The sequence below is a fragment of the Mesorhizobium sp. WSM4806 genome, assembly GCF_055811635.1.
On sequence record NZ_JBVVQZ010000002.1, the window covers coordinates 306,967 to 417,431 of the forward strand.

Sequence of the window (110,465 nt, forward strand, 5' to 3'; positions counted from 1 at the left end):
GCAGTCAGGAACGGCCGGTTGAGCACGTTGAACGGCGGCTGGAACGGCACCGAAAGATTTTCACCGGCCCGCAAGGCCACATGGGAGCCATGCTCGGCGTGATTGCCGGTGAACAGCAGCCCGCGCCCGCGACTTTGGCCGCCGGCAAGCTGGTCGATCCAGGCGACGACGTATTCGTTGGCCTGATCGGCCGCTTCTGCAAGTTCGAAGAACTCGCCGAGATTACGGAACGGCGTCACCTTCTCGATGATGTCGAGCGATGGCACCCTCATCAGCCGGATCGATGCGGACAGTATCAGGCCAGTCAGCCCCATGCCGCCGATCGTCGCCGCGAACTGGCGTTCATTCTCGGTGGCCGAGCAATAATGGGCCTGTGCGTCTGATCTGAGCAGCGTCAAGGATTCGACGTGGCAGCCGAAGGTGCCGCGCCGGTGATGATTCTTGCCGTGAACGTCGTTGGCGATGGCGCCGCCGAGCGTGACGAACTGCGTACCCGGAACGACGGCGGGAAAGAAGCCGTATGGCGCTGCATGGGCGATGATGTCGGACAGAAGCACGCCGGCCTCGGCCTCGATCACGCCGGTCTCGGCATTGAAGGCGCGGATCCTGTTCAGCGGCCGCATATCGACGATCGTGCCGGCTCCATTCTGGCAGGAATCGCCATAGGAGCGGCCGTTGCCGTAGGCGAGCAAAGCGTTTCTTGTCGCCTTGCCGCTCTTCAGCAGCGCAACAGCGTCGTCCGCCGGGATCACATCGAGTGCCGGTGGCGTGGCAAGACCGAAGCTCTGGAACCGCTCCTGCCCCACGTCTACCAGCCTCCGACGACCAGAAACACAGCGCCGATGAGCACGACGATCTGGCTGCGCCAGTCGCGGATGATGAAGACGACCGGATCGTCATGCATCTGGTCGCGGCGGGCGAGAATCCAGACGCGCATGGTCAGGTAAAGCACGATCGGCGCCAGCGGCCAGACCAGCCAAGGATGCGGATAAAGTTCGCGCACCGCAGCGCTGTCCATATAGAGCGCCAGCACCAGCGCCGAGGAAAAGGCCGACGCCATGCCCGCCTGGGCGACGATCTCCTGGTCTTCGGTGCGGTAGCCGCGGCCGGCAATGCGCTCGCCGGCCGGAATGGCGGTCGTGCGCAGCTCGACAAACCGCTTCACCAGCGCCAGCGACAGGAAAAAGAAGATCGAGAAGGCCAGCAGCCAGAACGAGACGTCGACCCCGGTCGCCGCGGCGCCAGCCAGAACGCGGATGGTGTAGAGACTGGCCAATGTCAGCACGTCGATCAGAAGCATGCGCTTGAACGACAGCGAATAGCCGGTGGTGATGACCATGTAGCCGCAGAGCACGCCGAGGAATTCGATCGGCAGCAGAAGCCCTGCGCCAAGGCCTATTGCGAGCAGCACCATCATTGAACCGAGGCCGAACGGGATCGACAGCGCGCCGCTGGCGAATGGCCGGTTGCGCTTGGTCAGGTGTTTGCGGTCGAGCGCGAGATCGAAGAAATCATTGAGGATGTATATGGCGGAAGCGACCGCGCTGAACGAGACGAATGCCAGCAGGCATTCCCAGATCATGTCGGCGTTGAAGTATTCGTGCGACAGCACCATCGGCACTGCGATCAGCGAGTTTTTCAGCCACTGATGAACGCGCAGCATCTTGACGATGGTTCTGAATGTCGGCTTCGGCGCCGGCATGATTTCAGCACTGTGCGCGGCCTGCCAGCGCGCGGCATGACGGTCGGGCGCGACGACGATTGCCGTGCGCGCGGCGTCGAATACCTTAAGGTCGCGCCGACTGTTGCCGGCATAGTCGAAGCCGCCATCGCCATAGGCGGCGACAAGCGAGGCGCGCTTTCTGCCTGACGTCATGTTGTGGGGGCCGTCAGTCGCCAGGACGCGATCGAATATCCCGAGATGTGCGGCGATCGCCTCGGCGAATTTACGCGGCGTCCCGGTCGCCAGCACGATCTTGCGGCCTTCGCCATGTTCGGTGCGAAGGCGCTGAAGCAGCGCCTCGCGGTAGGGCAGCGACGCAGGATCGATGTCGATGCGTTGAGCGATGGCCTGCTTCAACCGCGCCGGCCCGCCGGCGAGCCAGAACGGCACCAGGAAAACATAGAGCGGATTCTTCTTGAGAAGGATGAACAGACCTTCCCACAACAGGTCCGTCGCGATCAGCGTGCCGTCGAGATCGACAGCAAGCGGGATTGCGTTCCTGTCCGACCGCACATCCATTCTTCGTTGCCCTGCCTAAAAGCGCATGATCCCGAAAGTCGACCTTTCGGAAAGGATCAGGCGCCGATCCAAAACCCCATGCTTCGGCGTCTTCGGCCCGATATAGCGGGCAACAGCGCAGCGATCGTTAAAGCGTCCGGCCCGGCCTGGCTTGCGGGACGGTATTTTCCCTTTCATCGTTAAGTTTCGATAACCCGAAACGATCAAAGGCCGGGCATTTGCCCGGCCTTCTAAAAACTAGTCAACGTTTTTTGACGCGGTTACTTGATGCGGGCGACGCCGCCAGAGATTTCGATTGTTTCCGAACCGGTCAGCGCTTCGAGGTCGCCATTCGGCATGGTAACGAAACAGCCGGTCGGGCAGAATTCAGCGGTTTCGCCGGCGGCCAGCGCCAGCTCCGTCTTGCCACCGCCTTCGGTCACGACGAGTGTGCGGGTCTCGGCGTCCTTGTTGGTGGCGCTGGCGGCAAAGGCTGAACCGCCCACGGCAAGAAAAGCGATGGCGGCGACGAGCGACTTCCACATTTGCAGTATCGGTGTTGCCACCGCCTCTGTTGCATTTCGCAAGGCATTTCCGCCCTTTGCATGTGAGCTTATATGAGATGCCAGCTGAACGGCAACTGAATGCCGCATTCATGCCGCAATTGCTTTGGCTGCGTCGGAAGCGCAGGTATCAGCCGTTCGCAGGCCGGCTGAATATCAATAAACCCTAATCGGGATCCGGCTTGCGGGTCTTGCGCCCGGATCTGGCCAGGCGTTTCGTCTCGGCCACGGCTTCCGCCTTTGCTTGCTCCTGTTCGGCAAAATCGACTTCGATCTTGTCGTCATCGATCGGCCACGCCTCATGCTTCTTGGTCTCGACGACGGCGCGCGGCGCCGACGGAATTTCGATATGCTGATCGGCGAACTCGTCGAGGACGGCAAACCGAATGTCGTTCTGCACGATGTTGCCGTTCATCACGTCGGCCAGGAACACACGGATTTCGAATTCGAGAGCGGCCGCCCCGAAATTGGTGAACAGCACGAAGGGTTCCGGATTTTTCAGCACCAGCGGATGGCCGCGCGCAATCTCCAACAGCACAGCATGGGCCTGCTTGACGTCGCTGCCGTAGGCGACGCCGACCTTGATGTCGATGCGACCGAGCTTGTTGCGGTGCGTCCAGTTGCCGACCGCATTGTTGATCAGGTTTGAATTGGGCAGGATCACCGACTGCCGCTGGAACGTCTCGATCTCGGTAGCGCGCACGCTGATCTTCTTGACCGTGCCGCTGATCTCACCGGCGACGATCCAGTCGCCGACCTTGAACGGCCGCTCGGCCAAGAGGATCAGGCCGGAGACGAAGTTGGAGACGACATTCTGCAGGCCAAAGCCGATACCGAGCGACAGGGCGCCGGCGACAAGCGCCAGGTTGGAGAGATCGATGCCCGCCGCCGAGACGCCGACGAGGGCTGCGAGCGCGACGCCGGCATAGCCGACCGCCAGCCGGATCGAGTTGCGCACGCCGGTATCGACCTTGCCGCGCGCCATCACCGAGCCGTCGAGCCAGCCCTGGAACCAGCGCGTCAGGAAATAGCCGATGATGAAGACGACGATGCCGGTGAGGATGCCGGTCACCGAGATCGTCACGGAGCCGACGGTGAGGCCCGTCGCCAGCTTGTACGCCCAGGCCTCGATGTCGCCGGGCTGGAAGCCCCACATCAACAGGATCATCGGCAGGAACACCAGCACGATCATCAGGTTGATGGCGACGCTGACGACCAAGCCGAGCTGGTCGAGCGCGGACTCCTCATAACTGGAATTGGTCGATAGCCAGCGCCCGATCGACGTGTTGGCAAAGCCACCTTCCTCGCTGATCGCCCGCGCTGACAGGAAGCCGATATAGGCGGTCACCAGAATGGTACCGGTGACCACGACCTGCAGCGAGACGAAGATGGCAAGGCCGATATAGCCGAGCAGCGCCGTGGCAATGGTGAAAAGGCCTAGCGCGACAGCGGTGTAGCGCAGCCACGCCGGCCAGGGGCGCCAGCTTCCGTCGGTGGCCTTGAACGGCTTCAGCAGCGCCATCAGGATCAGGATGATGCCGACGATGACGGTGGCGACAAAACTTCTGGCGATGGTCAGCGACAGCGGCGAGCCCATCGTGTCGTTGACCACCGACAGGAAATAGTTGACGCCGATCACTACCGCCATGGCGGTCGTCAGCCGCACCAGCCAGCGTGCCGGGCCTGATTCAACGGGGATGAGCCGCCAGTTCGGCAGCCGCGGCTCCAGCGTCGCATTGGCCAGTCGGTTGACGCAGAACACCACCGCGATGACCCCGACCAGCGCCTTCAGGAAAACGCCAATGTCGCCGCGCAACACATTGTAATAGTTGAAAAAGAACACGGTCGAGACCAGGAAGACGCCGACCGCCAGCGTCGGCAGCAATGTCGACCAGAACGCCACCGACAACCGGCTGAGATAGGACGGATCTTCGACCGACGGGTCCGCTTCGAAGATACCCCCGAACAAACGCCGCCCACCGACAAAAAGCACCGCCGCCAGGGAAAGCGCCGTCAAGGTCGCGGCCAGCACGGCCTGGAACTTGAACTTGAAGACAAAGGCCAGCCACGACGACACTGCCTTGTTGAAGCCGGTAAATTCACCATTGGCATCGGAAATGACTTCAGGGCTCAACGCGTCGGACAGCACGTAGCGCTTGGTGAGCAGATTGCGAAACAGCTCGCTGCGCATATTGGCGATCTTGGCGATGAGGCCGCTGATTCGGATCGACAGGTTTTGCGCCGCGGCGATGACAGCATTGATCTCGGCCTTTTCGGACGCCAGCGCCTGGCGTTCGCTGGTCACGATGTCGGGTTCGGGTGGCTGGCCCGCGGCCGGCGGCGCCGCGAGCTGATCGAGCCTTGCGTTGATCTCCGAAAGGCGCGGGCGGAAGACAAGCGCGCTGTCCAGCGCACCTCGCGACATTTCCTCGAGCTGCAGGCGGATGTCGACAAGGCTGGCGTCGTCGTCACCGTCCTCCTGGATTTTCTTTTCGAGATTGTCGGTCCTCGTCGTCAGGTCCTGCAGGATTTTCTGCTGGTCGGCGACCACTCCGGAGGCAGCCTGCTCAAGCCCCTGCGCCGCCGCATCAATCGACAGCGGCGCCGAGGCGACGGTCGCCAGGACCAGTACGAAGCGGAGCAGTCGGAAAAGCATGATCGTTTGGCGACTCACAGGCGGTAAGGCGTTCTAAAGCTTGCCCTTGATAAAGACGCTGATACCGGGGAGCAAGCCGTCCCGCCCTGCCGCCCTTCGGAGTCGGCCAGTCGAAAAGCGATGGCGCAATATTGGCTTTGCGGCAGCGGCCTGCTCTATAATGTGCCGCATCGCCCAAAACGGCTGACGAAAAGCCAGAACGGACAACAAAAAGAATGGCGGAATATTCGGCCTTCTCGCTTCTCAAAAATGCGCTGACCGGCAACAAGGACTGGAAGCCGGCCTGGCGCAAGCCGGATCCGAAGGCGTCCTACGACGTGATCGTCATCGGCGGCGGCGGCCATGGCCTGTCGACCGCCTATTATCTCGCCAAGGAGCACGGCATCACCAACGTGGCGGTGCTGGAAAAGGGCTGGCTCGGCTCCGGCAATGTCGGCCGCAACACGACAGCCGTCCGCTCCAACTACCTGCTGCCGGCCAACACGCGCTTCTACGAACATTCGATGAAGCTGTGGGAGAACCTGTCGCACGATCTCAACTACAACGTCATGTTCTCGCAGCGCGGCTGCCTCAACCTCGCGCACACGCCCGCCCAGCTCGACGATTTTGCCCGCCGCGGCAACGCCATGCGCCATCTCGGCGTCGACGCCGAACTGATGACCACGGCCGAGATCGCGCGCCTGGTGCCGGCGCTGGACGTCTCCGCCACGGCGCGCTTCCCAATCGTCGGCGGCCTAATGCAGCGGCGCGCCGGCACCGCCCGCCACGATGCCGTCGCCTGGGGCTATGCGCGCGGCGCCGACCGCCGTGGCGTCGACATCATCGAGAATTGCGAGGTCACCGGCTTCCTGCGCGACGGCGACCGCATATCAGGCGTCACGACCTCGCGCGGCGAGGTTCGCGCCAGGAAGGTGGCGGTCGCGGTGGCCGGCAGCACCGGGCAAGTCATGCGGCTCGCCGGCATCGATACGATGCCGATCGAGAGCCAGGTGCTGCAGGCCTTCGTGACGGAATCGCTGAAGCCGTTCATCAACACGGTCCTGACTTTCGGCATGGGCCATTTCTACATGTCGCAGTCGGACAAGGGCGGCCTTGTCTATGGCGGTGACCTCGACGGCTACAACAGCTACGCCCAGCGCGGCAGTTTGCCTGTTGTCGACGAGGTGATGAGCGAGATGTTGGCGCTGTTTCCGGGTCTCGCCCGGGTTCGCATGCTGCGCTCCTGGGGTGGCGTTTGCGACATGTCGATGGACGGTTCTCCCATCATCACCACCGGCCCGCTGCCGGGCATGTATCTCAACTGCGGCTGGTGCTACGGCGGCTTCAAGGCGACGCCGGCCTCCGGCTGGTGCTTTGCGTGGACCATAGCCAAGGATGAACCGCACGACATCAACGCGCCCTTCACCCTGGATCGCTTCCATCGCGGCCTGGTGATCGACGACAAGGGCCAGGGCGCGACGCCGCGGCTGCATTAAACCATGATCCCGAACCGCAGGTTGGCGTAAACAAGATTGGAAACCGGTTTTCGGCCAAGATCATGGTCAAACGAGAAGATACAATCGCATGCTGATTACCTGCCCTTATTGCGGCCCGCGCGACGTCATCGAGTTCACCTATCAGGGTGACGGCAACCGCGAGCGCCCTCAGCCTGCCTCGCAGGACCTCGATGCCTGGAACGCCTATGTCTATGACCGATTGAACCCGGCGGGTGACCACAACGAGATCTGGCAGCATTCCGGCGGCTGCCGCGCCCATCTCAGGGTCGTGCGCAACACGCTGACACACGAGATCTCCAGCGTCGCGTTCACGCGCGGCGACCACAAAGTGGCTGCCCGGCACAAGGCGGAGGCCAAGTCATGAGCCCGCGCCGCACCGATGCCGGTGGCCGGATCGACCGGCTGCGAACCATCCGGTTCACCTTCGACGGCGCGCCTTACACCGGCCATGCCGGCGACACGCTTGCCTCAGCGCTGCTGGCCAATGGCGTCACCCTGTTCGGACGCTCGTTCAAATATCACCGTCCTCGCGGGGTGCTGACAGCAGGCGTCGAGGAACCGAACGCCCTGGTGACGGTGTTGCGGGGCGAGGTTCGCGAGCCCAACATCGCCGCGACCATGGTCGAGATCCATGATGGGCTGACCGCCGTCAGCCAGAACCGCTTTCCATCGCTGGCCTGGGATGTCAGCGCCGCCAACCAGCTCGGCGGCAAGCTTCTGTCTGCCGGCTTCTATTACAAGACCTTCATGGGGCCCGCGATCGGCCCGCTGAAGAGCACGCGTTTCTGGATGTTCTGCGAGCATTTCATCCGCCGCGCCGCCGGTCTCGGCCGCGCCGGGACCGCTGCCGACACGGCGCGTTACGAGCGCATGAACGCCTTCTGCGATGTGCTGGTGGTCGGTTCCGGTCCGGCCGGACTGATGGCCGCCAGGGCAGCCGCCGATCAGGGCGCGCGTGTCATCCTCAGCGAACTCGAACCGCATTTCGGCGGCTCGGCCAACTGGTCGGGCGAAACGATCGACGGGATGCCCGGGGCCGACTGGGCAGCGCGAGCCGCCGGCCAGCTCGAAGGCTATGACAATGTCCGCCTGCTGCCACGCACCACGGTCTGGGGGTATTATGACGGCAACACGCTCGCCGCGCTTGAACGGGTTGCCGACCATAAGGAGAGGCCCGGCAAGGGCGAACCACGCCATCGCTACTGGATCATTCACGCCAAGTCGGTGGTGCTGGCCACCGGCTCCTTCGAGCGGCCGCTGGTGTTTCCGGGCAACGATCGGCCGGGAGTGATGCTGGCGCATGCCGCCGAGCGCTACGCCAACGAGTACGGCGTGCTGGCGGGCAACAGGATCGCACTGTTCACCAACAATGACAGCGCCTATCGCTCCGCCCTGGCGCTGAAGAAGGCCGGCGCGGCGATTGTCGCGATCGTCGACGTGCGGCCGGAGCTTTCGAGCGAGATGCGCGAGCTCGCCGATGAAGCGGAAGCCAAGATCCTTTTCGGTCACGCCGTGGTCGCCACCGAAGGCGGCAAGGCGCTGTCCGGCGTCAAGGTGCAGAGCTTCGACATGGCCAACGGCGCGCTTGCCGGCGAGGCGCGCAGCATTCAAGCCGACTGCCTGCTGATATCGGGAGGCTGGTCGCCGACCATCCATCTGGCCAGCCAGGCCGGCGCCAAGGCGGAATGGAATGCCGCCAGACAAGCCTTCCTGCCACCGAAGCCAACCCAGCAATGGCCAACACAGCGATGGCCAACACAGCAATGGATTGGCGCCGGCGCTTTCACCGGCAGCTTTTCCACCGCCGAGGCAATCGCCGAAGGCCGCGCCGCCGGGCTTTCGGCGGCAGGTGGAACAGGTGCGCCAACGGCCCTGCCGGTCGTCGAAGCCGCACCCGGCGGTCCCGACCCGGCCCCGGTGTTCGAGATCAGGGCCGATGGAAAAAGCTTCGTCGATTTCCAGCACGACGTGACGGCGGAGGATGTACGGCTGGCGCATCGCGAAGGCTTTGTCTCGGTCGAGCATTTGAAGCGCTACACCACGCTCGGCATGGCGACCGACCAGGGCAAGAGCTCCAACATACCCGGCCTCGCCATCATGGCCGAGGCGCTGGGCAAGCCGATTCCCGAAGTCGGCACGACACGCTTTCGCCCACCTTTTTCGGCCGTGTCGATCGGCTCACTGGCCGCGGAGCGTTTCGGCGACTTGAGGCCCGAACGACTGACGCCGATGCATGACTGGCACGTCGCCAACGGCGCGACCATGTATTCAGCCGGCCTCTGGTATCGCCCGATGATTTATGGCCATCCCGGCGAGACGATCGAGCAGGCCTATGTGCGCGAAGCCAGGGCGACGCGGGAGAGCGCCGGCATCGTCGATGTCTCGACGCTGGGCAAGATCGCCGTGCAGGGCCCGGACGCGGCGGAATTCCTCGACCGGGTTTACACCAACATGTTCTCGACATTGGCCGTCGGCAAGGCCCGCTACGGGCTGATGCTGCGCGAGGACGGCCTCGCCTTCGACGACGGCACGACGTGGCGGCTCGGCGAACAGGACTTCCTGATGACCACCACCACCGCCAATGCCGGCAAGGTGATGCAGCATCTAGAGTATTTCCTCGACGTCATCTGGCCGGAGTTGAAGGTCCATGTCACCTCGGTGACCGACGAATGGGCGGGTGCGGCGATCGGCGGGCCTAGGGCGAGAGAGATCCTTGCTGCTTGCGTCACCGGCACCGCCGTCGACAACGCAACCCTGCCTTTCATGGGCATCGTGCACGGCAAGATATCAGGCGTGCCGGTGATGATCTGCCGGCTTTCCTTCTCCGGCGAAATGGCCTTCGAAGTCTACTCCGGCGCCGGCTACGGCGCACTTGTCTGGGAAGCCTTGATCGAAGCCGGCAAGCCGTTCGGACTGGTGACCTACGGGCTTGAGGCGCTTGGCACGTTGCGCATCGAGAAAGGCCACGTCACCGGCGCCGAGATCGACGGCCGCACCACCGCACGCGACCTGCATCTCGACTGGATGCTGTCCAGGAAGAAGCCCTTCATCGGCTCGGCGATGATGGATCGCGAGGGCCTGATCGCGCCTGGCCGCCTGGAACTCGTCGGCCTGATTTCGCTGGACAACCAGCCGCTCAACGGCGGCGCGCACATCGTCGAAGCGCTTGACGAAGCCAATCCGCACGATTCCATCGGCCACATCACCGCTTGCTGTTATTCGCCGTCGCTCGGCAAGTACATCGCGCTCGCTCTGGTCAAGGACGGCAAGGCACGGCGCGGCACGCGCGCCCATATCTCCGATCCTCTGCGCAACCGGTTCGGCCCGGTCGAGATCGTCTCCAACCACTTCTTTGATCCGGACGGGAGCCGCATGCATGGTTGAGCGCCAATCCCCGCTTGAGCTGGAGCTGCGCACCGGCTCGCATGGCGATTTCGAACACGGCATCGAGGTCATCCTATCCGAAACCAGGCCGGGATCGATCCTGCAGCTCGCTGCCTGGCCGGGCCAGCAGAAGGCGTTGATAGCAGGCATTCGCACCGTTACCGGCCTTGCGCTGCCCGATGGCGCCGGCGCCGGCAGCACCGACGGCGTGAGGTCGGTGTTCGGTTTTGCGCCGGGAAAATTCACCGTGGTCGACGAGGCCGAGGGCCTGGCATCGGCCTTTGCCAATGTCGTCACCCCTGATATCGGCACGGTGACTGACCTGTCGCATGGCCGCACCGCGATCCGCATCGCCGGACCGAGGGCCGAATGGGTGCTGGCAAAGTTCTTCGCCATCGACTTCGCGCTGCCGGCCTTCCCGGTCGGTGCCGGCCGCTCGACCATGCATCATGACGTCTTCGCCCAGATCCAGCGCACCGGCGCCGACCAGTTCGACATCTATGTGTTCCGCTCGTTTGCGCGCTCGTTCTGGAAGGCGCTCTGTCACGCCAGCGAGGAAGTCGGCTACGAAGTGCAGTAGACCGACGCGGCGCGTCGTCACCACGCTTGGCGTCACCTCAACTGGCGAACGTCACCCACTCTTCCAGCGGCGCGCGGTCGGTGCGGAACGCGTTTTCGGGCTTGGATGTGTCCTCACGGCCAAGCGCCATGCCACAGACGACGATCTCCTCGTCGGGAATGTTGAGCACCGGCCTGATCTGCTTGTGATAGGGTGCAAAGGCCGCCTGCGGGCAGGTGTGCAGACCCCTGCCCCGAGCCGCCACCATGATGTTCTGCAGGAACATGCCGTAATCGATCCACGAGCCCTTGTTCAGCCGCCGGTCAACGGTGAAGATCATGCCGACCGGTGCGTCGAAGAAGACGAAGTTGCGGTCGTGCTGCGCGCGCATCCTGTCGACCTCACGCCGGCCAATGCCGAGCACGCTGTAGAGGCCGAAGCCGTTGGCTCGCCGCCGGGTCAGATAGGGCTCGAAGAACTGGTCGGGATAGTAGCGATACTCGTCCCACTCGGCCTTTTCGGCACGGATGCCGGAGTTGAGGATGGCGTCGGTGATCCGTTGCTTGACCTCGCCCCTGGTCACGTAGACCCGCCAGGGCTGCATGTTGGTGCCCGAAGGCGCCCGCGCGGCAACGGCGAGTATGGCGCGGATCGTCTCGTCGTCGACCATGTCGGGCAGGAACGCCCGCACCGAACGGCGCGACGTGATCGCCTCGTCGACGATCGCCGCGCCATCCGTAATCTTAGTCCTGTTTTCCAGCATGGGCGTCCCTTTGCGCGTGCCACGGAAACCGGAATCGATTCCGGAAAGGATACATGCGCCGTCTAGAAATGAGAGAGCACCATTGCGGTCCAATTTGACGCATGGCGCTCTAACGCAAGCCTCGACCGGACGCCCTCACTGGCCGTTCGAGGCCAAGCCTTTGCCTGAACCGTCAAAACGGCGCAAGCAAATCTTGTGGCCCTCATGAAAATTCTCTTGATTTTTTCACGAACCTGACCCCTGATGATATTTGCCCTCAATTTTTCACCAATTTCACCAGACAGATTTTTACCGAGAAAAAAGCTTTGACCTCAACCGCCGTCAGATCGGAGCAGGAAAACCGCGAACGGCTGCTGGCCGGCGATATCAGGGCGCTGCGCAGGGCGCGCGGGCTGACGCTTGCCGAGACCGGCCTGAAGCTCGGCCGCTCGGTCGGCTGGGTCAGTCAGGTCGAGCGCGGCCTGTCGATACCGTCGCTTAGCGATCTCAGAGGCTTCGCGGAATTGTTCGGCGTGCCGGTCAGCCTGTTCTTCAGCCACGACGTGCCCGTCGAGAACGAGCGCGGCGTGGTCGTCCGCGCCGGCAGCCGCCGCACGCTTGGCACAAGCGATTCCGGCCTGGTGGAGGAGCTTCTTTCGCCCGATCTCGGCGGTAGCTTCGAGATGCTGCGTTCGGTCTTCGCGCCGGGTGCTGAACTGAAGACCGAAGCCCGCCGGCCGACGGAGGAAGCCGGATATGTCGCTTCCGGCAGCTTCGACATCGAGATATCAGGCGTCTGGCACCGGCTTGGCGAAGGCGACTCCTTTCGCTTCGACGGCAAGCCGTTCCGCTGGCGCAATCCCGGTGCGGAGCCGGCGGTGGTCATCTGGGTGGTTTCGCCACCTGTCTACTAGAGGTCTGGAGAAGAATATGGCCGGTTTGCCGACCACGGCACGTGTGGTGATCATCGGAGGCGGTGTCGTGGGTGCGTCGGCGCTCTACCATCTCGCAAAGGCGGGCTGGACCGACTGCGTGCTCCTCGAAAAGAACGAGCTCACCTCCGGCTCAACCTGGCATGCGGCCGGCAACGTGCCGACCTTCTCCTCGTCATGGTCGCTGATGAACATGCAGCGCTATTCGACCGAGCTCTATCGCGGGCTGGCCGACGCGGTTGGCTATCCCATGAACTACCATGTCACCGGCTCGCTCAGGCTGGCCCATACAGCCCAGCGCATGCAGGAGTTTCAGCGCGCCAAGGGCATGGGCCGCTACCAGGGCATGGACATCGATGTGGTCGGGCTCGACGAGATCAAGCGCCGCTACCCGTTCATCGAAACGCATGAATTGAAGGGCGCGCTCTACGATCCGAGCGACGGCGACATCGACCCGGCGCAGTTGACCCAGGCGCTGGCCAAGGGCGCCCGCGACCTGGGTGCGAAGATCATTCGCTTCTGTCCGGTCACCGGCGTGCGCCGCGACAAGGACGAGTGGGTGGTCGAGACCGCTCAGGGCGAGATCCGCTGCGAGATCGTCGTCAACGCCGCCGGCTACCGTGCGGCCGAAGTCGGCAGGATGTTCGACCGCGACGTGCCGATGATGGTGATGAGCCATCAATATATCCTCTTCGAGGAAATCCCCGAACTGGCCGCGTGGTCTAAGGAGCAGGGCAAGAAACTGCCGCTGCTGCGCGACGTCGACACCTCCTATTATCTGCGCCAGGAAAAGAACGGCATGAATCTCGGCCCCTATGAGCGCAATTGCCGTGCGCATTGGGTCGGCCACAACGATCCGATGCCAGACGATTTTTCGTTCCAGCTGTTCCCCGACGATCTCGACCGGCTCGAGGACTATATGGCCGATGCCGTCGCCCGGGTGCCGATTCTCGGCACCGCCGGCCTGTCCAAGGTCATCAACGGTCCGATCCCCTACGCGCCGGACGGCAACCCGCTGATCGGCCCGATGCCCGGCGTGCCGAACGCCTTCGAGGCCTGCGTCTTCACCTTCGGCATCGCCCAGGGCGGCGGCGCCGGCAAGGTGCTGGCCGAATGGGTGACTGAAGGCCAAACCGAATGGGACATGTGGTCCTGCGATCCGCGGCGCTTCACCAGCTTTGCCTCGGCCCCGGATTACTGCGTCGCCAAGGGCATGGAAATCTACGGCAACGAATACGCCATCCAGTTCCCGCGCCATGCCTGGCCGGCAGGCCGCGACCGCAAACTGTCGCCGATCCATGATCGCATCAAGGCGCTCGGCGCTTGCTTCGACGCCTATAATGGCTGGGAGCGCGCCACCTGGTACGCGCAGGCCGGCGACGACGTCTCGGAAACCGCGACGCTGACCTTCCGCCGCGACGGGCCGTGGCAGCATCGCGTGCGCGAAGAATGCCTTGCCGTGCGCGATGCCGCCGGCATTTTGGACCTGCCCGGGTTCTCCCGCTTCAATCTCGACGGTCCGGGCGCGGCCGACTGGTTGAGCCAACAGATCACCGGCCTGGTGCCGAAACCCGGCCGCATCGGCCTCGTCTATTTTGCCGACGACAAGGGCCGCATCGTCACAGAAATGTCTGCCGTTCGCCACGACGAGAATTTGATGACGCTGATCACCGCCGCGGTGGCGCAATGGCACGATTTTGAATGGCTGAAATGGCGCATGCCGAAGGACGCCTCGTTCAGGCTGGTCGACCGGACCGAGGAATACGCAACGCAGATCCTCGCCGGGCCCAATTCGCGAAAAATCCTCGCCGATATCTGCGCCGCCGACCTTGCTCTGCCCTGGCTGACCCACCAGGAGACGACAATTGCCGGCCGTTGGGCAAGGCTGTTGCGTGTGTCCTTCGCCGGCGAACTCGGCTGGGAAATCCACACCAGGATCGACGACACCGCCACCGTGTTCGACGCCGTCTGGGCGGCTGGGCAGAAGCATGGCCTGAAACCGTTTGGCATGTACGCGCTGGATTCATTGCGGCTTGAAAAATCCTATCGCGCTTGGAAAGGCGACCTGTCGACCGACTATTCAATCCTGCAGGGTGGGCTGGAGCGTTTCGTCAAATGGGACAAGCCGGATTTCCGTGGCAAGGCGGCGCTGCAAAACGAGAAGCAGCAGGGCGTGAAGAAGCGCTTTGTCACGCTGGTCGTCGAAAACCCCGGCGACTGCGACGCGCCAACCATGTCGACGCTGTGGCATGACGGCCGGATCGTCGGCGAGACGACGTCCGGCGGCTGGGGTCATCGGATCGACAAGTCGATCGCCCTCGGCGTGCTGCGCGCCGACCTGACTGAGCCGGGAACTGCGGTCGAGGTCGAGATCTTCGGCGAGCGCTTCAAGGCGGTCGTGCAGAAGGACGAACCGCTGTGGGATCCAAACAACGAGAGGTTGCGCGCATGAATTCAGTCATTCTCACCGACGGCGGCATGGGCCAGGAACTGGTCCGCCGCAGCAGCTCCGATCCCACCCCGCTATGGTCGGCCAGGGTGCTGATCGACGAACCGGACCTGGTGCGCGACCTGCATGCGGAGTTCATTCGGGCCGGCGCCCGCGTCATCACCATCAACACCTATTCCGCAACCCCCGAGCGGCTGGCGCGCGAGGGCGCGGAAGAGCTGTTCAAGCCGCTGCAGCAGCGCGGCATAGAACTGGCAAGGCAAGCGCGCGACCAGGCCGGCGACGCGGCAATCGCCGGCTGCCTGTCGCCGCTGTTCGGCAGCTACGCACCGGCCCTGACGATATCCTTCGAGGATACGCTCGACATCTACCGCCGCATCGTTGCCGAGCAGGCCGACGGTGTCGATCTGTTCCTGTGCGAGACCATGGCGTCGGCCGAGGAGGCGCGCGCGGCTGTCACCGCCGCGTCGGAAAGCGGCAAGCCGGTGTGGGTGTCGTGGACGCTCGCGGATCACGGCGCGCCGCGGCTGCGCAGCGGCGAAACCATAGCGGCGGCAGCAAGAGCTCTCGACGGCCTGCCGGTCGCAGCCAGGCTGATCAATTGCTGCCGGCCCGAAGCCATTGCTGCAGCGCTGCCCGAACTGATCGCTCTCGGCGGGCCGGTTGGCGCCTATGCCAACGGCTTCACCTCGGTCGAGGCGCTCAAGCATGGCGGAACGGTGGAAGTGCTGCACGCCCGCCACGACCTCGATCCGGATGCCTATGCCGACCAGGCAGTCGGCTGGGTCGAGGCCGGCGCCGACATCGTCGGCGGCTGCTGCGAAGTCGGGCCGCCTCATATCGCGGCCCTGCGCGTCCGGCTCGAACAGGCCGGCTACGAAATTTCGGGAGTAGCATAATGCCCAGACCGTCATCGCGCATTTCCGGCATCGTGCCTTCCGGCAAGGACGGCTGGGAGGTCCATTTCGCCGCCTGGACGCGCAAGCAGGCCGGCGAGGACATCATCATGCTGTCGGTCGGCGACCATGATTTCGACACGCCGACGCAGACGATCGAAGCCTGCGTGACCGCGGTTCGCGCCAGCAATCACCACTATACCCCGCTTGCCGGCATTCCGCGCCTGCGCCAGGCCATGGCGGCGGCCTCGACCGCCTGCACCGGCGTTACGACCAACCCCGACCAGGTCATCGCCACACCGGGCGGGCAGGCGGCACTTTACGCGGCGGTGCAGGCCGTTCTCGACCAGGGCGACCATGCCATTGTGGTGGCGCCCTATTACGCGACCTACCCAAACACCTTCAGTGCGGCGGGCGCCGATTTCACCGTGGTCGAGACACCCGCCGAGGATGGTTTCCAGCCGCGCGCCGCCGACATTCGCGCAGCACTTCGGCCGAACACCCGCGCCATCCTGATCAACACGCCGAACAACCCGACGGGTGCCGTCTATTCGCGCCAGCGGCTGGAAGAGCTGGCGCAGATCTGCCGGGAGCATGACCTCTGGCTGCTGTCGGACGAGGTCTATTGGACGCTGGGCGGCGGCGAGCACGTCTCGCCGCGTTCACTGCCAGGCATGGCGGAACGCACGCTGGTCATCAATTCCATGTCGAAGAGCCACGGCATGACCGGCTGGCGGATGGGCTGGCTGAGCGGGCCCGAACAGATGATCTCGCTGCTGACCAACCTCAATCTGGTGACCACCTACGGCCTGCCGGCGTTCATCAGCCTCGCTTGCGCCGAGGCGCTGGAAAACGGCTACGGCGTCAAGGAGATCGCCGAACGCTATGCCGCACGGCGCAGCGTCGTCCTCGATGCCATGCGCGGCATGAACAACATCACCGTGCGCGGCTCCGAAGGCGGCATGTATGTCATGCTCGATATCTCGGCTCTCGAGCCGGACGACGAGAAATTCGCCTGGGCTCTGCTCGACAAGGAAAAGGTCGGCGTGATGCCCGGCTCGAGCTTCGGCAAGGCCGCCGCCGGCCATATTCGCGTCAGCCTCTGCCAGCCCGAGGCGGTGCTTCTGGAAGCAACCCTTCGCTTGCGCCGCTTCGCGTCCAGCTACCGCCGCGAGGCCGCATGAGCGCCCTGCCCCAGAAAACCATTCTGGCCAAAACCAATCCGCCCAAAACCATTCCTCCCAAGGCGAGGGCCGTCATCATCGGCGGCGGCGTCTCCGGCTGCTCGGTCGCCTATCATCTGGCCAAGCTCGGCTGGACCGACATCGTGCTGCTCGAGCGCAAGCAGCTGACATCGGGCACGACATGGCACGCCGCCGGCCTGATCGGCCAGTTGCGCGGTTCGCAGAACATGACGCGGCTGGCGAAATATTCGGCCGACCTCTATGTCAAGCTGGAGGCCGAGACCGATGTCGGCACCGGCATGCGCCAGGTCGGTTCGATCACCGTGGCGCTGACCGAGGAACGCAAGCACGAGATTTATAGGCAGGCGTCGCTCGCCCGCGCGTTCGATATCGACGTGCGCGAGATTTCGCCAAACGAAGTCAAGCAGATGTACCCGCATCTTAATGTTTCCGATGTGGTCGGCGCCGTGCATCTGCCGCTCGACGGCCAATGCGACCCGGCCAATATCGCCATGGCGCTGGCCAAGGGTGCGCGCCAGCGCGGTGCGACGATCGTCGAGAATGTGAAGGTCACCAAGGTTCACACGAGGAATGGCTGCGTCACCGGCGTTTCCTGGATGCGGGGCGACGAGCAAGGCATGATCGAGGCCGATGTCGTCGTCAATTGCGCCGGGATGTGGGCACGCGAGCTTGGCGCCCAGAACGGCGTCAGCATCCCGCTGCATGCCTGCGAGCATTTTTATCTCGTCACCGAACCGATCCCCGGCCTGACCCGGCTGCCCGTGCTGCGCGTGCCGGACGAGTGCGCCTACTACAAGGAAGATGCCGGCAAGATGATGCTCGGCGCCTTCGAGCCGGTGGCCAAGCCGTGGGGCATGGACGGCATAAGCGAAGATTTCTGCTTCGACCAGTTGCCCGAGGATTTCGAACATTTCGAGCCGATCCTCGAAATGGGCGTCAACCGCATGCCGATGCTGGCCAGCGCCGGCATCCACACTTTCTTCAACGGCCCCGAGAGTTTTACGCCTGATGATCGCTATTATCTCGGCGAGGCGCCGGAGCTTTCCGGCTACTGGATGGCGACCGGCTACAACTCCATCGGCATTGTCTCCTCAGGCGGTGCCGGCATGGCGCTGGCGCAATGGATCAACGATGGCGAAGCACCCTTCGATCTGTGGGAGGTCGACATCCGCCGCGCCCAGCCGTTCCAGAAGAACCGCCGCTATCTCAGAGAGCGCGTCTCCGAGACGCTCGGACTGCTCTATGCCGACCATTTTCCCTACCGGCAGATGGCGACCTCTCGGAACGTCAGGCGCTCCCCGCTCCATGAACATCTGAAGGCACGCGGCGCGGTGTTCGGCGAGGTTGCCGGCTGGGAGCGGGCCAACTGGTTCGCGCGTGAGGACCAGGAGCGCGAGTACCGCTATTCCTGGAAACGGCAGAACTGGTTCGACAACCAGCGCGACGAACATCTGGCCGTCCGAAACGGCGTCGGCCTGTTCGACATGACCTCGTTCGGCAAGATCCGTGTCGAGGGCCGCGATGCCTGCGCCTTCCTGCAGAGGCTTTGCGCCAACGACATGGAGGTGGCGCCGGGCAAGATCGTCTACACCCAGATGCTCAACCAGCGCGGCGGCATCGAGAGCGATCTCACCGTCTCGCGGCTGTCTGAAACCGTGTTCTTCCTCGTCGTGCCGGGCGCCACGCTACAGCGTGATCTCGCCTGGTTGAAAAAACATCTCGCCGATGAATTCGTCGTCATCACCGATGTCACCGCGGCCGAGGCCGTGCTCTGCCTGATGGGCCCGGATTCGAGGCAGCTCATTCAAAAGCTGAGCCCGAACGATTTCTCCAACGAAACCAATCCGTTCGGAACGTTTCAGGAGATTGAAATCGGCATGGGGCTGGCCCGCGCCCATCGCGTCACCTATGTCGGCGAGCTCGGCTGGGAGCTTTATGTCTCGACCGACCAGGCCGCACACGTGTTCGAGGCGATCGCTGAGGCCGGCGCCGATGTCGGCCTAAAACTTTGCGGCCTGCACACGCTGGATTCCTGCCGCATCGAAAAGGCCTTCCGGCATTTCGGCCACGACATCACCGACGAGGACAATGTGCTGGAGGCAGGCCTTGGATTCGCAGTGAAGACTGCCAAGGGCGATTTTCTTGGCCGCGATGCCGTGCTGAGGAAGAAGGAAACCGGATTGAACCGGCGGCTGGTGCAATTCCGCCTGAAAGACACGCAACCCTTGCTCTTCCACAACGAAGCGATCCTGCGCGACGGCAAGATTGTCGGCCCGGTCACCTCGGGCAATTACGGCCATCATCTCGGCGGCGCCGTCGGCCTCGGCTACGTGCCTTGCCAGGGCGAGAGCGAGGCGGATGTGCTGTCGTCTTCCTACGAGATCGAGATCGCCGGCGAGCGCTTCGCCGCGGAAGCGTCGCTGAAGCCGATGTATGATCCGAAGGCGGAAAGGGTGCGGATGTAGCCCTTTTTCCTTCGCCCCGTTTACGGGGAGAAGGGGGCCCGAAGGGCCGGATGAAGGGGCGGCACAAGTCTTGCAAGGTTCACGCTGCCCCTCATCTGCCTGCCGGCATCTCTCCCCGTGAACGGGGAGAAGGACGCTCATCTCTCAAAACCGCTCCAGTTTCGCCCGCACTTTCGCAAGGAAAGCAGCCCGGCTCCCGGGTGTCGACGCATCCATCAGGTAGTGCGCCAGAAAGAACGTCCTGCAGCGGGTGGCGCAGAGCGCCCGCATGCCGCGCAGGATTGTCTTGCGTCCCGGCTGGCCGACGACGACGCTCCACCAGGTCGGTGCGCCGCAGGTCGTGATCACCCCGATCTTCGTCACATGCCTCACCAGTGAATGGATCCGTCCCTTGCCGGCCGGCAGTCGGAAGGCGACGTCGGTCGCCCACACCCGGTCGAGCCAGCCCTTCAGCATTGCCGGCAGCCCGTACCACCATGTCGGATAGACGAAGAGGATTGCCTGGGCCCAGTTGAGATTTTCGATATGCGACTTGAGCGCCGGATCCTGCGGGGCGTGCTCGTTATAGAAGCGTCGCTCGTCGCAGCCCATGACCGGATCGAAATTTTCCGCATAGAGGTCGAGCAGCCGCACCTCCCAGCCTCTCGCCTTCAGCACCTCGATGGCACTATCCCGGATCGCGGCGCAAAAGCTTTCCGGGACCGGATGGCAATAAACCACCAGGACCCGCATCAGAAGGCATCCATGCTGGCGGCGACTTTCGCCGTGAATCTGTTCCGCGTTTCATCGGTCGACAGGTTCATCGAATAATGCGCGAGATAGGACACGGAGGCACCTGGCTCGACGGTGGCGCGCAACACGCGCTTGACCAGCTTGCGCGGCGGGTCGCCCATCAGCATGGCGTGGAACCGGCTGCCGCCATAGGTGGTGACCGCCGACAGCTTGCGGATGTTGTGCAGCGACGGCTGCACCTTGCCATTGGCCAGCTTGAACGAGACGCCGGGCAGGAAGACGCGGTCGAAAAAGCCTTTCAGGATCGCCGGATAGCCGTAGTTCCACACCGGAAACGACAGCACCAGCGCCTCTGCCCGCAGCAGGCGCTCGACATAGGGCGCTGCCGGATCACCGGCGCCGCGCTCGTCGTGATAACCGAGCCGCTCGGCCCGTGTCAGCCGCGGGTCGAAATCCTCGGCATAGAGATCGCAGTCGTCGACGGTGTGACCGGCGGCCGTCAGCCGCTCGACGATCGTCCGGTGCAGACCGGCGTTGAAGCTGGTTTCGACCGGGTGGGCATAGAGCACGAGGATTTTCACCGAAGACCTCGCAGGTCAGCGCGACAGCGCCACACGCTCGTCATCGTTCACTCCGCCTTCTGCAGCCCCTTGAACAGGAACGACTTGCCCGAGCGATAGTCGTAGTCAGGGTTCTCCCAGGCGATCATCTTGCCGGGATTGAGCAGCCCTTGCGGATCGGTCTCGCGCTTGAAGGCGAGCTGCACCTCGTCCGTCTGCTTCATGCCGCCCTCTTCCAGCGTGTAGCGGTGCGGATTGAAGACCCAGCAGCCATTGTCTTCATGGATGCGGATGATCTCGTCGAGCCGCTCCGCCGTGGTGAAGCGGACCAGCGGCAGTCCAGCGACGCCGATCGCGCCGTCGAAGCGGATGAATTCGAGATGAACCGGCACCTCGTCGCCGAAGCGGTCGATCATCGCCTTGACGTAAGCGAGGTGATCCGGCGAGGGATAGCGGGTCTGCAGATAGGTAATATCAGGGTCGACCCTGATGGCGCGCAGCGTCGTGTGGTTCCAGGTTAGCTCATAGGCCGGCGGCAAGCCCTTGAGATCGGCCTCCTTGTCGGCGCGGAAGACGATCTCGCCCTTGCTGCGCGCCGTGAGGGCAACAAAGGCGTCCATCGCCTGCGGCGCGATCATGCAGACGACGATGCTTTGCTCGCGCCGGAAGAATTTCTGGTGCCGCTTGAAATAGTCGTAGGGGATCGGAGCGGCGATCGGCGTGATCAGCTTCGCCAGGATGCCGTCCTGGATGGCGAGATCGTTGCCGAAGCCGGCCGCATCCATGAAATCGTCGAAGCCGACGATGACATCGATCCAGTCATAAGCAGCGGTCAGCGGCATCTCGACCTCGGTGATGATGCCGTTGGTGCCGTAGGCATGCATCACCTTCAGCACCTCCTCACCGGCAAGATCCATGATGCGAGGCTCCGCCTCCATCGTCACGGTCCTGAGCCGGATGACGTTGCCGAGGTCGCGCAGCCCGCCCCAGCGGATCGAGCCGATGCCGCCCGAGCCGCCGGCAACGAAACCGCCGATCGAAGCGGTGTTATAGGTCGATGGCGACATCCGAAGCTCCTGGCCGGAATGCGCGCGCGTCGCCCTGTCGATGTCGGCGAGGACGGCACCGGGACCGGTCACGACGCGGCCAGGCGCGATCGTCTTGACTGCGTTCATCTCGGCGAGATTGAGCACGACGCCGCCGGACAAGGGCATCGCCTGACCGTAATTGCCGGTGCCGCTGCCGCGCGGCGTCACCGGAATGCCATGCCGGTGGCACGCGGCAAGCACGCGGATCACCTCGTCCTCGGTCTTTGGCGTCACGATCAGGTCGCCGGTGACATGGTCGAGCTGTTGCTTCAGCACCGGGCTGTACCAGTAAAAATCGCGGCTCTTCTGCTGGACGATCGCCGGATGGTCGTCGATCTTCAGACCGTCGAGATCGCGTTTGATCGCAGCCAGGTCCATCATCGCACCATCAGATCGTCGAGTTCGGCATAGTCGGGCAATTGGCGCTCGATGGCGCGGCCATCACGCACCACGATGCGATCCGATTCGGGCCGCGACAGCAATTCCGTCCAGCTCCGCCCCCTGAAGACGACGAAGTCGGCACCACCGCCGGCGGCAAGCGTGCCGAACCCGTCGAGCCGCATCACCCTGGCCGGCGTCGAAGTCACCGCTTGCGGCCAGTCGCCGACCGGGTGATCGAAATGCAGGATACGCGTCGCCATGCGATAGACCTCCAGCATGTCGAGATCGCCATAGGCGTAGAACGGATCGCGGGTGTTGTCGGAGGCGACGGCGACGGGAATGCCGCGCGCCTTCATCTCGTGCAGCAGCGTCACGCCGCGCCAGCGCGGCGTGGTGTTGTCGCCGCGCCGGTCCTGCAAATAGAGATTGCACATCGGCAGCGACACCACGGCAAGCCTCGCCTTCGCCATCTTGTCCAGCGTGTCGAGCACGTCGAGATCGGGCTGGCGTGCCAGCGAGCAGCAGTGGCCGACGAGGATGTTTCCCTCAAACCCGTTCCACAGCGCCGCCTCGGCGATCTTCTTCAGCGAGATCGCCGAGATGTCGTCGGTCTCATCGGCATGGAAATCGAGGTCGAGGCCATGCTTGATCGCCTGCGCGAAAACCCGATCGAGAAGTTCTTCCAGATCCGGCAGCATATAGGTGACGACGCCAAGCACGCCGTTGGCCGCAGCGACGCGTTTGGCCAGGCTTTCGAACCATTTCTTGTCGCGCACGCCTTCGATGCCGAGCAGGCAGGCGGCCTGCAGCTCGATGCGGCCACGCCATTTCTCCCGTACCGTCTCGAACACCGGCCAGGAGATCTCCTCCTGCGGTGCGACGCTGTCGAGATGGGTGCGCAAAGCCCTGGTGCCGTGCGCGTAGGCGCAGCGCAGCGAAAAATCCATGCGGCGAGCGACGTCCTCGGCGCTCCAGCGGGCAGCACGGTCGGCGCCGGTGGCGTTCAGCGCACCCATGAAGGTGCCGTCCGGATTGGGTTTTCGAGGCCAGATATGGCCTTTGTCGATATGGGTGTGGCAGTCGACGAAGCACGGCATGACGATACGGCCGCCGAGGTCGACGGCGCCTGCGGGTGTGTTGGACCGGCGATTCGCGACGATGCTGGCAATCCTGCCGTCGGCGACGGCGATGTCGGCGAGTGCAAAGCCGTCGCTGTCATAGGCAGCGGCAAGGTCCGGCGTCAAAGATGAATGAAGCCGGACGTTGGAAAGTACGAATTGGCCGGTTTCGGGAATAATTTCTGAGGTCATCGCTGCCCCTCATCTGCCTGCCGGCATCTTCTCCCCGTGAACGGGGAGAAGGGGGCTGACGGCAGCCTTGACGCTCGTTCTGCGACGCTGGTGGTTGGCGAAACCGCCGATGAAAGCGCCCGTCTCCCCGTCTCTATACGGGGAGAAGTGCCCGGCAGGGTGATGAGGGGCAGCGCCAACGACGAAAAGGACGCCAGGCAGTTTTTGCCTTGAGCACACAACACCATCATCGCTCCTGCTTCAGCGCACTCTCGTGCCAGCGTCGCAGGATCAGGTGCGAGATCAGCGACAGCACCAGGAAGATCAAAATGCCGGTGAACGAGATCAGAATCAGCGCCGCAAACAGCCGCGGTGCGTTGAGCCGGTAACCGGCCTCGATGATGCGCGAAGCCAGCCCCGACGACTGTCCCTGGGCCCCGGCGACGAACTCCGCCACCACCGCGCCGATCAGCGACAGGCCGCCGGCGATCTTCAGCCCGCCGAGGAAATACGGCATCGCCGCCGGCAGGCGCAGATAGCGCAATTGCTGCCAGCGGGTTGCGCCGTTGAGCTTGAACATGTCGCGCAGGTTGCGGTCGACGGAGTTGAGGCCGAGCGTCGTGTTGGACAGAATCGGGAAGAAGGCGACGATCCAGGCACACAGCAGAAGCTTCGTCGTCTGGTTGTCGACATAGATGTTGATCAGCGGGAAGATCGCGACGATCGGCGTCACCTGCAGCACGATCGCAAACGGGAAGAACGACATCTCGACCCATTTCGATTGCGTAAACAGCACCGCCAGCCCGACACCGCCGATGACGGCCAGAAGCAGGCTGAGAAAGGTGATCCTGAGCGTCACCAGCAGCGAGGAGAACAGCAGCCCGGCATCGTCGAACAGCGTTTGCAGCACCACAGCGGGGCGCGGCAGGATATATTTCGGGATGTCGTTCCAGACGCAGATGCGGTCCCACAGCCAGATCGCCAGGACCATGATCGCCAGCGGCAGCAGCCATCGGCCGATCCGCTCGAGCCGCTCCTGGCGCACGCGACGCGCCTCCTCTGGATCCAGGTTTACGGCAGTATGATCAATGGCCGTCATGATGCGGTCCGGCGGTTGAGTTGATGGCGCCGATCAGCACATCGGACGCCTGGCGGCAGAGCGCGGCATAGGCGGGCGAGGTGCGGAAGGCTTCGTTGCGCGGATAGGACGCATCGATGGCGAGTTCTTTGAAGACCCTGCCCGGCCGCGCCGCCATGACGACGACGCGGCTGGAGAGGAAAACGCTTTCGAAGACGCTGTGGGTGACGAAGACGACGGTAAAACGCTCGTCCTGCCACAGTTCCAGAAGATCGTTGTTGAGCTTGAAGCGGGTGATCTCGTCCAATGCCGCAAATGGCTCGTCCATCAAAAGCACGCGCGGCTTGGTCACCATGGCGCGGGCGATCGAGACGCGCATCTTCATGCCGCCGGACAATTCGCGCGGCACGGCTTTCTCGAAGCCGGTCAGATGAACCCGCGCCAGCATCTCCATCACGACAGGCGCAGCCTTGGCCCGCGACATGCCCTTCAGCCTGAGCGGCAGCCAGACATTGTCGAAGACGTCGGCCCACGGCAGCAGCGTCGGTTCCTGGAAGACGAAGCCGATGTCAGAGCGATCGGCAGCGCTGCTGCCGCGCCAGTCGAGCAGGCCGGAGGTCGGCGTTGCAAGACCGGCGATGAGGCGCAAGGCCGTCGACTTGCCACAGCCGGACGGGCCGAGAAGGCTGAGGAAGTCGCCTTCCCGGATCGCCAGGTCGACGTCGCTGAGCGCTGTCACGCCGTTGGAAAAGACCTTGCCGACGCCGCGCAGCGCCAGCAGCATCGGACCTTTGCCCGATGCGCTTGCCGGCGCTTGCGCCACTTTCTCCTGCATCATGCCCGGGTGCTATTTCTTCAGCTCGATCCCGACGCCCTTGTTGACGAAGGCCAGTGTGTAGGACTTTTTGATGTCGACGTCGGCCGGCACGACCTTGGCCTTGACCATCTTGTCGTAGAAGCTCTGGATGCGCGCGTCGGTCATCGCGCCGATGCCGAGTTTTTCCGTATCGCCGGAATCGACGATGCCGAATTTCTTCATCTGCTCGATCGAGAACGCGATCTGCTCGTCGCTGATGTCGGGGTTGTCCTTCTTGATCGCCGCGTTGGCGGCAGCGTTGTCGCCGTAGAGATAGTTGTACCAGCCCTTGGCCGAGCCATCGACGAAGCACTGAACCACCTCCGGCCGCTTGTCGATCGTCGCCTGCATGGTCTCGATCGTCGTCGCATAGGTGTCGAAGCCGTAGTCGGCGAGCAGGAACAGATTGGGCTGGAAGCCGCCTTCCTTGGCGACGGCGAAGGGCTCCGAGGTCACGTAGCCTTGCTGGATCGACTTCGGATTGGCGATGAAAGGTGCGGGGTTGAACGTATAGGGCACGCGCTTGGCCGGATCGAAGCCGAACTCCGTGATCATCCACTGGAAGTAGCTCTGTGCACCTTCGTCGCCAATAATGTACTGGTCCGCATTCTTCAGATCCTCCCATCTGTCGAGCCCCTGACCCGGATGGCTCATGATCACCTGCGGCTCTTTCTGGAACGAGGCGGCGACGACGCGCAGCGGAATCTCCTGCTGCACCGCATCGAAGGCCTGCAGCATGTTGCCGCCCATGTAGAAGTCGATCTTGCCGGCAAGCAGCAGCGGCCGGCCGCTGACCTGCGGTCCACCTTGCATGATCGTCACGTCGAGCCCGCAGGCGGCATAGGTGCCATCAGCCACCGCCTGATAATAGCCGCCGTGCTCGGCCTGGGCGAGCCAGTTGGTGCCGAAGGTGATCTTCTCGTTTGCTGCCGCGTTCAGCGTGCTTGCGGCAAGCAGCACGATCGCGCCAGCCGAAATCTTGAGTTTTCCGTCCATTCACACCACCCTCAGTTGACTCCGGCGCGCCGCGCGCCGGGCTCGACACCATCGATCGAAGAAGCAAGACACATGCCATCGCCCGGAGCGCCCGCCTTGCGCAACAGTGGGGCGCGAAAGCCGGACTGGTCATGCCGTACCGGGGGCATCGTGCCTATTTTTTGAACGCCTGTCCATAATCGCCCTGATAGTATGCACTGCATCTTGAAGGCTCGCCTGATCCGGCTTTACGCTGGCAGTCAGACCGGAGATTTTCATGTTCAAATTCCTGACGCCGAAGTCGATCAAGCCGCCCTTTGCCCGCTACAGCCATGGCGTCGAGGTGCCGCCCGGCAAGCGGCTGGTGCTGTGTTCTGGCCAGGTCGCCATCACTGTGGACGATCAGATCCCGGAGGATGCCGGCGCGCAGGCCGAGCTCTGTTTTCAAAACATCGCAGCGATTCTCGGCGACGCCGGGCTTGGACTTTCCGACATCGTGCGCATCAACGCCTATGTCACCGATCGCGTCTTTCTGAAACCCTATATGGACGTTCGCGATCGCCTGTTCACCAGCCCGGCGCCGGCATCGACGCTAATGATCGTGTCCGGCTTCGCGCGGCCGGAATTCAAGGTCGAGATCGAGGTCGTCGCGGCAGGGTGAGGAGCCGGCTGGAATCGACAGGCCGTTGATCTCCAGTTACACGACAAAGGCTGGTGCTGCCCCTCATCCGCCTGCCGGCACCTTCTCCCCGTATAGTGACGGGGAGAAGGGAAGCGCTCCAACGCTGGCGCCCCCCTCTCCCCGTCTCTATACGGGGGGAGGGTACGGGTGAGGGGCAGCGCCAACGCCGCCAGTTTGCTCGAGGTTTCAAAATGACCGTTGCAACGAAACGCGTGTGGTGGGGCGACTATCGGACCACAGAATACGCCACCATCGACCCGGAGGCGACAATCGCAGTTCTGCCGGTGGCGGCGATCGAACAGCACGGGCCGCATCTGCCGGTTTCGACTGACACCTCGATCATGAACGGCATGCTCGAAACGGTGATCGCGCGCCTGCCTGGCGATCTCGACATCCGCATCCTGCCGGTCCAGGCGGTGGGCAAGTCGAACGAGCACCTGCATGCGCCGGGAACCCTTACATTGCCGGCGGCGACCTTGATCGAGGGCTGGACCGAGCTTGGCCTGTCGGTCGCACGGGCCGGGTTAAGGAAGCTGATCGTCGTCAACTCGCATGGCGGCAACGAGGAGATCATGGGCATCATGACGCGAGAATTGCGCGTGCGGGCAAAGATGCTGGCGGTGAAGACGAGTTGGCAGCGCTTTGGCCGGCCGGCCGGCTTGTACACCGAGCTTGAGGATAGCCACGGCATCCATGGCGGCGATGTCGAGACCTCGCTGATGCTGCATTTCCGGCCGGATCTCGTCGACATGGCAAAGGCCGACAATTTCGTGTCCAACGTCGCCCGCGCCGAAAAGCAATTTTCGCTGCTGCGCCACACCGGAACGCACGCCTTCGCCTGGATCGCCACCGATCTCAACCCGAACGGCGTGGTCGGCGACGCCAGCATTGCGACGGCCGAAAAGGGCCGGCTGACCGCCAACCATCAAGCCGACGGTTTCATCAGCCTGTTGAAGGACGTGCGCAAGGCCAAGCTTGCAGATTGGCTGGCCTAGGAGGCTTTTCGCCAGCGCCGCGCCGCCCCTCACCTGCCTGCCGGCATCCTCTCCCCGTAAACGGGGCGAGGGCGCCCTCATCAATGTTTTCGCCAATCGCCGGCATTGCAAAAAAGGCGCCAGCGCTGCGGCCAGCCCCTTCTCCCCGTCACTATACGGGGAGAAGATGCCGGCAGGCAGATGAGGGGCAGCGCCGACGTCGCCAATACCTGCAGCGATCAAAGCACGAGTAGGTTGCTTGGTGGCTTGATGGCTCAAACAACTGTCCTCAAGACTAGGAAATCAGCCGTCGATCTTCAGCTCGAAAGGCGTGCCTTCGAAGGCCTCGGCGCCGCGCCCGATCGCCTGGATCGCACGGGTCATGCGGCCGTTGCGATCGAGCAGCGCGTCGGCGACCGCGATCAGCCGCGGGTTGGGTGTCGCCGTGGGCGACAGTGCACGCAGCGTCTCAGCCAACTCGACCTCGCAGCGCTGCGGCGCCAATGCCGCCGCGATGATGTAGGCCGAGGCCGTCGACCGGCTGATACCGGCATAGCAATGCACGACCAGCGGCCTTGCACGATCCCATCGGCGCGCGAAATCGAGCAGGTTGCGAACATGCCCCTCACCCGGCATGGTCATGCCCTCCTGCGCCACCGCGATATCGTGCATGACCAGGTGCAGATGGTTCTCCCGGGCGATCGACGCCGGCCGCGTCACCTCGGTGCCGGCAGCCAGCAGCGAAAGCAGCCGCTCGGCCCCGGTCTTCGCGACGGTTTCCTCGATTTTCGACAGCGAACAGACATGGATCATTGGTTGAGCTCCCAGTGCATGTCGCGCAAAAGTGCGCAGTGGTTTTGCGATAACGACATGCATAAAAAGAAGAACTTAAAGCGCGTCGCATGAGTCCGTTCAATTGTGACGCGCTTTAGGCCCCATCGTCGCGCTGTTGCGACCAGTCGGCAAGAGCCGATTCGAGCCGCCGCCATTCCTCGTCAGGTCCCGGCAGCCCGGCGCGCAGCACCTCCGGCCGGCCGGGAAAATGCCGAAGCAGGATGCCGCGCTCGCCAAGCGCCGAAAACAGACCGGCGGCGTCCGCCAGCCTGACATAGCGGAACAGGGTGGTGCCGCCGGCAACAGCAACGCCGAAGCGGCCGAACAGCGCATCGAGCCGCGCTGCATCCCTGGCCAGACGGTGCCGCATCTCGGCCTGCCAGCCGCTGTCGGCAATCGCACGGATGCCATATTCGAGCGCCGGACCGGCAACCGCCCACGGCCCGAACTGCGCCTCCAGCCGTTCGACCGTCAGTGCGTCGGCCAATGCAAAGCCGAGCCGCAGGCCGGCAAGGCCAAAAAACTTGCCGAAGGAGCGCAGCACGACGATGCCGCCATGCTCGACATCGCCGGCCAGGCTCTCGCCAAGCGGGCCGACATCCATGAACGCCTCGTCGACGACCAGCAGCCCGCCTCTGGCGCGCAATCGTTCGGCAAGCGCAAGCAGCTTCTCGCGCTCGACGATGCGACCGTCCGGATTGTTGGGGTTGACGACGATGGCAAGGTCGGCTCCTGCCAGGGCATCGAAATCGTCGACCTCCATCGCCGCATGGCCGGCGATGGCCGCTGCCCGCTGATGCTCGGCATAGGTCGGCCCGAGCACCAGCGCCTTGCCGGGGCTGACCAGCGAAGCGACGCGCGGCAACAGGATCTGCGTGCCCGGCGCTGCCACCACATTGGCCGCCGATGGTGCGCCATAGGCGCTCGCCGCGACATCGGCAAGATCACGGACCCGCGCAGCTTCCGGCAATCTCGACAGGGCGGTGGCGGGCAGCTCGAAAAACGGATAGGAGTGCGGATTGATACCGGTCGAGAGGTCGACGAAGGGCTGCGGCGCATGCGGAAAAAGCGCCCTCGCCCGGCCAAGGCTTCCGCCGTGATCCACCACTGCCGCCGCTCTATCAAGAGACTTCATGTCGATCCTGATCGCTTTCCTGTCACTGCTTGTTGAATTCGCTGTCGGCTATCCCAGCTGGCTGCTCGGCGCGATCGGCCACCCCGTCACCTGGTTCGGCAGGCTGATATCCTTTCTCGACCGCAGGCTCAACCGCGATACTGATTCCGACGCCCTGCGCCGCCGGCGCGGTGTTCATGCGCTGCTGATCATCGTGCTGGTGCCGGCCACCATCGCTTTCGCTGTGGAAACCATGCTTGCGGGCATTCCAGCCGGATTGATCCTCACCGCGCTCCTGGCGACATCGCTGCTGTCGCAGAAGAGCCTGGCCGAGCATGTCGAGGCGGTGGCCGACGGACTCGACAATGGCGGACTCGACATCGGTCGTGTTGCCGTCTCGCAGATCGTCGGCCGCGATCCGGAAAAGCTCGACAGAGCCGGTGTCTGCCGCGCGGCGATCGAAAGCCTGGCCGAGAATTTTTCCGACGGCGTGGTCGCGCCGGTCTTCTGGATCGGCGTCGGCGGGCTGGCCGGCGGCGTCGCCTACAAGGCCGCCAACACCGCCGATTCGATGATCGGCCACCGCACGCCGCGCCATGAGGCTTTCGGCCGGGCGGCGGCGCGCTTCGACGATCTGATCAACCTGCCGGCGTCGCGGCTGACCGCACTGCTTATCGTGCTGGCCGCCTTCCTCGTCAAAGACGCCGATGCCGGCAACGCCTGGCGCACCGTGCGGCGCGACGCGAAAAAGCACCGCTCGCCCAATGCCGGCTGGCCTGAGGCGGCGATGGCCGGCGCGCTCGGCCTGGCGCTGGCCGGGCCGCGCTCCTACGACGGCGTCATGGTCGACGACGCGTTCATGGGCGAAGGCGGCCGCCGCGATGTCGAGAGCGTGGACATCAGACGAGCGCTAAGACTCTATCAGGTTGCCGACTTTCTGCTGATGGGACTGTTCGGCTTGCTGTCGGTGATCGTCATCGTTGCGTGACGTCCACTGTGCGGCCTTTCCTTCTCCCCTTGTGGGAGAAGGTGGATCGGCGCGCAGCGCCGAGACGGTTGGGGTGTTGGACGGAGTGCTGTCGGTGCCAAGCTAGAACACCCCTCATCCGACCTCGCTTCGCGAGAGGCCACCTTCTCCCACAAGGGGAGAAGGAAGAAGAGGCGAACGAAACCTCAAAACTCTATGCCTTGCTGCGCTTTCACGCCGGCGGAAAAGTGATGCTTCGTAACTCCCATCTCGGTGACCAAATCGGCCGCCTCGACCAGCGCCGGCTTGGCGTTGCGGCCGGTGACGACGATATGCAGGTTTTCGCGCCGGCCCTTCAGCGCCGCCACCACCGTGTCGAGATCGAGATAGTCGTAGCGCAGCGCGATGTTCAACTCGTCGAGCACCAGAAGGCTAATCGATGGATCGGCCATTAGCTCGAGCACCTTGGCCCAGGCAGCCTCGGCGGCGGCGATGTCGCGCTTCAAATCCTGCGTTTCCCAGGTAAAACCCTCGCCCATCGTGTGCCAGACGACCCGGTCGCCGAAAGCGGCAAAGGCGTCCTTCTCGCCGGTATGCCATTTGCCCTTGATGAACTGGACGACGCCGACGCGCCTGCCGTAGCCGAGCATCCTCAGCGCCAGCCCGAAGGCGGCAGTGGTCTTGCCCTTGCCGGGCCCGGTGTTGACGATCAGCAGTCCCTTCTCGACCGTCTTGGCCGCGACCTCGGCGTCCTGCACCGCCTTGCGCTTGGCCATCTTGGCGCGGTGGCGTTGCTCGTCCCTGTCATCGATATCGGTCATATCACTTCACCTTGAGCGGCAGTCCCGTCACCATCAGCAGCACCGTGCCGGCGACGGCGGCGACCTGCTGGTTGAGCCGGCCGGCGGCATCGCGAAACCGGCGGGCAAGCGCATTGTCAGGCACGATGCCCTGGCCGACCTCGTTGGAAACCACGAACCACGGCCCGCGCGGCCGCGACAGCACATCCGCCAGCCCTCGGCATTCGGCCTCAATGTCGCGTTCGGCCAGCATATGGTTGGACAGCCACAGCGTCAGGCAGTCGATCAGGACAGGCCGGCCGTCAGGCAGCGCCCCGATCGCGCCGACGAGATCGAGCGGCGCATCGATCGTCGTCCAACCGTCGCAACGCCGCGCTCGGTGCAGCGCGATGCGTTCGTGCATCTCGTCGTCATAGGCTTGCGCCGTGGCGATGTAGGTCCACGGCGCTGGACAGGCCGTCACCAGGCTTTCGGCATGCGCGCTCTTGCCCGAGCGTGCACCGCCGACGACCAGGGTCAGCTTGCTGCCTGGAGCAGCGCGATCAGGCAAGGCTGTCGCGCAGGCCGGTTGCGGCGCCGGTCAAGCGGCCGCGCACCACGCCGACGACAGCGCCGAGCACCAGCCAGAACACCAGATTGGTCAGCGTCACCGCCACCACGAACTGGTGGTGCAGGCCTTCCGGGATCGGCGATTCGAAACTTTCGGGCTGCGGCGCGCCGACAATATGCGGCGCGACGATCAACGCTACGGCAAGAAGGGCCAGCGGCAGCGATTTGCGAAAGGCGAGCAGCCCGAGACCGGCAGCCGTCGCCACCACGGTCGCCGTCCACCAGATCTGGCGCTGGGCGAAATCGGCCGCCGGCATCGCCGGCAGTTCGGGCGGCAGGCCGAGGTTCGGGGCCAGCGTGAACACCGCGAAGCCGGCAAGGCCCCAGAACAGGCCCTGTCGCCAATTGCCGATGCCGCCGGCGAATTCCGAAGCGGCGACCAGGATCAGCGCAAAGCCGATGCCGGTGACGACGTTGGCAACGACGTTGAAAGCGAAGCGCTCGAAGCCATCGGCCGGCGCCCAGCCTTCCTCTTCCGCGGTGGCTGCTTCAGCCGGCACGGCGCTGCTCATGGCATTGCTGCCTGCTGCGGCCGGCGACAAACCATGGTCATGCGTGTGACCACCGCCGGCCTGTTCGTAGACTTCTGCCTTGAGGATGAGTGGCACGGTGGCGTAGGCCTGCATGCAGGCCAGAACGACGCCGGCCACTAGCCCTGCGATCGCCGCGATGAACACGACGTTGCGAAACAGTGTCATGGTGTCAGCCCCTCGTCAGTGGCCCCCCGTCAGTGGCATGGAAAGCCCATCGAATGGCGATAGTCGTGAGCGGCATTGTGGACCGCATCGATATGCGAGAAGCCGACAAAGCCCATGACGAAAACGCCGAGAAATGCAGCAAGCGCCAACTGCACAAAGCGCGACTGCGAGGAGACGGAAGCGCCGAGCGAGACGGAAGCGGTATTCATGTCTTGTCCTTTCGCCCTCCACCCGAGGGCATAGAAGTCAGTTCTCCTGTCGCCGGCAGGTCTCCTGGCTCGCGGATCAGCGCCCTTCCCCACCTTCCCGAAGAAGCTCTTCCCGAAGAAAATCTTCAGTGGCATATGGAGAGGACTACCGCACACAGTTGCGGGGGCAGCCACGGCATCGGGCGAATTTGCCCCTACCGCATTCCCTCTTGGTTCCAAAACGGAACCGACGACGGCTGCGACTATAGGCAGAATCGCCGCGCCCGGCAAACCAAATTCCGCCAGCTAGCAGCGCGAATGCGCCGTGCCGGCAGACCAGCTTGGTTCCTCGACGCCGCGATCTTGACAGGTTGAAAGCCGATCGTCCGCGCTGCCGCTCACCTGCCTGCCGGCATCCTCTCCCCGTAGAACGGGGAGAGGGGGCGCTGTCATCGATGGTTTCGCCAATCACCAGCGTTGCAAGAAGGGCGCCGGCGTTGCGGCCAGCTTCTTTCGCCCCGTTCACGGGGAGAAATGCCCGGCAGGGCAATGAGGGGCGGCGCCGGCCTCGACCACTGGCTGCGAGCGGCATACGGCGCTTTAGCCTAAGCCCTGGGCATCAATGGGCCCTGTCTTCTTTTGTCCGGGGCAACCATGATAGTCGTCTTGCAGCACTGAATCAGAATTGCGAGACCATGACCATTCCTACGCCGGCCGTTCAGGACCGATCCAGGCGCATCATCGCCATCGACGTCGCCCGCGGCATCGCTTTGCTTGCCATGGCGAGCTACCATCTCACCTGGGATCTCGAATTCTTCGGCTACACCGATCCCGGCCTGACCGCCTTTGGCTGGTGGAAATTCTACGCGCGCTGCATCGCTTCGACCTTCCTGTTCCTGGTCGGCGTCAGCCTGTTCCTCGCCCATGGCAAGCAAATCCGCTGGAACGGCTTCTGGAAACGCTTCGCCATGGTCGGCGGGGCGGCGCTCGCCATATCGGCCGCCACCAGGCTTGCCACACCCGACAGTTTCATCTTCTTCGGCATCCTGCACGAGATCGCGCTCGCCAGCCTGCTCGGCCTGGCGTTTCTGCGGCTGCCGGCGCTGCTGACGCTGGTTGTCGCAGCTTTCGTCATCACCGCGCCGCTCTACCTCAGGTCCGAGATCTTCGATCATCCGGCCCTGTGGTGGGTCGGCCTGTCGGCAACCAACCCGCGCTCCAACGATTATGTCCCGCTGTTTCCATGGTTCGGCGCTGTGCTTGCCGGCATCGCAGCGGCAAAGCTTGCCTTCGCCTCCGGCATGCTGACGCGGCTGGCGGGCCTAACGCCCGGCCGCTGGACTAATCCGCTGGTCTTTATCGGCCGGCACAGCCTCGCCTTCTATCTGATCCACCAGCCGGTGCTGATCGGCTCGGTCTGGCTGACTTCGCAAGTCATGCCGGCAGCCGTCGAAACCAGGCAGGTCACCTTCCTAAAAGAATGCCAGGCATCGTGCGAGCAATCGCGCGACACGGAGTTCTGCAGCAGCTATTGTGTCTGCATGCTCGATACGCTCGAGGGCGAGGCCACGCTTGATCGGCTCTACCGCAACGACCAGGCTGCTGAATGGAAGGCGCATCTCGACGAACTCGCCGGCGCCTGCACTGCCAAGGCCGACGGCACTTTGATGGAGGGAGGAGCACAATGACCGACCATCAGCAGAAACCGGGCCAACAGAAACCGGGACAGCAAAAACCGGGGTTTATACCGTGGCCGCCGCTGATCTATGTCGCGGCCATCGCCGTCAGCATCGCGCTTGGCTTGCTTTATCCGCTGCCATGGATCGGCGGCCTTTTGGGCGATATCCTGTTCGCGGCCGGCTGGGTGGCATTGTTCGGCGTCGTCGCACTCTGGTTCACGGCGATCCGCATCATGATCCGGGCAAAGACGACGCTCCACCCGAACGCCGTGCCGGACCATCTGGTTACATCGGGCCCCTTCGCCGTCAGCCGCAATCCGATCTATCTGGCCAACACGCTGCTGATGATCGGCGTTGCCCTTATCTCGGGGAACGTATGGTTCCTGCCGCTGGCGATTATCGCCGCCTTCGCAACGCAGAAAATGGCGATCGAGGGCGAGGAAAAAGTTCTGGCAACGAAATTCGGCAAGAAATACCGGGATTACGCAAAAAGGGTGCGCCGCTGGATTTGAGGCGGCAACCGGAGCGGAGCGTACATTTGAGTAGGTGAGCATCGGAAGCGCAGAAAGCCACGCTGGCTGGCCGCCAGAGTAGAATTATCAAAAAGGCCGATCAGGTGTTGACGCCAAGCTCCACCAGCCGCTCGACGCAGGACTCTTCGGCCTGGTCGAGTTCGGCCAGGGTCTCTTCGAGATCGCGGCGCTTCTGGCGCAGATCCTCGCGCTTTTCCTCGATGCGCTTGATCATCAGATTGAGCTGACCGACCTCGCCGGGCGGCTCCTTGTACATCTGGATGATTTCGCGGATCTCGTTGATCGAAAAGCCGAGCCTCTTGCCGCGCATGATCTGGCGGATGAGGTGCCGGTCCGACGGGCGAAACAGCCGCGTGCGGCCGCGCCGTACCGGCTGCACCAGCCCCTCGTCCTCGTAAAAGCGCAGCGTCCGCGTCGAAACATCGAATTCGCGGGTCAGTTCGGTTATCGAATAATATTCCCGCATCATTACTCCAAATGCCCGGCCGCGCTGCGAGTTCCAACCATGCGGTCTCGCTATCCGCACGCGTGTCAGAATCGGCCAGAGGCTGTTCCAAAATCTCGCATGGCATTTACGTAAAAGTCAATTGAGTGGCGTCGCTCACACGCCGAACCACCATGTGGCGAGGCCGAGAAAGGCAAAGAAGCCAACAACGTCGGTAACCGTCGTGACGAAAACCGCCGAAGCCACGGCCGGGTCGATCTTGAACCGGTCGAGCAGCAGCGGGATCAGGATGCCGGCAAGTGCGGCCACGAACATGTTGATGATCATCGCCGCGGCGATGATGCCGCCCAGATTGGGATCGCGGAACCAGGCGGCCGCGACGATGCCGATCAGGATGGCGAAGATGATGCCGTTGATGAAGCCCACCCCCATCTCGCGGCGGATGATGCGGCCGGCATTGTAGATGTCGAGGTCCCTGGTCGCCAGCGCCCGCACCGTGACCGTCATGGTCTGCGAGCCGGCATTGCCGCCCATGCCCGCCACGATCGGCATCAGCACCGCCAGCGCCACGATGTGCTCGATCGTGCGGTCGAACAGGCCGATCACCGAGGCCGCCAGGAACGCCGTCAAAAGGTTGACGAGCAGCCACGGAACGCGCGAGCGCGAGGTCGAAAGGATGCTGTCCGACAATTCTTCGTCGCCGACACCGCCCATGCGCAGCAGATCCTCCTCGGCTTCCTGCTGGATGACGTCGACCACGTCGTCGATAGTCAGCACGCCGACCAGCCGCTCGTTCTCGTCGACGACGGCAGCAGAGAGAAGGTCGTATTGTTCGAATTCGCGCGCCGCCTCCTCCTGGTCCATCGTCGCCGGAATGGCGTGCCTGGTCTCATGCATCACCTCTTCGACCTTGATCGAGCGCTTGGTGCGCAGGATCTGGTCGAGGTCGATGGCGCCGAGCAGCTTGAAGCTCGGATCGATGACGAAAATCTGGCTGAAGCGGTCGGGAAGGTTGTTGTCCTCGCGCATGTAGTCGATGGTCTGGCCGATCGTCCAGAATGGCGGCACCGCGACGAACTCGGTCTGCATGCGGCGGCCGGCGGTCTCTTCGGGATAGTCGAGCGAGCGGCGCAGCCTGATCCGCTCGGTGAACGGCAGTTGCGACAGGATCTCGTCCTGGTCTTCCTTTTCGAGATCCTCGAGAATGTAGACCGCGTCGTCGGAATCGAGGTCCTGCACCCCCTGGGCAATCTGGGCGTTGGGCAGGCTGTCGACGATGTCGCGGCGGATAGCCTCGTCGACCTCGGTCAGCGCGGAAAAATCGAAGTCGGCGCCCAACAATTCGACCAGCGCGCGGCGCTGTTCTGGATGAAGCGCCTCGATCAGGTCGCCGAGTTCCGATTGGTGCAGGTCGTCGACTTCACGCTTTAGCGTCAGCGTGTCGCGATCGGCGATCGCGGCGCCGATCTGGGCAAGGAACGACGACAGAATGGCGCCGTCCTCGCCATAGATGTCGGCGCTGTCCTCAGCGGTCCTGGCGCCGGTCGTCTGTTCGTCCTGGCCTTCCACAAGCGCCTCCCGCCATTCAGAATTCCGGAAAAGCTGCGTGTCAGGTCTAGCGCATGACCATGAAAATCGGAATCGATTTCCAGAAAGGATCATGAGCAGCGTCAAATTGCTACAGCGTCTGTCAGATTTCGAAGTCGATGTCAGCGGGCGCAATCATCGACCAATCGCACAACGTCTTCGGCTCTCCCATAAGCGTTGCGCCGAGGCTCCTCGGTATGTTCCCTATCGGCGTCTCTGGGGGCTACCATTGCGGGCGGAGTCAATATTCTCACCGACGTGCCACCAGCCTGGCGGCCGCCTGGCGCTTTCGACATTTGCGGATGGCGGCTGGAAACCTTATATAACCCAACTTGTGCATGCTGCGGCGTGCGCAGATCAATCGTAGAGAAGGATACAGATGCCGGACTCGGATGCGGCGATACCTCGAATTGCTCTCATTTCAACCCACGGCTACGTAGCAGCCAACCCGCCACTGGGCGCGGCCGATACCGGCGGACAGGTGGTCTATGTCCTGGAACTTGCCAAAAAGCTGGCCCAGTTGGGTTATGCCGTCGATATCTGGACGCGACGATTTGAAGACCAGCCTCCTGTCGATGAAGTGGCCGACGGGGTTCGCGTCCTGCGTGTCGCCTGTGGCGGACCCGATTTTATTCCGAAGGAATATCTCCACCGCCACCTTCTCGAGTGGTGTGAAAACGCGCTGCGCCTGATTCGCCGGGAAAATCTCTCCTACGACTTCATCAACAGTCACTACTGGGATGCGGGCGTGGCGGGGCAGCGGCTGTCCGAAGCGCTCAATATCCCGCACATCCATACGCCGCATTCGCTCGGCATCTGGAAGCAGCGCCAGATGAAGACGGACTACCCTGACAAGGCCGATACTTTCGAGGCCGAGTTCAATTTCAGCGAGCGCATCAAGCACGAGACGATCATCTATCGAAGCTGCGCCATGGTGATCGCAACGACGCCGCCGCAGGTCGACATGCTGGTCGAGGACTACAGCCTCGAGCGCGACCGCGTGCACATGATCCCGCCCGGTTACGACGACAACCGCTTCTTCCCGGTCAGCGAGGCGTCTCGCCGGTTGATCCGCCATCGGCTCGGCTTCGAAGGGCGAACGGTCCTGGCGCTCGGCCGGCTCGCCACCAATAAGGGCTACGACCTGCTGATCGATGCGTTTTCCGTGGTGGCGCCGCGTGTGCCGGATGCGGTCCTGAGGCTCGCTGTCGGCGGCGAGAACATGGACGAGCAGGAACAGAAGATCCTCAACCAGCTCAAGCAACAGGTCGAGCAGCTAGGCTTGCAGGATCGTGTCGTCTTCTCCGGCTATGTCGCCGAGGAGGACCTGGCCGACACCTATCGGGCGGCGGACATGTTCGTCCTGTCGAGCCGCTACGAGCCGTTCGGCATGACCGCGATCGAGGCAATGGCCTGCGGAACGCCGACAGTGGTCACGATCCATGGCGGCCTCTATCGCGGGATAAGCTATGGCCGGCATGCGCTTTTTGGCGATCCGTTCGACAAGGAAGATCTCGGCATCACCATCGTCAAGCCGATGAAGCACCAGCGCCTTTACGGCCGCCTGGGCCGCATGGGCGCGCACAAGGCGCGCAGCCTGTTCACCTGGACCGGCATCGCGCAGCAGCTGGTCAGCCTTGTCGAAGGCCGTCCGGTGCTGAAGGCGGTCGACGATCATGACTGGGACGAGCCGTGGAACGACGGCGATTGAAACCGATCGCGCTTTTGTCGAGTGATCTCGACGGGACCCTGGCGGGCGATGCGCCGGCGACGTCACGCTTTCGATCAAAATGGCAAGCGCTCGATCCCGAGCACCGGCCGGTTCTCGTCTACAACAGCGGTCGCCTGGCCGATGATATTTTGAACTTCGTCGACGAAGTCGGCCTGCCGGCGCCGGACTATGTGATCGGCGGTGTCGGCACGATGCTCGCCGGTCCGCGGCACGCCCCGCGCCTCGCACATTTTCCTGAATTGAGCCACTTTGCCCAGAGGTTTTCGGAAGGCTGGTCGCTTGACAAGGTCGATGCGGTGCTCGGGTCGCTCAAAGACACCGTCCGCCAGCCCGACGGCTATCAGCACGCCTTCAAATCGAGCTGGTACCTGCTCGATGCAAGTCCGGAAGCCCTTGCCAGCATCGAGCGTGCTCTGGCCGAGGCCGGCCTGTCGGTGACGATGGTCTATTCGAGCGGACGCGATCTCGACATCCTGCCGCGCTCAGCAGACAAGGGCCAGGCGCTGGCCTGGCTCTGCAATGAGCTCGGCATCGGCCTCGATGAGGTGGTCGTCGCCGGCGATACCAACAATGATCGCAGCATGTTCGAGCTGCCCGGTGCGCGCGGGATTGTCGTCGCCAATGCCCTTCCCGAACTGCTTGACATGGCGCGGGACAACTCGCTGATCTACAGCGCGAAAACGCCGTTCGCCCTTGGCGTCGTCGAAGGCCTCGTTCATTGGTCGGTGTTTGCGGACGCCTGATCCTGAGCTGGGAATATTTATCTCGTTGTCACGGTTTGAGGGCCCATACCGTCGCGTGTAGAATGGCGCCCGTTTCGGCGATGAGACGTGCCGATTGCACCGGCTCAAACCCGCTGATCCGTTTCGTGCCAGCCCAACGACCGCGATCCGCAAAAACCTCGATCGATCCGTAGTCGAGGAATATCCGCAGCCGTTTTGGACGGGCTCCCTTGGCAATATAGTGAGGGGTCGCCGCTGCGTCGTCTCCATGACGAATGGCAAGTCCCTCGTCGTCGACGACAACCTCGAGGCGGACGGTTGGATGTTGCAGCTTCAAGTGGAAATGGGCACCCGGTTTTTCCAGCTCGAACAGGATTTCGACAGCGCCGTTGATAAAGCTTACCTGCTCGCCGGCTGCGAGGCGTGTCCGGTCCAGAATATGGCTCCGCAGGCTCTCGGCAGCGCCGATGGGCGGGGTATGCAACTCGCCTGCAGACAGATGGATATTGCGAGGCAACGTCATGGCTGTAGGAAAATCGATCGCCGGCCCGGTGTCGGCCCAGTTGGCAAGCCAGCCTATGCCGACAATGGCATCACCGTCGACGAAGGCCTGGAAGGCGTAATTATCCGTCCCGAAGTCCAGTTCCTGTTCGAATTCCTTGGCAAAGGTCCGACCATCGAACCAGCCGACAATGGCCATTGTCAGGTTCTTGCGCCGGGTCGACTGTTCCTCACTGTTCATCAGCCCGAGGATCAGAACCCAGCGCGTCGCAGGATCGGTCGCGGGCCCGTCGAGCGGCAGCAGACAGGGACATTCGATCGCCGTCGTCCGATAGTGTTTCTCGACCAGAAGCTTGCCGATATACGTCCATCCGGTGGCGGCCGTGTGGTCACGGGTTTCGTAGAGCAGGACAACGCCGCCTTCATCGCTCTGGCTGCCCAGCAGCATTTTCCAAAGGCCATCCGGTCCCTTGAAGACGTATGGGTCCCGAAAATCCGCTGTCAATCCTTCGTCAAGCGGGCGGTATGGCAGAATGACGTACGCATCTCCCGCCATGATGAGGTCGCTGGAAGTGGCAGTGAGTTGGATCTGCTGTTCCGGGATACGGTCCTGTACCTGCTCGGTGAAAAAGACGCGAATGCCCGGGCCATCGGCAAGCGGGATGGCCGAGCCGGAATAGGCACCGCCCCGCTTGTCGGGCCTGGCGGTGAGATCTTCCGACGGAAACAGGAAGATTGGCATGTGACGCCACCGCAAATAATCCGAAGAGACGGCGTGCCCCCAATGCATCGTGTTCCACCGAAGCCCATGCGAATAATGCTGATAGAACAGATGTGGGCGGCCTCCAAACCGGCCAAATCCGTTCGGATCGTTCATCCAGCCGAACGGCGGACGAAAATGATAGCTGTCAGGGATGTTCGGCGGGGCATTTCCCGGATTGGTGTGGAGAACTGTAATGCCTGTCTCCAGCACGTCGGCCAGTGCGAACCAGTAGGCAACCGATACCGAGGTTCGATCCGTGTCGTAATCCAGTTCGACACTGCCACCGCCGAAGACGTGGAAAATTCTGAATTCATGCTCTTCGGCGTTCGTGACGCTCACCTCGCCGAACTTGCCACGGACGTTGGAAAACGACAGCGAGCCCGGAACGTCCGGCTTGGTCGCCTTGAGCCAGATATGGAAGGTGGCGTTGACTGGCAGCTCGGCATGCAGGCTTCGAATGGTGTCTCGTCCAGCAATCCTCACCTGGCTGTCACTCATAAAGATGGCTCCGTTCAGTGCGGCTTTCCCAGCAGATCGAGTATCAAACCGGGGTTGTCGACTTGAATGTGTTGCGGAAGGTTAAAGCCGCATTTTCACTTTGGCAAAGCCATTCCCAGGATCGATAGCCCTTGACGTCAATCGCCGCACGGATCGCCGCCTGCAACTGCTGAACTCGCGGCCGAAGAAGGTTGACGGCTCAAAGTGCATGACTGCATTGTCCGACGGCACAAGACCTTCCCTTTTCCGCGGGTTTCGACCCGCGGCGCAATCCCGTGCAGCCATTACCCAGAGAGGCTAACCGGTTGTCCGCACAAAATGGAACGACGGCCGGGACCGGCCCGTCCGGACCGACTGCCGGGTTGGATCGGACCGTCGGTCCTGAACTTAGGAGGATCTCATGGCCATCGGCCCTGACACCAAAGCTGTCTACACCATTGCCCCGACGCCGTTCGAGGCGGATGGAAAGATCGACTGGGAATCACTTGATTCGATGGTCGATTTCTACGAGCGCTGCGGCGTCGATGGCATGACAATCCTCGGCATCATGGGTGAGGCCCCGAAGCTCGATGCCGGCGAATCGCTCGAGATCGTCAAACGTGTCGTGGCGCGCACCAGGCTGCCGGTCATCGTCGGCGTCTCCGCCCCGGGCTTCGCCGCCATGCGCAGCCTTGCGCGCGCCTCGATGGAGGTTGGCGCGCAGGGGGTGATGATCGCGCCGCCGCCGGCGCTGCGCACCGACGACCAGATCGTCACCTATTTCCGCAACGCATCCGAAGCGGTCGGCGAAGATGTTCCTTTCGTCCTGCAGGATTATCCGCTGACCCTCTCGGTCGTCATGACGCCGGCCGTCATCCGCCGCATCGTCACCGACAACCCGGCCTGCTTCATGCTCAAGCACGAGGACTGGCCGGGCCTGGAGAAGATCAGCGCGCTGCGCGGTTTCCAGAAGGACGGCTCGCTGCGGCCGCTGTCCATCCTCACCGGTAATGGCGGCCTCTTTCTCGATTTCGACATGGAGCGCGGTGCCGACGGCGCGATGACCGGCTATGCCTTCCCCGACATGCTGGTCGACATGGTGAAACTGTCCGCCGCCGGCGAGCGCGACAAGGCGCACGATCTTTTCGACGCCCACCTGCCCTATCTGCGCTATGAGCAGCAACCCGGCGTGGGACTTGCGGTACGCAAATATGTGATGATGAAGCGCGGCGCCATCGCGTCGGACGCCCAGCGCAAGCCGGGCAGTGCATTGTCGGCGGCGGCCAGACAAGAGGTCGACTATTTGCTCATGCGGCTGGAAAGTCGCGTCCGCAAACAAGCCTTGAGATAATGCACTAGCGGGCTATTTTGCCGCGCAATCACATCAATATACAGCCGCTTGCGTGGAAAGCGCATTTTTCGCCGAGCATTCCCACGTGTCCGCTTCGCGGCACGGTTCGGTCTTTGAAGCAGCTGGCATATGATGGCGGGTCAAACCACGCGGTCAGGGCGCGGCATTCCGCATCCAAACAGCAACGGGTTCGCGCAGTGTTCAGTTTGCACAAACAGTCTTGGAAGGACTGCAGGGAAACAAAAAACGCACAATAAAAATAACAGCTTATTGGATAAAGCTGGTGCGGTCGAGAAGACTCGAACTTCCACGGGTTGCCCCACAGCGACCTCAACGCTGCGCGTCTACCAATTCCGCCACGACCGCACGTGGTAGGAGCCGGAACGAACCGGCTCGCGGCGTGTAGCAAATCGTTTCCAGCGAAACAAGGGCGCGTCGCGCAATAATTGCCCGGGCTTCGGCATAACCCTCCAAAGAGCTGAAACGCGCTCGCAACTGGACGTTTCAGCCGATTGCCGCCATATGTGAGGCGACACGAGACACACCATGACAGAACGCAGCCAGATCGCCACGTCGTTCCTGCCCCTGCCCGGTTCGGCGCCGGTCGAATGGCGGATCGAACCCGGCCTCACCGCCTATCCGGATGCGCTTGCCGTGATGGAGGCGCGTGCCGAAGCGATCCGAGGCGGCGCCGCCGGCGAGATGGTCTGGCTGGTCGAGCACCCGCCGCTCTACACCGCCGGCACCAGCGCCCGCATCGAGGACCTGATCGAGCCCGAACGTTTTCCGGTGTTCGCGGCGGGACGCGGCGGCGAATATACCTATCATGGGCCGGGCCAGCGGGTCGCTTATGTGATGCTCGACCTGAAGCGGCGGCGCGAGGATGTCCGCGCCTTCGTGGCGGCACTTGAACAATGGATCATCGGCACGCTGGCCGCTTTCAACGTGCGCGGCGAACGGCGCGAGAACCGTGTCGGCGTCTGGGTGGTGCGGCCGGATCGCCCCGCCCTGCCCGACGGATCGCTCGCCGAGGACAAGATCGCCGCCATCGGCATCAGGCTGAGGCGCTGGGTGAGCTTTCACGGTATCGCCATCAATGTCGAGCCGGATCTCGCCCACTTCAGCGGCATAGTGCCGTGCGGCGTGCAGGACCACGGTGTCACCAGCCTCGTCGATCTCGGCCTTCCCATAACGATGGCCGATCTCGACCTCGCGCTGAAATCCGCCTTCGAGGATGTCTTCGGACCCGCCGCAGCTCTGCTTGTCGAAACGGCCCGCAAGGCCGGCTGACAAAGCGGCGCTGTACCGCAGAGCTCCGACGCAGCCCCTCACCCCGTGAAGAACGGGCGCGCTGCCTCACATCGCTCCGATCCAGATCGCCATGGAAATGAGAAACGTGCTCATGCACACCAGTGACACGACATCCTGAACAAGACCGGTCATAACGCTCTCCTGTTTTCAGTATGTTCGCATTTTGTTCTGATTTTGTTCGAATGTCAACGGCCTCAGTCAGAGCGTGTCGCGAAATTCGGGCGCTCAGTTCGGCACGGTTAAGGAAAGGTTGAGAACGGATTTCACTGTTTCCGCGCTGGCTGCGCGTGGGGAGATGCAGCCAGACAGCACACCTAAAGCGGAACAACCTTGCCGTCCGCCAGCGTGACGCGACGGTCCATGCGCGAGGCAAGCTCGTGATTGTGGGTGGCGATCAGCGCCGCCAGGCCCGACTGCCGGACCAGCGCCCCCAGTGCCTCGAACACATAGGAGGCGGTGACCGGGTCGAGGTTGCCGGTCGGCTCGTCGGCCAGCAGCACCAGCGGCGCATTGGCGACGGCGCGCGCAATGGCGACGCGCTGTTGCTCGCCGCCGGACAGTTCGGACGGCCGGTGCTGCGCGCGTTTGCCGATCTGCATGTAGTCGAGCAGTTGCGCCGACCGCTCGGCAGCCTCCTTGCGCGTCAGCCCTTTTATCAGTTGCGGCATCATGATGTTTTCCAGCGCGGTGAACTCGGGCAGCAGGTGATGGAACTGATAGACGAAGCCGACATCGTTGCGGCGGATCGCCGTTCGCTCGTCGTCGGAAAGCCGCCCGCAGGCGCGGCCGGCCAGAATGACATCGCCGGCGTCCGGCCGCTCCAGCAGTCCGGCGGTGTGCAACAGCGTCGATTTGCCGGTGCCCGAAGGCGCCACCAGCGCCACGATCTCACCGCGCTTCAACGAAAAATCGGCGCCGTTGAGGATGGTCAGCTTGCGCGGCCCCTGGACATAATGCCGCTCGACGCTCTTCAGCTCGATAATGGCATCGGCCATCATTCGTACCTCAGCGCTTCGACCGGATCGAGCCTGGCCGCGCGCCATGCCGGAAACAGCGTCGCCAGGAACGACAGCACCAGCGCCATCAGCACCACCGAGATCGTCTCGCTGGCGTCCATGCGGGCAGGCAACTGGCTCAGGAAATAGAGCTCGGGATTGAACAGCCTTTCGCCGGCCAGCCAGGAGAAGAACTGGCGAATGCGCTCGACGTTCAGGCAGATGACGACGCCGAGCAGGACGCCGGCGAGGGTGCCCACCACGCCGATCGCCGCCCCCGTCATCAGGAAGATGCGCAGGATCGCGCCGCGCGTGGCGCCCATGGTGCGTAGGATGGCGATATCGTGGCCCTTGTCCTTGACCAGCATGATCAGCCCCGAAATGATGTTGAGCGCGGCAACCAGCACGATCAGCGTCAGGATCATGAACATGACGTTGCGCTCCACTTGCAGCGCATCGAAGAATGTCCGGTTTCGTTCTCGCCAGTCGACCATGGTTATCGGCCGCTGCGATGCCTCCTCGACCTTCGGCTTCAGCGCGTCGACATTGTCGGGATTGTCGACATAGATCTCGATCGCCTGGGCCCGGCCATCCATGTTGAAATAGAGCTGCGCTTCCGAAAACGGCATGTAGACGATGGAGCTGTCATATTCCGACATGCCGACCTCGAAGATCGCCGTGATCGGGTAACCCTTCATGCGCGGTGTCGTGCCGAGCGGCGTCACATCGCCGTCGGGCGCGATAAGCGTGATGGTGTCGCCGAGCACAAGACCGAGATTGTCGGCCATGCGGCTGCCGATGGCGACGCCCTCGCCTGTGTCGAAGCCGGCGATCGAGCCCTGCTTGATATTGTTGGCGACGATTGAAATCTTGCCCAGGTCCTCGCCGCGTATGCCGCGCACCAGCGCCCCCGACCCGCCGCCGACATTGCCTTGCGCCAGCACCTGCCCGTCGATCAGCGGAATGGCGTATTGGACGCCGGGCACGCCGTTGATGCGGCCGGCGATCTGCGCATAGTCCTCCAGCGGCATGTCGAGCGGCTGCACGATCAGATGGCCGTTGACGCCGAGGATGCGCGTCAGAAGCTCGGCGCGAAAGCCGTTCATGACAGCCATCACCACGATCAGCGTGGCGACGCCCAGCATGATGCCGAGGAACGAGATCGACGCAATGACGGAGATCACCGTCTCCTTGCGGCGCGAGCGCAGATAGCGCCACGCGACCATGCGTTCGAACACGGAAAAAGCTCCGGCGGCCATGGGTTTAGCTGCTGCCGCTCCGCTCATCCGGCAAGACCGAAGCGTTTCTTCACGTCCGCGACCGGCAGCGTCTCACGCTCGCCGTTCCTGCGGTTCTTGATCTCGACCTCGCCGGCGGCCACGCCGCGCGGCCCGACGATCACCTGCCACGGCAGTCCGATCAGGTCGGCTGTGGCGAACTTGCCGCCCGGTCGCTGGTCGGTGTCGTCGTAGAGCACGTCCTTGTCGACGGCGACAAACGCCGCATGGAGTTCATCGCAGACGCGGTCGCAGTCGGCGTCGCCGGCTTTCATATTGATCAGGCCGATGTCGAAAGGCGCCACCGCCTCCGGCCAGATGATGCCGTTGTCGTCGTGGCTGGCCTCGATGATCGCCGCGACCAGCCGCGTCGGGCCGATGCCGTAGGAACCTCCGGAGGCAAAATGATCCTTGCCGTCGGGCCCGGTCACCTTGGCGCCCATCGGCTTCGAATATTTGTCGCCGAAATGGAAGATGTGGCCGACCTCGATGCCGCGCGCCGAGACCCGGTCGCTTGTCGCGACTTTCTCCCACGCCGCCTCGTCGTGCATCTCGTCGGTCGCCGCATAGGGCGTCGTCCATTTCTTGACGATGTCGCCGATCTCGGCATCGTTGGAGAAGTCCGTGTCCGCCCCCGGCACATCAAGTGCGAGATAGTCGCGATGGCAATAGACCTGGCTCTCGCCGGTGTCGGCCAGGATGATGAATTCGTGGCTGAGGTCGCCGCCGATCGGCCCGGTGTCGGCACGCATCGGGATTGCCTGCAGCCCCATGCGCGTGAACGTCCTGAGATAGGACACGAACATCCTGTTATAGGCCGCCCTGGCGCTTTCGAAGTCGAGATCGAAGGAATAGGCGTCCTTCATCAGGAACTCTCTGCTGCGCATGACGCCGAAGCGCGGCCGCACCTCGTCGCGGAATTTCCACTGGATGTGATAGAGATTGAGCGGCAGATCCTTGTAGGACTTAACATAGGCGCGGAAAATCTCGGTGACCACCTCCTCGTTGGTCGGCCCATAGAGCATGTCCCGATCCTGCCGGTCCTTGATGCGCAGCATCTCCTTGCCATAGTCGTCATAGCGGCCGCTTTCGCGCCACAGCTCGGCCGACTGGATAGTCGGCATCAGGATCTCAAGCGCGCCGGCCCGGTCCTGCTCCTCGCGAACGATCCGGCAGACCTTGTCCAGCACCCTCTTGCCGAGCGGCAGCCAGGAAAAACTGCCTTGCCCCTGCTGGCGGATCATGCCGGCGCGCAGCATCAGCCGGTGCGAGACGATTTCGGCCTCGCGCGGATTTTCTTTAAGGATAGGCAGGAAATAGCGCGACAAACGCATGGACCGGTCCGTGAGAGAGAGGATTGCCGCACCGGAATCGGCGCAGCGCAGGCTTGCTTGCCCCGGCTTCATAGCCATTTCATGACGGAATGGAAACCCGCCTCCCCCAAGCCAACTGGCAGCCAACTGGGCGGCCACTGGGGCGTCGCAAAGGCGCCGCAGTGCCGGGTTCGCCTTGCTGGTCCTTTCGCAAGCAACGCCTGCCATACTATTGTGCAGTGCAGCACGAGATTGCTTATTTCCGGGCAAAATTCTGCGTGACATTTTCACCCGGCTTGGTCTAATGTGCGCCGATAAACGAGAGGGCGGAAAGAAATCTGCTCTCCTACGCGGTCAAAGTCTTGGGAGGATGCGATCTAGGCGCGGTTACTCGCTGCCGCCGGATACCGGAAACAGATCGGACGCGTTTAAATTGCAAGGCCTCGTGCCTTGCATTTTTTTTGTGCAATCATTTGGTTACACGACAAATTGCTAAACCGCTTTACCTTGCGTCAGCACAGCCGGTTCGAAACCTGCATCGGCCTTCCGGCCCGGATTGGTGCTCGCATGCAAGATGTGGCCAGCCGTACCCGGCGGTCTAGTTTTCGGGACTCCGGCTGAAATCCGGCACGATGTGCGGGATGTCGTCGATGCCGAGGCCGAGCCCCCGCGTAATGCCATAAAAGATGCCAAGCAGAACCAGCGTGACGATCGTCGTCCGCAGCACCGCACGCAGCATATGCGGTCCGCGCGGCGCGCTGGAAACCGTGCCCAGCGTCACGTCCTCATCCTCGTCCTGCGTCCTAAGACTGAACGGCAGGATGGCGAACAGCACCACCCACCACGTGATGAAGAACAGGGCGAGAAATGAAACCCAGCTCATGCTTGCTCCAGTTCGACCAGCGTGCCGAAGAAATCCTTGGGATGCAGGAACAGCACCGGCTTGCCGTGCGCGCCGGTCTTCGGGTTGCCGTCGCCGAGGACGCGGGCGCCGCTGGCGATGAGGTGATCACGCGCGGCAAGAATGTCGTCGACCTCATAGCACAGATGATGCATGCCGCCCGAGGGGTTCTTCTCGAGGAATGCCGCGATCGGCGAACCCTCACCAAGCGGCTCGAGCAATTCGATCTTGGTATTGCCGACATCGACGAACACCACCGTCACGCCATGCTCCGGCAGCGCCTGCGGCGCGGTCACCCGAGCGCCGAGCGTGTCGCGATAAGCCGCCGTCGCCGCAGCCAGATCCGGCACGGCAAGCGCGACATGGTTCAGGCGTCCAAGCATTGACTACGTCCTCAGGGCAGTAAGGCAATAGGGCAGTATGGCAGTAGGGAAAAACGACTTTCTCCCCTACTGCCGTACTGCCCTACTCCCCTATTCCCTTACCTTGTGACGAACACCGTCACCAGCGGCTTCTTGCCCCAGGCTTCATTGGCGGCGCCACGGACGGCGCGGCGCACTGCCTCCTGCACGAGGTCGAGATCTCTTCGGCGCTGACGGGGGATGGAGTCCACGGCGCCGATTGCCGCATCGATCATCAGGTCTTCCAAGCTCTCGCCGCGGCCATCGGCCTCGGCGACGCCGATGGCGACCAGATCGGGATCGCCGGCGAGCTCATATTTGTCGTCGAGCACGACATTGACCGCGACATGGCCGGCGAAAGACAGCTTGCGCCGGTCGCGAATGCCCATCGCCTGGTCGGTGCCGATCAGCCTGCCGTCCTTGTAGATGCGGCCGAACGGCACCTGGTCGATGATCGCCGCCGCACCGGGATAGAGCCGCAGCATGTCGCCGTTGCGCACCTGCGCCACCTGGCCGATGCCGGACACCGACATCAGCGATCCCTGCGCCACCAGATGCGCCGCCTCGCCATGCACGGGAACGCCAATCTGCGGGCGCACCCATTCATACATCTTGCGCAACTCGCTGCGGCGCGGATGGCCCGAGACATGCACCAGCGCATCACCGTCCTCGATGATCTTGATACCGAGATCGATCAGACGGTTCTTGATCTCGAGGATTCCCTTCTCGTTGCCGGGAATGGTGCGCGAGGAAAACACCACCGTATCGCCTGCCGTCAGCGACACCGATTTCATCTCCTCGCGCGACAGTTTCGCCAGCGCCGCAAGCGGCTCGCCCTGGCTGCCGGTGCAGATGATGACGAGGTTTTCGCGCGGGATGAAGCCAAAGTCCTCCTCGGCGATGAATTCGGGCAGCCCATCCATATAGCCGAGTTCGCCGGCAACATCGATGACCCGCTTCAGCGAGCGGCCGAGCACCAGGCACTGCCGGCCGGCATCGCGTGCCGCCTTGGCAATGGAGACGATGCGTCCGACATTGGAGGAGAAGGTGGTGACCGCAACGCGGCCCTTGGCGCTCTGGATGACGCCCTTGAGGCCTTCGCCAACCGCGACTTCCGACGGCGACACCCCTTCCCGCAGGGCATTGGTGGAATCGCAGATCAACGCCAGCACGCCGTTGTCGCCATAGGCGCGAAAGCGCGCCTCGTCGGTCAGCGGACCGATCGTCGGCGCCGGATCGATCTTCCAATCACCGGTGTGGATGACGGTGCCGGCCGGCGAGGTGATCGCCAGCGACATCGGCTCGGGAATCGAATGCGCGACCGGGATGGCCTCGATCTCGAACGGGCCGACGCTGAACTTTTCACCGGCGCGGTAGATCGTCACCGGGATCTTTGGTGCGCCCTGCTCGCCCTGCCGCTTGGCTTCCAGCAATCCAGCGCCGAACAGCGTCATCCAGACCGGCGCCTTGAGCTTCGGCCATGTGTCGAGCAGCGCGCCGTAGTGGTCCTCATGCGCGTGCGTGATGACGATGCCGCGCAGATTGGCGACGTTCTCCTCGATGAAGCGCGTGTCGGGCAGCACCAGGTCGACGCCAGGCAGGCTGGCATCGGGAAAGGTCACGCCGACATCGACGACGATCCATTCACGCGCATTGGCTGGCCCGTAGCCATAGAGGGCGAAGTTCATGCCGATCTCGCCGACGCCGCCAAGCGGCACGAAGACGAGTTCGGCGTTTTCCGCTGTCGCCATGATCATTCCTTTCCTGGCCGGTCAACCCAAGCCCGTCAAAATCTGGGGCCAGTCAAACCTGAGCCCGTAAAAAACTTGGCCTGTCAAAACCTTGGCCTGCCAAACCTGGGGGGCCTGTCAAACCTGGGCCGACGCGACCGCACCGAAATGCACGTCGCCGGCAGCGATCGTCAGAACCGAACCCTCATCGTCGCGGATCACGAAACGGCAGTCCTCGTCAATGGTCTCGAACGTGCCGCGCACCACATTACCGTCAATTCTGACAGCAACCTGCCCGCCAAGCCCTGCCGCGCGCGCCAGCCAGCGCCGCCTGACGGCGGCCAGCCCGCGCCCATCGTTCCACAGCCGCGCATTCTCGCTCCAGGCATCCGACAGCGCCAGAAACAATGTCTCGGCATCGCAAGCAGCGCCCAGCGCGCTAAGCGATGTCGCGGGATAAGGCAAATCCTTGGGGTATGCCACCACATTGACACCGATGCCGACCGCCACCGCAAAGCGATCGCCTTCGAGTATCGCCGATTCCAGCAGGATGCCGGCAAGCTTGGCGCCGGAGGCAAGCACATCGTTCGGCCATTTCAGCTCGAAGCGGTTTTTTCCATCGCTGCCGCCGTCGAGGCCGATTGCGATCCTGCCCTTCGGCACGACGGCCTCGAGCGCATCGGCCAGCGCCAGCCCGGCGACGAAGCCGAGCGTCGCGGCCAGGCGAAGCTCGGCATTGGTGACCACCAGCAGCGTCGCCGCCAGATTGCCCTCGGGCGTCGCCCAGACCCGGCCGCGGCGGCCACGCCCGCTTTCCTGTTTTTTCGAAACGACCCAGAGCTTGCCCGGATCTCCCGCCCGCGCATGGTCGAGCGCCAGCGCATTGGTGGAACCGACGGTGTCATGAGCCTCGAGCCGGAACCCTTCCGAGGCCGCTGTTGGAGCCAGCCGAAATGCCATCCCGTCAGAAGAATGTCTTGGCGGCGGCTTCGGCATAGGTGCCGATCGGCCCGCCGATCAGCACGTAGAACAGCACGAAGGCGCCGCAGACGCCAAGCACGACGCGAAGCTCGGTCGCCATCGGCACGAAGCCGCCGACCGGTTCGTCGAACCACATGATCTTGATGATGCGCAGATAATAATAGGCGCCCACCACCGAGGCCAGCACGCCGATGATCGCCAGCGCGTAGAGGTTGGCGTTGATGGCGGCAAGGAACACGTACCATTTCCCCCAGAAGCCGGCGAGCGGCGGAATGCCGGCCAGCGAGAACATCAGGATGGTCAGGATCGTCGCCATGATCGGATTGGTCGATGACAGCCCGGCGAGATCGCCGATCTGTTCGACATTGCCTTCCTTGCGCCGCATGGCGAGGATGAAGGCGAAGGTGCCGAGCGTCATCACCAGATAGATCAGCATGTAGATGGCGACGCCGCGAACGCCGGCCTGGCTGTTGGCGGCGAGGCCGACCAGGGCGTAGCCCATATGGCCGATCGAGGAATAGGCCATCAGCCGCTTGATGTTGGTCTGGCCGATAGCCGCAAAGGCGCCGAGCAGCATCGAGGCGATCGAGATGAAGACGATGATCTGCTGCCAGTCGGCGGCGATCGGCTGGAAGGCGTCCATGGTGACGCGCACGATCAGCGCCATTGCCGCCATCTTCGGCGCCGCCGCGAGGAAGGCCGTCACCGGCGTCGGCGCGCCTTCATAGACGTCGGGCGTCCACATGTGGAACGGCACCGCCGATATCTTGAAGGCCAGGCCGGCCAGCACGAAGACCAGGCCAAAGACTAGGCCAAGCTGCCGCTCGCCGCCGCCAAGTGCTGCGGCGATCTCCTGGAAGCCGGTGTTGCCGGTGTAGCCGTAGACGAGGCTGATGCCGTAAAGCAGCATGCCCGACGACAGCGCCCCAAGTACGAAGTACTTGAGTCCCGCCTCGGTCGAGCGCAGATTGTCCCGGTTGATCGCCGCCAGCACGTAGATTGCCAGCGACTGCAGTTCGAGGCCGAGATAAAGCCCGATCATGCCGTTGGCCGAGATCATCAGCATCATGCCGAGCGTGCACAGCAGGATCAGCACCGGATATTCGAACTTGTCGAAATGCTCCGCCTTGGCGAAGCGCATCGACATGACCAGCGTCACCGCCGACCCGATCAGCGCCAGCACCTTCATGAAGCGGGCGAAGGGATCCTGGACGAAGGCTTCGCCGTAAGCGCTGCCCTGCCCGGTGGAAAAGATCGTCCAGACGCCGGCAACCACCAGGACGGCGACGGCAAGGCCGCTCACCGTGGTGGTGGTGTTGGCGCGCGAATAGGCGCCGAGCATCAGCAGCGCCAGGGCGCCGACGGCGAGGATCAGCTCTGGTGTCGACAGCGACAGGCTGGAGAGAAGGTCCGGCGTCATGGTTCGCAAACCTCTCGGGTCAGTTCGCCGCCGCGGTCTGCGCGGTGTCGATGGATGCGGTGACATTGGTGACGAGCGCCTTGACCGATGCGGCGGTCGCGTCGAAGACCGGCGCCGGGTAGACGCCGAAGAAGATGACCAGCACGGCCAGCGGGTAGATGATCACCTTCTCGCGCGTCGACAGGTCGAGCAGGCCTTTCAGGCTGTCCTTGGTCAGCGCGCCGAAGATCACCCGGCGATACAGCCACAGCGCATAGGCCGCCGACAGGATGACGCCGGTTGCGGCGAAGAACGCCACCCAGGTGTTGACCCGGAACACGCCGAGCATCGTCAGGAACTCGCCGACGAAGCCGCTGGTGCCGGGCAGGCCGACATTGGCCATGGTGAAGATCATGAACACGGTGGCGTATTTCGGCATGTTGTTGACCAGCCCGCCATAGGCGTCGATGTCGCGCGTGTGCATGCGGTCGTAGATGACGCCGACGCACAGGAACAGCGCGCCGGAGACCAGACCGTGCGACAGCATCTGGAAGATCGCCCCCTGGACGCCTTCCTGGTTCATCGCGAAGATGCCCATGGTGACGAAGCCCATATGGGCGACCGACGAATAGGCGATCAGCTTCTTCATGTCCTCCTGCATCAACGCCACCAGCGAGGTGTAGATGATGGCGACGACGGACAGCGCGAAGACCAGCGGCGCAAACATCTCCGAGGCGATCGGAAACATCGGCAGGGAGAAGCGCAGGAAGCCGTATCCGCCCATCTTCAGCAGGATGGCGGCCAGGATCACCGAACCGGCCGTCGGCGCCTCGACATGCGCGTCCGGCAGCCAGGTGTGCACCGGCCACATCGGCATCTTCACGGCGAAGGAGGCAAAGAAGGCGAGCCATAGCCAGGTCTGCATGGAGGCCGGGAAGTCGTGCGTCAGGAGCGTCGGGATGTCGGTGGTGCCGGACTGGAAGAACATCGCCATGATGGCGAGCAGCATCAGCACCGAGCCGGCCAGCGTGTAGAGGAAGAACTTGAACGAGGCGTAGACGCGCCGCTTGCCGCCCCACACGCCGATGATGATGAACATCGGGATCAGGCCGGCCTCGAAGAAGACGTAGAACAAGACGATGTCGAGCGCGCAGAACACGCCGATCATCAGCGTCTCCAGCAGCAGGAAAGCGATCATGTAGGCCTTGACGCGCTTCTCGATGGATTCCCACGAAGCCAGGATGCAGAGCGGCATCAGGAAGGTGGTCAGGATGACGAACAGCATGGAGATGCCGTCGACGCCCATATGGTAGGAGATGCCGGAATCCAGCCAGGCAAACTTCTCGACGAACTGGAAGCCGGGCTCCGCATTGTCGAAGCCGGTCCAGATGAACAGCGAGATGATGAAGGTGATACCAGTCGTCCACAACGCAATGGCGCGGATGTTACGGCGGGCATTCTCGCTGTCGTCATTGATCAGCAGAATGAACAGCACACCAACCAGCGGCAGGAAGGTGACCAGCGAGAGGATCGGCCAGGCGGTCATCAGAGCATCATCCAGGTGACGAATGCGGCAACGCCGATCAGCATGGCGAAGGCATAGTGGTAGAGGTAGCCGGTCTGCAGTTTGACGACCCGGTTGGTGACGTCGACGACGCGCGCCGAAACCCCGTCCGGTCCAAGTCCGTCGATCACGGTGCCGTCGCCGGTCTTCCACAGGAAGTGGCCGAGGCGTTTTGCCGGCCGCACGAACAGGAAGTCGAAGAGTTCGTCGAAATACCACTTGTTGAGCAGGAAGGCGTAGAGCCCGCGATGCTGCGCCGCCAGGTTCTTCGGCATTTCCGGCGCGCGGATGTAGAATTGCCAGGCAATCGCAAAGCCGATCAGCATGGCGACGAACGGCGACAGCTTCACCCAAAACGGCACTTCGTGGATGTCGTGCAGGATGTGATTCTCCGGCAGCGTGAACAGCGACGCCTTCCAGAACTCGGCATAGCCCTCGCCGATGAAGGCGCCATGGAAGATCACGCCGGCCAACAGCGCGCCGGCCGCCAGGATGTACAGCGGCACCAGCATGACCGGCGGCGATTCATGGACGTGGTGCATGACCTCGTGGCTCGCCCGCGGCTGGCCGTGGAAGGTCATGAAGATCAGCCGCCAGGAATAGAAGCTGGTGAAGCAGGCGGCGACGACCAGCAGCACGAAGGCAAGGCCGGCGACCGGATTGTGCGCGGCAAAGGCGCTTTCGATGATCGCGTCCTTGGAGAAGAAGCCGGCGGTGCCGATGACCGTCACCGGAATACCGACGCCGGTCAGCGCCAGCGTGCCGATCACCATCATCCAGTAGGTCTTCGGAATGAGCGTTCTGAGGCCGCCCATCCTGCGCATGTCCTGCTCATCAGAGACGGCGTGGATCACCGAGCCCGAGCCGAGGAACAGCAGCGCCTTGAAGAAGGCATGCGTGAACAGATGGAAGATCGCCGCGCCATAGGCGCCGACGCCGAGCGCCACGAACATGTAGCCGAGCTGCGAGCAGGTCGAATAGGCGATGACGCGCTTGATGTCGTTCTGGACGAGGCCGACGGTCGCCGCGAAGAAGGCGGTGAAGGCGCCGATGAAGGTGACCACGATCAGCGCCGAATGCGACAGTTCGAACAGCGGCGACAGCCGCGCCAGCATGAACACGCCGGCCGTCACCATGGTGGCGGCATGGATGAGCGCCGAGACCGGCGTCGGGCCTTCCATGGCGTCGGGCAGCCAGGTGTGCAGCGGCACCTGGGCCGACTTGCCCATGGCGCCCATGAACAGCAACAGGCAGACGACGGTCATCGCAGCCTGCTTGTCGAGCGCATAGCCGAGGAAGGTCAGCACGGCAGCGCCCTCCGGCGCGCCTTCGGCCGGAATGAACGTCGCCGCATTGGCGAAGATGGTGCCGAGATTGACCGAGCCGAACAGCACGAACACGCCGAAGATGCCGAGCGCGAAACCGAAATCGCCGACGCGGTTGACGACGAAGGCCTTGATCGCGGCGGCATTGGCCGACGGCTTCTTGTACCAGAAGCCGATCAGCAGATAGGAGGCGAGGCCGACGCCTTCCCAGCCGAAGAACATCTGCACGAGGTTGTCAGCCGTCACCAGCATCAGCATAGCGAAGGTGAACAGCGACAGATAGGCGAAGAAGCGCGGCCGGTTCGGGTCGTGATGCATGTAGCCGATGGAGTAGATGTGGACCAGCGCCGACACCGTGTTGACGACGACCAGCATCACCACCGTCAGCGTGTCGATGCGCAGTGCCCATGCGGCCTCCAGCCCGCCCGACTGGATCCAGCGCAGCACCGGCACGGTGAACACCTCGCCCTCGCCGAAGCCGACGGCGAAGAAGGCGACCCACGACAGCACGGCTGATATCACCAGGAAGCCGGAGGTGATGTATTCGGACGCCTTGGCGCCGAGCGACGTGCCGAACAGGCCGACGATCAGGAAGCCGAGCAGAGGAAGGAAGACGATGGCCTGATACATGGTGGTTTCCGTCAACCCTTCATCATGTTCACGTCTTCGACCGCGATCGAGCCGCGGTTGCGGAAGAAGACGACGAGAATGGCGAGGCCGATCGCCGCTTCAGCCGCTGCGACCGTCAGCACGAACAGCGCGAACACCTGTCCGACGAGATCGCCTAGCGCTGCCGAGAAGGCGACGAAATTGATGTTGACCGCAAGCAGGATCAGCTCGATCGACATCAGGATGACGATGATGTTCCTGCGGTTGAGAAAAATGCCGAACACGCCGAGCGTGAACAGGATCGCCGATACGGTCAGATAATGTGCGATGCCGACGACCATCTCAGATTCCTTCGCCCGTCTTGACCTTGCGGATTTCCATTCCCGTTGCCGGCGTGCGGCCGACCTGGGCGGCGATCGACTGCCGCTTGATGCCCGGCTTGTGGCGCAGCGTCAGCACGATGGCCCCGATCATGGCGACCAGCAGCACAAGGCCGGCAATCTGGAAATAATAGAGGTAGTCGGTATAGAGGATGTCGCCGAGCGCTGCCGTGTTCGAGCGGGCGGCAAGGTCCGGAGTGGGTTTTGCAACCGTCGCCGCCAGTTGCGGCGCGAACGTATAGCCGCCAAGCACGACGATCAGCTCAGCCGCCAGGATCAGCCCGACCAGCGCGCCGATCGGCGCGTATTGCAGGGCGCCTTCCTTCATCTCGGCGAAATCGACGTCGAGCATCATGACGACGAACAGGAACAGCACCATGACCGCGCCGACATAGACGACGAGCAGGATCATCGCCAGGAACTCGGCGCCGGTCAGCATGAACAGGCCAGCGGCATTGAAGAAGGTCAGGATCAGGAACAGCACAGAATGCACGGGATTACGCGCCGAAATGACCATGAACGCCGACGCCACCGCGACAAAGGCGAAGAGGTAGAAAAAGGCCGCCTCTAGTCCATTCAGCATGGGTTCCCCCGGGTTCCTGTCCGAACAGGATGTTCGTCCTGTTCGATGTGTGGCTTGGCTCCGCCTCCGGTGCCGAAGCCGCGTGTTCCTTAAACGAGGCCTCTCGCCCCGTCCATGCGTCAAATGTCAGCGGTACGGCGCGTCCAGCGAGATGTTGCGCGCCAGTTCGCGCTCCCAGCGGTCGCCATTGGCCAAGAGCTTGTCCTTGTCGTAATAAAGTTCCTCGCGCGTCTCGGTCGCGAACTCGAAATTCGGTCCCTCGACGATTGCGTCGACCGGGCAGGCTTCCTGGCAGAAGCCGCAATAGATGCACTTCACCATATCGATGTCGTAGCGCACGGTGCGGCGGGTGCCGTCGTTGCGGCGCGGGCCGGCCTCGATGGTGATCGCCTGCGCCGGGCAGATCGCCTCGCACAATTTGCAGGCGATGCAGCGTTCCTCGCCGTTCGGATAGCGGCGCAGCGCATGCTCGCCGCGAAAGCGCGGGCTGGTCGGCCCCTTTTCGTGCGGATAGTTGATCGTCTCCTTCGGCGCGAAGAACTGGCGCATCGACAGGAAGAACGCGCTGACGAAATCCTGCAGCAGCAGCGATTTTGCGGCTTGATACAGCGTGCTCATTCAGCACCCCCAAACATTTGCAACGCGACCGCGGCGCCCATGACGCCACACGCAAGCGGAGAAACCACAAGGTAGAGTCTACGGATCAAATGCTCGCGCATTTGCTTTTCCTCGACGGAAACGGGCAGGCCGAGCCCTTTTGAACGCCCAAACATGTGCAGCGCAGTCGGCAACGCGAAAACAGACGTCAGCCATGCCACCAAGGCGCCAGCAGCGGCGCCAAGCACCAGGATTGCCGGATCGCCCATCACGCAAACCCCGTGATCTTGAGGAACGCGGCGACGATCACCACCATCGCCAGCGAGATCGGCAGGAAGACCTTCCAGCCGAGCCGCATCAGCTGGTCGTAGCGGTAGCGCGGCACGAAGGCCTTCACCATCGAGATCATGAAGAACACCAGGCAGACCTTGAGCACGAACCAGATCAGACCCGGCACCCAGGTGAAGGGAGCGAAGTCGAAGGGCGGCAGCCAGCCGCCGAGGAACAGGATGGTGGCCAGCGCGCACATCAGCACGATGGCGACATATTCGCCGAGAAAGAACAGCAGGAACGGCGTCGACGAATATTCGACCATGTGGCCGGCAACGAGTTCCGATTCGGCTTCCACAAGGTCGAAGGGCGGACGGTTGGTTTCGGCCAGCGCCGAGATGAAGAAGATGACGAACATCGGGAACAGCGACAGCCAATGCCAGTCGAGGAAGGTGTTGGGCAGGCCAACCCTTGTGCCCAGCCCGTCCTGCTGCGACAGCACGATGTCGGACAGGTTGAGCGAGCCGACGCAAAGCAGCACGGTGACGATGACGAAGCCGATCGAGACCTCGTAGGAAACCATCTGCGCCGCCGAGCGCAACGCGCCGAGGAACGGATATTTCGAATTGGACGCCCAGCCGCCCATGATCACACCATAGACCTCGAGCGAGGAGATGGCGAAGACGTAGAGGATGCCGACATTGACGTTGGCGATCGCCCAGCCCTCGTTGACCGGGATCACTGCCCAGGCCGAGATCGCCAGCACCGCCGAAACCAAGGGCGCCAGCAGAAAAACGCCCTTGTTGGCGCCGGACGGAATCACCGGCTCCTTGAACACGAACTTCAGAAGGTCGGCGAAAGCCTGCAGCGTGCCCCATGGGCCGACGACGTTCGGGCCGCGGCGCAACTGCACCGCCGCCCAGATCTTGCGGTCCGCGTACAGGATGTAGGCGACGAAGATCAACAGCACGACGATCAGCACGACCGACTTCAGCAGGATGAGCAGCGCCGGCAGCACGTAGAAGGAGAAGAAGGTGTCCATGCTATTCCGCCGCCTGCCTAAAACCGTTTTTCGCCAGCGCCGAGCACTCCGCCATCACTGCGGAAGCCCGCGCGATCGGGTTGGTCAGGTAGAAATCCTTGACCGGCGAGGTGAAGCTGCCCTTGCCAAGCCGCCCGCCAAGCTTCGCCACCTTGGCGATATCGTCGGCATTGCCGGCCGCGACCTGGTCGATGCGGGCAAGATGCGGGTATTCGCCATAAAGCTTTGCACGCAGCTGCGGCAGCGAATCGAACGACAATCTCTTGCCCAGCACATCCGACAGCGCCCGCAGGATCGCCCAGTCCTCGCGCGCATCGCCCGGCGCGAAGCCGGCACGGTTGGTCAGCTGCACCCGGCCCTCGGTGTTGACGTAGGTGCCCGATTTTTCGGTATAGGCGGCGCCCGGCAGGATGACGTCGGCGCGGTGCGCGCCGTGGTCGCCATGCGTGCCGATATAGACGACGAAGGCGCCGCCGATGCTGGCCATGTCGATCTCGTCGGCGCCGAGCAGGAACAGCACGTCCATATCGCCCAGCATGCCGGCGACGTTCTTGCCGCCCTCGCCCGGCACGAAGCCGACATCGAGACCGCCGACACGCGCCGCCGCAGTGTGCAGCACGGCAAAGCCGTTCCAGTCGGGTCTCGCAGCATTGACGGCCAGGCTGAACTTCGCCGCCTGGCCGAGCACGGCCGCGCCGTCCGAGCGCGACAGCGCGCCCTGACCGACGATGATCAGCGGATGCGTCGCATTCTTCAGCACCTCAAAAAACTTGCCGTTGCCGTCGGCCAAATCCTTCAGCGATTCCGGTCCGGCGCCGAGCTGCTCATAATCGTAGCGCGTATCGCCGACATCGCCGATGACGCCGACCGGCAGGTTGCCGAGCCGCCAGCGCTTGCGGATGCGGGCGTTGAGCAAGGACGCCTCGAAGCGCGGATTGGCGCCGATGATCAGCACCGCGTCGGCCTGCTCGATGCCCTCGATGGTCGGGTTGAAGAGATAGCTTGCCCGGCCGAGCGACGGATCGAGCGCGGCGCCATCCTGGCGGCAGTCGGTGTTCTTCGAGCCGAGCGAGGCCATCAGCAGCTTCAGCGCATAGATCTCCTCGACGGCGGCGAGATCGCCTGATATGGCGCCGATCTTGTCGGGCGCGGTGCTCGACACCGCTTCCTTGATCGCGGAAAAAGCCTCGGCCCAGCTTGCCGGGGCCAGCTTGCCGTTCTTGCGGACATATGGCCGGTCGAGGCGCTGGGTGCGCAAGCCGTCCCAGATGAAGCGGGTCTTGTCGGAAATCCACTCCTCGTTCACCGCCTCGTTGGTGCGCGGCAGGATGCGCATCACCTCGCGGCCTCTGGAATCGACGCGGATCGCCGAGCCGACGGCGTCCATGACGTCGATGGATTCGGTCTTGGTCAGTTCCCAAGGCCGCGCCTGGAAGGCGTAGGGTTTTGAGGTCAGCGCGCCGACCGGGCAAAGGTCGATGACGTTGCCCTGCAGTTCCGATGTCATCGCGCTTTCGAGATAGGTGGTGATTTCGGCGTCCTCGCCGCGGCCGATCAGGCCGAGCTCCGAAATGCCGGCAATTTCGGTGGTGAAGCGGACGCAGCGCGTGCAATGGATGCAGCGGTTCATGATCGTCTTGACCAGCGGCCCGATATATTTGTCTTCGACCGCCCGCTTGTTCTCGTGATAGCGCGAGGAATCGACGCCGAACGCCATCGCCTGGTCCTGCAGGTCGCACTCGCCGCCCTGGTCGCAGATCGGGCAATCGAGCGGATGGTTGATCAGCAGGAATTCCATCACGCCTTCCCGGGCCTTCTTGACCATCGGCGTGTTGGTGAAAATTTCCGGCGTTTCGCCATTTGGTCCGGGGCGCAGATCGCGCACGCCCATGGCGCAGGACGCCTGCGGCTTGGGCGGCCCACCCTTCACCTCGATCAGGCACATGCGACAATTGCCGGCGATCGACAGCCGCTCATGGAAGCAGAAGCGCGGCACTTCGGCGCCGGCGTCCTCGGCTGCCTGCAGCAGCGTGTAGTGGTCGGGTACAGTAATCTCTTTCCCGTCGACCTTGAGCTTTGCCATCAATTGCCCCCGGCGGTCTTCGCCGTCTCATATGCCTGGAACAGGTCTTCAAGGCTGATGCCGTTGATCATCATGCCCGCAACCCGCGCGTTTTCTATCTTCACGTTGCTCATGTTTACGTTGGTGAAATACGCGTTCGAAAGATTGGCGTCTTCCACCTTGGTGTTGCTCAGGTTGGTGCGGTGGATCCTGGCCGCCGACAGGTTGACGTCGTGAAACCGGGTGTTCGACATGTTGACGTCATCGAAACTGGAATTGCTGACGATGGCGTTGCGCACGTCGAGAACATCGCGCCTGTCGTGGACCTCCATCGCGTCGCCTACCTCTCGGCCTTTGCGGCCAGCGCCGCTGCCTGGCCAAGCCAGTTGTCGCGACCGATGCGGCCCTTGAACGACAGATAATCGTCGACCCAGGCGATCTCTTCCGGCGTCCATGTCGCGATCTGGCCGTAGGTCCAGATGCCCAAGCCGTTCAGCACCTGTTCCAGCTTCGGCCCGATGCCCGATATTGCCTTGAGGTCTGCCGGGTTTTCCGGACGATCCATTGCCTTGGGCTGCTTGAAATCCTCCGGCATCAACCCGGCCGGTGCGGCAGCCGCATCCACCACGCTGCGTGCATCATCCATGCTGTTCGCGGCTATGTCATTCACGTTCCTGGCGAAGGACTGCGCCTCGGCGATCAAGGTTTTCGTCGCCGCGCGCGCCTTGGTCGAGGAGTTTGTCCCTGTCTGCGAAAAGCGTTCTACCCTGGCATCGAAATCGCCGACGATCGGCTGGAAGAGCCGCTGCGAGGCCTCGGCGGCGCCCGAGAGCACGCCCATCCACAACCCAAAGGCATGATTGGCAAGCCCGATGCCGAGCGCCGACATCGCTGCCGCACCCGCGACAGGGTGCGCCAGAAGATTGACGGCGCTGGCCATCTCCTTCGGCATCATCCTGGTCAGGTCCTGGTTCATCTTCTCGAACGGGTCCAAATCTGGCATCAAATGTTCGGGTCTCGAATTCAGCGACATAGGTAGTCTCCTGGTCGTTTCTTCCGTATGCCCCGGCCTGTTTCCTCAAATCGGGCATTCGCCCGTATTTCAGATCGGGCTCTTGCCCGCATTCCAATCGGGCAATCGCCCGCTTCAAATTCTTCTCTATTCCGCCGCCACCATCACCGGCTCTGCCCGGTGCGCATTGCGCGAAAACTCGTCGATACGCCGCTCCACCTCGCCGCGGAAATGCCGCATCAGGCCCTGGATCGGCCACGCCGCCGCATCGCCCAGCGCGCAGATCGTGTGGCCTTCGACCTGTTTGGTCACGTCGAGCAGCATGTCGATCTCGCGCTTCTGCGCCTCGCCGCGCACCAGCCGCTCCATCACCCGCCACATCCAGCCGGTGCCTTCGCGGCACGGTGTGCACTGGCCGCAGCTCTCGTGCTTGTAGAAGTAGGAAAGCCGGGCGATCGCCTTCACGATATCGGTCGATTTGTCCATGACGATGACAGCCGCCGTGCCGAGACCCGATTTCAGGTCGCGCAGCGCATCGAAATCCATCGGCGCATCGATGATCTGCTCCGCCGGCACCAGCGGCACCGAAGCGCCGCCCGGAATGACCGCCAGCAGATTGTCCCAGCCGCCGCGAATGCCGCCGCAATGCGTCTCGATCAGCTCGCGGAACGGGATCGACATCGCCTCTTCGACGGTGCACGGCGTGTTGACGTGGCCCGAAACGCAGAACAGCTTGGTGCCGACATTGTTGGGCCGGCCAATGGACGAGAACCAGGCAGCGCCACGCCGCAAAATGGTCGGCGCCACCGCGATGGACTCGACATTGTTGACCGTCGTCGGGCAGCCATAGAGGCCGACATTGGCCGGAAACGGCGGCTTCAGCCGCGGCTGGCCCTTCTTGCCTTCGAGGCTTTCGAGCAGCGCCGTTTCCTCGCCGCAGATATAGGCGCCGGCGCCATGATGCATGTAGATGTCGAAATCGTAGCCGGACGTGTTGTTCTTGCCGATCAGCTTGGCCGCATAGGCCTCGTCGATGGCGCGCTGCAGCGCCTCGCGCTCGCGGATGAACTCGCCGCGCACATAGATGTAGGCGGCGATCGCGCCCATGGCGAAGCCGGCGATCAGGCAGCCCTCGACCAGCGTATGCGGATCGTGGCGCAATATATCGCGGTCCTTGCAGGTGCCGGGCTCGGATTCGTCGGCGTTGACGACGAGATAGCTCGGCCGGCCGTCGCTCTGCTTGGGCATGAACGACCATTTCAACCCGGTCGGGAAGCCAGCGCCGCCGCGGCCGCGCAGGCCTGATGCCTTCATCTCGTTGACGATCCAGTCGCGCCCCTTGGCAATGATGCCCGGCGTGTTGTCCCAAGCGCCGCGCGCCATCGCACCGGCCAGCGACTTGTCGAAGCGGCCGTAGATGTTGTTGAAGATGCGGTCTCTGTCCTGAAGCATTGTTCGTCCCTCAGACCGGCTTCTTGCCGAAAACGCGGATATATTCGGCGACCCCGCCCTTGGCCAGCGCCTTGGCCTGCTTGACCCAGTCTTCGCGCTCGATGCGGCCGTGGAAACTGAGATAGCCATCGACCCACTCGCGCTCGGCCTTCTTCCAAGACGCGACTTGCGCGTAGGTGAAGATACCAAGCGAATGCAGGATGCCTTCGATCTTCGGGTCGACGCCCGAGATCAGCTTGAGATCGTCGACCAGCGCCGGCCTCGCGATGCTGGCCGGACGGTTCTTGTCCTCGAGCGAAGGCTTGCCCGTCTTGGCATTGCCCGTCTTGGCATTGGTCGGCTTGGCACTGGTCGGCTTGGCATTGGTCGTCTTCGCGGCGGCCGTCTTACCGGCAGCGCCGAGCTGCGTGCCCTTGGCTTCCGGCGCCTTGAAAGCAGCCGCTGGCTCAGCCTTGACTATCGGACCGCTGCGCTGTTTCAAAACCTTTTCGACTTCCGGCGCGGCCTTGTTGGCGTTGGCCGCCGAATGCCGCGGCGCTCTGACGCTCGCCGCCTTTTCCGTATCCGGTGCGACCTTTGCCGGAGAAGGCGTCTCCAGCGCCGGGCTGGTTTCGGGCGCATCGGTCTTCGGCTTGCTGGCCTTCGACGGCGCAACGGGGCCGGCCGATGCCTGGGCCAGAGCCGCTGGCGCCGCGACAATTGCCGCTGGCGCTGCCTCCCTGGCGGCCTTGGCGGCTGCCTTGGCGTCCTTGTCGCGGGTCGTCTTCAGGATTGCCTTTTCGCTCTTCAGCGTCGTCAGGCCGGTGATCGGCTCGGAGGTGATGCGGCCGTTCTGCGGCCCCGGCGTCACCGAGGCGCCCTTGCCGGCATCATAGAGGTCGATGATCTCGGCAAGCCGCTCCGGCGTCAGATCCTCGAACGTATCCTTGAAAATCATCACCATCGGCGCGTTGACGCAGGCGCCAAGGCATTCGACCTCTTCCCACGACAGCGTGCCCTTGTCGTTGGTGTGGAACTGGTCGTGATGGATTTTCGAGCGGCACAAATCCATCAGCGCTTCCGAGCCGCGCAGCATGCAGGGCGTGGTGCCGCAGACCTGGATATGCGCGCGGGTGCCGACCGGATTGAGCTGGTACTGGGTGTAGAAGGTCGCGACTTCGAGCCCTCTGATGTAGGGCATGCCGAGCATGTCGGAGATCGTCTCGATCGCCGCCTTGGTCACCCAGCCTTCCTGCTCCTGCGCCAGCATCAGCAACGGGATGATCGCCGACTGCTCGCGGCCCTTCGGATATTTGTTGATCCATTGCTTCGCCGCTGCCGCATTCGCCCGGTTGAAGGCGAAGGAGACTGGCTGGAGGCTTGCTTCTGCGAGACGGCGGACTGACATTTATCGATCGACCTCACCAAACACGATATCGAGTGAACCCAACACGGCGGTGACGTCGGCCAGCATGTGGCCGCGGCACAAAAAGTCCATGGCCTGCAGATGCGCGAAGCCGGGAGCGCGCAGCTTGCAGCGATAGGGCTTGTTGGTGCCGTCCGAGACCAGGTAGACGCCAAACTCGCCTTTTGGGGCTTCGACCGCCGCATAGACCTCGCCGGCCGGCACGCGGTAGCCCTCGGTGTAGAGCTTGAAGTGATGGATCAGCGCTTCCATCGAGCGCTTCATCGCCGCGCGCTTCGGCGGCACCACCTTGCCGTCGAGGTTCGACACCGGCCCGCTGCCTTCCTTGCCGAGCAGCAGGTCGACACACTGGCGCATAATCTTGGCCGACTGGCGCATCTCTTCCATGCGCACGAGATAACGGTCGTAGCAGTCGCCGTTCTTGCCGATCGGAATGTCGAAATCCATCTCGGCATAGCATTCATAGGGCTGCGACTTGCGCAGATCCCAGGCGACGCCGGATCCACGCACCATGACGCCGGAAAAGCCCCAGGCCCAGGCGTCGGCCAGCGAGACGATGCCGATGTCGACGTTGCGCTGCTTGAAGATGCGGTTGCCGGTCAGCAGTGCGTCGAGATCGTCGAGCGATTTCAGGAACGGGTCGATCCACGTGCCGATATCCTCGACGAGCTGCTGCGGCAGGTCCTGGTGGACGCCGCCGGGCCGGAAATAGGCTGCATGCATGCGCGAGCCGCTGGCCCGCTCGTAGAACACCATCAGCTTTTCGCGCTCGACAAAACCCCACAGCGGCGGCGTCAGCGCGCCGACATCCATCGCCTGCGTCGTCACGTTGAGAATGTGCGACATGATGCGGCCGATCTCGCAATAGAGCACGCGGATCAGCTGGCCGCGCTTCGGCACCTCGATGCCGAGCAGCCGCTCGGCGGCCAGCGCGAAGGCATGCTCCTGATTCATCGGAGCGCAATAGTCGAGCCGGTCGAGATAGGGCACGGCCTGCAGATAGGTCTTGGCTTCGATCAGCTTTTCAGTGCCGCGATGCAACAGTCCGATATGCGGATCGACGCGATCGACGACTTCGCCGTCCAACTCAAGAACGAGCCTCAAAACACCATGCGCTGCAGGGTGTTGAGGTCCAAAGTTGATGTTAAAATTGCGGACGGAGGTTTCAGCCATTCTGGCGTCTCAATTCGTCTTGGCTTTCTCGTCGCCCGGCAGAACGTAGTCCGTCCCTTCCCATGGCGAGAGAAAATCGAAATTGCGGAATTCCTGCTTCAATTCCACCGGCTCGTAGATGACCCGCTTGGCTTCGTCGTCGTAGCGCACCTCGACGAAACCGGTCAGCGGAAAATCCTTGCGCAGCGGATGGCCTTCGAAGCCGTAGTCGGTCAGGATTCGCCTGAGATCGGGGTGGCCCGAGAACAGCACGCCGTAGAGATCGTAGGTCTCGCGTTCGAACCAGTCGGCACCGGGATAAACGCCGGTGATCGACGGCACCACCGTCTCCTCGTCGGCCTGGACCTTGATGCGGATGCGAATATTCTGCTTCGGCGACAGCAGGTGATAGACGACGTCGAAGCGCTTGGGCCGCGACGGATAATCGGCGCCGCAGACGTCGATGATCGAGATGAACTGGCATTTTGGATCGTCGCGCAGGAAGCTCACCACCTCGATCAGATCCTGCGGCTCGACCGAGATCGTGAGTTCGCCATAGGCAAACACCGCTTCGCCGATCCGGCCGCTCAGCTTCTCGCCGAGATAGGTCGAGAGTTCATTCAGGCTCATCATCGCGCTCACCGCTCGATCGTGCCGGTGCGGCGGATCTTCTTTTGCAACAGAAGGATGCCGTAGAGCAGCGCTTCCGCGCTCGGCGGACAGCCGGGCACATAGATGTCGACAGGCACGACGCGATCGCAGCCGCGCACCACCGAATAGGAATAGTGGTAATAGCCGCCGCCATTGGCGCAGGAACCCATCGAGATGACGTAGCGCGGCTCCGGCATCTGGTCGTAGACCTTGCGCAGCGCCGGCGCCATCTTGTTGGTCAGCGTGCCGGCGACGATCATGATGTCGGACTGGCGCGGCGACGCGCGCGGCGCAACGCCGAACCGCTCCGAGTCATAGCGCGGCATCGAGGTGTGGATCATCTCGACCGCGCAGCAGGCAAGACCGAAAGTCATGAACATCAGCGAGCCGCTGCGCGCCCAGGTGATCAGCGCCTCGGTCGAGGTGACGAGAAAGCCCTTGTCGGCCAGTTCGTCGTTGATCTCGAGGAAGAAAGGATCATTCGCCCCCACCGGCTTTCCGGTGCTGGGGTCGAGAATGCCTTTTGGCTTCGGCGCGACGAGCGTGCCGGAATTGTCGCTCAATCCCATTCCAGCGCTCCTTTCTTCCATTCATAGGCAAAGCCGATGGTCAGCACCGCCAGAAACACCATCATCGACCAGAAGCCGAGCATGCCGATCTGGCTGAAGGACACTGCCCACGGAAACAGGAAAGCCACCTCCAGATCGAAGATAATGAACAGAATCGACACCAGGTAGAAGCGGATGTCGAACTTCATGCGGGCATCGTCGAACGAGTTGAAGCCGCATTCATAGGCGGAGAGCTTTTCCGGATCGGGATTGCGGTAGGCCACCAGGAAGGGTGCGGCAAGCAGCGCCAGGCCGACGACCAGCGCCACGCCGATGAACAGGACGATGGGCAGGTACGAACTCAACAATGCGTTCATGCTGCAGCTTTCCGTTGGCGGCCAATCCACTCTGATTACAGCACCGGACCCACTTGCGGAAGCGTGACAGTTTAACCACTGAACCGTTTTAGGGGGCTCTATGCTGCAACGCGGCGAGGGTTAGCGCAGGGCTTTCGGCGAAGCAAGTCAAACCTTGTTCAAAACACGGTGCTCGACGGCATATCCGGATAAACTGGTCCAATCCGCTCCTGTTTGATTTCCTTCGCTTTTTACTCCACTTTTCTCTCCTGACATGGATGCCGCCAGAACCCTGCTAGCATGGTGCGGAATCATCTCTCCCACCTTTGGTCGAACGCCGACAGAGTGCCGTCTGCATGAAGGAAAAAATCTCGCTCGCCATGGCCCGGCGCATCGCGCTTGCCGCACAGGGGTTTGCCGATCCTCGCCCTAACGGCACGCCCGATCGCCGCCATCTGGCCCGTGTGCTTGCCCGGACCGGTCTGCTGCAGATCGATTCCGTCAGCGCGGTGGTGCGTGCCCATTATATGCCGCTCTATTCGCGGCTTGGCCCCTACCCGCTCGCCCTGCTCGACAACGCCGCCGTGACGCGCAAGCGCAAAGTCTTCGAATATTGGGCGCACGAAGCCTCCTTTCTGCCGGTCGAAACCTATCCGCTGATGCGCTGGCGCATGGAACGGGCCGAGCGCGGCGAGGAAATGTATAACGGGCTGGCCAAGTGGGGCCGCGAACGCGCCGCCTACATTGAAGACATTTATCGCGAGGTCGTCGAACGCGGCCCGATCGCCGCTTCCGCCCTGGAGGGCCAGAAAGGCTCAGGCGGCTGGTGGGGCTGGAGCGACGCCAAGCACGCTTTCGAATGGCTGTTCTGGGCCGGCCGCATCACCACCGCGTCGCGTCGTGGCTTCGAGCGGCTTTATGATCTGCCGCAGCGCGTGCTGCCGCCGGCGACACTTGCCCTGCCGGTGCCCTCGCCTGAGGATGCGCACCGCGAATTGCTGCGCATCTCCGCCCGCGCCCACGGCGTCGCCACAGCAGGCGACCTGCGCGACTATTTCCGCCTCTCTCCCGCTGATATCAAAGGCCGCATTGAGGAACTGGTCGACGCCGGTGATCTTTTGCCGGTTCGGGTCGAAGGCTGGAGCAAGCAAGCCTATCTTCACAGGGACGCCCGTTTTCCGCGCAAAATCGAGGCGCGCGCCTTGCTCGCTCCGTTCGATCCGGTCGTCTTCGAGCGGGCGCGCACGGAACGGCTGTTCGACTTCCGCTATCGCATCGAGATCTACACCCCTGCCGAAAAGCGCCAATACGGCTATTATGTGCTGCCGTTCCTGCTCGGCGAAAGGATCGTGGCGCGCATCGACCTTAGGGCTGACCGCCGGGCCGGCGTGCTGCGCGTCCATGCCGCCTATGCCGAGCCCGGCGCGCCGCCGCAAACCGCCGCCGAACTTTTTGAGGAATTGCAGTTGATGCAGGGCTGGCTCGGGCTCGAACGCATCGAGGTGACGCCTGCGGGGGATCTGGGTTCGGCTCTCGCCGACATTGCGGCGTCGTAGACGTGCGTTGACACGACTGCCTCCACAAGCCTAAATCCGGTTCAGACGGTCTCCTCTCGGCAAAGGGAGGAGCCAAGAGGGAATGCGGTGCGAAATCCGATTTCAAATCCGCGGCTGTCCCCGCAACTGTAAGCGACGAGCCAAGGCCGATAACCACTGGGAAAATCCCGGGAAGGCGGCACCAAGGCGATGACCCGCGAGCCAGGAGACCTGCCGTCTAGGACATAAAAATCCGATCGCCTGGCGGGTTTTCCGGGCAAGGAGCCTGATTTGGAACGCGACAGCAGTTTTTCGGCTGAGACAGCGGGCGTATTGTCCGGCGATGATGATGCTCTGGCCGACGTCACCGTGATCGTCTGCGCCTCCTGCCGTGACGAGACCGGCTCCGACGGCCATCCCCGCGCCGGCGAATTGTTGGCCGAAGACACGCGCCGCGCCGCCTCTGGCGAAAATATCCGTATCCGCAGCGTCGAATGCCTCGGCAACTGCAAGCGCCGCCTCAGCGCCGCTATCCTGCGCGACGGCTGCTGGAGCTATGTCTTCGGCGACTTGACCGCGACCAGCGGCGCCGATCTCATCACCGGCGCAAAACTCTTCGCCACCTCGACCGACGGCCTCATCCCATGGCGCGGTCGCCCCGATTGCCTGAAGCGCGGCCTCGTTGCCCGCATCCCTCCCCTCGACCTTTCGAAGGACCAGATATGACCACTTCCGTCTCCCGCGTGCCCTGCACCGTCGTCACCGGCTTCCTCGGCGCCGGCAAGACGACCCTGATCCGCCATCTGCTCGAAAACGCCGGCGGCAAGCGGCTGGCCATCATCGTCAACGAGTTCGGCGACATCGGCATCGACGGCGAGATTCTTAAGGGATGCGGCATCGACACCTGCCCTGAGGAAAACATCGTCGAGCTGGCCAATGGCTGCATCTGCTGCACCGTCGCCGACGATTTCGTCCCCGCACTCGACCAGATCCTGTCGCTGACGCCCAGGGTCGACCATATCCTGATCGAAACCTCCGGGCTGGCCCTGCCCAAGCCGCTGGTCCAGGCCTTCCAGTGGCCGACGGTGAAGAGCCGGGTGACGGTCGACGGCGTCATTGCCGTGGTCGACGGACCGGCGCTGGCCGAAGGCCGCGTTGCCAACGACATGGACGCCCTGCAGGCGCAGCGCGCGCAGGACGAGACGCTCGACCACGACGATCCAGTCGAGGAGGTGTTCGAGGACCAGCTCGCCTGCGCCGACCTGATCATATTGTCGAAGAGCGACCTGATGGACGCCACCGGCTCGGCCCGCGCCAATGCCGTCATCGGCAAGCACGCCGCCCGCGCGGTGAAGATCGTGCCGACCTCGCAGGGCAAGGTCGATCCCTCCGTGCTGCTCGGCCTCGGCCTTGCCGTCGAGGACGACATCGAGAACCGCAAGACCCACCACGACGACGAGCTCGATCACGAGCATGACGATTTCGACTCGTTCGTCATCGATATTCCGTCGATCGCCAATCCCGATGAGCTGGCTTTGCGTGTCGCCACGGCGGCGGAGGAAGAAAACGTGCTGCGCGTAAAAGGCTTCGTCGAGGTCGGCGGCAAGCCGATGCGACTGTTGCTGCAGGCTGTCGGGCCGCGCGTCAACCACTACTACGACCGCGCCTGGACTGCCGACGACGACCGCCGCTCGCGCCTCGTCGTCATCGGCCTGAAAGGGCTGAACCGCCCGGCCATCGAGCGTATTCTCGCCGGCTGACCTCAGGCACGAGCTGCGATGCACATCCTCACCACTACATCCGCCTCGCTCGACGATCTCGCCGAGCCTGTCGATCTCAGGCAGACGCCTGCGGATGTCGTGGCGCTGTCCTTCACCGACAGCGACCTGGCCGGGCTGGCGGCGGCATGGCAGGCAGACGCGGATCGCCTGCCGTCGATGCGGTTGGCGGCCTTGCGCGACCTGCGCCACCCGATGTCCGTCGACCTCTGGATCGACAGCGTCGCCCGGCACGCCAGGGTTATTCTGGTCCGCATCCTCGGTGGTTACGACTGGTGGCGCTACGGCTGCGACCAGCTCGCCTCGACCGCCCGCGCGCACGACATAAAACTGGCGCTGCTGCCCGGCGAATGCCGCGACGAGGATCTGCGACTGATCGAATGCTCGACGCTGCCGCGCCGGGAGCTCGACGGCCTGCTCGGCTATTTTCGCGAAGGCGGCCCGGAGAATATGACGGCGCTGGTGCAAAGGCTGGCAAGTCTCGCCGGATCAGATGTGGCGGTCGCGGAGCCGGTTGTCGTGCCGAAGGCGGGCTACTATCAACCAGGACGCGGTGTCATAGAGCGCGACGTCCCCCCCCCCCCCGGGGGGGGGGGGGCCGCCCCCCCCCGGGGGGGTGGGGTCGCCTGTGAAGTGCGCCAACGCTCTGAAGTGCGCCAACAGCAAAAAACGTCGAGCACTGCCGCAACGACCCCACCCGGCCCTGCGGGCCACCCTCCCCTCGAGGGAGAGGGGGACGTCGTGCCCATCCTCTTCTACCGCTCGATGCTGCTCGCCGCCGATGTCGCGCCGATCGACGCGCTTTTTGAAGCGCTGCGGCAGCGCGGCATGGCCCCCGTGCCGATCTTCGTCTCCAGCCTCAAGGACCCGGCCTCGCTTGCCTTTGTCGAAACCGCGCTTGCCACGCTGAAGCCGGCCGCCATCATCACCGCGACCGCCTTCGCCTCCGGTGCCGAGCCCGGCGTCGAAACCCTGTTCGACCGCGCCGGCGTTCCTGTCTTCCAGGTCATCGTCGCGACGACACGCCGCGATATCTGGCAAGACAACCAGCGCGGCCTGGCGCCCGCCGACCTCGCCATGCATGTCGTCCTGCCCGAACTCGATGGCCGCATTCTCGCCGGCGCCATTTCCTTCAAGGGCGAAAGCGAGGTCGATCCGGCATTGGCCTTCCGCGCCTTCGCCAACCGGCCGGAGCCGGACCGCGTCGCCCAGGTGGCGAACCGTGTCGAGGCGTTCGTGCGCCTGCAGCGCACGCCGCGCGAAAAACGCAAGCTCGCCATCCTGATCCCCGACTATCCGAGCGCCCCCGGCCGCACCGGCTACGCCGTCGGCCTCGACGTGCCGTCGAGCGTGCTGGCGATGCTGCACGACCTGAGCGAACAGGGCTACGTCGTTGAAGGGATTCCGCAAACGCCGCGCGCGTTGCTGGAGATGCTGGAGCGTGGTGAAGGTGGATTGAGGTTGGAGGAGTATCTGACCTTCTCGAAGGAATTGCCGCCGGCGGCCATCGCTGCCGTGACGGCCGCATGGGGGAATGCAGAAGATGAGACAGGTTTGTGCGAGGCACCCCCCTCTGTCCTGCCGGACATCTCCCCCGCAAGGGGGGAGATTGGCAGTTTCGCCGGCGTCTCTCCCTTTGCGGCGTTGGAGATTAGCGAAAGCGGAGATGAGGGCGCAATCTCCCCCCTTGCGGGGGAGATGTCCGGCAGGACAGAGGGGGGTGTTCAAGCGCCTGCTTCTGCAAAATTCCCCTTCCGCGCTACCAGCTTCGGCAACATCACCGTAGCACTGGCCCCCGACCGCGGGCGCTCTGTCGACCGTCGCGCCGACTATCACGACCCGGCCTTGCCGCCGCGCCATGCGCTGATCGCCTTTGGCCTGTGGCTGCGCAAGTCGCTCGATGTCCATGCCCTCGTCCATGTCGGCGCCCATGGCACGCTGGAATGGCTGCCCGGCAAGACAGTGGCGCTCAGCGAATCCTGTTTTCCCGAGATCGTCACCGGCGCATTACCCGTCATCTATCCCTTCATCGTCTCCAACCCGGGAGAGGCGGCACAGGCCAAGCGGCGCATCGCCGCCGTAACCCTCGGCCATTTGCCGCCGCCGCTGACCGGCGCCGGGCTCGACGAGGACCAGCAGCAGCTCGAGCGGCTGGTCGACGAATATGCCCAGGCTGACGGGCTCGACCGCCGCCGCCGCGATCGCCTGGCGAGGCTGATCGTCGAAACCGCTGAAAAGACCGGTCTCGCCTCCGAGGCCGGCGTCGCCGGAACCGACGCGCCCGACGAAGCGCTGCGCCGCATCGATGCCTGGCTCTGCGACCTGAAGGATTTCGCCATCAAGGACGGGCTGCACATCTTTGGCCGCTCAGCCGAGGGCGAGGCCGATCAGCTGCGCCAGCAAAGTGCGGCGGCCGAGAAGTCTGCGCTGATCGCGGCCCTCGACGGCCGCCATATCGCTGCCGGTCCGGCCGGGGCACCGGCGCGTGGCCGCCGCGATGTGCTGCCGACCGGCCGCAACCTGTTCACATCGGATCCACGCACCATGCCGACGCCGACATCCTTCGATCTCGGCAGGGCGGCCTCCAACGAGGTCTTGCGCAGCTACATGCAATCGCATGGCGACTGGCCGCGCTCGCTGGTCATCGACCTCTGGGGCTCGGCCTCGCTGCGCACCGGCGGCGAGGAAATCGCACAAGGCCTGGCGCTGATGGGCTGCCGGCCGCAATGGGATTCCGCCACCGGCCGCGTCACCGGCATCGAGGTGCTGCCGCCCGCCACCCTTGGCCGCCCGCGCGTCGATGTCACCTGGCGTATTTCAGGCCTGTTCCGCGACATGTTCCCGACCCAGATCGCCCTGATCGATGCGGCCGCCAACGCCGTCGCCGCCCGCGACGAGGACGCGACGGAAAACCCGCTCGCCGCAAAAACCCGCGCCGATGGCAAGGCCAGCCCGCGCATTTTCGGCACCTCGCCCGGCACCTACGGCACCGGTGTCGAGGCGTTGCTGTCGAGCGGCGACTGGGCCGCGCGCGAAGAAATCGGCCGCGCCTATCTCGACGCCACCTCGCATGCCTATGGCGGCGCCGAGGGCGAAGCGATTTCAGCGCCCGGCGCCTTCGAGGGCCGCGTCGCCGAGGCCGACCTCCTCGTCCATACCGGAGACGACCCCGGCCGCGACATTTTGGAAGGGTCCGCCGATGTCGCCTTCATCGGTGGTTTTTCGGCGGCGCTTGCAGCGCTTGGCAAGAACGCCGACGTCATCGTCCTCGACACCACGGATCCGCAAAAGCCGAAGCCGCGCTCGGTTGGAGAAGCCGTATCTCGGGTGGTTCGCGCCCGCGCCGTCAACCCGCGCTTCATTGTCGGCCAGATGCGGCACGGGCCGCGCGGTGCCTCGGAATTCGCCGAGACGGTCGACCGTCTCGTCGGTTTCGCCGAGACCACCCATGCCATACCGGGCACGCTGATCGAGGCCGTGCACGACGCCTATCTCGGCGATCCCGAGGTGCGCGCCTTCATCCTGCGCGAAAATCCGGCGGCCGCGAAAATCATCGCCGAGCGGTTTCTGTCGGCGCGGCGGCGCGGTCTCTGGCACCCACTGCGCAATTCCGTCGACGACGACCTCGCCGCCCTGATCGCCGAAGCCCGCGCGTTGGGGGTGGCGGCATGAACGCCTTCTCCCGACGCGGCGCCTGCCCCGCTTTGTCCGCGCCGATGCAGACCGGCGACGGGCTTCTGGTGCGGCTCAACCCGGTCGCTGGAGGACTCTTGCCGAAATCCTTGATCGGGCTCAGTGAATCCGCATCGCGGCATGGCAACGGCATCATGGAGGTGACCGCACGTGGCAGCCTGCAGATCCGCGGCCTGACGCCGGCCAGCGCCCGGCTGCTGGCAATGGAGGTCGCCGCGCTCGGCATCGCAGTGCGCACCGGCCTGCCGGTCGAGACCGGACCGCTGGCCGGGCTGGATCCGCAAGAGATCGCCGACCCACGCCCGCTGGCGGAGCGGATTCGGGCAGCGATTGCTGAAGCCGGGCTGGCACAGCGCCTTGGCCCGAAGGTGTCGGTGATCGTGGACGGCGGTGGACAGTTGGCTATGGATGTGGTGACAGCCGATGTGCGGCTGGCTGCGGTGCGCACCAATGCGGGAATCAGGTGGCAGGTGTCTGTGGCGGGTGATGGGCAGAATGCGAAGCCGCTCGCTACGGTGGGAGACGATGCGGCCCGCGATATCGCCATCGCGATGTTGAGGATGGTCGCCGAAAAAGGCCGCGAAGCCCACGCACGGGATTTGACGGAGAGGCAGTTAGTATCCCTCGCAAGCTGGCATTCCTTCACACCCCCCTCTGTCCTGCCGGACATCTCCCCCGCAAGGGGGGAGATTGAGCTCTCATCACCGCTTTCGCCAATCACTGGCCTTGCAGGACGAGCGGCGGCGTCGGAACTGCCGATCTCGCCCCTTGCGGGGGAGATGTCCGGCAGGACAGAGGGGGGTGCGCAGGATCGCCTGCCTGTCAAATTGTCCGAACCAATACCTTCGCCGATCGGCCTCTTTCCTCTCGCCAGCAACACGGCCGCCCTCGGCATCGGCCTGCCCTTCGGCAGCATGCCGGCGGAGAAGATCATCGCACTCACCCAATACGCCCTCACCCTTGACGCGGCCGAAATCCGTCTGGCGCCACACCGCGCGCTGCTTTTCCTCGGCCTCTCCCCGACCGCCTGCCGCTCGCTCCAGCAGGCCTCCGCCACCCTCGGCTTCGTCACCGACGCAGCCGATCCGCGCACCAGGATCGCCGCTTGCCCCGGTGCGCCGGCCTGCGCCTCCGGCCGGATCGCCACGCGCGACATCGCCGAAACCATCGCCGCAGAAAACCGCGACCTCCTGGATGCCTCCGTCACCCTGCACATTTCCGGCTGCGCCAAGGGCTGTGCCCATCCCGGCCCGGCGGCGCTGACACTGGTCGGCGGCGAAAACGAGGCCGGACTTGTCGTGGACGGGACGGCGAAGGCCCTTCCCGCCGGATACAGGCCAGGCTATGACGCCGCGCACGGCGTTGGCCGCATTGCCGCAGCGATCCGCGAGGCACGATTTCGAGGCGAGACCACCGCCGCCTGCCTGACAAGGCTTGGCGCGGCCGGTGTCACCGAACTCTACCGACAGGAATGAACATGCCCGCCCCCTACGACTACATCCATGACGGCACGGCGATCTATGAGCGCTCCTTCGCCATCATTCGCGCCGAGGCCGACCTGTCGCGCTTTTCCGATGCCGAAGCCGATGTCGCCATCCGCATGATCCATGCCTGCGGCCAAGTCGAGGCCGCGCAGAACTTTGTTTTTTCGCAAGCTTTTGTTGCCGCCGCCCGCGCGGCACTGGCGGCCGGCGCGCCGATCTTCTGCGATGCCGAGATGGTCTCACATGGTGTCACGCGCGCCCGGTTGCCGGCCGGTAACGAGGTGATCTGCACGCTGCGCGACCCGCGGACGTCCGACATAGCGAAAAAGATCGGCAACACCCGTTCGGCCGCAGCCATTGAATTGTGGGGCGAGCGCATGGCCGGCTCGGTCGTCGCCATCGGCAATGCGCCGACCGCACTTTTCTACCTGCTGGAGAGACTGCGCGACGGTGCGCCGAAACCGGCTGTTATCATCGGCATGCCGGTCGGTTTCGTCGGTGCTGCCGAATCGAAGGACGCGCTGGCCGAGAATTCTTACGGCGTGCCCTACGCGATTGTGCGCGGCAGGCTGGGCGGCAGCGCCATGACCGCCGCCGCGCTCAACGCATTGGCGAGGCCGGGCCTGTGAACGCGATTGTAAAAGGCAGGCTTGTCGGCGTCGGCACTGGTCCCGGCGACCCCGAGCTGCTGACGCTCAAGGCCGTGCGCGCGCTGGCCGAGGCCGACGTGGTGGCGCATTTCGCCAAGCGCGGCAACAACAGCAACGCGCGCGCCATCGTCGGCGCGCATTTTCGTCCTGATTTGATCGAGTTGCCGCTGCTCTATCCCGTCACCACCGAAATCGACAAGGATCACAGCGATTATCGGTCGCAGATAGCGGATTTCTACGAGGAGTCGGCCGAAAAGGTCGCCGAGCATCTCAGCGCCGGCAGGATGGTCGCGGTGCTTTCGGAAGGCGACCCGCTGTTCTACGGCTCCTACATGCACCTGCATGTCAGGCTGGCGCACCGCTTTCCAACAGAGATCATTCCCGGCGTCACTGCCATGTCCGGCTGCTGGTCGGCCACCGGAACGCCGATCGTCCAGGGCGACGATGTATTGACCGTGCTGCCGGGCACGATGAGCGAATTCGAGCTGACCCGCCGCCTCGCCGACACCGATGCTGCCGTCATCATGAAGGTTGGCCGCAACCTGCCCAAGATCAGGCGCGCGCTGGAGGCGACCGACAAGCTGGCGCGTGCCGTCTATGTCGAGCGCGGCACCATGCCGGGCGGCGTTTCGATGCGGCTGGCCGACAAGCAGGACGACAACGCGCCCTACTTCGCCATCGTGCTGGTCGCCGGCTGGTCAGGCCGGGCCGCCGCATTGGGAGCCGAAACATGAGCGGCCGCCTGACCGTTATCGGCCTTGGGCCCGGCAATGCCGACCAGGTGACGCCGGAAGCGAGCCGCGCCGTCGCCGAGGCAAGATTCTTCTTCGGCTACAAACCGTATCTCGACCGGCTCGACCTGCGCCCGGACCAGACCCGCGTCGCCTCCGACAATCGCGAGGAGCTGTCCCGCGCCAAGGACGCGCTGGCAATGGCTGCGCAGGGCCACAATGTCGCCGTTGTCTCGGGCGGCGACCCCGGCGTCTTTGCCATGGCGGCAGCCGTCTGCGAGGCGATCGAGGCCGGCCCGGCCGAATGGCGTGCCGTTGACGTTTCGATGCTGCCCGGCATCACCGCAATGCTCGCGGTCGCGGCCCGCATCGGCGCGCCGCTCGGCCATGATTTCTGCGCCATCTCGTTGTCAGACAATCTAAAACCATGGGATCTCATCGAATTGCGGCTGCTGGCTGCGGCCGGCGCCGGTTTCGTCATCGCGCTCTACAATCCGATCAGCAAGGCGCGCCCCTGGCAGCTTGGCCGCGCCTTCGAATGCCTGACTGCGATCCTGCCGGGCACCACACCGGTCGTCTTCGGCCGTGCTGCCGGCCGTCCCGACGAGCGCATCGAGATTTTTCTGCTGGCGGACGCCGATTCAGAAAAGGCCGACATGGCGACCTGCATCATCATCGGCTCGCCGGAAACAAGGATCATCAAGCGCGGCGAAAAACCGGCGCTGGTCTACACGCCGCGTTCGACGGCGGGCCCAAGAAAATGATCGACCATCGCGGCAAGGGCTTCGACGGTTTCAGCCGACGCGACATCCGGCAGCGCCGGCCTGCGGATCATGACCACCTCGATGCCGAGCGCCCGCGCTGCGGCGATCTTGCCGTAGGTCGCCTCGCCGCCGCTGTTCTTGGACACGACGACATCGATGCGGTGTTCCAGAAGCAGTGCACGTTCGTCGGCTTCCCGGAACGGCCCGCGCGCCAGGAGATAGGTCGCGTCGGGCACAGCGAGCCTTGGCTCGACCGGATCGACGCTGCGGATGAGATAATGATGCTGGGGCGCCGCCTCGAAGGCGGCGACCTCCTGCCGGCCAAGCGCCAGGAAAACGCGGCGTGGCGCAGCGGCCAGCGCCGTCACCGCGCTGGCAACGCTGTCGACCAGCGTCCAGCGGTCGCCTTCGGCAGGCTCCCAGCCCGGGCGCCTGAGCGCAACGATCGGCACGCCGGCCTCTCGCGCCGCTGCCGCGGCATTGGCGGAGATTTGCGCCGCATAGGTATGCGTGGCGTCGACCAGCAGCTCGATGCGGGTCTCGCGGAGGTAGGCAGCCAGCCCGTCGGCGCCGCCGAAACCGCCCACCCTCGTCGGTACGCCTTGCGCGACGGGATTTCCGGTGCGGCCGGCCAGCGACAATGTGATCGCAAGATCGGCACGCGCGGCCAGCTTTCCCGCCAGTTGCCGGGCTTCGGTGGTTCCGCCGAGGATCAGAATGCGCTTCATTGGCACCACGTCAGGCCACGCCGAGCTGCCCTTCACCCTTACCCTCTCCCCGTGAAGGACGGGGAGAGGGGGACGCCAGCGTTGCGGCCAGTTCCCTTCTCCCCGTCACTATACGGGGAGAAGGTGCCGGCAGGCGGATGAGGGGCGGCGCGGCATGTCAAACAATAAACAGCCAACACCAAAATGGCTCACAATCGTCGGCATCGGCGAGGACGGTGTAGCGGGTCTCGGCGACGAGGCCAAGCGGCTGATCGCCGAGGCCGAATTCGTCTTCGGCGGCACGCGCCACCTTGCGCTCGTCGTGTCGCTCGCCAAAGGCGAAGCCCGTGCCTGGCCGACCCCTTTCGATGCCGAGATGCGCGACGTGCTGGCGCTTTCCGGCAGGCGAGTCTGCGTGCTGGCGTCGGGCGATCCGTTCTTCCATGGCGTCGGCGTCACCCTTGCTCGCAAAATTCCTGCCCAGGAGATGCAGGTGATTTCAGCCGCTTCTGCCCTCTCGTTGGCCGCCGCCCGCCTCGGCTGGGCGCTGCAGGATATCGAGACCATTTCGCTGCACGGCCGCTCGCTCGACCTGATCCGGCCGTTGCTGCATCCGGGCACCCGCATCCTTGCGCTGACCTCGGACGGCGATGCGCCGGCGGCGATTGCGCGCCTGCTGACCGAGCTCGGCTTCGGTGCCTCGCAGCTGACGTCACTTGAGGCGCTGGGCGGCCCGAACGAAAGGCTGCGCTCGGTGCGCGCAGACGCCTTCGATCTGGAAAAGATCAATCCGCTCAACGTTCTGGCGGTCGAAGTTGACTCAACATCGGGAGCACGCATCCTGCCGCTGACATCGGGCCTTGCCGATCACTTGTTCGAGCATGACGGCCAGATCACCAAGCGCGAGGTGCGCGCCATCACCCTGTCGGCCCTCGCCCCCAGGCGCGGCGAGTTGCTGTGGGACATCGGCGCCGGCTCCGGCTCGATCGGCATCGAATGGATGCTCGCCCATCCGACGATGCGCGCTACTGCCATCGAGGCCGATCCAACCCGCGCCGCCCGCATCCGCCGCAACGGTTCCGCCTGCGGCGTGCCCGGACTTGCCGTGATAGAGGGTTCGGCGCCGCAGGCGCTCGCCGGATTGGAGACGCCGGACGCGATCTTCATCGGCGGTGGCGGCAGCGATACCGGCGTGCTGGAAACGGCCCTCGAGGCCCTGCGTGCTGGCGGCCGGCTGGTCGCCAATGCGGTGACGCTGGAGATGGAGGCGCTGCTGCTCGCCCGTCACGCGTCGCTCGGCGGCGATCTCACCCGCATCGCACTATCCCGCGCTTCGCCGGTTGGCTCGATGCAGGCCTGGCGGTCTGCCATGCCGGTCAGCCAATGGAGCTGGGTCAAGCCATGATGGTCGCGGGCATCGGCAGTCGCAAGGGCGTCAGCGCAAGGGATGTGCTTGCCGCCATAGAAACCGTTCTGGAAGCACATGGGCTGGCGATGACGGCGCTTTCGGCGCTCGCCACCGCTTCTCAGAAGCAGGACGAGCAGGCAATCTTCTCTGCGGGCCGCGAACTCGCTCTTCCAGTGATCGTTGTCGAGGACGCTGCGCTCGAGGCCGCGTCGCCGCGCGCAATCAGCCGTTCCGACCTGTCGCAGGCGCGTGCCGGCACGCCGTCGGTTTCCGAAGCCTCGGCGCTTGCTGCCGCGGGCAAAGGCGCAAAACTGCTCGGGCCGCGCACCGTGCTTGGCCCGGTCACCTGCGCCATCGCCATCAGCGGAGACGCCGCATGACCGTCCACTTCATCGGCGCCGGTCCCGGCGCGGCCGACCTCATCACCTTGCGCGGCAACCGGCTGCTGGCAAGCTGCCCGGTCTGCCTCTATGCCGGCTCGATCGTCGCCCCGGAACTGTTGCAGCACTGCGCGCCCGGCACGAAGCTGATCGACACCGCGCCGATGTCGCTCGACGAGATCGAAGCGGAGTACCTGGCGGCCCACCAGGCCGGCCACGATGTCTCCCGCCTGCATTCCGGCGACCTGTCGGTGTGGAGCGCTGTCGCCGAGCAGATCCGCCGGCTGGAGAAGCACGGCATCGCCTATACGCTGACGCCGGGCGTGCCCTCCTTCGCGGCTGCCGCGGCAGCGCTTCGCCGCGAGCTGACCATTCCCGAAGTCGCGCAAAGCCTGGTGCTGACCCGCATCTCCGGCCGCGCGTCCAAAATGCCGCCTGGCGAAACCCTGGCCGGCTTCGGCCGCACCGGCGCGACGCTCGCCATTCATCTTGCCATCCACGTCATCGACCGCATCGTCGCCGAGCTGACGCCGTTCTATGGCGCCGATTGCCCGGTAGCGGTCGTCTTCCGTGCCTCCTGGCCGGACGAGCGCGTGCTGACCGGCACGCTGGCGACGATCGAGGCGCAACTGGCCGCCGATCCGATGGAGCGCACGGCAATCATCTTTGTCGGCCGCTCGCTGGCAGCGGAAAACTTTGGCGAGAGTTCACTTTACGACGCCCACTACCAGCGGCGTTTTCGCGGACGGGACGGATTGTGAACGACGGCACCGGAAACAACAGAGGAAACACCACGATCGAACAGGCTTTGGCCCGGCTCAACTTCAAGCCGCGCCAGCTTGAGCCCGGCCATGTCTGGCTGGCCGGCGCCGGCCCTGGCGATCCCGGCTGCCTGACGCTGGAAGTGCTGGCCGCACTTGGGCAGTGCGATGCCCTCGTCTACGACGCACTGGTCTCTCCCGATATCGTGGCAGTGGCGTCGGGCGCCGAGCTTTTTTACGCCGGCAAGCGTGGCGGCCAACCGTCGATGAAGCAGGACGACATCACCGCTTTGCTGGTGCGGCTGGCGCGCGAGGGCCGCCGCGTCGTCAGGCTGAAAGGCGGCGACCCCTATATTTTCGGCCGCGGCGGCGAAGAGGCGCTGGCGCTGGCGCGCCAAAACATCCCGTTCCGCGTGCTGTCCGGCCTGACTTCGGGCCTCAGCGCGCTTGCCGGAGCCGGCATCCCGGCCACCATGCGCGGCATCAACAAGGCGGTGATCCTGGCCACCGGCCACGCCGCCGGTACCGACGACGACCTCGACTGGGCGGCAATCGCCCGCACCGGTCAGCCGCTCGTCGTCTATATGGGCATGGCCAATCTGCCGCTGATATCAGCCTCACTGCTTGGCAGCGGCCTGCCGCCTTCGACGCCTGCTGCAGTGATCGTCGCCGCGACGACGCCGCAGGAGCGCATCGTCGTCGCCACCCTTGCCACCATCGCCGATGAGGCGGCCGCCGCCGGGTTGAGCGCGCCGGCGCTGATCGTCGTCGGCGGCATCGTCGCGATGCGCGCGGCATTGGCGGGCGAGCCATGACCCGCGCGATCATCATCGGCGCACCGCGCTCAGGCTCGGGCAAGACCAGCGTCACCATCGGTATATTGCGCGCGCTCGCCCGGCGCGGCCTCAAGGTGCGCGGCGCCAAATCCGGCCCCGATTATATCGACCCAGGTTTCCACACCGCCGCGACAGGCCTTTCCGGCGTCAATCTCGACAGCTGGGCGATGCCGCCTGCTTTGCTCAACGCGCTGGCCGGCGACGCAACTGAAGATGCCGATTTCATCTTCCTGGAAAGCGCCATGGGCCTGTTCGACGGGATTCCGGCTGCTCCGGGCCGCACCGGCTCGGCGGCCGATCTCGCACGGCTCTACGGCCTGCCGGTGCTGCTGGTGCTCGACGTTTCCGGACAGTCGACCACGGCGGCAGCCGTCGCCAAGGGTTTTGCCAGCTATGACCCTGATGTGCGCATGGCCGGCGTCGTGCTCAACCGGCTGGGCAGCGAACGTCACCGCCGTCTCTGCGGCGACGCCATCGAGGCGATCGGCCTGCCGGTGGTCGGCGCGATCCTGCGCGATCCCTCGCTCAACCTGCCGGAGCGCCATCTCGGTCTCGTCCAGGCCGGCGAATATGAGAATTTGATGGCGCATCTCGACCGGCTGGCCGACATGGTCGAACGCTCGCTCGACCTCGACGCCATCATGGCGCTGGCGGCGCCCTTCGCGCCTGCTCCCGGCAGTTTCGACGACGCGCTGCCACCGCCCGGACAACGCATCGCACTGGCAGAGGATGCCGCCTTCACCTTCCTCTATCCGCATGTCGCCGCGCATTGGCGCAAGGCCGGGGCTGAGATCATCCGCTTCTCGCCGCTTGCCGACGAAGCGCCCGGCGAAAATTGCGATGTCTGCTGGCTGCCTGGCGGCTATCCCGAGCTTCACGCCGGCCGCCTCGCGGCGGCTGCGACGTTCAGGGCCGGCATCGAGGCGTTTGCGGCAACACGGCCGGTGCATGGCGAGTGCGGCGGCTTCATGGTGCTCGGCGAAGCGCTGGAGGACGCATCGGGCGAGACGCACGCGATGCTCGGCCTGCTCGGTCACTCGACCAGCTTTGCCAAGCGAAAGATGAACCTCGGCTACCGCGAGGCGCGGCTGCGCGCCGATTGTCCGCTGGGAGACCGAGGCGCGCTGATCCGCGGCCACGAATTCCACTATGCGCAGATGATTGCCACCGGCAGTGACGAACCCTTGGCCGACCTCGCTGACGGCCAAGGCAATCCGCTCGGCGCCTCCGGCTACCGCCGCGGCCATGTCAGCGGCGCATTCTTCCATGCCATTGCGAGAGGCGAATGACACTCTCCACTCGGCAAATCCTCGATGACATCGCGCTCTGCGTCGTCTTCTTCACCCGGCTGCCGCTGCCGGTCGTCGATTTTCGGGACCGCAGCCTTGCTGCCGCGATCTGGGCAGCGCCGGTTGCCGGCCTCGCCGTCGCTCTGATCGGCGCCCTGGTCTACGCGGTCGGGACCTGGCTCGGTCTTGCCGCCGGCCCGGCAGCAGCCCTTGCCCTTGCCGCGATCTTGCTCGCCACCGGCTGCATGCATGAAGACGGGCTTTCGGATGTCGCCGACGGCTTTGGCGGCGGCAGGACACGCGAGAAAAAACTGGAGATCATGCGCGACAGTCGTATCGGCGCCTACGGCGCCTGCTCGCTCGCCCTGTCGCTGCTGATCCGCTGGAGCGTGCTTTCGGAATTCGCCGGCCCGGCCCAGATGTTCTGGGCTCTGATTGCCGCGCATGCCGCCTCGCGCGGCTTGTTCGGCGCTTTCATGCATCTTTTGCCGGCGGCGCGCAGCGACGGCCTCTCGGTCGATGCAGGCACCATGTCGGCCGAAACCGCCATTGCCGGCGCCGCGCTCGGCACCGTCGCGCTGCTGGCGCTAGGGTTCGGTGGCGCGGTCGCCGCGCTTATCCTGCTCGGCCTGTTGTTTGCCGCCTTCCGCGAGCTGTGCCGCAGCCAGATCGGCGGCCAGACCGGCGATACGGTCGGCGCGCTGCAGCAGTCTGGCGAGATCGCAATCCTGCTCGTTGCTTCCGTTTTCCTTTCCTGACTCTGTTTCGGAGATTTTTCCCCCATGCCTTTCAAATCGCTTGATGAATTGCGCGCGACCTGCCTCGATCTGCCTGCCGGCAGCGACGCCGCGGCAAATGCTGTCGCCCGCCGCCAGGACACGCTGACCAAGCCGCAAGGCAGCCTCGGCCGGTTGGAAACCATAGCGGCTTGGCTTGCCCGCTGGCAGGGCCGCGACATGCCGCAGCTCGATCGCGTAAAAGTCCTGGTTTTTGCCGGCAACCACGGCGTCACCGCACAGGGCGTGTCGGCCTTCCCGTCGGAAGTCACCGTGCAGATGGTGGCGAATTTTTCTGACGGCGGCGCCGCCATCAACCAGCTCGCCCGCATCGCCGGCGCCGAGCTCGACGTCATTCCGCTCGACCTCGATTATCCGACCCGCGATTTCACCCAAGGGCCGGCAATGGACGGCGAAGCCTTCCTCGCCGCCGTCTCGGCCGGCTACGGCGCGGTGACCAAAGACCTCGACCTCGTCTGTTTCGGCGAAATGGGTATCGGCAACACCACGCCGGCGGCGGCCATTTCGGCCGCCTTGTTCGGCGGCGGCGCGGAAAAATGGACCGGGCGCGGCACCGGCGTCGACGATGCCGGCCTGGTGCGCAAGATCATCGCCATCGAGGCCGGCCTCAAGCGCCACGCCGAAGCCCTTGCCGATCCGCTGGGGATCGCGGCAGCCCTTGGCGGGCGTGAACTCGCCGCCATTTTCGGTGCGACGCTGGCCGCGCGCCATTCAGGCGTGCCGGTGCTGCTCGACGGCTTCGTCAGCACCGCCGCCGCCGCGCCCTTGGCAAGGTTGCACCCCGCCGGCCTCGCCCACACGCTTGCCGCCCATGTCTCGGCCGAATCCGGCCATCGCCGGCTGCTCGAGGCGCTCGGCCTGCCGCCGCTGCTCGACCTCGGCATGCGGCTCGGCGAAGGCTCCGGCGCCTGCCTCGCCGTCAACATCGTCCGCTCCGCGCTCGAATGCCATGCCCGCATGGCAAGCTTTGCCGAGGCTGGTGTTTCGGAGAAGTAATCTCGTCAAACTGATCAAGTCTTGACCGATTGCTCGATGGATCACGGCAGCATCGGGGAACCTGGCCGGCCCGAGCACGTTGTGGCCGGTCAGCCCGGGTTACGCATGCAACAGCTTTTCCAGGAATTCGGCCATCCGACATACGTCCCGTTCCCCGTTATTGCGGCGAGGCTTCTCTTGGCGTCGATCTTCGGTGCGGCGATCGGCTTCGAACGCGAATGGCGAAATCGGCCTGCCGGGCTTCGCACCCATATCCTGGTCTGCGTGGCGGCGGCTACCTTCGGTATTCTGACGATTGAAATTATTCACGCGCCGATGTTTCAGCAGGATTCCGTAAGGGTCGATCCGATTCGCGTTGTCGAAGCGGTCACCGCCGGCGTCGCGTTCCTTGCTGCCGGAACGATTTTGTTTTCGAAGGGCGAGGTTCACGGGCTGACGACCGGGGCTGGCATGTGGCTCTCCGGGGCAATCGGCGTGGCCTGCGGGCTCGGTCTGTGGCAAGTGGCGGCACTCGGCACGCTTTTGGTGCTGGTCGCGGCAGGCCTTCTCTATAGTTTTGCCCACAAGTCCGGTATTGGCGAGAACGCCGGACCAGAAAAGCCCAAGTCGGAAGAAGACGTGCCCAAGCGGCCCAGAGGCTGAGGCTGCAACTGGAACCGAACGCGAATTGGAAACCAACCGTCAGATTTGGAACCGCTATGTTCGCGACACTCTTTCAGGCAGCGAGAAAGCGAGTAATATCAACGGATTAAATGGTGGGTGCGACAGGGATCGAACCTGTGACCCGCTGATTAAGAGTTAGCGGTGTTTTCTCGGGCTAAGTGCCTGATTTTGCACCTAAATCCTTGAAGAGCCTCGTATTTCCGATCGCCAAAGAGCGTCAAAGTCGGAAATAGCGGGTGTGTTCGGCAACACGATGCCGAACACACCTCACGGTCAACGAGGAAAAATGTCGATACAACCAATGGGTGCCGGGTCGAAAAAGCCCTGGCCTGAAGGCACCATCGAAGACTGGCAGCAAGGAGCCAGCTATGGGTGGCTCGCAGACAAGTACGGACGATCGTATAGCACGGTGGTCAAACTCGTCCGTCGAGCCAAGGAAATGGGGACGAAGCGGGTCGAAATCACATCGAGCAGGCGTAGGGGCGGCCGACAGGCCCTGGCCGGCCAGAAGCCGTTGAGCTACGGGCATCACTCGATTGGGATCCGTCTCAACAAATTCCGGGAAATCGACCATGCCTTCACATATCAGGAGATGGCTGATCAGATCCGGGTCAACCGACTCACGGTGCGGAAGATGGAGCTCGGGCTCCACGACTTCACCGTACGGGAGCTGCAGAGCCTCGCTTCCGTAATGAGCACCAGCATAGAGGAGTTGATGAGACCATTCGCACAATGATCGATGAACGCCTGAAGAATTATTGGGGAGCCGTCCGCGGACTGCGACAGACCCCCAATCGCACGGAGTGGCTCAAAGGTCCTTTCCAGCTGGCTATCACGCTGGAAAAGGACCCGAGGCTCCGAGCGCTGCTCACGAGCATTCATAACGAGGAAGTCAAACAGCCGGCCTAGTGCCGGCTTTTTTATTGGGAGACGGAAATGAACGACAACCTGAAACCGACGATCGCCGAGCTGCTGGATCTGAAAGCGAAGCTCGAGCCGCTGGAGGCCCAGTATGAGGCCGCCAAGGAGGTCATCCGCGCAGCCGGCGCCGACACTTACGACGTCCCCGGGAAGGGCAAGGTGATCGTCGGCGCCCCGGTCAAGAAGGTGGCTAAGGGCACCGAAATCGTGATTGACCCCGAAAAGCTCGCCCTTGCGAACGCAAAACTGAAAGCACAGCTTTTCGCCCTTGGAATTCTAAAAACCGAGACGATCTATACAAGAGCGTCGAAAGCCAAGGTCGAAGTCAAGCTCGCAGAGGAGGTCAAGAAGGCAGCGTGAACGGCATACACTGGGAAGGCGACATCGCCTTTCTCATCCAGGGCGAGAGGATAACAACCGCCTTTAACTTCGAGATCCCGTGTCCGTTCGAGTCGAGCAAGAACCCCTGCGATCATCGCATCGATCTCCGAGCTGAAGTAGACCCCTCCCGCTTCCACACCGACCCGCTCGTAGACGCCATGTCACCCGTCCCCCAGAACATGGGGGACCAAGCGGTGTTCACCTCGCAACAAGACCTCTCCATCATCCTGGCGACACTCTCCAGGATGTCGAGCCCAACCCGGCTCCCGATCGCTCCCTTCTGGAGCCTCCGACCTGACAAGATCATCAGATCCCTCGGATACACCAACGTCCAGCCCCTCGTCCTGACCGGCGTTCGGGCCAAGGACAAGCGTTTCGTTGATCAGGTCCTGGAGGCGGTCCCCTACCTCCCCCGCCGGCTTGTCCTGCAGGGCGAACCCACCCTCGTTCTCCGGCCGGAGGCGAGACGAACAACCACAACTCTAGGGCAAGTCAATATTGCCGATCTCGTCTCCCTACCATGGGAGGCGTACGGCGCCCATTTGCTCAAACAACACATGCTTTCAAAAGGACACTGAAAATGAACACCGAACGTCAAGCCAACGTCATTGCCGCCGTCTTCCACGAGAACAGCCGCAAGTACCACTATTTCTGCCCGTACCCGGTGCGCGTCGGTGACCATGTCATCGTCGACAGTCCGTACAACGGCTACACCTGCGTGAAGGTCGTGGACATCCTCCCGAACGGCTCGATGAAGGCGACCAAGAACGTCATCCAGGTCGTCGACGACACTGAATACAAGGCCCAGGCTGAGCGCAAGCGACGGGCCGCCGAGATCGAAGCTCAGCTGGACCGGCGGGCCAAGGAATTCTCGAAAATCCAGTTCTTCAAGAAGCTCGCCGAGATCGACCCGGTCGCCAAGGATCTCGTCGAGGAGCTGGAAAAGCTGGCGGCATGAAGAAGCTCTGGAAGGAGATCCGGCACGGCTGGAAAATGATGCGCCGGTGGTGGGCATGAGAGGGATCGACCTATTCATCCTGCTCGTCTTGGTCCTCTCTACTGCGGGTATCAGCTTCACTGTCGGTGCCGAACACAGTCGGCAGCAGATCCGCAATATGGCCGAGGAATTGGCGAACGAGCCCCAAGGCACCAACAGCTTCTCTCGATGCCTCACCCAAATGTGGGAGCAATCGGGGGAGCTCGACCCGACCTGGAAAGGGCAACGCCAATGGCATCTGAACTGAGTGACCACCATCGGTTCTGCCGGATCGACTACTGGAAGCGGAACGACGAACAATATCTCGTTTCGTCCTCCAAAGAGGAGGACTGGACCGAATGCGTAGTTGGACCGTTGAGCACCTACTCCCCCTACGGGGAGCAGCGGTTCATCCGTGGCCCGGACTCCGACTACCAGATCCAGAGCCTCGTCTCGCTTCTGCGCCAGGCCTACGAGCTCGGCCAGCGAGCCAAGCTCTGCCAAATCCAAAACATGCTGGGGATCAACTCATGATCGACCACGACCTGAAAGTCCTGCGAGCCGTCGCGGGCGACGATGACGCCATTGATGGGTGGGGCGCCGCAGTCGGCGTCTCGCTCGGTTACCTGCAGGGCTCCGGCTACGTGACCCAGAGCATGTGGCCGGAACCCACCGACAAGGGCTGGAACTACCTCCGCGACGAGGGGATCGAGATCTACGGGAAGCTGGAGATGTTCGACGGCCAGCTCCGGCGCGTCGAAGACCCCACCCGCCACGGCTGGTTCCGCTTCAACAAGCACTACGACCGCGGCGGCTACTGCGACAATCCTGCACGAGGATATTGACCATGATCACAACGAGGGAATTCAGCCACAAGGCTGAAGCCATCTCCAAGGCCGCCGCCCGATACGAACAGATCCACATGGCCCTCAAGTGGTTGGATGAGTTCGAGAAGGGCAACGATATCAAACCGAGTTTCAGCGGCCACATCGCCTCGTCCTGCCCCGGCTACAAAGAGCTCATGTTGCTGCTGGGTGAGCTCGGCCAAAACCGCATGAAGGAGTTCATCACGGAGTTCAAGAAGCTCGCTTGGGAGCAACTGAGGGACCTCGACAAGAAGTATGGATAACACATCAACCAACCGGAGAAAACTATGTCTGAACGCAATATAGCTGCCTTCACCGCATCCTCGTACGCTGGGCACTACCCGCCTTACATTTCCATAAACGAAGTTGATGGTGAGATTGAAATCTCAGTTCGATCGGCAGGGAGCGGCCTCGCCGATGGCACATATGCAAAGATCAGCCTGACCCCAGATCAGTTCGACGCGCTTGTTGAACCGGTGATCGCGCTTTCGCTTGTCAAAACTAGCAGAGCCTCAGCCGCGGCCGCACTACTTCTCGCCGCTGGAAAGCTCGGTGGAATGAAGCGTGCCGCCGTGCGCTCAAATATAGTCGGGCACCTTTCCGAGGCTTATCGGGCGGCCGAGTTTGAGCTTCAACACCTCGCCGAGACGGTGAAGCGCGGGGATGAAGTTCGCGACCACAACGGATTGGTTCATCGATTTGGCGGCGCTGCCAATGCCGAGCCGAACTTCATCGATCTGGGCGGGCGTCCCGGCGATGTACCGCGGTACATCCCGGGTGACGCACCGTGGCCTGCAGATCATCCCCGAGACGAGCACGGCCGGTTGCGAAAATGACTGATCTAGCTAGCCGCCTGGAAGAGGCTCGAGCCGAGGTCACTCGGCTCGAGCGAGAGATCGCCCAGGGGCCGTGCCGGGAGTACGGCCACCAATGGCAGTCCCACGGTGGCTGCAACGCTGGCTGCAGTGAAAGCTGCGGCTGCTCGGTCCCCGTCAACGTCTGCGCGAAGTGCGGAGACTGTGACTACGGCGACAACGAGGAAGCGGACCAGGTCCGCAAACATTGTGAGAAAACGAATGGCTGACCTTCTATTTCTCGAGGTCGAGCGAGCCTCCAGCGACGACGTCAAGTTTTACGACGACGCCAGCCCACTTGCGACTGGCTGGTATCGCTACGAGGACAGCTCGGCCTACCACTCGAGCATCCACCTGCGCCGGTTCCGGATCCTCCGGGAGACGCCGAAAGGCGTCTGGCTGGACGACTACGGCCAGGAGCGGTTCGTCCTGAAGGACGCCAGGAGGCGTTGGGCATACCCGACGATCGAGCTCGCTCGCGAGTCCTTCCTGATCCGGAAGCAAAAGCAGGTCGCACACCTGGAAAACTACCTGGCGCACGCAAAGGCAGTGTGCGATGCAGCGGAGAAATTCTTCAATGGATGATGGTGTATCGCTCCGCGATTACCAGATTGCCGACCTCGCCTACTATATCCGCAACCCGAAGTGGCTGAACCTGTCCGACCCCGGCACAGGAAAGACACCCTCGGTCTGCGTGTATCAGTGGTGGTTGTGGAGGGAGCATGGCGTAGGTTCTGCGTTCGTCATGCCCCTCTCACTTCTCAAGAAGAACCGGGACGAGATCCTCCGCTTCACGGATTTCAAGCCCGACGAGGTGACGATCGTGACTGGGCTGCGGCCCCTGTCCCCTTCCCAGCAGAAGCTCGCCACCACGCTGCTTGAATGGGACCACAGCCGCAGCAAGTATGAGCTGTTCGGCTCGCAGAAGGTCACCTTCAAGGCGCTGCTCGACGCCGGCGTGGCGCGCAAGGACATGACCATCGACAAGCGGATGCTCGTCGCCCGCACCAAGCTGCCCTACGAGTTCGCCAACCCCGGCAACACAAAGGTGTTCCTGATGGGGTTCGACGCCTTCTCAACCCACTGGTCGGCCCTGCCGAAGTTCGTCAAGGCGGTCCAGGTGGACGAGATCCACAAGGGCTACAAAGGTGACGCCTCGCAGCGGACCCAAGGCTTCTACGCTTCGTTCTCCTCGGGGCCGATGGAGTATTTCGGCGGCATGACGGGCACGCTCGTCTCCGGCCGTCTGGACAGCGCCTACCCGGCGATCCGCGTGATCGAGCCGCGCTACTATCCCTCCTACAAGGGCTTCTACTACTACCACTCGATCGAAGATCCGATAACCGGAAAGCTCAAGGCGTGGCGCAACCACGAAAAGCTGTCGGCGATCTTCGGCAAGCATGGCATCCGCCGGACATTCGAGATGGTCTACGGCAAGGAGGCCAAGGTCATCATCCCCGAGTGGGTGGAGATGTCCGAGAAGCAGCGCGAGCTCTACAATAAATTCAAGGACGAGGCCTTCCTCGAACTGGAGAAGTTCTATCTCGACGGCACCCAACCAGGTGTTGGCTTCATCCGCGCCCGCCAGATCATGGAGCATCCGAACTCGTTCCCAGACCTGTCGACGGGAGAAGGCACCATCGACATCATGAAGGGCGCCCGCTGCGGTAAGGAGGAACGCCTCGACATCCATTTCGAGGACCACGCCCGCACCGGTAAGCCGGTGATCGTCTATGCCGCCCTCAAGCCTCAGCAGTATCGGATCCTGGAGCTGGCCCGCTCCTACGGGCTGAAGGCTGATATCCTGAACGGCGACGTCACGCCTAAGCAGCGGGGCGAGGTCGACCTGGCGTTCCGCGAGGGGCGCCTGAACTGCATCATCGCCTCGCCGGCCGTCGCCGACGTGGGCTTCAACTGGCAGTTCTGTGGCGACCAGGAGGTCGACCACATGATCTTCGCATCGCTCGATTTCCTCGACACGACGGTCCTGCAGGCCTACCGGCGCGCGATCCGCGGCAAGCGTGGCAAGCCGCTGCGCATCACGGTCCTGCTCTACGAGGACAGCCTGGATAACCGGATCACCTGGATCATCTACGAGAAGAGTTTGGACGCCCACAAGGTGGACCCAACTCAGCCGGTGCTCAAGCTGTTCGAGCACAACATTGAAGGAGAAGAACTAATGAAGGAGGCAGCATGAAGATTGTGTACGCTCGATGTGAGGGTGATTGGGAGGGCATCTATATAGACGGCATCTGCACCCACCAGGAGCACTCGATCAAACTGATGGACGTCCTGCAAAACATCAAGGACGAGAAGAGGATCATCACCGAGCTCGAAACCAAGTGGACCAACACGGACTGGATGGACCAACGCGGGTCACTTCCAACAAACATTGAGGAGGTCGTCTGGGAACAATAATCCCGATACTATAGGACAAGAAGAGAAGGCCCGTCGAATTTCGGCGGGCCTTTCTTATTTCTCCATTACCGCAACAATGCGGTGTTGAAAACGCAAAACTGAAGGAACTGTTCATGAACAATATCGACGCTGCCATCAGCCAGGCCACCGCCGCCGCTGCCGCCATCCCCCAGGACAATGCTCAGCACAACAACGCCGGCACCGCCGTCGCTCCTGCTTCGCAGAACCAGGGTGCTGTCGCTGCCGGTCGTCCGATGGGCCTCGACGACGCGATGGCGGGTGCCATTGTCGTCGACGAATGGCTCAAGGTCAACGAGCACGGCCTGCAGATCGGCGCCAAGAAGCCGCTTCTGGAGGAAATCAAAGTGCGGATCGACCTGAGCGACGTCGCCTACAGCGAGTCGGTCAAGTACGGCAATCCGGCGACCTACCGGAAGACCTACGACCGCGTGATGACCACGGACGGCTCGACCTGGCCCCAGGCCCTGTCGGAAGCCCGTGCGGTGGACCCGAAGGCCCGTCCATACAAGTCCGCGGACATTAACCTCGAACTCGTGGACGACATCAAGCTGAAGGACGAGACGGTCAGCGCCGGCACCGTTCTCGGTCACTCGTTCTCGACCACCGGCTTCAAGAGCTTCGCCAAGCTCGTCAAGCAGATGACCAAGGACGGCGCCGACCCGGCTGGTGACACAATCGAGGTCACGGTGGGCTACATCGAGCAGACCTCGAACGGCAACACCTGGGGCATCCTCGACTTCCGCGACTACAAAGTCGTCGGTTAAGCCCAACTGGGGCGGGGCTTAGCCCCGCCCTTTTTCTTTCGACAATCTGGAGAACAAAATGGACGACACCGAAAACAGCCAGACCGTGGCTGCAGGACAACTGCGCGCCTACATCGAGCGGATCGAGCGGCTTGAAGAAGAAAAGCAAACGATCAGTGACGACATCAAAGAGGTCTACGCCGAGGCTGGTGGGACCGGCTTCGACAAGAAGGCTATCCGCAAGATCGTCGCCCGCCGCAAGCTGGATGCCGCCGAGCGTCAGGAACAGGACTCGATCCTGGATCTGTACGAGGAAGCCCTCGGCATGGCGACCGCCGATTGATGCTCCGCGTGTACGATATGAACTCGTACATGAGGGTGGTGCTCGAGACCGACATTAGCGGTCTCGGGCCCCGCAACTTCATGCAGGACGTGTTCGCCTGTCCCGACCCAGTCATCTGTGTTTGGGACGGACCCAAGGGAAGCCAGAAGCGCCGCGAGATTTTCGCCGGATACAAGGTCGGCCGTAAGGCACCGGACACCGGCATCTACAACGGCTTCCACATGACCCAGCGTGCGCTGGAGCACACGAAGGCCATCCAGATCAAGGTCCCCGGCTACGAGGCCGATGACGTGATCGCGCTATTGACCCGCCGCTACGCCCCCAAGGGCCAGACGGTCGCGATCTTCTCCAACGACTACGACATGATGCAGCTCGTCGGCGAGTTCCCCAAGAACGTCGTCTGCGGGGCGAAGCCGAAGGCTGATGTCCAGCCCCAGCATGTGCGTCTCTACAAGACGTGGGTCGGCGACAGCTCGGACAAGATCCCCGGCGTGCCTCGCTTCGGTGAGAGCCTCTGGCTTGAGAACGGCCCCGTGCGGCTCCAGCGCGCCACCGACAAGATCTTCGCCGGCGACACCAGCTGGCCTGGGGACGTCAAGCTCTACCCCAAGATGGTCGAGTGGCTCTGCGAGAACCCCGACCAGTTCAAGGCCTTCTGGGAGATCGTCGGCTTCCTGGACGTGCCGGAAGACCTCGTGACCGAGCACACCACCATCGGTCAGCCCGACTACGCCAAGGCTGACGCAGCCCTCCGGGAGTTCATGCAATGACAATCAAGACCGTGCTGGTCGACGCTCGCAACGTCGAACAGTTGATCCCGCACATCGTCAGCCAGGTGAAGGCCAATCCCTTCAACGGACTGGACTGCGAAACCCAGGACGATGCACGCCACGAGGGCCTGAACCAGTTCATGAAGGTGGACCCGGTCAGCCGGAAGAAATCGCCGGCCAAAAAGCTGGTGTTCGATATGCGCCGGACTGTCATGACGGGCTTCTCGGTCTACCCCGAGACGTCGGACACAGCCTACTACCTGAACCTGGCGCACGCCGACGTCCAAAACCGCATCCCCTGGGACGCGGCCAAGGCGGTGTTGGAGGCCAAGGCCGGCGACGCCTACTGGATCGCCCACAACGCTCCCTACGAGTTGAGCGCATTCAAATCCTGCTTCGGCTTCGATCTGCCGGAGATCATCTGCACCCTGCAGATGTGCGTGTCGGCCTATGGTCCCGACGAGTACGACATCAACAACTTCCGCTACGCCGGCCGCGGTGCTTTCGCCCCGCTGATCCCGCAGATGATGCAGCTTTGCTCGCAGGGTGGTTTCGACACCGAGAAGGGTGAATTCACCGACAGCCGACTGGCCGAAATTGTCTACTCGATCATCGGCAAGCAGTCGAAGGCGGCGCACAGCTATAACGGCTACGTCAACGACCTGGCCTATGGCTACGGCCTGAAGAAGGCGGTGAAGTCGTGGTTCGGCTACGACATGACGACCTTCGAGCAGGTGCTCGGCGACAAGGCCCACATGGGCCAGCTGACGGGCGACGAAGTCGCCGCCTATGGCGCCGACGACGCCTACTGGGCGCTGCGCATGTTCCGTCGACTGCTCCAGTACATGGTCGACACCAACCGCGGCGTCACGCAGACGTTTTTCAACCAGGAGAACCCGATGATCCACCTGTTCGCGCAGATGCGCGAGGTGGGCATGAAGGTGAACTTCGACAACATCCTGGCACGCCGTGCAGAGGAGCGCGAGAACACCGCTGAGGTGCTCCGCAAGACCAAGGCCAGCGTCAAGGAGCTGTTGCCGTTCCCGGAGGAGAAGCACCCCGGCCTGCAGAAGCGCGACAGCTGGTATCAGAAGGGCGCCGACAAGTACCGCAAGCAGATCGAGGACTGGTGCAAGCTGCCGGACTGGCCGGACGCTTACAAGCAGTGCATCCAGGTTCGTGGAGCGGTGTCGAACGCCTGGGCGAGCGAGAAAGGCCAGCCCGAGCCGAAGGGCGTCAATCTCTCGCACTACATGCCGATGCGGACGATCTTCTATGACCTGACGGGCACCAAGGTGATCGTCAATCAGAACAAGACCCAGTCCGACGCTGAGGCGCGCGGCAAGCTGATCGACCGCTTCAAGGAGGACGGCCACGAGACGGCCAAGAACCTCCTGGTCTCGATGGGCGAGCTCGCCAGCATCGAGCAGCGCATGAAGCTCTACCTGACGCCCTACAGCCAGCTCACCGACCCGGAGACCGGCCGGATGTATCCGACCGTCACCTCCATGCTGGCGTCCCGGCGCATGGCCTGTGAAGACCCGAACGCCATGCAGCTCGCCAAGCGTGGCGAGAGCACGTACGTCCGTGGCTTCTTCGAGGGGGACGATGACGACCATCTGGTTCTGTCCCGCGACTGGTCGGCTATCGAGCTGGTCATCATCGGGGAGTTGAGCCAGGACCCGACGTTCATCGACGCCTACTGCCAGATCCCGCACAAGGATCTGCACGCCGGCTCGGCGACCGCGGTGCTCGCGGCCGACTGTGGCGGCCTGACGGAGACAATCTTCAAGTCGCTGGCGAAATTCGACACGGTCGAGACCTTCCTGGAGGAATTCGGCGGCCAGTTCAGCAACCACGACCGTCTCTTCACCAACCTCAAGGGCGAGCCGCTCGAGCCGAACAAGGCCTACAAATACTGGCGCACCGAGGCCGGCAAGAACTCGAACTTCAACTACTGGTTCTCGGGCTGGCTGGCGACCATCGGTGAGCGGATGGGCTGGTCGCAGGAAAAGACCAAGATGGCGACCGAAATGTATCGGGACCGCTTCTCGGTCGCCGAACAGTGGCGCACCGGCCTGATCGAAGAGATCGCGCGTGAAGGCGTCGTCTACCTGCCGGACGGCCACCGTCGTGTCCGTTGGGAGGCCACGAACCAGTGGCTCATGTCGTTCAAGTCCAAGTTTGACATGGGCTCTGGTGCGGAGTTCGCGACCTATAACGCGCTCGTCCACTGGATCGCGAAGAAGATCCAGAAGCGGGCGTTCAACCAGGGTGTCAACTCGGTCGTTCAGGGCACATGCGCCACCATCGCCAAGCGCACGGCGATCAGGGTGATGGCCAGGATGAAAGAGATGGGCTGGGACTTCCGCATCATGCGGCTCATGGTCCCGATCCACGACGAGCTCGTGTTCTCGGTCCACCACAAGCATGTGTTGCCGGCAATGAACATGCTCGGCGACGTCATGAACAACCATCCGGACATCTTCAAGGCTTGCAAGCTCGACAGTTCGCCGGCGCTCGGCGTCACCTTCGAGCCCTATGACCCGAAGAAGGCACCGGCTGGCCAGATCGAGCTCTACGAAGCGCCCAAGCTCCCCGGCGTGCTGCCGGAAGACACCGAGGGCCAGCGCCTGAACGACGACCAGGTCCTGTCGGTCGTCGACTACCTCATGTTCCAGAAACGCAAGCTGCTCAAGGAGGCCGCATGAAGCTGCAGCTCATTGGTCGTCACATCCGTGACGATCAAGACTTCGTGGTCTCGGAGGTCAACTCCGAGGTCAACATCCTGATCCTGATCTCCTTGATGGAGCAGAAGATCGAGGAAGACCGGCCAGAGGGCTCCAACTGGCGCTACTCCATCCAACCTACTGAGGAGGCTTACAAATGAGCATCATCACCGCCAGGGCCAAGCTCCTGGCGATTGCCGATCGCGCCCCGACCGAGCTCGGCGTCGAGATCATCGACATCGTCGAACAGGAAATGTTCCGCGCACCACCCATCCGGAAGGCTCGCAGCAAATCGACAAGCCTCACCGAGGGAATGCGCCGGCGGATCAAGCGCTACGCCCACGAGAACCCCGACGCGACCTTCCATGAGATCGCCACGCACCACAACGTGTCGATCGGCCGCGTCTCCGAAACCCTCAACGACAAATACCCCAACCGAAAGGCCAGCATTCAGTGATTTCATCCAACCCGATCTATAAGCTCGACACCCAGGGCCGTCTGCGCAGCTGGCGATACGAAGTTGACGGCAACCGCTGGCGCTCGACATCTGGACTGGTCGACGGCGCCCAGACGCCCACCGAGTGGACCGTCTGCTCGGCCAAGAGCCAGGAGACCGATGAGGCGCAGGCCCTGTTCGAGGCCGAGGCCGAGGAGCGCAAGAAGCTCGAGCGCCAGTATCACCGGACGCCCGAGGCCTGCGCCACGCCGAACTTCTTCGAGCCGATGCTCGCTAAGGGCTATAAGGGCAAGATCCAGTTCCCGATCGCCAGTCAGCCGAAGCTGGACGGCATCCGCTGCATCGCCCGCGCCGAGGGTCTGTTCACCCGCCAGGGCAAGCCGATCGTCTCCTGTCCGCATATCGAGGAAGAACTGGTGCCGTTCTTCATCGCCGACCCGGACCTGGTGCTCGACGGCGAGCTTTACAACCACGCCCTGAAGGCTGACTTCGAGCAGATCGTCTCGCTTGTCCGCAAGCAGGAGCCGAACCCGGCGACCGCCGGTGTGGTCCAGTACCACGTCTACGACATCCCCTCGTTCGACGCAGGCTTCTTTGCCCGCTCGGCGGTCGTGAGTGCCATGCTCGTCGATTGCACCCACCTGGTGTCCGTCGAAACCCGGATGGCCTTCAACCAGGACATGCTCGACGCCGACTACAGCGAGTATCTGGCGGAAGGCTATGAGGGTCAAATGGTGCGCCTGGACAACCCGTACGAGATCGGCAAGCGTTCGGCGAACCTCCTGAAGCGCAAGGAGTTCCAGGACGCCGAGTTCAAAATCGTCGAGGTGGTCGAGGGCGTGGGCAACTGGTCGGGCTACGCTAAGCGGCTCACGGTCGAGCTGCCGGACGGGCGCACCTTCGGCGCCGGCATTGCCGGCACCCAGGACTTCTGCCGCAAGCTGCTGGACGAGGCTGACGCCTGGGTCGGCCGCCAGGCCACCGTGAAGTTCTTCACCCCGACTGGCGACGGCATCCCGCGCTTCCCAGTCGCAATCAAATTCCACGAAGGAGCACGCTTCTAATGGAGTCAATCAGCCCCGAGCAGCGGGAGGCCATGCGGTTGGCCTTCCGCAATGAAAACCGCCGCTCTTTCGACCTGGAGAAGCAGGAGGAATATGCTTGCCCGAAGTGCGGTGAGACGAGCGGCAACGACTGGTCGCAATGCAACGGGGTCTGCCCCATTGCGGGATCGCCCCACTTCGATCCCACGATGGGCAACCGTCGTTCTGCCCGTCTCCTGAACGAGGAGGTCGACCAGTTTGCCAAAGCCGCCACGCGTGGCCAAGGCAACCGCAAGGAGCGCCGGCGCCAGCAGGCAGAGCTCAAGAAGATGTGGAGGCGCTGATGGGCTTCCCCGCACCCTTTGTCGGCTCCCGGCCGATCGCACCACCCAAAGGCCGCGATGACATCCTCCCGGGTCATTTCTTCACCAACAGACGCTTCGTCGTAAGCGCTTGGCAACTCACCCCCGAGGAGGTGGCCGTGATCAACCACAACGCCGGCAAGATCTTCGCTGCCGTGGGGACCGGCGAAGCCTTCTACCCGACGCTAGTCGGATCGTCGGAGTCGGTCAGAAGGATGCTGATCGACTACGGCGGCACGTTCCCGAGCCAGCCGGTGGAGGTGATGGCGTAATGTTCGAAAAGATCAAACTGAAGAACGCGCTCATCATCTGCTTCCGTTGCGATGGCTGCATGGGAACTGACCACACCTTCCAATGGATCGGCACCGTCACTGGTTTCGAGAAGACTCGGTTCGCCGGCTGGGCGGCCCAGGTCAAGATCATCAAACGCGACGATGCCGGGGACTGGCGTGACCGCGACCAGGGCTACGAGATCGTTCCCATTTCCGAACCACAACAACTCGCTTCCGGCTTCTTCGCCGTCTATCGATAAAGGAACAGCATGACCATTTCTGCCAAAGTGATTGCCGACAGCATCAGCCCTGACCGCAAACGTATCACGACCATGGAGCTGCGATACCCGCGGTTCATACACGCCGAGGAGCTCACGCACCGCGTGCTGGCCTCCACCCCCGGCGACTGCATCATCATCGAGCAGATCGCTGACGGGCTGATGTACGACGAGAACCTTTCCCGCAATGCTTCGTCGTCGCGCGCCATCCCAGTCGAGCGAATGATCCAGGATGTGATCGACGACCCTGCAATGCCGATCTATTGGGGCAAGAACCAGTCGGGAATGCAGGCTCGGGAGGAGCACAATGCTCCAGTCTTCGTCGCAGACGAGACCGGTCACATGTTGGAATGCTCCAACATTGATGCTTGGTTGCTCGCCCGTGATAGGGCCATTGAGATCGCCCGCGCGTACGCAGACGCTGGCTACCACAAGCAGATCGTAAATAGGCTGCTCGAGACCTGGCTGCATATCAACGTTGTCGTGACGGCGACCGAGTGGGACAACTTCCGCACGCTGCGGCTCCACAAGGACGCCCAGCCGGAGATCTACGAGCTGGCTCGGCAGATGTTTGAGGTGGCGATGGTGGCGAGCACACCGAAGCTGCTCCAACCGTACCAATGGCATCTACCCTATGTGGACGCGCAGATCGAGGACGACGGCTGTCAGTCATATCGATACCACCTTGATGAGTATGGCGTCCAGTTTATCGAGCTGGAGCAGGCTAAGGCCCTCTCGGTCGCCCGCTGTGCGTCGGTCTCCTACAAGACGGTAGACGGCTTGCCGATGACTCTGGAACGAGCTCAGGCGATCTACGACAAGCTGGTGAAGGCAGACGTCTTCCATGCCTCGCCGTTCGAGCACCAGGCTACGCCGGACACCTTTAACCGGCCGGCCTACGACCAATGGGGCGAGAACGACGGTTGGGATTGGCAGAAGCCCGAGCTCCACGGCAACTTCTTTGGCTGGGTACAGAACCGAAGGGTCATGGAAAACAAACTCTCCCTATAGTACCAACTTTGTCGACAACATCAGGGGCGCCCATATGCGCCCCTGATGGCTAAGAACACTGGAAAACCCTCCGAACAAGAATTCGAACGCATCTGGAACAAGCTCGGCAAGAGAGCTTGGGCCTGGCGGGTAGTCGACGCGGCCGAAGTCCGCGGCCGAACCGGCAAGATCGGGTTCACCCGATCAGCTCCGAGCGACTACATCATCGCCTACAACGGCGTCCATTTCGCCGAGGTGAAGTCGACACAAGACGACACCGCGTTTCGTTTCTCTCTCCTCCGGAAAATCCCCTCTGCAATGGCCGTCATGATCCTGGCCGCTGGTGGCGACTACCTCGTCTACATCCACAGGATCACCACCGACGAGTGGTTCTGCATCCCGTATCAGCTGATCCGGGACAATTCGGCTCGCTCTCTCACCTGGAAAGAACTCGAAAGGCACAAATGGAAACTCGCAACCTTGACGTAATGGTTGACATCGAAACGACCGGCACGCACCCCGAGCACAACGCGATCATTCAGATCGCCGCGGTGCGTTTCAACGCCGTCACCATGACGGTCGACGCCTCCGATATGTTCGATCGCGCGCTGATCGTCGCCCCCGGCCGCTTCTGGGAGGAGTCGACCCGCGCCTTCTGGCAGGGCAAGAACCTGAGGGTTTATCAGGGGATCGCCGCCCGGATGGAAGACCCGTTCCTCGTCCTAAAGGCGTTCCAGGAGTGGGCCAACAAGGGACGCGCACCATCGGATGCACCGCTGCGCTTCTGGGGCAAGCCGACAAGCTTCGACTACTCGTTCATCCAATCCTATTTTCGGCAGTTCAATCTGCACCTGCCGTTCCACTACCGCTACGCCCGCGACATGAACAGCTACATCGCCGGCATGCGTGGCGATCCCGACCATCCGGAGATCAACGTGCCGTTCAGTGGCGACGTCCACAACGCTCTGCACGACGTGCTCCATCAGATCAAGACGATTTTCGTCGCGAAAGAAGAAAGGAAAGCTGCTTGAAACAGCATCTCACTATCGCCCTGGTCGCCCTCGCGATCGCAACGCCGGCATCGGCCGCCAGTTTCAGCGGTGGCTTCCGCTCTGTGCCCCGGATCTCACCGATGCGGGTCACACCATCCTACAGGCCCGCTCCGAAGACTTATGTGGCGCCGACCTACAAGGCGGTCCCGGCCCCCAAGCCAGCTCCACCGCCGACCTACAGGCCGACGCCGTCTTACGAGCCCAGCACTTTCGGCTCGTGGATGATCTGGTTCGGCCTCTGGTCGGCGATCAACAACAACGACGAGGACAAGGCAGACAAATGAACCGCATAACCGAGATTGAAATCGGCACGGCCAGTGTCGGCATTCTCGGAGACCCGCACCTCGGACGAGCCTTCGTCCGAGGTGTTTCGCTTGAGAAGCGTGGTCTCCGCGAAAAGATGGTCATGGACGATTTCCAGCAGCGGCTGAAGGCGTCGGGTCAGTACGACGTCTTCATCTGCATGGGGGATCTCTTCGACAAGTGGGCCGTGCCCTACAGTGTCGTGTTCCAGGCGGCGTGGGCTTACCTGCAGGCCGCTGCCAAGAACCCAGGCACGATGTACTACGTGCTCGGCGGGAACCACGACATCTCCCGCGACCTGGAGAAGAAGGGGGCGCTCGATCTGTTCGAGCTGATCGTCTCCGGCCGGGGCACCCACAATATCGAAGTCGTGCGGCACACCAACCCTGATCCACGCGCCTCCATCGGTGGCGTGACCTGTGGCCTCTACGCCTTCCACCCCACTAAGAAGTCCGACGAGCTCGTCACCAAGCCAGTCGGTGTCGCATTCGGCCACTGGGACACGCTGTTCGGTGAAGACAACATGATCCCGACGAAGAAGCTGGCCAAGATGGGCTGCAAGACGGCCTACACCGGCCACATCCACCTGCCGGACCAATTTGAGCGCGACGGCGTCGAGGTGATCCAGGTCGGCTCGATGCAGCCCTACGCCCACGGCGAGGACACCGGCCAGATGTACGTCACGCTCGGGCTCGACGAGCTGGAAGGCAAGGACCTCTCCAACAAGTGCGTCCGTGTCCAGCTCGCCGCCGGTGAACACCTCACCGACGAAGTTGATTGCCTGCAGCTCACCGTCCAACGCGTTGGCGCGAACGATGAGGAGACCGAGGAGGTCTCGATGGGCGACTTCAACCTCATGGCCCTATTCGGCCAGGCTTTCGAGGAAGCCGGCGTGCCCGACGAGGTCCGCTCGCAGATCCTGACCCGGTTCGAGGAGGCCCGCGTTGCCGAGTAAAGAGCAAATCGTCAAGGCGATGGACGAGTGGCTCTCGACCGAGCGCCTCCACCCGGCCGAGATCGGCATGATCGACCAGCTTCGAACCGTTGCGGAGTACGGCTGGTCATCTTTCAGGGCTTCCGCGCTCATGTTCCGCGAGACCATGCCCGATATCGTCATCAGCGCCGTCGCCAAGGCGCGATCTCAGGGCAAGTGCCAGGAGTGGCCGCAATGAGGCGGCTGCTCTGCATTCTCGGCCTCCACCGGTGGCGAGACATCACCGATCCCGACGTCAGCGTCTACGTCTGGCAGGAACGGTGTGACCACTGCAATCGACAACGATCAGGATGGACATTCTACTAATGCTCAATCAACTCACATACAACGTTACCTTCCCCTCGACAGGCCGCACCCTGTCGGGGGATTTTTCGTTTCAGAAGGGCTTCGGCGCCATCACCGGCCCGAACGAGGCCGGCAAGTCCGTCATCCTGGAAATGATCCGTTACTCGCTCTTCGGGACCGCCGCCCTGCGTGGCAAGGCCGAGGACTACAAGAACCTCAAGGTCAAGCTGTCGTTCGACGTCAAGGGCGACACCTACACCACGCAGCGGACCATCACATCGGCCAAGATCTTCCGCGGGGACACCGAGATCGCCAATGGGCAGAAGGGAACCAACAACAAGGTGACCGAGATCCTCGGTTTCGGTCTGAAGGTTTTCGACACCGCCTGTGTCGCCAATCAGGGCGATATCGAGAAACTCGGCTCGATGCAGCCGACCGAGCGCAAGGCTATGGTCGACAGCGTCATCGGCCTGTCGGCGATCGACGACCTGGCCAAGTGGTGCGGCCAGGAAGCCAACAGCCTGGCATCTCTGATCGAGGGTATGGAAGGCGGTCTGGTGAAGCCCACCAAGCCTGAACAGCCCGAGGGGTACGTCGAGAGCTCCAAGATCAACCTCGCCGAGCTGCGCGCCCTGAACGACGAGCTGAACCAGATCAAGGGCCGCCTGGCGCAGCCCCGGCAGGCGAAGCCCGTGGAGCCGGTGGCGCCACCACGCACGGTCTCCGAGGAGGAAGTGGAGCAGGCCCGCGCCTATGAGGCGGCCCAGGCCGAGCTCAAGCGCCTGCCGGCGCCGCCGCCGGAGTTCTCCGAGGAAGGCATCGACGATTGGGAGCTACGGGAGCGCCTCAAGCGCGACCTTCCGGTCATGACGGCCGAGCAGATCGCCCAGGCCGACGCCGACGTGGAGCTGATCCGGAAATTCGAGAAGCTCGATCACCTTACGAAGCAGCACCAGGATCTGCTGGACGTCGGGACGCACACTTGCCCGTCGTGCTCCCATGAGTGGCCGATGGAGGCTGACCGGGTCGGTCAGATCATCGAGAAGCTTGCGGTGCTGAAGACCGAGCTGGCCGGCGTCGAGCGCCCCTCCAAGCCCGACATGGTCAACATCGACGTTGCCCGTCGCCAGCTGCAGGCGTTCGAGAAGATCAAGGACGACTGGGAAAGGGTCCGCGACGCAAAGCAACCTCTGTACACGCGCCAGCAGGTGGCGCAGTTCCAGGTCGCCAAGCAGGCCCAGGGACGCCGTGCAGAGCTTGAGGCCGTAAAGCCGGCGTCAGGCACCAGCAAGGAGCTGAACGCCCTCTGGCGCGACCGCCTGGCCTACGAGCACGAGCTGACCTCGTACCAGGACCGTCTCAGCGACTGGCAAGAAGTGGAGATGGCTCGTTATATAGACGAAGATCGGCGGGCAGATCTGGAAGGCACGCCGGCCGCCCTGGCGGCCCTGGAGAAGGCCTACGATCAGGCCAAGATCTTCGAGGATCGTCTCGCCACCTACAAGCGTGACTTGAAGGCCTCCCAGGAGCGCGAGAAGGAGATCAAGGCGAGGCGCGAGCAGGAACAGGGCTATCGGAAGGGCCGCGAGGCGCTGACGATCCTCCGTAAGCTGGTGAAACAACATCTGATCCCGTCGCTGAACAAGGTGGCGAGTCACTACATCTCCAAGATGACCGGCGGGCAGCGGAATGTGATCGATGTCGACGAAGACTTCGAGATCACCGTTGACGGCCAGCCGTTGAACACACTATCTGGCTCCGGTAAGGCCGTGGCGAACCTCTCGCTGCGACTTGGTCTCGGTCAGGTTCTGACCAACAATGTGTTCTCTGTCTTTCTAGGCGACGAGATTGATGCATCAATGGATGCCGATCGAGCCCACAATACTGCTCTTACCCTAGAGTATCTCGCAAGTCGTATCTCGCAGATCCTGTTGGTCAGTCACAAATACCCTCAAGCCGATTACTACATTGAGCTTGAGGCAAATGAAAAGAACACTGATTGACGAATTAGTTGAAGATGAAATCAGGAAGACGGGCGGCAATCTTTCGATGGTCGCCCGTCGTCTTGGTCTCCCATACCACTCGCTGGTGGCCCGCTTTGGCCCAACAGCAATCTCCACTCTTCCCCCTTCATGTCCCCGTCCTGCCGATATCAAGGAGCTCGGCCGGCCGCATGTTCGCCAGCACGTTATCGCAATCAAGCGTTGCGGAACGGAATGGACAGCAGAGTTCGACGAGGTGTTTAAGGACGCCCGTCACAAGTTCGATCAGGGCACGCACGAGATGTGCCAGTCGATCGATCAGGGCTGGGTCGTTCAGTACCTGATCCCGCGCAGGAAGCCCACCGCACCGCGGAGGTTCTTCCATGGAAGTTGATCCCCGCATCCTCCTGGGCAACATGCGCCTGGTCAACCCGCTGGCCTTCCTGGTCAGCGACGTCGACTTCAACGTCGCCATCAAGGCGCTGTCTCGTCTTCCCCGCTACTCCGGCCAGACCAAAAAGCCGTTCTACGTCGCCGAGCATGAGGTGAAGCTCTATCGCCGGGTGCCCAAGCACCTGCGTCGAGCCGCCCTCCTGCACGACACGTCCGAGGGCTTTGGCCTGCTGGATATCCCGAACCCGGTCAAGCGCGCCATCAACGGCTACAGCGATCTGGAGAAGGCCATGCTCCGCGTGATCTTCCAGTCGGTCAACGAGCCCTGGGAGCACATGGAGGAGCTGGAGCAATACGACCGTCGCATCTGCGCGGACGAGATGCTGCAGGTCTTCGACGAGCCTTGGTACGCCAAGCTCTGGGAGCCTCTGGGTAACGTCAAGGTCGACTTCTGGGGCCAGCGGCGCTGCGAGACCGAGCTGCGCAAGCTCTTCATCAAGGAGGGCCTGCTCAATGGCTAAGCCCACCAACCCGAAAGCTGCCTTTGGCGATAAGAAGCCCCCGCTCGGCTACATCCCAGTCTCTGCCCAGCTGGCAGAGCTGGAGGCGCTCTTCGACGGGATGTTGAAGTACGAGCCCCTCAACTGGCGCGACACCCAGGTCGAGGCCATGACCTACGTCGAAGCGGCAATCCGACACCTCCAGCTCTGGAAGGTCGGTGAGGAACTGACACGCGACACGCTCGTCAAGAACCTTGGCGCCGTGAAGGCGTGCTGCACGATCCTGATCGACGCCCAGGCCCACGGCACCCTGATCGACAACCGCCCCAAATCCAAGGTGGAAGCCGATCTTCTCCACGAGGGCGAGGAATGGGTCGAGCGCCTGAAGGCGGTCCACCAGGAGCGTCTCCGTCCGCGCCAGCAGGTCGACCTTAAGGTCACGATCGTCTCGGACGAGATATCCGAGGAGACGGTTCGCAACCTGTTCGGGGATCCGACCGCGCGGGTCTTTGAGGCCCCGCCAGGCGAGCCACTCCGAGTCGTCGACGGGTTCATGCCCGACAGCAAGTTCCCGCCCTGGCCCTACAGCCCGCCGGTATGAACAAGGTCGTCGAGACTTTCACGGTGATCACTGCAGTCCTCTGCATGATCATCGTGCCCCCACTGGCCGGCGTCATCGCGTACGGCCTGTGGCTCACCCTCACCGAACCGCTCCCTGCACTCCTGGCCGGCGCCTGGACCGGCGTGGTGGTCGCAGCAATCATCAGACGAGGCTTCGAATGATCAACGGACTTCCCTACAACGACTTCGCGGCCGAGTGCCACGCCAACAACGCCAAATGGTGGCACGACCTTGAGACGGGCGCGCGTCTCGAACGCGACAAGGGCGAGCTCATCATGCTCGTCATCTCGGAGATCGCCGAGGCCATGGAAGGCGAACGCAAAGGCCTGATGGACGACAAGCTGCCTCACCGCCCGATGCCGGAGGTCGAGCTGGTAGACGCCATCATCCGGCTGGGCGACTTCGCCGGAGCGTTCAGCTATCCCCTAGATCGTCCGGCAGAGGCGACGCTGCCCTTCTACTCGCTGCCGGTGAACAAGGGCGCCGCCCTGCTGCGCATCACCAAGTCGATCTCGAAGATACACGACATGTGCAACAACAACTGGACGGCGGCGTTAATCGGCGAGCAGATCCGCGGCACCCTCGACATGATCCGGCAGTACGCCCAGCACTGGGGCTACGACCTGGACGGCGCGTACCGCGAGAAGTCGGCCTTCAACAAGGTCAGGAAGGACCACACCGCCGAACACCGCAAGGCAGTTGGAGGGAAGAAGTGGTGAGCCCAGGGTTCCACGCCAAGATGCGGGCACTGCGAGCCCAGATAGATCTCGACGACCACGACAACAGTCGAACCAGGAAAGAGCTGTTCTACGGCGCTGCCTACGACCACGAAAGGGAGCGCGCTCGACTTACCAAGCGCGCCGCCGATCTAAGGAATGAGGCCGATCGGCTGAGCACCGGCTCCTACCCATAACAATCTGCTCAATACTATAGGGTGAGCAGAATGCATCACTCATATACAAGATCTAGATTTCCTACCTCTCAGTTCCTACCGAACTGAGAGGTTTTTTTATGTCCCGAGATTTCTTTCCTGGGATGGGCCAGGGTGTGGCTGAACGCACAGTCGCCCGTCTCATCCTCACCGACGAAGCAAAGGCTGAATGGGCCGGACAGAGCGTCGTCTACCTCAACCCCAACGACCCCCGACTACAAAGCCTGGTGGTCAGCGTTGAGCCTCACCTTCCCCCTGATCAAGATCACTGACGACGACACCACACCGTTCCTTGGCCGCAAGCCGGACACCCGGCGCGAGCGCTGGGCTGACGTTGCTCTGCGCGTGGCCGAGGGCAACACCTCGCTTGATCCACATTGCTACGACCTGGAGCCGCTCAACTATCACATCGCCGAAGGCACAATTCTACTGTCCGGCCGACATCTCCAGCACGGCGACATCAGGCAGAAAGACCGCCCAATGGAGGTCTTCACCAACTGCTCGACGTCAATGTTCCGCTCGATGACTTTCCAGCTGCTCCTCTCCGGATCTGGCGTGGGCTCGAGCTACGACGACGCCCTGATGCTCGTCGACTGGACCAAGCAGCCAAAGGTCGTCTGCGTCATCGACAACAGCCACCCCGACGTGCTGTCCGGCCGCATCTCCGGCTACATGACGCCCCGCGAGGCCCTGCACCTCTACGCCGGCGAGAAGACGATCTACCACATGGTCGGCGACAGCCGCGAGGGCTGGGCCGAGGGTGTCGAGCAGATCGAGGTGGCCACCTACAAGGGCCTGCACGATCACGTCCTTATCCTCGACTACACCAAGGTCCGGGGTTTCAATGAACCCATCAAGGGCATGCAGAACCGGCCGGCCTCTGGCCCTGGGCCGCTTATGGGTGCGATCGCCAACGTCGCCCGCCTGCGTGGCATTAACATGCCCCGGTGGAAAGCAGCGATCATCGCTGACCACTATCTGGCTGAGTGTGTTCTCGTCGGCGGCGCTCGCCGTGCAGCTCGCATCGCGACCAAATACTGGAAAGACAAAGACATCCTCGAATTCATCGACCTCAAGCGGCCGATCGAGTTCCTGGGCAAGAGCTGGGACGAAGTCGACCAGATGGCCGGTGACCCACGCTACGGCTCGTTCCTCTGGTCCTCAAACAACTCCGTCGCCGTCGATGACGAGTTCTACGTGAGCCTGCGGAAAGCCCGTCACTTCCTGCGCAACGGCATTGAGCTCGGCAAGTGGGAGCGCTGGGCTTACGACCTGAACGAGGCCATGAAGCGCCGGCAGTACCACGACAAGACCGGCGAGACCGGCTTCCTCAACGTGTCGAAGCTGAACGTCAACCTCAAGGGCACCGACGACTACCGGGTCTACCCGTTCGCCAAGTTCGGCGGCGAGGACTTCCGGGAGATGCAGATCGATCTCGCCGAGCTGGTCATGGATCATTCCTACCAGTTCATCGTCAATCCCTGCGGTGAGATCGCCCTCTTCATCCTGGGCGGTTTCTGCGTGATCGGCGACTTGGCCCTTTTCCACGCCAACGACAGCTGGGAAGAGGAACAGGCTGTGCGCCTCATCACCCGCGCGCTGATCCGCGTCAACCTCATGCCCTCGATCTTTCAGCGGGAGGTCCAGCGCACGAACCGTATCGGTGTGTCCCTGACGGGCATCCTGGAGTGGGCCGCGCGTCGATACGGTCTGAGCTTCAAGGATCTAATCGCCGTGGACGGTGACGGCATGCAAATCCAGGACGCCAACGGCAATCAGATGGCGGCACCGAGTGTGCGCTCCATGCCGTTCTGGCTGCGAATGAAGGAGCTGGCCAACATCGTCGACGAAGAGGCTGGGATCTATTGCCAAGATCTCGGAGTCACGTTCCCTCACACCCGCCGGACAATCAAGCCTGCTGGCACGACCAGCAAGCTGTTTGGCCTCACGGAGGGCGCCCACCTGCCGGCCATGCGGGAATATCTCCGCTGGGTCCAGTTCCGCTCCGA

General features: G+C 63.3%; 116 protein-coding genes, 1 tRNA gene and 2 riboswitches (2 of these 119 only partly in view). Of the genes, 70 read left to right on the forward strand and 47 right to left on the reverse strand.

Features of this window, described 5'->3' with window-relative positions:
* From AC0L2M_RS04105 to AC0L2M_RS04120, 4 genes are all read right to left on the reverse strand, one after another.
* A protein-coding gene (locus AC0L2M_RS04105) for an FAD-binding oxidoreductase (RefSeq protein ID WP_473534104.1) crosses the window boundary here: on the reverse strand, positions 1–806 show its 5' portion. The gene continues 547 nt to the left of window position 1, outside the view; the window shows 806 of its 1,353 coding nt (coding positions 1–806); it begins with the start codon at positions 804–806; its stop codon lies off the left edge, out of view.
* 2 nt (positions 807–808) lie between these two features.
* Positions 809–2,242, reverse strand: a complete 1,434-nt coding sequence (locus AC0L2M_RS04110) for a UbiA family prenyltransferase (RefSeq protein ID WP_473534105.1) — start codon at positions 2,240–2,242, stop codon at positions 809–811.
* Positions 2,243–2,502: 260 nt separating this feature from the next.
* A complete protein-coding gene (locus AC0L2M_RS04115; RefSeq protein WP_023798910.1) occupies positions 2,503–2,766 on the reverse strand; it encodes a hypothetical protein in 264 nt (87 codons plus the stop codon).
* Positions 2,767–2,950: 184 nt separating this feature from the next.
* A complete protein-coding gene (locus AC0L2M_RS04120; protein WP_473534106.1) occupies positions 2,951–5,440 on the reverse strand; it encodes a mechanosensitive ion channel family protein in 2,490 nt (829 codons plus the stop codon).
* 215 nt (positions 5,441–5,655) lie between these two features.
* On the opposite strand from AC0L2M_RS04120, the gene AC0L2M_RS04125 reads away from it, so the two are divergent.
* The 4 genes from AC0L2M_RS04125 to AC0L2M_RS04140 all read left to right on the forward strand — a co-directional run bounded on the left by AC0L2M_RS04125 (position 5,656) and on the right by AC0L2M_RS04140 (position 10,900).
* A complete protein-coding gene (locus tag AC0L2M_RS04125) occupies positions 5,656–6,915 on the forward strand; it encodes a sarcosine oxidase subunit beta (protein WP_287174639.1) in 1,260 nt (419 codons plus the stop codon).
* A gap of 88 nt (positions 6,916–7,003) precedes the next feature.
* The gene (locus tag AC0L2M_RS04130; protein ID WP_287174641.1) at positions 7,004–7,300 is read left to right on the forward strand and encodes a sarcosine oxidase subunit delta; all 297 of its coding nucleotides are present in this window, start codon (positions 7,004–7,006) and stop codon (positions 7,298–7,300) included.
* Positions 7,297–10,320, forward strand: coding sequence for a sarcosine oxidase subunit alpha (locus AC0L2M_RS04135; RefSeq protein WP_473534107.1), 3,024 nt, complete (start codon positions 7,297–7,299; stop codon positions 10,318–10,320). The genes AC0L2M_RS04130 and AC0L2M_RS04135 overlap by 4 nt, the downstream gene beginning before the upstream one ends.
* A complete protein-coding gene (locus AC0L2M_RS04140) occupies positions 10,313–10,900 on the forward strand; it encodes a sarcosine oxidase subunit gamma (protein WP_287174645.1) in 588 nt (195 codons plus the stop codon). The genes AC0L2M_RS04135 and AC0L2M_RS04140 overlap by 8 nt, the downstream gene beginning before the upstream one ends.
* A gap of 37 nt (positions 10,901–10,937) precedes the next feature.
* Here the strand turns inward: AC0L2M_RS04140 and AC0L2M_RS04145 are convergent, their stop codons facing one another.
* Positions 10,938–11,642: a nitroreductase gene (locus AC0L2M_RS04145; protein WP_023798904.1), complete on the reverse strand. Its 705-nt coding sequence runs from the start codon at positions 11,640–11,642 to the stop codon at positions 10,938–10,940.
* A 305-nt stretch (positions 11,643–11,947) separates the two neighbouring features.
* Between AC0L2M_RS04145 and AC0L2M_RS04150 the strand changes: the two genes are divergently transcribed.
* The 5 genes from AC0L2M_RS04150 to AC0L2M_RS04170 are packed head-to-tail and all read left to right on the forward strand — an operon-like array spanning position 11,948 to position 19,568.
* Entirely contained in the window at positions 11,948–12,535 is a 588-nt protein-coding gene (locus AC0L2M_RS04150) for a helix-turn-helix domain-containing protein (RefSeq protein WP_031254773.1), read from the forward strand.
* A 16-nt stretch (positions 12,536–12,551) separates the two neighbouring features.
* On the forward strand, positions 12,552–15,005 hold the full coding sequence (locus AC0L2M_RS04155) for a GcvT family protein (RefSeq protein ID WP_473534108.1): 2,454 nt from the start codon (positions 12,552–12,554) through the stop codon (positions 15,003–15,005).
* Entirely contained in the window at positions 15,002–15,901 is a 900-nt protein-coding gene (locus tag AC0L2M_RS04160) for a homocysteine S-methyltransferase family protein (protein WP_287174649.1), read from the forward strand. The genes AC0L2M_RS04155 and AC0L2M_RS04160 overlap by 4 nt, the downstream gene beginning before the upstream one ends.
* Positions 15,901–17,082, forward strand: coding sequence for a pyridoxal phosphate-dependent aminotransferase (locus AC0L2M_RS04165; protein WP_473534109.1), 1,182 nt, complete (start codon positions 15,901–15,903; stop codon positions 17,080–17,082). Before AC0L2M_RS04160 ends, AC0L2M_RS04165 begins: the two co-directional genes overlap by 1 nt.
* Positions 17,079–19,568: a GcvT family protein gene (locus AC0L2M_RS04170; RefSeq protein WP_473534110.1), complete on the forward strand. Its 2,490-nt coding sequence runs from the start codon at positions 17,079–17,081 to the stop codon at positions 19,566–19,568. The genes AC0L2M_RS04165 and AC0L2M_RS04170 overlap by 4 nt, the downstream gene beginning before the upstream one ends.
* Positions 19,569–19,712: 144 nt before the next feature.
* Here the strand turns inward: AC0L2M_RS04170 and AC0L2M_RS04175 are convergent, their stop codons facing one another.
* The 7 genes from AC0L2M_RS04175 to AC0L2M_RS04205 form a co-directional block, all read right to left on the reverse strand.
* Entirely contained in the window at positions 19,713–20,300 is a 588-nt protein-coding gene (locus tag AC0L2M_RS04175; RefSeq protein WP_287230256.1) for an NAD(P)H-dependent oxidoreductase, read from the reverse strand.
* On the reverse strand, positions 20,300–20,881 hold the full coding sequence (locus AC0L2M_RS04180; RefSeq protein ID WP_287230258.1) for an NAD(P)H-dependent oxidoreductase: 582 nt from the start codon (positions 20,879–20,881) through the stop codon (positions 20,300–20,302). Before AC0L2M_RS04180 ends, AC0L2M_RS04175 begins: the two co-directional genes overlap by 1 nt.
* 47 nt (positions 20,882–20,928) lie before the next feature.
* Positions 20,929–22,329, reverse strand: a complete 1,401-nt coding sequence (locus AC0L2M_RS04185; RefSeq protein WP_473534111.1) for an FAD-binding oxidoreductase — start codon at positions 22,327–22,329, stop codon at positions 20,929–20,931.
* Positions 22,326–23,639, reverse strand: coding sequence for a cytosine deaminase (locus AC0L2M_RS04190; protein WP_473534112.1), 1,314 nt, complete (start codon positions 23,637–23,639; stop codon positions 22,326–22,328). Before AC0L2M_RS04190 ends, AC0L2M_RS04185 begins: the two co-directional genes overlap by 4 nt.
* Positions 23,640–23,865: 226 nt before the next feature.
* Positions 23,866–24,717 carry an ABC transporter permease gene (locus AC0L2M_RS04195; protein ID WP_287230261.1) on the reverse strand — a complete coding sequence of 284 codons (852 nt, stop codon included), beginning with the start codon at positions 24,715–24,717 and terminating at the stop codon, positions 23,866–23,868.
* A complete protein-coding gene (locus tag AC0L2M_RS04200) occupies positions 24,704–25,534 on the reverse strand; it encodes an ABC transporter ATP-binding protein (protein ID WP_287230263.1) in 831 nt (276 codons plus the stop codon). Before AC0L2M_RS04200 ends, AC0L2M_RS04195 begins: the two co-directional genes overlap by 14 nt.
* A 9-nt stretch (positions 25,535–25,543) precedes the next feature.
* The gene (locus tag AC0L2M_RS04205) at positions 25,544–26,548 is read right to left on the reverse strand and encodes an ABC transporter substrate-binding protein (protein WP_287230266.1); all 1,005 of its coding nucleotides are present in this window, start codon (positions 26,546–26,548) and stop codon (positions 25,544–25,546) included.
* 256 nt (positions 26,549–26,804) lie between these two features.
* Between AC0L2M_RS04205 and AC0L2M_RS04210 the strand changes: the two genes are divergently transcribed.
* Both AC0L2M_RS04210 and AC0L2M_RS04215 read left to right on the forward strand, forming a co-directional pair.
* Positions 26,805–27,188: a RidA family protein gene (locus AC0L2M_RS04210; RefSeq protein WP_287230269.1), complete on the forward strand. Its 384-nt coding sequence runs from the start codon at positions 26,805–26,807 to the stop codon at positions 27,186–27,188.
* A 212-nt stretch (positions 27,189–27,400) separates the two neighbouring features.
* Positions 27,401–28,204 carry a creatininase family protein gene (locus AC0L2M_RS04215; RefSeq protein ID WP_473534113.1) on the forward strand — a complete coding sequence of 268 codons (804 nt, stop codon included), beginning with the start codon at positions 27,401–27,403 and terminating at the stop codon, positions 28,202–28,204.
* A gap of 282 nt (positions 28,205–28,486) precedes the next feature.
* On the opposite strand, the gene AC0L2M_RS04220 is transcribed toward AC0L2M_RS04215, so the two are convergent.
* Positions 28,487–28,996: a tyrosine phosphatase family protein gene (locus tag AC0L2M_RS04220; protein WP_473534114.1), complete on the reverse strand. Its 510-nt coding sequence runs from the start codon at positions 28,994–28,996 to the stop codon at positions 28,487–28,489.
* A 115-nt stretch (positions 28,997–29,111) separates the two neighbouring features.
* Positions 29,112–30,152 carry a threonine-phosphate decarboxylase CobD gene (gene cobD / locus AC0L2M_RS04225; RefSeq protein WP_287230275.1) on the reverse strand — a complete coding sequence of 347 codons (1,041 nt, stop codon included), beginning with the start codon at positions 30,150–30,152 and terminating at the stop codon, positions 29,112–29,114.
* Between cobD and cbiB the strand changes: the two genes are divergently transcribed.
* Positions 30,151–31,119, forward strand: coding sequence for an adenosylcobinamide-phosphate synthase CbiB (cbiB, locus tag AC0L2M_RS04230; protein ID WP_473478096.1), 969 nt, complete (start codon positions 30,151–30,153; stop codon positions 31,117–31,119). The genes cobD and cbiB overlap by 2 nt on opposite strands.
* Positions 31,120–31,304: 185 nt before the next feature.
* Here the strand turns inward: cbiB and cobO are convergent, their stop codons facing one another.
* The 4 genes from cobO to AC0L2M_RS04250 are packed head-to-tail and all read right to left on the reverse strand — an operon-like array spanning position 31,305 to position 33,414.
* Positions 31,305–31,919 (reverse strand): cob(I)yrinic acid a,c-diamide adenosyltransferase, encoded by a 615-nt coding sequence (gene cobO, locus AC0L2M_RS04235; protein ID WP_023798885.1) that lies wholly within the window; start codon positions 31,917–31,919, stop codon positions 31,305–31,307.
* Position 31,920: 1 nt separating this feature from the next.
* A complete protein-coding gene (gene cobU / locus AC0L2M_RS04240) occupies positions 31,921–32,418 on the reverse strand; it encodes a bifunctional adenosylcobinamide kinase/adenosylcobinamide-phosphate guanylyltransferase (RefSeq protein WP_473534278.1) in 498 nt (165 codons plus the stop codon).
* Between the two features lie 22 nt (positions 32,419–32,440).
* The gene (locus tag AC0L2M_RS04245) at positions 32,441–33,205 is read right to left on the reverse strand and encodes a CbtA family protein (protein WP_287230283.1); all 765 of its coding nucleotides are present in this window, start codon (positions 33,203–33,205) and stop codon (positions 32,441–32,443) included.
* Between the two features lie 29 nt (positions 33,206–33,234).
* Positions 33,235–33,414 (reverse strand): CbtB domain-containing protein, encoded by a 180-nt coding sequence (locus AC0L2M_RS04250; protein WP_023798882.1) that lies wholly within the window; start codon positions 33,412–33,414, stop codon positions 33,235–33,237.
* Between the two features lie 37 nt (positions 33,415–33,451).
* Positions 33,452–33,660: riboswitch (cobalamin riboswitch) on the reverse strand.
* Between the two features lie 428 nt (positions 33,661–34,088).
* Here AC0L2M_RS04250 and AC0L2M_RS04255 point away from each other — a divergent pair.
* On the forward strand, positions 34,089–35,081 hold the full coding sequence (locus AC0L2M_RS04255) for a heparan-alpha-glucosaminide N-acetyltransferase (RefSeq protein ID WP_473534115.1): 993 nt from the start codon (positions 34,089–34,091) through the stop codon (positions 35,079–35,081).
* Positions 35,078–35,584 (forward strand): methyltransferase family protein, encoded by a 507-nt coding sequence (locus AC0L2M_RS04260; RefSeq protein WP_051407790.1) that lies wholly within the window; start codon positions 35,078–35,080, stop codon positions 35,582–35,584. Before AC0L2M_RS04255 ends, AC0L2M_RS04260 begins: the two co-directional genes overlap by 4 nt.
* Positions 35,585–35,684: 100 nt before the next feature.
* Here the strand turns inward: AC0L2M_RS04260 and AC0L2M_RS04265 are convergent, their stop codons facing one another.
* Together AC0L2M_RS04265 and mgtE are read right to left on the reverse strand one after the other, a co-directional pair.
* A complete protein-coding gene (locus AC0L2M_RS04265) occupies positions 35,685–36,071 on the reverse strand; it encodes a MerR family transcriptional regulator (protein WP_023685221.1) in 387 nt (128 codons plus the stop codon).
* Between the two features lie 135 nt (positions 36,072–36,206).
* Positions 36,207–37,619 carry a magnesium transporter gene (gene mgtE, locus AC0L2M_RS04270; protein WP_023798879.1) on the reverse strand — a complete coding sequence of 471 codons (1,413 nt, stop codon included), beginning with the start codon at positions 37,617–37,619 and terminating at the stop codon, positions 36,207–36,209.
* Positions 37,620–38,016: 397 nt separating this feature from the next.
* On the opposite strand from mgtE, the gene AC0L2M_RS04275 reads away from it, so the two are divergent.
* Positions 38,017–39,348, forward strand: coding sequence for a glycosyltransferase family 4 protein (locus AC0L2M_RS04275; protein ID WP_287056118.1), 1,332 nt, complete (start codon positions 38,017–38,019; stop codon positions 39,346–39,348).
* The gene (locus tag AC0L2M_RS04280; RefSeq protein WP_473534116.1) at positions 39,345–40,112 is read left to right on the forward strand and encodes an HAD-IIB family hydrolase; all 768 of its coding nucleotides are present in this window, start codon (positions 39,345–39,347) and stop codon (positions 40,110–40,112) included. The genes AC0L2M_RS04275 and AC0L2M_RS04280 overlap by 4 nt, the downstream gene beginning before the upstream one ends.
* Positions 40,113–40,140: 28 nt before the next feature.
* Here AC0L2M_RS04280 and AC0L2M_RS04285 read toward each other — a convergent pair whose 3' ends face one another.
* On the reverse strand, positions 40,141–41,853 hold the full coding sequence (locus tag AC0L2M_RS04285; protein ID WP_473534117.1) for a GH32 C-terminal domain-containing protein: 1,713 nt from the start codon (positions 41,851–41,853) through the stop codon (positions 40,141–40,143).
* Between the two features lie 400 nt (positions 41,854–42,253).
* Between AC0L2M_RS04285 and AC0L2M_RS04290 the strand changes: the two genes are divergently transcribed.
* The gene (locus AC0L2M_RS04290) at positions 42,254–43,183 is read left to right on the forward strand and encodes a dihydrodipicolinate synthase family protein (protein ID WP_473534118.1); all 930 of its coding nucleotides are present in this window, start codon (positions 42,254–42,256) and stop codon (positions 43,181–43,183) included.
* Between the two features lie 281 nt (positions 43,184–43,464).
* Here the strand turns inward: AC0L2M_RS04290 and AC0L2M_RS04295 are convergent.
* Positions 43,465–43,549, reverse strand: a tRNA-Leu gene (locus AC0L2M_RS04295).
* Positions 43,550–43,729: 180 nt separating this feature from the next.
* Here AC0L2M_RS04295 and lipB point away from each other — a divergent pair.
* On the forward strand, positions 43,730–44,473 hold the full coding sequence (lipB, locus tag AC0L2M_RS04300; RefSeq protein WP_473534119.1) for a lipoyl(octanoyl) transferase LipB: 744 nt from the start codon (positions 43,730–43,732) through the stop codon (positions 44,471–44,473).
* A 335-nt stretch (positions 44,474–44,808) separates the two neighbouring features.
* Here lipB and AC0L2M_RS04305 read toward each other — a convergent pair whose 3' ends face one another.
* From AC0L2M_RS04305 to AC0L2M_RS04420, 24 genes are all read right to left on the reverse strand, one after another.
* Positions 44,809–45,489 carry an ABC transporter ATP-binding protein gene (locus tag AC0L2M_RS04305; RefSeq protein ID WP_036269595.1) on the reverse strand — a complete coding sequence of 227 codons (681 nt, stop codon included), beginning with the start codon at positions 45,487–45,489 and terminating at the stop codon, positions 44,809–44,811.
* Positions 45,489–46,775 (reverse strand): lipoprotein-releasing ABC transporter permease subunit, encoded by a 1,287-nt coding sequence (locus AC0L2M_RS04310; RefSeq protein WP_473534120.1) that lies wholly within the window; start codon positions 46,773–46,775, stop codon positions 45,489–45,491. Before AC0L2M_RS04310 ends, AC0L2M_RS04305 begins: the two co-directional genes overlap by 1 nt.
* The gene (gene proS / locus AC0L2M_RS04315; protein WP_287219189.1) at positions 46,772–48,100 is read right to left on the reverse strand and encodes a proline--tRNA ligase; all 1,329 of its coding nucleotides are present in this window, start codon (positions 48,098–48,100) and stop codon (positions 46,772–46,774) included. The genes AC0L2M_RS04310 and proS overlap by 4 nt, the downstream gene beginning before the upstream one ends.
* Before the next feature lie 577 nt (positions 48,101–48,677).
* Positions 48,678–48,962: a DUF1467 family protein gene (locus AC0L2M_RS04320; RefSeq protein WP_287219188.1), complete on the reverse strand. Its 285-nt coding sequence runs from the start codon at positions 48,960–48,962 to the stop codon at positions 48,678–48,680.
* Positions 48,959–49,363: a methylmalonyl-CoA epimerase gene (mce, locus tag AC0L2M_RS04325; RefSeq protein WP_077383436.1), complete on the reverse strand. Its 405-nt coding sequence runs from the start codon at positions 49,361–49,363 to the stop codon at positions 48,959–48,961. The genes AC0L2M_RS04320 and mce overlap by 4 nt, the downstream gene beginning before the upstream one ends.
* A gap of 98 nt (positions 49,364–49,461) precedes the next feature.
* A complete protein-coding gene (locus AC0L2M_RS04330) occupies positions 49,462–51,132 on the reverse strand; it encodes a ribonuclease J (protein WP_473534121.1) in 1,671 nt (556 codons plus the stop codon).
* A 117-nt stretch (positions 51,133–51,249) separates the two neighbouring features.
* Positions 51,250–52,071, reverse strand: coding sequence for a biotin--[acetyl-CoA-carboxylase] ligase (locus AC0L2M_RS04335; RefSeq protein ID WP_473534122.1), 822 nt, complete (start codon positions 52,069–52,071; stop codon positions 51,250–51,252).
* 4 nt (positions 52,072–52,075) lie between these two features.
* Positions 52,076–53,512, reverse strand: a complete 1,437-nt coding sequence (nuoN, locus tag AC0L2M_RS04340; RefSeq protein WP_473534123.1) for an NADH-quinone oxidoreductase subunit NuoN — start codon at positions 53,510–53,512, stop codon at positions 52,076–52,078.
* Between the two features lie 19 nt (positions 53,513–53,531).
* Positions 53,532–55,037, reverse strand: a complete 1,506-nt coding sequence (locus tag AC0L2M_RS04345) for an NADH-quinone oxidoreductase subunit M (RefSeq protein WP_091594338.1) — start codon at positions 55,035–55,037, stop codon at positions 53,532–53,534.
* Positions 55,037–57,010 carry an NADH-quinone oxidoreductase subunit L gene (gene nuoL, locus AC0L2M_RS04350; RefSeq protein WP_473534124.1) on the reverse strand — a complete coding sequence of 658 codons (1,974 nt, stop codon included), beginning with the start codon at positions 57,008–57,010 and terminating at the stop codon, positions 55,037–55,039. The genes AC0L2M_RS04345 and nuoL overlap by 1 nt, the downstream gene beginning before the upstream one ends.
* 11 nt (positions 57,011–57,021) lie before the next feature.
* On the reverse strand, positions 57,022–57,330 hold the full coding sequence (gene nuoK / locus AC0L2M_RS04355) for an NADH-quinone oxidoreductase subunit NuoK (protein ID WP_023798863.1): 309 nt from the start codon (positions 57,328–57,330) through the stop codon (positions 57,022–57,024).
* Position 57,331: 1 nt separating this feature from the next.
* Positions 57,332–57,952, reverse strand: coding sequence for an NADH-quinone oxidoreductase subunit J (locus AC0L2M_RS04360; RefSeq protein WP_023798862.1), 621 nt, complete (start codon positions 57,950–57,952; stop codon positions 57,332–57,334).
* A 126-nt stretch (positions 57,953–58,078) separates the two neighbouring features.
* On the reverse strand, positions 58,079–58,570 hold the full coding sequence (gene nuoI, locus AC0L2M_RS04365) for an NADH-quinone oxidoreductase subunit NuoI (RefSeq protein WP_091594334.1): 492 nt from the start codon (positions 58,568–58,570) through the stop codon (positions 58,079–58,081).
* Positions 58,567–58,818: a hypothetical protein gene (locus tag AC0L2M_RS04370; protein ID WP_091594332.1), complete on the reverse strand. Its 252-nt coding sequence runs from the start codon at positions 58,816–58,818 to the stop codon at positions 58,567–58,569. Before AC0L2M_RS04370 ends, nuoI begins: the two co-directional genes overlap by 4 nt.
* The gene (gene nuoH, locus AC0L2M_RS04375; protein WP_023798860.1) at positions 58,818–59,861 is read right to left on the reverse strand and encodes an NADH-quinone oxidoreductase subunit NuoH; all 1,044 of its coding nucleotides are present in this window, start codon (positions 59,859–59,861) and stop codon (positions 58,818–58,820) included. The genes AC0L2M_RS04370 and nuoH overlap by 1 nt, the downstream gene beginning before the upstream one ends.
* A 1-nt stretch (position 59,862) precedes the next feature.
* Positions 59,863–61,944, reverse strand: coding sequence for an NADH-quinone oxidoreductase subunit NuoG (gene nuoG, locus AC0L2M_RS04380; protein ID WP_473534125.1), 2,082 nt, complete (start codon positions 61,942–61,944; stop codon positions 59,863–59,865).
* Positions 61,944–62,255, reverse strand: a complete 312-nt coding sequence (locus AC0L2M_RS04385) for a pentapeptide repeat-containing protein (RefSeq protein ID WP_473534126.1) — start codon at positions 62,253–62,255, stop codon at positions 61,944–61,946. The genes nuoG and AC0L2M_RS04385 overlap by 1 nt, the downstream gene beginning before the upstream one ends.
* 8 nt (positions 62,256–62,263) lie before the next feature.
* On the reverse strand, positions 62,264–62,956 hold the full coding sequence (locus AC0L2M_RS04390; protein ID WP_473534127.1) for an NADH-ubiquinone dehydrogenase: 693 nt from the start codon (positions 62,954–62,956) through the stop codon (positions 62,264–62,266).
* A gap of 126 nt (positions 62,957–63,082) precedes the next feature.
* Positions 63,083–64,387 carry an NADH-quinone oxidoreductase subunit NuoF gene (nuoF, locus tag AC0L2M_RS04395; protein ID WP_027156088.1) on the reverse strand — a complete coding sequence of 435 codons (1,305 nt, stop codon included), beginning with the start codon at positions 64,385–64,387 and terminating at the stop codon, positions 63,083–63,085.
* Between the two features lie 10 nt (positions 64,388–64,397).
* Entirely contained in the window at positions 64,398–65,774 is a 1,377-nt protein-coding gene (gene nuoE, locus AC0L2M_RS04400; RefSeq protein WP_473534128.1) for an NADH-quinone oxidoreductase subunit NuoE, read from the reverse strand.
* Entirely contained in the window at positions 65,775–66,965 is a 1,191-nt protein-coding gene (locus tag AC0L2M_RS04405) for an NADH-quinone oxidoreductase subunit D (protein ID WP_027156090.1), read from the reverse strand. It lies immediately after the preceding gene.
* Between the two features lie 9 nt (positions 66,966–66,974).
* Positions 66,975–67,574, reverse strand: coding sequence for an NADH-quinone oxidoreductase subunit C (locus AC0L2M_RS04410; RefSeq protein ID WP_287219426.1), 600 nt, complete (start codon positions 67,572–67,574; stop codon positions 66,975–66,977).
* Between the two features lie 8 nt (positions 67,575–67,582).
* Positions 67,583–68,164 carry a NuoB/complex I 20 kDa subunit family protein gene (locus tag AC0L2M_RS04415; protein WP_023798851.1) on the reverse strand — a complete coding sequence of 194 codons (582 nt, stop codon included), beginning with the start codon at positions 68,162–68,164 and terminating at the stop codon, positions 67,583–67,585.
* Positions 68,155–68,520, reverse strand: coding sequence for an NADH-quinone oxidoreductase subunit A (locus tag AC0L2M_RS04420; RefSeq protein ID WP_023798850.1), 366 nt, complete (start codon positions 68,518–68,520; stop codon positions 68,155–68,157). The genes AC0L2M_RS04415 and AC0L2M_RS04420 overlap by 10 nt, the downstream gene beginning before the upstream one ends.
* 335 nt (positions 68,521–68,855) lie before the next feature.
* On the opposite strand from AC0L2M_RS04420, the gene AC0L2M_RS04425 reads away from it, so the two are divergent.
* From AC0L2M_RS04425 to AC0L2M_RS04460, 8 genes are all read left to right on the forward strand, one after another.
* Entirely contained in the window at positions 68,856–70,055 is a 1,200-nt protein-coding gene (locus tag AC0L2M_RS04425) for a winged helix-turn-helix domain-containing protein (RefSeq protein WP_473534129.1), read from the forward strand.
* A 29-nt stretch (positions 70,056–70,084) separates the two neighbouring features.
* Positions 70,085–70,287: riboswitch (cobalamin riboswitch) on the forward strand.
* Between the two features lie 38 nt (positions 70,288–70,325).
* Positions 70,326–70,760: a DUF1636 family protein gene (locus AC0L2M_RS04430; protein ID WP_287219173.1), complete on the forward strand. Its 435-nt coding sequence runs from the start codon at positions 70,326–70,328 to the stop codon at positions 70,758–70,760.
* A complete protein-coding gene (gene cobW / locus AC0L2M_RS04435; RefSeq protein WP_287219171.1) occupies positions 70,757–71,794 on the forward strand; it encodes a cobalamin biosynthesis protein CobW in 1,038 nt (345 codons plus the stop codon). The genes AC0L2M_RS04430 and cobW overlap by 4 nt, the downstream gene beginning before the upstream one ends.
* A gap of 18 nt (positions 71,795–71,812) precedes the next feature.
* Positions 71,813–75,484, forward strand: a complete 3,672-nt coding sequence (locus AC0L2M_RS04440) for a cobaltochelatase subunit CobN (RefSeq protein ID WP_473534130.1) — start codon at positions 71,813–71,815, stop codon at positions 75,482–75,484.
* Entirely contained in the window at positions 75,481–76,980 is a 1,500-nt protein-coding gene (gene cobG, locus AC0L2M_RS04445; protein ID WP_473534131.1) for a precorrin-3B synthase, read from the forward strand. The genes AC0L2M_RS04440 and cobG overlap by 4 nt, the downstream gene beginning before the upstream one ends.
* Positions 76,977–77,618, forward strand: coding sequence for a precorrin-8X methylmutase (locus AC0L2M_RS04450; RefSeq protein WP_473534132.1), 642 nt, complete (start codon positions 76,977–76,979; stop codon positions 77,616–77,618). The genes cobG and AC0L2M_RS04450 overlap by 4 nt, the downstream gene beginning before the upstream one ends.
* Positions 77,615–78,373: a precorrin-2 C(20)-methyltransferase gene (locus tag AC0L2M_RS04455; RefSeq protein WP_473534133.1), complete on the forward strand. Its 759-nt coding sequence runs from the start codon at positions 77,615–77,617 to the stop codon at positions 78,371–78,373. The genes AC0L2M_RS04450 and AC0L2M_RS04455 overlap by 4 nt, the downstream gene beginning before the upstream one ends.
* Positions 78,370–79,134 (forward strand): precorrin-3B C(17)-methyltransferase, encoded by a 765-nt coding sequence (locus AC0L2M_RS04460; RefSeq protein ID WP_473534134.1) that lies wholly within the window; start codon positions 78,370–78,372, stop codon positions 79,132–79,134. The genes AC0L2M_RS04455 and AC0L2M_RS04460 overlap by 4 nt, the downstream gene beginning before the upstream one ends.
* Here AC0L2M_RS04460 and AC0L2M_RS04465 read toward each other — a convergent pair.
* Positions 79,098–79,862 (reverse strand): cobalt-precorrin-6A reductase, encoded by a 765-nt coding sequence (locus tag AC0L2M_RS04465; RefSeq protein WP_473534135.1) that lies wholly within the window; start codon positions 79,860–79,862, stop codon positions 79,098–79,100. The two genes, AC0L2M_RS04460 and AC0L2M_RS04465, sit on opposite strands and share 37 nt — an antisense overlap.
* A gap of 154 nt (positions 79,863–80,016) precedes the next feature.
* Between AC0L2M_RS04465 and cbiE the strand changes: the two genes are divergently transcribed.
* From cbiE to AC0L2M_RS04685, 44 genes are all read left to right on the forward strand, one after another.
* Positions 80,017–81,246, forward strand: a complete 1,230-nt coding sequence (gene cbiE / locus AC0L2M_RS04470; protein ID WP_473534136.1) for a precorrin-6y C5,15-methyltransferase (decarboxylating) subunit CbiE — start codon at positions 80,017–80,019, stop codon at positions 81,244–81,246.
* Complete coding sequence (locus AC0L2M_RS04475) at positions 81,243–81,629, forward strand: cobalamin biosynthesis protein (protein WP_023798839.1); 387 nt, start codon at positions 81,243–81,245, stop codon at positions 81,627–81,629. The genes cbiE and AC0L2M_RS04475 overlap by 4 nt, the downstream gene beginning before the upstream one ends.
* Entirely contained in the window at positions 81,626–82,390 is a 765-nt protein-coding gene (gene cobM, locus AC0L2M_RS04480) for a precorrin-4 C(11)-methyltransferase (RefSeq protein ID WP_473534137.1), read from the forward strand. The genes AC0L2M_RS04475 and cobM overlap by 4 nt, the downstream gene beginning before the upstream one ends.
* Positions 82,387–83,205, forward strand: a complete 819-nt coding sequence (gene cobA, locus AC0L2M_RS04485) for a uroporphyrinogen-III C-methyltransferase (protein ID WP_473534138.1) — start codon at positions 82,387–82,389, stop codon at positions 83,203–83,205. Before cobM ends, cobA begins: the two co-directional genes overlap by 4 nt.
* Positions 83,202–84,515 carry a cobyrinate a,c-diamide synthase gene (locus AC0L2M_RS04490; protein WP_473534139.1) on the forward strand — a complete coding sequence of 438 codons (1,314 nt, stop codon included), beginning with the start codon at positions 83,202–83,204 and terminating at the stop codon, positions 84,513–84,515. The genes cobA and AC0L2M_RS04490 overlap by 4 nt, the downstream gene beginning before the upstream one ends.
* Entirely contained in the window at positions 84,512–85,273 is a 762-nt protein-coding gene (gene cobS / locus AC0L2M_RS04495) for an adenosylcobinamide-GDP ribazoletransferase (RefSeq protein WP_473534140.1), read from the forward strand. The genes AC0L2M_RS04490 and cobS overlap by 4 nt, the downstream gene beginning before the upstream one ends.
* Positions 85,274–85,297: 24 nt before the next feature.
* Complete coding sequence (cobT, locus tag AC0L2M_RS04500) at positions 85,298–86,308, forward strand: nicotinate-nucleotide--dimethylbenzimidazole phosphoribosyltransferase (protein ID WP_473534141.1); 1,011 nt, start codon at positions 85,298–85,300, stop codon at positions 86,306–86,308.
* Positions 86,309–86,413: 105 nt separating this feature from the next.
* A complete protein-coding gene (locus AC0L2M_RS04505; protein WP_023798833.1) occupies positions 86,414–86,950 on the forward strand; it encodes an MgtC/SapB family protein in 537 nt (178 codons plus the stop codon).
* Positions 86,951–87,257: 307 nt separating this feature from the next.
* Positions 87,258–87,707 (forward strand): hypothetical protein, encoded by a 450-nt coding sequence (locus AC0L2M_RS04510; RefSeq protein ID WP_473534142.1) that lies wholly within the window; start codon positions 87,258–87,260, stop codon positions 87,705–87,707.
* A gap of 200 nt (positions 87,708–87,907) precedes the next feature.
* On the forward strand, positions 87,908–88,252 hold the full coding sequence (locus AC0L2M_RS04515) for a hypothetical protein (RefSeq protein ID WP_473534143.1): 345 nt from the start codon (positions 87,908–87,910) through the stop codon (positions 88,250–88,252).
* Positions 88,249–88,851: a hypothetical protein gene (locus tag AC0L2M_RS04520; protein WP_473534144.1), complete on the forward strand. Its 603-nt coding sequence runs from the start codon at positions 88,249–88,251 to the stop codon at positions 88,849–88,851. Before AC0L2M_RS04515 ends, AC0L2M_RS04520 begins: the two co-directional genes overlap by 4 nt.
* 2 nt (positions 88,852–88,853) lie before the next feature.
* Positions 88,854–89,231, forward strand: a complete 378-nt coding sequence (locus tag AC0L2M_RS04525) for a hypothetical protein (protein ID WP_287094959.1) — start codon at positions 88,854–88,856, stop codon at positions 89,229–89,231.
* A gap of 55 nt (positions 89,232–89,286) precedes the next feature.
* Positions 89,287–89,517, forward strand: a complete 231-nt coding sequence (locus tag AC0L2M_RS04530; RefSeq protein ID WP_473534145.1) for a hypothetical protein — start codon at positions 89,287–89,289, stop codon at positions 89,515–89,517.
* Positions 89,502–89,783, forward strand: coding sequence for a hypothetical protein (locus tag AC0L2M_RS04535; protein ID WP_473534146.1), 282 nt, complete (start codon positions 89,502–89,504; stop codon positions 89,781–89,783). Before AC0L2M_RS04530 ends, AC0L2M_RS04535 begins: the two co-directional genes overlap by 16 nt.
* On the forward strand, positions 89,780–90,094 hold the full coding sequence (locus AC0L2M_RS04540; protein ID WP_473534147.1) for a hypothetical protein: 315 nt from the start codon (positions 89,780–89,782) through the stop codon (positions 90,092–90,094). The genes AC0L2M_RS04535 and AC0L2M_RS04540 overlap by 4 nt, the downstream gene beginning before the upstream one ends.
* A gap of 2 nt (positions 90,095–90,096) precedes the next feature.
* Positions 90,097–90,378, forward strand: a complete 282-nt coding sequence (locus tag AC0L2M_RS04545) for a hypothetical protein (RefSeq protein ID WP_287228469.1) — start codon at positions 90,097–90,099, stop codon at positions 90,376–90,378.
* A 24-nt stretch (positions 90,379–90,402) separates the two neighbouring features.
* Positions 90,403–90,951, forward strand: coding sequence for a hypothetical protein (locus tag AC0L2M_RS04550; protein ID WP_473534148.1), 549 nt, complete (start codon positions 90,403–90,405; stop codon positions 90,949–90,951).
* Positions 90,952–91,191: 240 nt separating this feature from the next.
* Complete coding sequence (locus AC0L2M_RS04555) at positions 91,192–91,554, forward strand: hypothetical protein (protein ID WP_473534149.1); 363 nt, start codon at positions 91,192–91,194, stop codon at positions 91,552–91,554.
* On the forward strand, positions 91,547–93,166 hold the full coding sequence (locus AC0L2M_RS04560) for a helicase-related protein (RefSeq protein WP_473534150.1): 1,620 nt from the start codon (positions 91,547–91,549) through the stop codon (positions 93,164–93,166). The genes AC0L2M_RS04555 and AC0L2M_RS04560 overlap by 8 nt, the downstream gene beginning before the upstream one ends.
* Positions 93,163–93,387 carry a hypothetical protein gene (locus AC0L2M_RS04565; RefSeq protein ID WP_473534151.1) on the forward strand — a complete coding sequence of 75 codons (225 nt, stop codon included), beginning with the start codon at positions 93,163–93,165 and terminating at the stop codon, positions 93,385–93,387. Before AC0L2M_RS04560 ends, AC0L2M_RS04565 begins: the two co-directional genes overlap by 4 nt.
* A 113-nt stretch (positions 93,388–93,500) precedes the next feature.
* Positions 93,501–94,172, forward strand: coding sequence for a hypothetical protein (locus AC0L2M_RS04570; RefSeq protein ID WP_473534152.1), 672 nt, complete (start codon positions 93,501–93,503; stop codon positions 94,170–94,172).
* A gap of 58 nt (positions 94,173–94,230) precedes the next feature.
* On the forward strand, positions 94,231–94,494 hold the full coding sequence (locus tag AC0L2M_RS04575) for a DUF2312 domain-containing protein (RefSeq protein ID WP_128204377.1): 264 nt from the start codon (positions 94,231–94,233) through the stop codon (positions 94,492–94,494).
* A gap of 29 nt (positions 94,495–94,523) precedes the next feature.
* Positions 94,524–95,264, forward strand: a complete 741-nt coding sequence (locus AC0L2M_RS04580) for a hypothetical protein (RefSeq protein WP_473534153.1) — start codon at positions 94,524–94,526, stop codon at positions 95,262–95,264.
* The gene (locus tag AC0L2M_RS04585; RefSeq protein ID WP_473534154.1) at positions 95,261–97,975 is read left to right on the forward strand and encodes a DNA polymerase; all 2,715 of its coding nucleotides are present in this window, start codon (positions 95,261–95,263) and stop codon (positions 97,973–97,975) included. Before AC0L2M_RS04580 ends, AC0L2M_RS04585 begins: the two co-directional genes overlap by 4 nt.
* Entirely contained in the window at positions 97,972–98,154 is a 183-nt protein-coding gene (locus AC0L2M_RS04590) for a hypothetical protein (protein ID WP_292047737.1), read from the forward strand. Before AC0L2M_RS04585 ends, AC0L2M_RS04590 begins: the two co-directional genes overlap by 4 nt.
* Positions 98,151–98,450 (forward strand): hypothetical protein, encoded by a 300-nt coding sequence (locus tag AC0L2M_RS04595; protein WP_287210595.1) that lies wholly within the window; start codon positions 98,151–98,153, stop codon positions 98,448–98,450. Before AC0L2M_RS04590 ends, AC0L2M_RS04595 begins: the two co-directional genes overlap by 4 nt.
* A complete protein-coding gene (locus AC0L2M_RS04600) occupies positions 98,447–99,514 on the forward strand; it encodes an ATP-dependent DNA ligase (protein ID WP_473534155.1) in 1,068 nt (355 codons plus the stop codon). Before AC0L2M_RS04595 ends, AC0L2M_RS04600 begins: the two co-directional genes overlap by 4 nt.
* Positions 99,514–99,837, forward strand: a complete 324-nt coding sequence (locus AC0L2M_RS04605) for a hypothetical protein (protein WP_473534156.1) — start codon at positions 99,514–99,516, stop codon at positions 99,835–99,837. Before AC0L2M_RS04600 ends, AC0L2M_RS04605 begins: the two co-directional genes overlap by 1 nt.
* Positions 99,837–100,127: a hypothetical protein gene (locus tag AC0L2M_RS04610; RefSeq protein ID WP_473534157.1), complete on the forward strand. Its 291-nt coding sequence runs from the start codon at positions 99,837–99,839 to the stop codon at positions 100,125–100,127. The genes AC0L2M_RS04605 and AC0L2M_RS04610 overlap by 1 nt, the downstream gene beginning before the upstream one ends.
* A complete protein-coding gene (locus tag AC0L2M_RS04615) occupies positions 100,127–100,387 on the forward strand; it encodes a hypothetical protein (RefSeq protein WP_473534158.1) in 261 nt (86 codons plus the stop codon). The genes AC0L2M_RS04610 and AC0L2M_RS04615 overlap by 1 nt, the downstream gene beginning before the upstream one ends.
* A 9-nt stretch (positions 100,388–100,396) precedes the next feature.
* A complete protein-coding gene (locus tag AC0L2M_RS04620) occupies positions 100,397–101,416 on the forward strand; it encodes a hypothetical protein (protein ID WP_473534159.1) in 1,020 nt (339 codons plus the stop codon).
* A gap of 45 nt (positions 101,417–101,461) precedes the next feature.
* Positions 101,462–101,884 (forward strand): hypothetical protein, encoded by a 423-nt coding sequence (locus tag AC0L2M_RS04625; protein WP_287210609.1) that lies wholly within the window; start codon positions 101,462–101,464, stop codon positions 101,882–101,884.
* Entirely contained in the window at positions 101,860–102,426 is a 567-nt protein-coding gene (locus tag AC0L2M_RS04630; protein WP_473534160.1) for a 3'-5' exoribonuclease domain-containing protein, read from the forward strand. Before AC0L2M_RS04625 ends, AC0L2M_RS04630 begins: the two co-directional genes overlap by 25 nt.
* The gene (locus AC0L2M_RS04635) at positions 102,423–102,731 is read left to right on the forward strand and encodes a hypothetical protein (protein ID WP_473534161.1); all 309 of its coding nucleotides are present in this window, start codon (positions 102,423–102,425) and stop codon (positions 102,729–102,731) included. Before AC0L2M_RS04630 ends, AC0L2M_RS04635 begins: the two co-directional genes overlap by 4 nt.
* Positions 102,728–103,705: a metallophosphoesterase family protein gene (locus AC0L2M_RS04640; protein ID WP_473534162.1), complete on the forward strand. Its 978-nt coding sequence runs from the start codon at positions 102,728–102,730 to the stop codon at positions 103,703–103,705. The genes AC0L2M_RS04635 and AC0L2M_RS04640 overlap by 4 nt, the downstream gene beginning before the upstream one ends.
* The gene (locus AC0L2M_RS04645; RefSeq protein WP_473534163.1) at positions 103,695–103,922 is read left to right on the forward strand and encodes a hypothetical protein; all 228 of its coding nucleotides are present in this window, start codon (positions 103,695–103,697) and stop codon (positions 103,920–103,922) included. Before AC0L2M_RS04640 ends, AC0L2M_RS04645 begins: the two co-directional genes overlap by 11 nt.
* A 127-nt stretch (positions 103,923–104,049) precedes the next feature.
* A complete protein-coding gene (locus tag AC0L2M_RS04650) occupies positions 104,050–106,032 on the forward strand; it encodes an AAA family ATPase (protein WP_473534164.1) in 1,983 nt (660 codons plus the stop codon).
* Positions 106,013–106,405 carry a hypothetical protein gene (locus AC0L2M_RS04655; protein WP_473534165.1) on the forward strand — a complete coding sequence of 131 codons (393 nt, stop codon included), beginning with the start codon at positions 106,013–106,015 and terminating at the stop codon, positions 106,403–106,405. Before AC0L2M_RS04650 ends, AC0L2M_RS04655 begins: the two co-directional genes overlap by 20 nt.
* Positions 106,395–106,925 carry a hypothetical protein gene (locus AC0L2M_RS04660; RefSeq protein ID WP_473534166.1) on the forward strand — a complete coding sequence of 177 codons (531 nt, stop codon included), beginning with the start codon at positions 106,395–106,397 and terminating at the stop codon, positions 106,923–106,925. Before AC0L2M_RS04655 ends, AC0L2M_RS04660 begins: the two co-directional genes overlap by 11 nt.
* On the forward strand, positions 106,918–107,505 hold the full coding sequence (locus AC0L2M_RS04665; protein WP_473534167.1) for a dATP/dGTP diphosphohydrolase domain-containing protein: 588 nt from the start codon (positions 106,918–106,920) through the stop codon (positions 107,503–107,505). The genes AC0L2M_RS04660 and AC0L2M_RS04665 overlap by 8 nt, the downstream gene beginning before the upstream one ends.
* A complete protein-coding gene (locus tag AC0L2M_RS04670; protein WP_473534168.1) occupies positions 107,502–107,687 on the forward strand; it encodes a hypothetical protein in 186 nt (61 codons plus the stop codon). The genes AC0L2M_RS04665 and AC0L2M_RS04670 overlap by 4 nt, the downstream gene beginning before the upstream one ends.
* Positions 107,684–108,244, forward strand: coding sequence for a hypothetical protein (locus AC0L2M_RS04675; protein ID WP_473534169.1), 561 nt, complete (start codon positions 107,684–107,686; stop codon positions 108,242–108,244). Before AC0L2M_RS04670 ends, AC0L2M_RS04675 begins: the two co-directional genes overlap by 4 nt.
* Positions 108,241–108,438, forward strand: coding sequence for a hypothetical protein (locus AC0L2M_RS04680; protein ID WP_473534170.1), 198 nt, complete (start codon positions 108,241–108,243; stop codon positions 108,436–108,438). Before AC0L2M_RS04675 ends, AC0L2M_RS04680 begins: the two co-directional genes overlap by 4 nt.
* A 255-nt stretch (positions 108,439–108,693) precedes the next feature.
* Positions 108,694–110,465, forward strand: the 5' portion of a protein-coding gene (locus AC0L2M_RS04685; protein WP_473534171.1) for a ribonucleoside-diphosphate reductase. The gene runs 478 nt beyond the window's last position; the window shows 1,772 of its 2,250 coding nt (coding positions 1–1,772); it begins with the start codon at positions 108,694–108,696; the stop codon falls past the right edge of the window.

Excerpts from the sequence above, each read along its gene's own strand:
- AC0L2M_RS04110 (WP_473534105.1), bottom strand. The coding sequence starts at position 2,242 with ATGGATGTGCGGTCGGACAGGAACGCAATCCCGCTTGCTGTCGATCTC.
- AC0L2M_RS04115 (WP_023798910.1), bottom strand. The coding sequence starts at position 2,766 with ATGTGGAAGTCGCTCGTCGCCGCCATCGCTTTTCTTGCCGTGGGCGGT.
- AC0L2M_RS04120 (WP_473534106.1), bottom strand. The coding sequence starts at position 5,440 with ATGCTTTTCCGACTGCTCCGCTTCGTACTGGTCCTGGCGACCGTCGCC.
- AC0L2M_RS04125 (WP_287174639.1), top strand. The coding sequence starts at position 5,656 with ATGGCGGAATATTCGGCCTTCTCGCTTCTCAAAAATGCGCTGACCGGC.
- AC0L2M_RS04130 (WP_287174641.1), top strand. The coding sequence starts at position 7,004 with ATGCTGATTACCTGCCCTTATTGCGGCCCGCGCGACGTCATCGAGTTC.
- AC0L2M_RS04135 (WP_473534107.1), top strand. The coding sequence starts at position 7,297 with ATGAGCCCGCGCCGCACCGATGCCGGTGGCCGGATCGACCGGCTGCGA.
- AC0L2M_RS04140 (WP_287174645.1), top strand. The coding sequence starts at position 10,313 with ATGGTTGAGCGCCAATCCCCGCTTGAGCTGGAGCTGCGCACCGGCTCG.
- AC0L2M_RS04145 (WP_023798904.1), bottom strand. The coding sequence starts at position 11,642 with ATGCTGGAAAACAGGACTAAGATTACGGATGGCGCGGCGATCGTCGAC.
- AC0L2M_RS04155 (WP_473534108.1), top strand. The coding sequence starts at position 12,552 with ATGGCCGGTTTGCCGACCACGGCACGTGTGGTGATCATCGGAGGCGGT.
- AC0L2M_RS04160 (WP_287174649.1), top strand. The coding sequence starts at position 15,002 with ATGAATTCAGTCATTCTCACCGACGGCGGCATGGGCCAGGAACTGGTC.
- AC0L2M_RS04165 (WP_473534109.1), top strand. The coding sequence starts at position 15,901 with ATGCCCAGACCGTCATCGCGCATTTCCGGCATCGTGCCTTCCGGCAAG.
- AC0L2M_RS04170 (WP_473534110.1), top strand. The coding sequence starts at position 17,079 with ATGAGCGCCCTGCCCCAGAAAACCATTCTGGCCAAAACCAATCCGCCC.
- AC0L2M_RS04175 (WP_287230256.1), bottom strand. The coding sequence starts at position 20,300 with ATGCGGGTCCTGGTGGTTTATTGCCATCCGGTCCCGGAAAGCTTTTGC.
- AC0L2M_RS04185 (WP_473534111.1), bottom strand. The coding sequence starts at position 22,329 with ATGATGGACCTGGCTGCGATCAAACGCGATCTCGACGGTCTGAAGATC.
- AC0L2M_RS04190 (WP_473534112.1), bottom strand. The coding sequence starts at position 23,639 with ATGACCTCAGAAATTATTCCCGAAACCGGCCAATTCGTACTTTCCAAC.
- AC0L2M_RS04195 (WP_287230261.1), bottom strand. The coding sequence starts at position 24,717 with ATGACGGCCATTGATCATACTGCCGTAAACCTGGATCCAGAGGAGGCG.
- AC0L2M_RS04200 (WP_287230263.1), bottom strand. The coding sequence starts at position 25,534 with ATGATGCAGGAGAAAGTGGCGCAAGCGCCGGCAAGCGCATCGGGCAAA.
- AC0L2M_RS04205 (WP_287230266.1), bottom strand. The coding sequence starts at position 26,548 with ATGGACGGAAAACTCAAGATTTCGGCTGGCGCGATCGTGCTGCTTGCC.
- AC0L2M_RS04210 (WP_287230269.1), top strand. The coding sequence starts at position 26,805 with ATGTTCAAATTCCTGACGCCGAAGTCGATCAAGCCGCCCTTTGCCCGC.
- AC0L2M_RS04215 (WP_473534113.1), top strand. The coding sequence starts at position 27,401 with ATGACCGTTGCAACGAAACGCGTGTGGTGGGGCGACTATCGGACCACA.
- AC0L2M_RS04220 (WP_473534114.1), bottom strand. The coding sequence starts at position 28,996 with ATGATCCATGTCTGTTCGCTGTCGAAAATCGAGGAAACCGTCGCGAAG.
- cbiB (WP_473478096.1), top strand. The coding sequence starts at position 30,151 with ATGTCGATCCTGATCGCTTTCCTGTCACTGCTTGTTGAATTCGCTGTC.
- cobD (WP_287230275.1), bottom strand. The coding sequence starts at position 30,152 with ATGAAGTCTCTTGATAGAGCGGCGGCAGTGGTGGATCACGGCGGAAGC.
- cobO (WP_023798885.1), bottom strand. The coding sequence starts at position 31,919 with ATGACCGATATCGATGACAGGGACGAGCAACGCCACCGCGCCAAGATG.
- AC0L2M_RS04245 (WP_287230283.1), bottom strand. The coding sequence starts at position 33,205 with ATGACACTGTTTCGCAACGTCGTGTTCATCGCGGCGATCGCAGGGCTA.
- AC0L2M_RS04250 (WP_023798882.1), bottom strand. The coding sequence starts at position 33,414 with ATGAATACCGCTTCCGTCTCGCTCGGCGCTTCCGTCTCCTCGCAGTCG.
- AC0L2M_RS04255 (WP_473534115.1), top strand. The coding sequence starts at position 34,089 with ATGACCATTCCTACGCCGGCCGTTCAGGACCGATCCAGGCGCATCATC.
- AC0L2M_RS04260 (WP_051407790.1), top strand. The coding sequence starts at position 35,078 with ATGACCGACCATCAGCAGAAACCGGGCCAACAGAAACCGGGACAGCAA.
- AC0L2M_RS04265 (WP_023685221.1), bottom strand. The coding sequence starts at position 36,071 with ATGCGGGAATATTATTCGATAACCGAACTGACCCGCGAATTCGATGTT.
- AC0L2M_RS04275 (WP_287056118.1), top strand. The coding sequence starts at position 38,017 with ATGCCGGACTCGGATGCGGCGATACCTCGAATTGCTCTCATTTCAACC.
- AC0L2M_RS04285 (WP_473534117.1), bottom strand. The coding sequence starts at position 41,853 with ATGAGTGACAGCCAGGTGAGGATTGCTGGACGAGACACCATTCGAAGC.
- AC0L2M_RS04290 (WP_473534118.1), top strand. The coding sequence starts at position 42,254 with ATGGCCATCGGCCCTGACACCAAAGCTGTCTACACCATTGCCCCGACG.
- lipB (WP_473534119.1), top strand. The coding sequence starts at position 43,730 with ATGACAGAACGCAGCCAGATCGCCACGTCGTTCCTGCCCCTGCCCGGT.
- AC0L2M_RS04305 (WP_036269595.1), bottom strand. The coding sequence starts at position 45,489 with ATGGCCGATGCCATTATCGAGCTGAAGAGCGTCGAGCGGCATTATGTC.
- AC0L2M_RS04310 (WP_473534120.1), bottom strand. The coding sequence starts at position 46,775 with ATGAGCGGAGCGGCAGCAGCTAAACCCATGGCCGCCGGAGCTTTTTCC.
- proS (WP_287219189.1), bottom strand. The coding sequence starts at position 48,100 with ATGCGTTTGTCGCGCTATTTCCTGCCTATCCTTAAAGAAAATCCGCGC.
- AC0L2M_RS04320 (WP_287219188.1), bottom strand. The coding sequence starts at position 48,962 with ATGAGCTGGGTTTCATTTCTCGCCCTGTTCTTCATCACGTGGTGGGTG.
- mce (WP_077383436.1), bottom strand. The coding sequence starts at position 49,363 with ATGCTTGGACGCCTGAACCATGTCGCGCTTGCCGTGCCGGATCTGGCT.
- AC0L2M_RS04330 (WP_473534121.1), bottom strand. The coding sequence starts at position 51,132 with ATGGCGACAGCGGAAAACGCCGAACTCGTCTTCGTGCCGCTTGGCGGC.
- AC0L2M_RS04335 (WP_473534122.1), bottom strand. The coding sequence starts at position 52,071 with ATGGCATTTCGGCTGGCTCCAACAGCGGCCTCGGAAGGGTTCCGGCTC.
- nuoN (WP_473534123.1), bottom strand. The coding sequence starts at position 53,512 with ATGACGCCGGACCTTCTCTCCAGCCTGTCGCTGTCGACACCAGAGCTG.
- AC0L2M_RS04345 (WP_091594338.1), bottom strand. The coding sequence starts at position 55,037 with ATGACCGCCTGGCCGATCCTCTCGCTGGTCACCTTCCTGCCGCTGGTT.
- nuoL (WP_473534124.1), bottom strand. The coding sequence starts at position 57,010 with ATGTATCAGGCCATCGTCTTCCTTCCTCTGCTCGGCTTCCTGATCGTC.
- nuoK (WP_023798863.1), bottom strand. The coding sequence starts at position 57,330 with ATGGTCGTCGGCATCGCACATTATCTGACCGTATCGGCGATCCTGTTC.
- AC0L2M_RS04360 (WP_023798862.1), bottom strand. The coding sequence starts at position 57,952 with ATGCTGAATGGACTAGAGGCGGCCTTTTTCTACCTCTTCGCCTTTGTC.
- nuoI (WP_091594334.1), bottom strand. The coding sequence starts at position 58,570 with ATGAGCACGCTGTATCAAGCCGCAAAATCGCTGCTGCTGCAGGATTTC.
- AC0L2M_RS04370 (WP_091594332.1), bottom strand. The coding sequence starts at position 58,818 with ATGGGCGATCCGGCAATCCTGGTGCTTGGCGCCGCTGCTGGCGCCTTG.
- nuoH (WP_023798860.1), bottom strand. The coding sequence starts at position 59,861 with ATGGACACCTTCTTCTCCTTCTACGTGCTGCCGGCGCTGCTCATCCTG.
- nuoG (WP_473534125.1), bottom strand. The coding sequence starts at position 61,944 with ATGGCAAAGCTCAAGGTCGACGGGAAAGAGATTACTGTACCCGACCAC.
- AC0L2M_RS04385 (WP_473534126.1), bottom strand. The coding sequence starts at position 62,255 with ATGGAGGTCCACGACAGGCGCGATGTTCTCGACGTGCGCAACGCCATC.
- AC0L2M_RS04390 (WP_473534127.1), bottom strand. The coding sequence starts at position 62,956 with ATGTCGCTGAATTCGAGACCCGAACATTTGATGCCAGATTTGGACCCG.
- nuoF (WP_027156088.1), bottom strand. The coding sequence starts at position 64,387 with ATGCTTCAGGACAGAGACCGCATCTTCAACAACATCTACGGCCGCTTC.
- nuoE (WP_473534128.1), bottom strand. The coding sequence starts at position 65,774 with ATGTCAGTCCGCCGTCTCGCAGAAGCAAGCCTCCAGCCAGTCTCCTTC.
- AC0L2M_RS04405 (WP_027156090.1), bottom strand. The coding sequence starts at position 66,965 with ATGGCTGAAACCTCCGTCCGCAATTTTAACATCAACTTTGGACCTCAA.
- AC0L2M_RS04410 (WP_287219426.1), bottom strand. The coding sequence starts at position 67,574 with ATGAGCCTGAATGAACTCTCGACCTATCTCGGCGAGAAGCTGAGCGGC.
- AC0L2M_RS04415 (WP_023798851.1), bottom strand. The coding sequence starts at position 68,164 with ATGGGATTGAGCGACAATTCCGGCACGCTCGTCGCGCCGAAGCCAAAA.
- AC0L2M_RS04420 (WP_023798850.1), bottom strand. The coding sequence starts at position 68,520 with ATGAACGCATTGTTGAGTTCGTACCTGCCCATCGTCCTGTTCATCGGC.
- AC0L2M_RS04425 (WP_473534129.1), top strand. The coding sequence starts at position 68,856 with ATGAAGGAAAAAATCTCGCTCGCCATGGCCCGGCGCATCGCGCTTGCC.
- cobW (WP_287219171.1), top strand. The coding sequence starts at position 70,757 with ATGACCACTTCCGTCTCCCGCGTGCCCTGCACCGTCGTCACCGGCTTC.
- AC0L2M_RS04440 (WP_473534130.1), top strand. The coding sequence starts at position 71,813 with ATGCACATCCTCACCACTACATCCGCCTCGCTCGACGATCTCGCCGAG.
- cobG (WP_473534131.1), top strand. The coding sequence starts at position 75,481 with ATGAACGCCTTCTCCCGACGCGGCGCCTGCCCCGCTTTGTCCGCGCCG.
- AC0L2M_RS04450 (WP_473534132.1), top strand. The coding sequence starts at position 76,977 with ATGAACATGCCCGCCCCCTACGACTACATCCATGACGGCACGGCGATC.
- AC0L2M_RS04460 (WP_473534134.1), top strand. The coding sequence starts at position 78,370 with ATGAGCGGCCGCCTGACCGTTATCGGCCTTGGGCCCGGCAATGCCGAC.
- AC0L2M_RS04465 (WP_473534135.1), bottom strand. The coding sequence starts at position 79,862 with ATGAAGCGCATTCTGATCCTCGGCGGAACCACCGAAGCCCGGCAACTG.
- cbiE (WP_473534136.1), top strand. The coding sequence starts at position 80,017 with ATGTCAAACAATAAACAGCCAACACCAAAATGGCTCACAATCGTCGGC.
- AC0L2M_RS04475 (WP_023798839.1), top strand. The coding sequence starts at position 81,243 with ATGATGGTCGCGGGCATCGGCAGTCGCAAGGGCGTCAGCGCAAGGGAT.
- cobM (WP_473534137.1), top strand. The coding sequence starts at position 81,626 with ATGACCGTCCACTTCATCGGCGCCGGTCCCGGCGCGGCCGACCTCATC.
- AC0L2M_RS04490 (WP_473534139.1), top strand. The coding sequence starts at position 83,202 with ATGACCCGCGCGATCATCATCGGCGCACCGCGCTCAGGCTCGGGCAAG.
- cobS (WP_473534140.1), top strand. The coding sequence starts at position 84,512 with ATGACACTCTCCACTCGGCAAATCCTCGATGACATCGCGCTCTGCGTC.
- cobT (WP_473534141.1), top strand. The coding sequence starts at position 85,298 with ATGCCTTTCAAATCGCTTGATGAATTGCGCGCGACCTGCCTCGATCTG.
- AC0L2M_RS04505 (WP_023798833.1), top strand. The coding sequence starts at position 86,414 with ATGCAACAGCTTTTCCAGGAATTCGGCCATCCGACATACGTCCCGTTC.
- AC0L2M_RS04510 (WP_473534142.1), top strand. The coding sequence starts at position 87,258 with ATGTCGATACAACCAATGGGTGCCGGGTCGAAAAAGCCCTGGCCTGAA.
- AC0L2M_RS04515 (WP_473534143.1), top strand. The coding sequence starts at position 87,908 with ATGAACGACAACCTGAAACCGACGATCGCCGAGCTGCTGGATCTGAAA.
- AC0L2M_RS04525 (WP_287094959.1), top strand. The coding sequence starts at position 88,854 with ATGAACACCGAACGTCAAGCCAACGTCATTGCCGCCGTCTTCCACGAG.
- AC0L2M_RS04530 (WP_473534145.1), top strand. The coding sequence starts at position 89,287 with ATGAGAGGGATCGACCTATTCATCCTGCTCGTCTTGGTCCTCTCTACT.
- AC0L2M_RS04535 (WP_473534146.1), top strand. The coding sequence starts at position 89,502 with ATGGCATCTGAACTGAGTGACCACCATCGGTTCTGCCGGATCGACTAC.
- AC0L2M_RS04540 (WP_473534147.1), top strand. The coding sequence starts at position 89,780 with ATGATCGACCACGACCTGAAAGTCCTGCGAGCCGTCGCGGGCGACGAT.
- AC0L2M_RS04545 (WP_287228469.1), top strand. The coding sequence starts at position 90,097 with ATGATCACAACGAGGGAATTCAGCCACAAGGCTGAAGCCATCTCCAAG.
- AC0L2M_RS04550 (WP_473534148.1), top strand. The coding sequence starts at position 90,403 with ATGTCTGAACGCAATATAGCTGCCTTCACCGCATCCTCGTACGCTGGG.
- AC0L2M_RS04555 (WP_473534149.1), top strand. The coding sequence starts at position 91,192 with ATGGCTGACCTTCTATTTCTCGAGGTCGAGCGAGCCTCCAGCGACGAC.
- AC0L2M_RS04560 (WP_473534150.1), top strand. The coding sequence starts at position 91,547 with ATGGATGATGGTGTATCGCTCCGCGATTACCAGATTGCCGACCTCGCC.
- AC0L2M_RS04565 (WP_473534151.1), top strand. The coding sequence starts at position 93,163 with ATGAAGATTGTGTACGCTCGATGTGAGGGTGATTGGGAGGGCATCTAT.
- AC0L2M_RS04570 (WP_473534152.1), top strand. The coding sequence starts at position 93,501 with ATGAACAATATCGACGCTGCCATCAGCCAGGCCACCGCCGCCGCTGCC.
- AC0L2M_RS04575 (WP_128204377.1), top strand. The coding sequence starts at position 94,231 with ATGGACGACACCGAAAACAGCCAGACCGTGGCTGCAGGACAACTGCGC.
- AC0L2M_RS04580 (WP_473534153.1), top strand. The coding sequence starts at position 94,524 with ATGAGGGTGGTGCTCGAGACCGACATTAGCGGTCTCGGGCCCCGCAAC.
- AC0L2M_RS04585 (WP_473534154.1), top strand. The coding sequence starts at position 95,261 with ATGACAATCAAGACCGTGCTGGTCGACGCTCGCAACGTCGAACAGTTG.
- AC0L2M_RS04590 (WP_292047737.1), top strand. The coding sequence starts at position 97,972 with ATGAAGCTGCAGCTCATTGGTCGTCACATCCGTGACGATCAAGACTTC.
- AC0L2M_RS04595 (WP_287210595.1), top strand. The coding sequence starts at position 98,151 with ATGAGCATCATCACCGCCAGGGCCAAGCTCCTGGCGATTGCCGATCGC.
- AC0L2M_RS04605 (WP_473534156.1), top strand. The coding sequence starts at position 99,514 with ATGGAGTCAATCAGCCCCGAGCAGCGGGAGGCCATGCGGTTGGCCTTC.
- AC0L2M_RS04610 (WP_473534157.1), top strand. The coding sequence starts at position 99,837 with ATGGGCTTCCCCGCACCCTTTGTCGGCTCCCGGCCGATCGCACCACCC.
- AC0L2M_RS04615 (WP_473534158.1), top strand. The coding sequence starts at position 100,127 with ATGTTCGAAAAGATCAAACTGAAGAACGCGCTCATCATCTGCTTCCGT.
- AC0L2M_RS04620 (WP_473534159.1), top strand. The coding sequence starts at position 100,397 with ATGACCATTTCTGCCAAAGTGATTGCCGACAGCATCAGCCCTGACCGC.
- AC0L2M_RS04625 (WP_287210609.1), top strand. The coding sequence starts at position 101,462 with ATGGCTAAGAACACTGGAAAACCCTCCGAACAAGAATTCGAACGCATC.
- AC0L2M_RS04630 (WP_473534160.1), top strand. The coding sequence starts at position 101,860 with ATGGAAACTCGCAACCTTGACGTAATGGTTGACATCGAAACGACCGGC.
- AC0L2M_RS04640 (WP_473534162.1), top strand. The coding sequence starts at position 102,728 with ATGAACCGCATAACCGAGATTGAAATCGGCACGGCCAGTGTCGGCATT.
- AC0L2M_RS04650 (WP_473534164.1), top strand. The coding sequence starts at position 104,050 with ATGCTCAATCAACTCACATACAACGTTACCTTCCCCTCGACAGGCCGC.
- AC0L2M_RS04655 (WP_473534165.1), top strand. The coding sequence starts at position 106,013 with ATGAAAAGAACACTGATTGACGAATTAGTTGAAGATGAAATCAGGAAG.
- AC0L2M_RS04660 (WP_473534166.1), top strand. The coding sequence starts at position 106,395 with ATGGAAGTTGATCCCCGCATCCTCCTGGGCAACATGCGCCTGGTCAAC.
- AC0L2M_RS04665 (WP_473534167.1), top strand. The coding sequence starts at position 106,918 with ATGGCTAAGCCCACCAACCCGAAAGCTGCCTTTGGCGATAAGAAGCCC.
- AC0L2M_RS04670 (WP_473534168.1), top strand. The coding sequence starts at position 107,502 with ATGAACAAGGTCGTCGAGACTTTCACGGTGATCACTGCAGTCCTCTGC.
- AC0L2M_RS04675 (WP_473534169.1), top strand. The coding sequence starts at position 107,684 with ATGATCAACGGACTTCCCTACAACGACTTCGCGGCCGAGTGCCACGCC.